The organism is Streptomyces sp. NBC_01520, from assembly GCF_045040375.1.
GTDB lineage: Bacteria > Actinomycetota > Actinomycetes > Streptomycetales > Streptomycetaceae > Streptomyces.
In genome coordinates this window covers 1,833,842-1,948,804 of sequence record NZ_CP109404.1, presented here as the reverse complement: position 1 = coordinate 1,948,804, position 114,963 = coordinate 1,833,842, and the positions used below count along the sequence as shown (strand labels likewise).

The 114,963-nt window shown below is 71.0% G+C and carries 105 protein-coding genes and 3 pseudogenes (2 of these 108 only partly in view); 67 read left to right on the top strand and 41 right to left on the bottom strand.

All coding sequences use genetic code 11. From position 1 onward, the window contains the following. The 15 genes from uvrA to OG524_RS08810 all read left to right on the top strand — a co-directional run. Positions 1-2,682: the 3' portion of an excinuclease ABC subunit UvrA gene (gene uvrA, locus OG524_RS08880; protein ID WP_405809729.1), read on the top strand. Its footprint begins 342 nt before the window's first position; only the last 2,682 of its 3,024 coding nucleotides appear in the window; its start codon lies beyond the left edge, outside the window; its stop codon occupies positions 2,680-2,682. Positions 2,683-2,889: 207 nt separating this feature from the next. Continuing rightward, positions 2,890-3,318, top strand: coding sequence for a Rieske (2Fe-2S) protein (locus OG524_RS08875; protein ID WP_405391492.1), 429 nt, complete (start codon positions 2,890-2,892; stop codon positions 3,316-3,318). Positions 3,319-3,503: 185 nt separating this feature from the next. Next, the gene (gene uvrC, locus OG524_RS08870) at positions 3,504-5,606 is read left to right on the top strand and encodes an excinuclease ABC subunit UvrC (RefSeq protein WP_405391493.1); all 2,103 of its coding nucleotides are present in this window, start codon (positions 3,504-3,506) and stop codon (positions 5,604-5,606) included. Then, positions 5,603-6,562 (top strand): RNase adapter RapZ, encoded by a 960-nt coding sequence (rapZ, locus tag OG524_RS08865; RefSeq protein ID WP_405391494.1) that lies wholly within the window; start codon positions 5,603-5,605, stop codon positions 6,560-6,562. Before uvrC ends, rapZ begins: the two co-directional genes overlap by 4 nt. Further along, entirely contained in the window at positions 6,559-7,593 is a 1,035-nt protein-coding gene (yvcK, locus tag OG524_RS08860) for a uridine diphosphate-N-acetylglucosamine-binding protein YvcK (protein WP_405391495.1), read from the top strand. The genes rapZ and yvcK overlap by 4 nt, the downstream gene beginning before the upstream one ends. Then, entirely contained in the window at positions 7,584-8,573 is a 990-nt protein-coding gene (whiA, locus tag OG524_RS08855) for a DNA-binding protein WhiA (RefSeq protein WP_030919772.1), read from the top strand. The genes yvcK and whiA overlap by 10 nt, the downstream gene beginning before the upstream one ends. Positions 8,574-8,790: 217 nt before the next feature. Continuing rightward, a complete protein-coding gene (locus OG524_RS08850) occupies positions 8,791-11,727 on the top strand; it encodes a M14 family zinc carboxypeptidase (protein ID WP_405391496.1) in 2,937 nt (978 codons plus the stop codon). A gap of 223 nt (positions 11,728-11,950) precedes the next feature. Beyond that, a complete protein-coding gene (gene gap / locus OG524_RS08845) occupies positions 11,951-12,961 on the top strand; it encodes a type I glyceraldehyde-3-phosphate dehydrogenase (protein WP_405809726.1) in 1,011 nt (336 codons plus the stop codon). A 110-nt stretch (positions 12,962-13,071) separates the two neighbouring features. Next, complete coding sequence (locus OG524_RS08840) at positions 13,072-14,283, top strand: phosphoglycerate kinase (protein ID WP_405391498.1); 1,212 nt, start codon at positions 13,072-13,074, stop codon at positions 14,281-14,283. A gap of 6 nt (positions 14,284-14,289) precedes the next feature. Further along, complete coding sequence (gene tpiA, locus OG524_RS08835) at positions 14,290-15,066, top strand: triose-phosphate isomerase (protein WP_405391499.1); 777 nt, start codon at positions 14,290-14,292, stop codon at positions 15,064-15,066. 116 nt (positions 15,067-15,182) lie between these two features. After that, positions 15,183-15,419, top strand: a complete 237-nt coding sequence (secG, locus tag OG524_RS08830; RefSeq protein WP_056783645.1) for a preprotein translocase subunit SecG — start codon at positions 15,183-15,185, stop codon at positions 15,417-15,419. A gap of 109 nt (positions 15,420-15,528) precedes the next feature. After that, a complete protein-coding gene (locus OG524_RS08825) occupies positions 15,529-15,864 on the top strand; it encodes an RNA polymerase-binding protein RbpA (protein WP_079099553.1) in 336 nt (111 codons plus the stop codon). A 174-nt stretch (positions 15,865-16,038) separates the two neighbouring features. Then, a complete protein-coding gene (gene pgi / locus OG524_RS08820; protein WP_405391500.1) occupies positions 16,039-17,691 on the top strand; it encodes a glucose-6-phosphate isomerase in 1,653 nt (550 codons plus the stop codon). Between the two features lie 4 nt (positions 17,692-17,695). After that, complete coding sequence (locus OG524_RS08815; RefSeq protein WP_405391501.1) at positions 17,696-18,199, top strand: PH domain-containing protein; 504 nt, start codon at positions 17,696-17,698, stop codon at positions 18,197-18,199. Further along, positions 18,196-19,704 carry a PH domain-containing protein gene (locus OG524_RS08810; protein WP_405391502.1) on the top strand — a complete coding sequence of 503 codons (1,509 nt, stop codon included), beginning with the start codon at positions 18,196-18,198 and terminating at the stop codon, positions 19,702-19,704. Before OG524_RS08815 ends, OG524_RS08810 begins: the two co-directional genes overlap by 4 nt. On the opposite strand, the gene OG524_RS08805 is transcribed toward OG524_RS08810, so the two are convergent. Then, a complete protein-coding gene (locus OG524_RS08805; RefSeq protein ID WP_405812443.1) occupies positions 19,611-20,129 on the bottom strand; it encodes a nitroreductase family protein in 519 nt (172 codons plus the stop codon). The two genes, OG524_RS08810 and OG524_RS08805, sit on opposite strands and share 94 nt — an antisense overlap. Between OG524_RS08805 and OG524_RS08800 the strand changes: the two are divergent. After that, positions 20,091-20,306: pseudogene (locus OG524_RS08800) on the top strand (hypothetical protein); the annotation flags it as partial. The gene OG524_RS08805 and the pseudogene OG524_RS08800 overlap by 39 nt on opposite strands. Before the next feature lie 108 nt (positions 20,307-20,414). Here the strand turns inward: OG524_RS08800 and OG524_RS08795 are convergent. Next, on the bottom strand, positions 20,415-20,669 hold the full coding sequence (locus OG524_RS08795; protein ID WP_405391503.1) for an SDR family oxidoreductase: 255 nt from the start codon (positions 20,667-20,669) through the stop codon (positions 20,415-20,417). 338 nt (positions 20,670-21,007) lie between these two features. Between OG524_RS08795 and OG524_RS08790 the strand changes: the two genes are divergently transcribed. Beyond that, positions 21,008-21,451 (top strand): hypothetical protein, encoded by a 444-nt coding sequence (locus OG524_RS08790; RefSeq protein ID WP_405809721.1) that lies wholly within the window; start codon positions 21,008-21,010, stop codon positions 21,449-21,451. A gap of 83 nt (positions 21,452-21,534) precedes the next feature. Here OG524_RS08790 and pgl read toward each other — a convergent pair whose 3' ends face one another. From pgl to tkt, 5 genes are read right to left on the bottom strand one after another with little or no spacing between them, the layout of a single operon-like run. Beyond that, entirely contained in the window at positions 21,535-22,317 is a 783-nt protein-coding gene (pgl, locus tag OG524_RS08785) for a 6-phosphogluconolactonase (RefSeq protein ID WP_405391505.1), read from the bottom strand. Then, positions 22,314-23,345 (bottom strand): glucose-6-phosphate dehydrogenase assembly protein OpcA, encoded by a 1,032-nt coding sequence (opcA, locus tag OG524_RS08780; RefSeq protein WP_405391506.1) that lies wholly within the window; start codon positions 23,343-23,345, stop codon positions 22,314-22,316. Before opcA ends, pgl begins: the two co-directional genes overlap by 4 nt. Further along, entirely contained in the window at positions 23,342-24,874 is a 1,533-nt protein-coding gene (gene zwf, locus OG524_RS08775; RefSeq protein WP_405391507.1) for a glucose-6-phosphate dehydrogenase, read from the bottom strand. The genes opcA and zwf overlap by 4 nt, the downstream gene beginning before the upstream one ends. Positions 24,875-24,879: 5 nt before the next feature. Beyond that, positions 24,880-25,998 (bottom strand): transaldolase, encoded by a 1,119-nt coding sequence (gene tal / locus OG524_RS08770; RefSeq protein WP_405391508.1) that lies wholly within the window; start codon positions 25,996-25,998, stop codon positions 24,880-24,882. A 34-nt stretch (positions 25,999-26,032) separates the two neighbouring features. Beyond that, positions 26,033-28,120: a transketolase gene (gene tkt, locus OG524_RS08765; RefSeq protein WP_405391509.1), complete on the bottom strand. Its 2,088-nt coding sequence runs from the start codon at positions 28,118-28,120 to the stop codon at positions 26,033-26,035. A gap of 285 nt (positions 28,121-28,405) precedes the next feature. Between tkt and OG524_RS08760 the strand changes: the two genes are divergently transcribed. Together OG524_RS08760 and OG524_RS08755 are read left to right on the top strand one after the other, a co-directional pair. Then, entirely contained in the window at positions 28,406-29,359 is a 954-nt protein-coding gene (locus OG524_RS08760) for a heme o synthase (protein WP_405391510.1), read from the top strand. 100 nt (positions 29,360-29,459) lie between these two features. Further along, positions 29,460-29,822 (top strand): hypothetical protein, encoded by a 363-nt coding sequence (locus OG524_RS08755; RefSeq protein WP_405391511.1) that lies wholly within the window; start codon positions 29,460-29,462, stop codon positions 29,820-29,822. A gap of 87 nt (positions 29,823-29,909) precedes the next feature. On the opposite strand, the gene OG524_RS08750 is transcribed toward OG524_RS08755, so the two are convergent. From OG524_RS08750 to OG524_RS08740, 3 genes are all read right to left on the bottom strand, one after another. Then, on the bottom strand, positions 29,910-30,890 hold the full coding sequence (locus OG524_RS08750) for a COX15/CtaA family protein (protein ID WP_405391512.1): 981 nt from the start codon (positions 30,888-30,890) through the stop codon (positions 29,910-29,912). 86 nt (positions 30,891-30,976) lie between these two features. Beyond that, positions 30,977-31,744 (bottom strand): ABC transporter permease, encoded by a 768-nt coding sequence (locus OG524_RS08745; protein WP_405391513.1) that lies wholly within the window; start codon positions 31,742-31,744, stop codon positions 30,977-30,979. Beyond that, positions 31,741-32,667, bottom strand: a complete 927-nt coding sequence (locus OG524_RS08740) for an ABC transporter ATP-binding protein (protein ID WP_405809717.1) — start codon at positions 32,665-32,667, stop codon at positions 31,741-31,743. The genes OG524_RS08745 and OG524_RS08740 overlap by 4 nt, the downstream gene beginning before the upstream one ends. A gap of 345 nt (positions 32,668-33,012) precedes the next feature. Here OG524_RS08740 and OG524_RS08735 point away from each other — a divergent pair, with 345 nt between their 5' ends. From OG524_RS08735 to OG524_RS08690, 10 genes are all read left to right on the top strand, one after another. Beyond that, positions 33,013-36,543 carry a S8 family serine peptidase gene (locus OG524_RS08735; protein ID WP_405809716.1) on the top strand — a complete coding sequence of 1,177 codons (3,531 nt, stop codon included), beginning with the start codon at positions 33,013-33,015 and terminating at the stop codon, positions 36,541-36,543. 230 nt (positions 36,544-36,773) lie between these two features. Next, the gene (locus tag OG524_RS08730; RefSeq protein WP_405391516.1) at positions 36,774-37,514 is read left to right on the top strand and encodes a helix-turn-helix transcriptional regulator; all 741 of its coding nucleotides are present in this window, start codon (positions 36,774-36,776) and stop codon (positions 37,512-37,514) included. Continuing rightward, a complete protein-coding gene (gene sufB, locus OG524_RS08725; protein ID WP_405391517.1) occupies positions 37,511-38,932 on the top strand; it encodes a Fe-S cluster assembly protein SufB in 1,422 nt (473 codons plus the stop codon). Before OG524_RS08730 ends, sufB begins: the two co-directional genes overlap by 4 nt. Before the next feature lie 60 nt (positions 38,933-38,992). Continuing rightward, positions 38,993-40,174, top strand: coding sequence for a Fe-S cluster assembly protein SufD (gene sufD, locus OG524_RS08720; protein ID WP_405391518.1), 1,182 nt, complete (start codon positions 38,993-38,995; stop codon positions 40,172-40,174). Continuing rightward, positions 40,174-40,491 carry a bifunctional 3-phenylpropionate/cinnamic acid dioxygenase ferredoxin subunit gene (locus OG524_RS08715; protein WP_018555702.1) on the top strand — a complete coding sequence of 106 codons (318 nt, stop codon included), beginning with the start codon at positions 40,174-40,176 and terminating at the stop codon, positions 40,489-40,491. The genes sufD and OG524_RS08715 overlap by 1 nt, the downstream gene beginning before the upstream one ends. A gap of 7 nt (positions 40,492-40,498) precedes the next feature. Next, positions 40,499-41,263: a Fe-S cluster assembly ATPase SufC gene (gene sufC, locus OG524_RS08710; RefSeq protein WP_205019479.1), complete on the top strand. Its 765-nt coding sequence runs from the start codon at positions 40,499-40,501 to the stop codon at positions 41,261-41,263. Next, entirely contained in the window at positions 41,260-42,528 is a 1,269-nt protein-coding gene (locus OG524_RS08705; protein WP_405391519.1) for a cysteine desulfurase, read from the top strand. Before sufC ends, OG524_RS08705 begins: the two co-directional genes overlap by 4 nt. Before the next feature lie 16 nt (positions 42,529-42,544). Continuing rightward, positions 42,545-43,000: a Fe-S cluster assembly sulfur transfer protein SufU gene (gene sufU, locus OG524_RS08700; protein WP_042836603.1), complete on the top strand. Its 456-nt coding sequence runs from the start codon at positions 42,545-42,547 to the stop codon at positions 42,998-43,000. Further along, on the top strand, positions 42,997-43,335 hold the full coding sequence (locus OG524_RS08695) for a metal-sulfur cluster assembly factor (protein ID WP_405391520.1): 339 nt from the start codon (positions 42,997-42,999) through the stop codon (positions 43,333-43,335). Before sufU ends, OG524_RS08695 begins: the two co-directional genes overlap by 4 nt. A gap of 62 nt (positions 43,336-43,397) precedes the next feature. Next, positions 43,398-43,763, top strand: coding sequence for a VOC family protein (locus OG524_RS08690; protein ID WP_405809712.1), 366 nt, complete (start codon positions 43,398-43,400; stop codon positions 43,761-43,763). A 10-nt stretch (positions 43,764-43,773) separates the two neighbouring features. Here the strand turns inward: OG524_RS08690 and OG524_RS08685 are convergent, their stop codons facing one another. Continuing rightward, a complete protein-coding gene (locus OG524_RS08685; RefSeq protein ID WP_405809711.1) occupies positions 43,774-44,307 on the bottom strand; it encodes a hypothetical protein in 534 nt (177 codons plus the stop codon). Positions 44,308-44,333: 26 nt separating this feature from the next. After that, positions 44,334-45,455, bottom strand: a complete 1,122-nt coding sequence (locus tag OG524_RS08680) for a hypothetical protein (RefSeq protein ID WP_405391523.1) — start codon at positions 45,453-45,455, stop codon at positions 44,334-44,336. Between the two features lie 141 nt (positions 45,456-45,596). On the opposite strand from OG524_RS08680, the gene OG524_RS08675 reads away from it, so the two are divergent. The 3 genes from OG524_RS08675 to dapD all read left to right on the top strand — a co-directional run bounded on the left by OG524_RS08675 (position 45,597) and on the right by dapD (position 47,696). Further along, complete coding sequence (locus OG524_RS08675; protein ID WP_405391524.1) at positions 45,597-45,917, top strand: DMT family transporter; 321 nt, start codon at positions 45,597-45,599, stop codon at positions 45,915-45,917. After that, a complete protein-coding gene (locus OG524_RS08670) occupies positions 45,917-46,468 on the top strand; it encodes a TetR/AcrR family transcriptional regulator (protein ID WP_405809708.1) in 552 nt (183 codons plus the stop codon). The genes OG524_RS08675 and OG524_RS08670 overlap by 1 nt, the downstream gene beginning before the upstream one ends. A gap of 229 nt (positions 46,469-46,697) precedes the next feature. Beyond that, positions 46,698-47,696: a 2,3,4,5-tetrahydropyridine-2,6-dicarboxylate N-succinyltransferase gene (gene dapD, locus OG524_RS08665; protein ID WP_384499138.1), complete on the top strand. Its 999-nt coding sequence runs from the start codon at positions 46,698-46,700 to the stop codon at positions 47,694-47,696. Here dapD and dapA read toward each other — a convergent pair. Continuing rightward, positions 47,693-48,580: a 4-hydroxy-tetrahydrodipicolinate synthase gene (gene dapA, locus OG524_RS08660; RefSeq protein WP_405809706.1), complete on the bottom strand. Its 888-nt coding sequence runs from the start codon at positions 48,578-48,580 to the stop codon at positions 47,693-47,695. The genes dapD and dapA overlap by 4 nt on opposite strands. Positions 48,581-48,683: 103 nt before the next feature. On the opposite strand from dapA, the pseudogene OG524_RS08655 reads away from it, so the two are divergent. The 6 genes and pseudogenes from OG524_RS08655 to OG524_RS08630 all read left to right on the top strand — a co-directional run bounded on the left by OG524_RS08655 (position 48,684) and on the right by OG524_RS08630 (position 55,771). Further along, a pseudogene (locus OG524_RS08655) lies at positions 48,684-49,338 on the top strand (DUF4232 domain-containing protein). Positions 49,339-49,426: 88 nt separating this feature from the next. After that, positions 49,427-50,131: an antibiotic biosynthesis monooxygenase gene (locus tag OG524_RS08650; protein ID WP_405809704.1), complete on the top strand. Its 705-nt coding sequence runs from the start codon at positions 49,427-49,429 to the stop codon at positions 50,129-50,131. A gap of 139 nt (positions 50,132-50,270) precedes the next feature. Next, positions 50,271-51,752 carry a hypothetical protein gene (locus OG524_RS08645; RefSeq protein WP_405809702.1) on the top strand — a complete coding sequence of 494 codons (1,482 nt, stop codon included), beginning with the start codon at positions 50,271-50,273 and terminating at the stop codon, positions 51,750-51,752. 312 nt (positions 51,753-52,064) lie between these two features. Continuing rightward, on the top strand, positions 52,065-53,522 hold the full coding sequence (locus OG524_RS08640) for an alkaline phosphatase PhoX (RefSeq protein WP_405393266.1): 1,458 nt from the start codon (positions 52,065-52,067) through the stop codon (positions 53,520-53,522). A 361-nt stretch (positions 53,523-53,883) separates the two neighbouring features. Beyond that, positions 53,884-55,463 (top strand): annotated as a pseudogene (locus OG524_RS08635) (TROVE domain-containing protein). A gap of 77 nt (positions 55,464-55,540) precedes the next feature. Then, on the top strand, positions 55,541-55,771 hold the full coding sequence (locus OG524_RS08630; protein ID WP_014156926.1) for a hypothetical protein: 231 nt from the start codon (positions 55,541-55,543) through the stop codon (positions 55,769-55,771). 109 nt (positions 55,772-55,880) lie between these two features. Here the strand turns inward: OG524_RS08630 and OG524_RS08625 are convergent, their stop codons facing one another. The 3 genes from OG524_RS08625 to OG524_RS08615 all read right to left on the bottom strand — a co-directional run bounded on the left by OG524_RS08625 (position 55,881) and on the right by OG524_RS08615 (position 58,267). After that, positions 55,881-57,104, bottom strand: coding sequence for a TerD family protein (locus tag OG524_RS08625; protein ID WP_405809700.1), 1,224 nt, complete (start codon positions 57,102-57,104; stop codon positions 55,881-55,883). A 64-nt stretch (positions 57,105-57,168) separates the two neighbouring features. Beyond that, positions 57,169-57,402: a hypothetical protein gene (locus OG524_RS08620; protein WP_405391530.1), complete on the bottom strand. Its 234-nt coding sequence runs from the start codon at positions 57,400-57,402 to the stop codon at positions 57,169-57,171. Positions 57,403-57,457: 55 nt separating this feature from the next. Beyond that, a complete protein-coding gene (locus OG524_RS08615; protein ID WP_405391531.1) occupies positions 57,458-58,267 on the bottom strand; it encodes an NAD-dependent epimerase/dehydratase family protein in 810 nt (269 codons plus the stop codon). Positions 58,268-58,593: 326 nt separating this feature from the next. Between OG524_RS08615 and OG524_RS08610 the strand changes: the two genes are divergently transcribed. Beyond that, positions 58,594-59,559, top strand: coding sequence for a 5-dehydro-4-deoxyglucarate dehydratase (locus OG524_RS08610; protein ID WP_405809698.1), 966 nt, complete (start codon positions 58,594-58,596; stop codon positions 59,557-59,559). Next, positions 59,556-60,737 carry a hypothetical protein gene (locus tag OG524_RS08605; RefSeq protein ID WP_405809696.1) on the top strand — a complete coding sequence of 394 codons (1,182 nt, stop codon included), beginning with the start codon at positions 59,556-59,558 and terminating at the stop codon, positions 60,735-60,737. Before OG524_RS08610 ends, OG524_RS08605 begins: the two co-directional genes overlap by 4 nt. Here the strand turns inward: OG524_RS08605 and OG524_RS08600 are convergent. Further along, entirely contained in the window at positions 60,720-61,931 is a 1,212-nt protein-coding gene (locus OG524_RS08600) for an MFS transporter (RefSeq protein ID WP_405809694.1), read from the bottom strand. The two genes, OG524_RS08605 and OG524_RS08600, sit on opposite strands and share 18 nt — an antisense overlap. Before the next feature lie 237 nt (positions 61,932-62,168). On the opposite strand from OG524_RS08600, the gene OG524_RS08595 reads away from it, so the two are divergent. The 13 genes from OG524_RS08595 (at position 62,169) to OG524_RS08535 (ending at position 77,328) form a co-directional block, all read left to right on the top strand. After that, positions 62,169-62,825 carry a GntR family transcriptional regulator gene (locus OG524_RS08595; RefSeq protein ID WP_384499114.1) on the top strand — a complete coding sequence of 219 codons (657 nt, stop codon included), beginning with the start codon at positions 62,169-62,171 and terminating at the stop codon, positions 62,823-62,825. A 50-nt stretch (positions 62,826-62,875) separates the two neighbouring features. Beyond that, entirely contained in the window at positions 62,876-63,778 is a 903-nt protein-coding gene (locus OG524_RS08590; RefSeq protein WP_405393268.1) for a dihydrodipicolinate synthase family protein, read from the top strand. Then, on the top strand, positions 63,775-65,514 hold the full coding sequence (araD, locus tag OG524_RS08585) for an L-arabinonate dehydratase (protein ID WP_405809692.1): 1,740 nt from the start codon (positions 63,775-63,777) through the stop codon (positions 65,512-65,514). The genes OG524_RS08590 and araD overlap by 4 nt, the downstream gene beginning before the upstream one ends. A 140-nt stretch (positions 65,515-65,654) precedes the next feature. Then, positions 65,655-66,587: a carbohydrate ABC transporter permease gene (locus OG524_RS08580; RefSeq protein WP_405391537.1), complete on the top strand. Its 933-nt coding sequence runs from the start codon at positions 65,655-65,657 to the stop codon at positions 66,585-66,587. Further along, complete coding sequence (locus OG524_RS08575) at positions 66,584-67,495, top strand: carbohydrate ABC transporter permease (protein ID WP_405391539.1); 912 nt, start codon at positions 66,584-66,586, stop codon at positions 67,493-67,495. The genes OG524_RS08580 and OG524_RS08575 overlap by 4 nt, the downstream gene beginning before the upstream one ends. A 97-nt stretch (positions 67,496-67,592) precedes the next feature. Then, entirely contained in the window at positions 67,593-68,762 is a 1,170-nt protein-coding gene (locus OG524_RS08570) for a Gfo/Idh/MocA family protein (RefSeq protein ID WP_405391540.1), read from the top strand. Then, complete coding sequence (locus tag OG524_RS08565) at positions 68,759-69,583, top strand: PmoA family protein (protein WP_405809689.1); 825 nt, start codon at positions 68,759-68,761, stop codon at positions 69,581-69,583. The genes OG524_RS08570 and OG524_RS08565 overlap by 4 nt, the downstream gene beginning before the upstream one ends. After that, on the top strand, positions 69,580-71,109 hold the full coding sequence (locus OG524_RS08560) for a family 43 glycosylhydrolase (RefSeq protein ID WP_405391542.1): 1,530 nt from the start codon (positions 69,580-69,582) through the stop codon (positions 71,107-71,109). The genes OG524_RS08565 and OG524_RS08560 overlap by 4 nt, the downstream gene beginning before the upstream one ends. 106 nt (positions 71,110-71,215) lie before the next feature. Continuing rightward, a complete protein-coding gene (locus OG524_RS08555) occupies positions 71,216-72,550 on the top strand; it encodes an ABC transporter substrate-binding protein (RefSeq protein ID WP_405391543.1) in 1,335 nt (444 codons plus the stop codon). 141 nt (positions 72,551-72,691) lie between these two features. Beyond that, positions 72,692-73,519: a rhamnogalacturonan acetylesterase gene (locus tag OG524_RS08550; RefSeq protein WP_405391544.1), complete on the top strand. Its 828-nt coding sequence runs from the start codon at positions 72,692-72,694 to the stop codon at positions 73,517-73,519. A gap of 116 nt (positions 73,520-73,635) precedes the next feature. Beyond that, on the top strand, positions 73,636-74,967 hold the full coding sequence (locus OG524_RS08545; protein WP_405391545.1) for a polysaccharide lyase family 1 protein: 1,332 nt from the start codon (positions 73,636-73,638) through the stop codon (positions 74,965-74,967). 133 nt (positions 74,968-75,100) lie between these two features. Then, complete coding sequence (locus tag OG524_RS08540) at positions 75,101-76,204, top strand: pectinesterase family protein (RefSeq protein ID WP_405391546.1); 1,104 nt, start codon at positions 75,101-75,103, stop codon at positions 76,202-76,204. Then, the gene (locus OG524_RS08535) at positions 76,201-77,328 is read left to right on the top strand and encodes a dienelactone hydrolase family protein (protein WP_405391547.1); all 1,128 of its coding nucleotides are present in this window, start codon (positions 76,201-76,203) and stop codon (positions 77,326-77,328) included. The genes OG524_RS08540 and OG524_RS08535 overlap by 4 nt, the downstream gene beginning before the upstream one ends. 157 nt (positions 77,329-77,485) lie before the next feature. On the opposite strand, the gene OG524_RS08530 is transcribed toward OG524_RS08535, so the two are convergent. From OG524_RS08530 to OG524_RS08490, 9 genes are all read right to left on the bottom strand, one after another. Further along, entirely contained in the window at positions 77,486-78,328 is an 843-nt protein-coding gene (locus OG524_RS08530) for a pectate lyase (RefSeq protein WP_405809686.1), read from the bottom strand. 119 nt (positions 78,329-78,447) lie between these two features. After that, positions 78,448-79,149: a hypothetical protein gene (locus OG524_RS08525; RefSeq protein WP_405809684.1), complete on the bottom strand. Its 702-nt coding sequence runs from the start codon at positions 79,147-79,149 to the stop codon at positions 78,448-78,450. Beyond that, the gene (locus OG524_RS08520; protein WP_405391550.1) at positions 79,149-79,721 is read right to left on the bottom strand and encodes a SigE family RNA polymerase sigma factor; all 573 of its coding nucleotides are present in this window, start codon (positions 79,719-79,721) and stop codon (positions 79,149-79,151) included. Before OG524_RS08520 ends, OG524_RS08525 begins: the two co-directional genes overlap by 1 nt. A 190-nt stretch (positions 79,722-79,911) precedes the next feature. Continuing rightward, positions 79,912-81,363: a peptidoglycan D,D-transpeptidase FtsI family protein gene (locus tag OG524_RS08515; RefSeq protein ID WP_405391551.1), complete on the bottom strand. Its 1,452-nt coding sequence runs from the start codon at positions 81,361-81,363 to the stop codon at positions 79,912-79,914. A 117-nt stretch (positions 81,364-81,480) separates the two neighbouring features. Continuing rightward, positions 81,481-82,140, bottom strand: a complete 660-nt coding sequence (locus tag OG524_RS08510) for a response regulator (RefSeq protein WP_405391552.1) — start codon at positions 82,138-82,140, stop codon at positions 81,481-81,483. Continuing rightward, complete coding sequence (locus OG524_RS08505) at positions 82,137-83,384, bottom strand: sensor histidine kinase (RefSeq protein WP_405391553.1); 1,248 nt, start codon at positions 83,382-83,384, stop codon at positions 82,137-82,139. The genes OG524_RS08510 and OG524_RS08505 overlap by 4 nt, the downstream gene beginning before the upstream one ends. After that, on the bottom strand, positions 83,381-84,400 hold the full coding sequence (locus OG524_RS08500; protein WP_405809682.1) for a hypothetical protein: 1,020 nt from the start codon (positions 84,398-84,400) through the stop codon (positions 83,381-83,383). The genes OG524_RS08505 and OG524_RS08500 overlap by 4 nt, the downstream gene beginning before the upstream one ends. 126 nt (positions 84,401-84,526) lie before the next feature. Then, positions 84,527-85,000, bottom strand: coding sequence for a GNAT family N-acetyltransferase (locus OG524_RS08495; RefSeq protein ID WP_405391556.1), 474 nt, complete (start codon positions 84,998-85,000; stop codon positions 84,527-84,529). A gap of 3 nt (positions 85,001-85,003) precedes the next feature. Then, on the bottom strand, positions 85,004-85,774 hold the full coding sequence (locus tag OG524_RS08490) for an IclR family transcriptional regulator (RefSeq protein WP_329212353.1): 771 nt from the start codon (positions 85,772-85,774) through the stop codon (positions 85,004-85,006). 165 nt (positions 85,775-85,939) lie between these two features. On the opposite strand from OG524_RS08490, the gene OG524_RS08485 reads away from it, so the two are divergent. Beyond that, positions 85,940-87,460, top strand: a complete 1,521-nt coding sequence (locus OG524_RS08485) for an aldehyde dehydrogenase (NADP(+)) (RefSeq protein ID WP_405809679.1) — start codon at positions 85,940-85,942, stop codon at positions 87,458-87,460. Beyond that, on the top strand, positions 87,457-88,068 hold the full coding sequence (locus tag OG524_RS08480; RefSeq protein WP_405391558.1) for a DUF1349 domain-containing protein: 612 nt from the start codon (positions 87,457-87,459) through the stop codon (positions 88,066-88,068). The genes OG524_RS08485 and OG524_RS08480 overlap by 4 nt, the downstream gene beginning before the upstream one ends. Positions 88,069-88,286: 218 nt before the next feature. Here the strand turns inward: OG524_RS08480 and OG524_RS08475 are convergent, their stop codons facing one another. Further along, complete coding sequence (locus tag OG524_RS08475; RefSeq protein WP_405391559.1) at positions 88,287-89,273, bottom strand: GlxA family transcriptional regulator; 987 nt, start codon at positions 89,271-89,273, stop codon at positions 88,287-88,289. 130 nt (positions 89,274-89,403) lie between these two features. On the opposite strand from OG524_RS08475, the gene OG524_RS08470 reads away from it, so the two are divergent. Beyond that, a complete protein-coding gene (locus OG524_RS08470; RefSeq protein ID WP_405391560.1) occupies positions 89,404-90,333 on the top strand; it encodes an NAD-dependent epimerase/dehydratase family protein in 930 nt (309 codons plus the stop codon). Between the two features lie 166 nt (positions 90,334-90,499). Next, entirely contained in the window at positions 90,500-91,474 is a 975-nt protein-coding gene (locus tag OG524_RS08465) for a polysaccharide lyase family 1 protein (protein ID WP_405809676.1), read from the top strand. A 52-nt stretch (positions 91,475-91,526) separates the two neighbouring features. On the opposite strand, the gene OG524_RS08460 is transcribed toward OG524_RS08465, so the two are convergent. Next, positions 91,527-91,709: a DUF397 domain-containing protein gene (locus tag OG524_RS08460; protein ID WP_405391562.1), complete on the bottom strand. Its 183-nt coding sequence runs from the start codon at positions 91,707-91,709 to the stop codon at positions 91,527-91,529. Next, the gene (locus tag OG524_RS08455; RefSeq protein WP_405809674.1) at positions 91,706-92,563 is read right to left on the bottom strand and encodes a Scr1 family TA system antitoxin-like transcriptional regulator; all 858 of its coding nucleotides are present in this window, start codon (positions 92,561-92,563) and stop codon (positions 91,706-91,708) included. Before OG524_RS08455 ends, OG524_RS08460 begins: the two co-directional genes overlap by 4 nt. A 131-nt stretch (positions 92,564-92,694) precedes the next feature. On the opposite strand from OG524_RS08455, the gene OG524_RS08450 reads away from it, so the two are divergent. From OG524_RS08450 to OG524_RS08435, 4 genes are all read left to right on the top strand, one after another. After that, positions 92,695-93,132, top strand: a complete 438-nt coding sequence (locus OG524_RS08450) for an ATP-binding protein (RefSeq protein WP_405809672.1) — start codon at positions 92,695-92,697, stop codon at positions 93,130-93,132. Positions 93,133-93,162: 30 nt separating this feature from the next. Further along, positions 93,163-93,987 carry a M55 family metallopeptidase gene (locus tag OG524_RS08445; RefSeq protein ID WP_405809671.1) on the top strand — a complete coding sequence of 275 codons (825 nt, stop codon included), beginning with the start codon at positions 93,163-93,165 and terminating at the stop codon, positions 93,985-93,987. A 93-nt stretch (positions 93,988-94,080) separates the two neighbouring features. Continuing rightward, positions 94,081-94,815, top strand: coding sequence for a DsbA family oxidoreductase (locus OG524_RS08440; protein ID WP_405391566.1), 735 nt, complete (start codon positions 94,081-94,083; stop codon positions 94,813-94,815). 69 nt (positions 94,816-94,884) lie between these two features. After that, positions 94,885-95,946, top strand: a complete 1,062-nt coding sequence (locus tag OG524_RS08435) for an aminotransferase class V-fold PLP-dependent enzyme (RefSeq protein ID WP_405391567.1) — start codon at positions 94,885-94,887, stop codon at positions 95,944-95,946. A gap of 22 nt (positions 95,947-95,968) precedes the next feature. Here OG524_RS08435 and OG524_RS08430 read toward each other — a convergent pair whose 3' ends face one another. After that, positions 95,969-96,475 (bottom strand): MarR family winged helix-turn-helix transcriptional regulator, encoded by a 507-nt coding sequence (locus OG524_RS08430; protein ID WP_405391568.1) that lies wholly within the window; start codon positions 96,473-96,475, stop codon positions 95,969-95,971. Positions 96,476-96,638: 163 nt separating this feature from the next. On the opposite strand from OG524_RS08430, the gene OG524_RS08425 reads away from it, so the two are divergent. Next, the gene (locus OG524_RS08425) at positions 96,639-97,706 is read left to right on the top strand and encodes an alkene reductase (RefSeq protein WP_405809669.1); all 1,068 of its coding nucleotides are present in this window, start codon (positions 96,639-96,641) and stop codon (positions 97,704-97,706) included. A gap of 96 nt (positions 97,707-97,802) precedes the next feature. On the opposite strand, the gene OG524_RS08420 is transcribed toward OG524_RS08425, so the two are convergent. From OG524_RS08420 to OG524_RS08405, 4 genes are read right to left on the bottom strand one after another with little or no spacing between them, the layout of a single operon-like run. Beyond that, positions 97,803-98,837, bottom strand: coding sequence for a LacI family DNA-binding transcriptional regulator (locus OG524_RS08420; protein WP_405391570.1), 1,035 nt, complete (start codon positions 98,835-98,837; stop codon positions 97,803-97,805). A 42-nt stretch (positions 98,838-98,879) separates the two neighbouring features. Beyond that, positions 98,880-99,737: a carbohydrate ABC transporter permease gene (locus OG524_RS08415; protein ID WP_405391572.1), complete on the bottom strand. Its 858-nt coding sequence runs from the start codon at positions 99,735-99,737 to the stop codon at positions 98,880-98,882. After that, entirely contained in the window at positions 99,734-100,660 is a 927-nt protein-coding gene (locus OG524_RS08410) for a carbohydrate ABC transporter permease (protein ID WP_405809666.1), read from the bottom strand. Before OG524_RS08410 ends, OG524_RS08415 begins: the two co-directional genes overlap by 4 nt. After that, on the bottom strand, positions 100,657-101,973 hold the full coding sequence (locus tag OG524_RS08405) for an extracellular solute-binding protein (RefSeq protein WP_405391574.1): 1,317 nt from the start codon (positions 101,971-101,973) through the stop codon (positions 100,657-100,659). The genes OG524_RS08410 and OG524_RS08405 overlap by 4 nt, the downstream gene beginning before the upstream one ends. A gap of 187 nt (positions 101,974-102,160) precedes the next feature. Here OG524_RS08405 and OG524_RS08400 point away from each other — a divergent pair, with 187 nt between their 5' ends. Together OG524_RS08400 and OG524_RS08395 are read left to right on the top strand one after the other, a co-directional pair. Then, positions 102,161-104,206 (top strand): beta-galactosidase, encoded by a 2,046-nt coding sequence (locus tag OG524_RS08400; protein WP_405809664.1) that lies wholly within the window; start codon positions 102,161-102,163, stop codon positions 104,204-104,206. 105 nt (positions 104,207-104,311) lie between these two features. Beyond that, positions 104,312-105,871 (top strand): arabinogalactan endo-beta-1,4-galactanase, encoded by a 1,560-nt coding sequence (locus OG524_RS08395; protein ID WP_405809662.1) that lies wholly within the window; start codon positions 104,312-104,314, stop codon positions 105,869-105,871. A gap of 3 nt (positions 105,872-105,874) precedes the next feature. Here OG524_RS08395 and OG524_RS08390 read toward each other — a convergent pair whose 3' ends face one another. Then, a complete protein-coding gene (locus tag OG524_RS08390; protein WP_405391577.1) occupies positions 105,875-106,882 on the bottom strand; it encodes a VOC family protein in 1,008 nt (335 codons plus the stop codon). A gap of 108 nt (positions 106,883-106,990) precedes the next feature. On the opposite strand from OG524_RS08390, the gene OG524_RS08385 reads away from it, so the two are divergent. Next, entirely contained in the window at positions 106,991-107,212 is a 222-nt protein-coding gene (locus OG524_RS08385; RefSeq protein WP_405391578.1) for a superinfection immunity protein, read from the top strand. 63 nt (positions 107,213-107,275) lie between these two features. Here OG524_RS08385 and thpD read toward each other — a convergent pair whose 3' ends face one another. The 5 genes from thpD to OG524_RS08360 all read right to left on the bottom strand — a co-directional run bounded on the left by thpD (position 107,276) and on the right by OG524_RS08360 (position 111,998). Then, positions 107,276-108,169: an ectoine hydroxylase gene (gene thpD, locus OG524_RS08380; RefSeq protein ID WP_405809659.1), complete on the bottom strand. Its 894-nt coding sequence runs from the start codon at positions 108,167-108,169 to the stop codon at positions 107,276-107,278. Positions 108,170-108,172: 3 nt separating this feature from the next. Continuing rightward, the gene (locus OG524_RS08375; protein WP_405386387.1) at positions 108,173-108,571 is read right to left on the bottom strand and encodes an ectoine synthase; all 399 of its coding nucleotides are present in this window, start codon (positions 108,569-108,571) and stop codon (positions 108,173-108,175) included. Positions 108,572-108,634: 63 nt separating this feature from the next. Next, complete coding sequence (ectB, locus tag OG524_RS08370; protein WP_405809657.1) at positions 108,635-109,897, bottom strand: diaminobutyrate--2-oxoglutarate transaminase; 1,263 nt, start codon at positions 109,895-109,897, stop codon at positions 108,635-108,637. Positions 109,898-109,968: 71 nt separating this feature from the next. After that, positions 109,969-110,499, bottom strand: a complete 531-nt coding sequence (ectA, locus tag OG524_RS08365) for a diaminobutyrate acetyltransferase (RefSeq protein WP_405391581.1) — start codon at positions 110,497-110,499, stop codon at positions 109,969-109,971. Between the two features lie 392 nt (positions 110,500-110,891). Continuing rightward, a complete protein-coding gene (locus tag OG524_RS08360) occupies positions 110,892-111,998 on the bottom strand; it encodes a pyridoxal-phosphate-dependent aminotransferase family protein (RefSeq protein WP_405391582.1) in 1,107 nt (368 codons plus the stop codon). A 104-nt stretch (positions 111,999-112,102) separates the two neighbouring features. On the opposite strand from OG524_RS08360, the gene OG524_RS08355 reads away from it, so the two are divergent. Together OG524_RS08355 and OG524_RS08350 are read left to right on the top strand one after the other, a co-directional pair. Then, entirely contained in the window at positions 112,103-113,203 is a 1,101-nt protein-coding gene (locus tag OG524_RS08355) for an amidohydrolase family protein (RefSeq protein ID WP_384499033.1), read from the top strand. A gap of 332 nt (positions 113,204-113,535) precedes the next feature. Continuing rightward, the gene (locus tag OG524_RS08350; protein ID WP_405391583.1) at positions 113,536-114,693 is read left to right on the top strand and encodes an SCO1860 family LAETG-anchored protein; all 1,158 of its coding nucleotides are present in this window, start codon (positions 113,536-113,538) and stop codon (positions 114,691-114,693) included. Positions 114,694-114,768: 75 nt separating this feature from the next. On the opposite strand, the gene cobC is transcribed toward OG524_RS08350, so the two are convergent. Beyond that, on the bottom strand, positions 114,769-114,963 hold the 3' end of the coding sequence (cobC, locus tag OG524_RS08345) for an Rv2231c family pyridoxal phosphate-dependent protein CobC (protein ID WP_405391584.1). Its footprint extends 1,344 nt past the window's final position; only the last 195 of its 1,539 coding nucleotides appear in the window; the start codon falls outside the window, past its right edge; its stop codon occupies positions 114,769-114,771.

Here is a 114,963-nt window from a genome sequence, read left to right as displayed (position 1 = left end):
AGGATCGGCAAGCCGCACTGCCCCGAGTGCGGCAGGCCCATCTCCCGCCAGTCGCCGCAGGCCATCGTCGACAAGGTGCTCGGCCTGCCCGAGGGCAGCCGCTTCCAGGTGCTCTCGCCGCTCGTGCGCGAGCGTAAGGGCGAGTTCGTCGACCTCTTCGCCGATCTGCAGACCAAGGGCTACAGCAGGGCCCGGGTCGACGGCGAGACGATCCAGCTGTCCGAGCCGCCCAAGCTCAAGAAGCAGGAGAAGCACACCATCGAGGTGGTCATCGACCGCCTCACGGTGAAGGACAGCGCCAAGCGCCGGCTGACCGACTCGGTGGAGACCGCGCTGGGCCTCGCCGGCGGCATGGTCGTGCTCGACTTCGTCGACCTGGACGAGAACGACCCCGAGCGTGAGCGGATGTACTCCGAGCACCTCTACTGCCCGTACGACGACCTCTCCTTCGAGGAGATGGAGCCCCGCTCCTTCTCCTTCAACTCCCCCTTCGGCGCCTGCCCCGACTGCACGGGCATCGGCACGCGGATGGAGGTCGACCCGGAGCTGATCGTCCCGGACGAGGACAAGTCCCTCGACGAGGGCGCGATCCACCCCTGGTCGCACGGCCACACCAAGGAGTACTTCGGGCGCCAGATCCGCGCGCTCGCCGACGCCCTCGGATTCCGTACGGACATCCCCTGGGCCGGACTGCCGCAGCGCGCCAAGAAGGCGCTGCTCCACGGTCACAAGATCCAGACCGAGGTGCGCTACCGCAACAGGTACGGGCGCGAGCGCGCCTACACGACCCCCTCCTTCGAGGGCGCGGTGCAGTTCGTCAAGAGGCGCCACTCCGAGGCCGAGAGCGACTCCAGCAGGGAGCGCTTCGAGGGCTACATGCGCGAGGTGCCGTGCCCGACCTGTGAGGGCACCCGGCTCAAGCCGATCGTGCTCGCGGTGACGGTGATGGAGAAGTCCATCGCCGAGGTCGCCGCGATGTCGATCAGCGAGTGCGCCGAATTCCTCGGCAGGCTCAAGCTGAACGCCCGCGACAAGAAGATCGCCGAACGGGTGCTCAAGGAGGTCAACGAGCGGCTGAAGTTCCTCGTCGACGTGGGCCTCGACTACCTCTCGCTGAACCGCGCCGCGGGCACGCTGTCCGGTGGCGAGGCCCAGCGCATCAGGCTCGCCACCCAGATCGGCTCCGGGCTCGTCGGCGTGCTGTACGTGCTGGACGAGCCGTCCATCGGCCTGCACCAGCGTGACAACCACCGGCTGATCGAGACCCTGGTCCGGCTCCGGGACATGGGCAACACGCTCATCGTCGTCGAGCACGACGAGGACACCATCAAGGTCGCCGACTGGGTCGTCGACATCGGCCCCGGCGCCGGTGAGCACGGCGGCAAGGTCGTCCACTCGGGCTCGCTCAAGGAACTGCTGGCCAACGAGGAGTCGATCACCGGCCAGTACCTCTCCGGCAAGCGGGCGATCGCGATGCCCGACATCCGGCGCCCGGTGGACCCGAAGCGTCTGCTCACGGTGCACGGCGCCCGTGAGAACAACCTCCAGGACATCGACGTCTCCTTCCCGCTCGGTGTGCTCACCGCGGTCACCGGTGTCTCCGGTTCGGGGAAGTCGACCCTGGTCAACGACATCCTGTACACCCACCTGGCGCGCGAGCTCAACGGCGCCAAGTCGGTCCCCGGGCGGCACACCCGGGTCGACGGCGACGACCTCGTCGACAAGGTCGTTCATGTCGACCAGTCGCCGATCGGCCGTACGCCCCGGTCCAACCCGGCCACGTACACCGGGGTCTTCGACCACGTTCGCCGGCTGTTCGCCGAGACGATGGAGGCGAAGGTGCGCGGCTATCTGCCGGGCCGCTTCTCCTTCAACGTCAAGGGCGGGCGCTGCGAGAACTGCTCCGGCGACGGCACGATCAAGATCGAGATGAACTTCCTGCCCGACGTGTACGTCCCGTGCGAGGTCTGCCACGGAGCGCGGTACAACCGGGAGACGCTGGAGGTCCACTACAAGGGCAAGTCCATCGCCGAGGTCCTGGACATGCCGATCGAGGAGGGTCTGGAGTTCTTCGAGGCCGTCCCGACGATCGCCCGCCACCTGCGCACCCTCAACGAGGTGGGTCTCGGATACGTCAGGCTCGGCCAGTCCGCGCCGACGCTGTCCGGCGGTGAGGCGCAGCGCGTCAAGCTGGCGAGCGAGCTGCAGAAGCGCTCCACCGGGCGCACGGTCTACGTGCTGGACGAGCCGACCACCGGTCTGCACTTCGAGGACATCAGCAAGCTCATCAGCGTGCTTTCGGGCCTGGTCGACAAGGGCAACACGGTGATCGTCATCGAGCACAACCTCGATGTCATCAAGACCGCCGACTGGGTCATCGACATGGGCCCCGAGGGCGGCAAGGGCGGCGGCCTGGTCATCGCCGAGGGCTCCCCGGAGTATGTCGCCTCGGTGCCGGCCAGCCACACCGGGAAGTTCCTCCAGACCGTCCTGGGCGCGGACCGGATCGGCGAGGCCGCCTCGGTGCCCGCTGCCCGCAAGCCCGCCCGCCGGGCCGCCGCGAAGAAGACGGTCGCCGCGAAGGCAGCTCCGGCGCGCAGCACGGCCACGGCCAGGACCGCGAAGAAGGCGGCGGCCGGGAAGCCCGCGGCGAAGAAGGCCACCCGCACGCGGAAGGCCTGACAGGTTCCACAAAGGCGGCCCCCGGCACCCCGGGGGCCGCCTTTGTGGCGTCCGGCTCCCGGGGCGGGGCCGGTCGAAGGCGCGGCGTTCTCGGTCGGTATCGTCGGGTCTGTCGCCGATGCCTTCAGGTGTGTGCCCGGTGTCCGAGGGCATCCGGTGCCCAGGCGCAAACGGCGGCTCTCTGTCCCCTCGACCAGTGGAGACCGCATGTCCGGCCTGCCCGCCGCCCGCCGTACCGTACTGAAGGGCGCCGCTCTCGCCGGTGCCGCCGGGCTGGGAGCGGCCGCCTGCTCGACCGATTCGAAGCTCGGCCACGCCCAGACGCCCACGCCCACCGCACCCGTGGAGCTCGGCGCCGCGGACGAGGTCCCGGTCGGCGGGGCGAAGCTCTACCGGGAGCAGCGGGTCGTCGTGAGCTGCCCGGCCGCGGGGCAGTACAAGGCGTTCAGCGCACAGTGCACCCACGCGGGCTGCCTCCTGGACAAGGTCGAGGGCAACGAGGGCAACTGCCCGTGCCACGGCAGCCGGTTCGACATGACGACCGGCAAGGCGCTCCAGGGCCCGGCCACCGTGCCGCTGCCCGCCGTCCCGGTGAAGGTCGAGGGCGGGAAGCTCGTCGCGGGTCCGGGGGCCTGACCGGGGCGGATCCGCAGGCGGTCCTGACGGGGGCCGGACGGACCCGCAGGCGGTCCTCACGGGGCCGGGCGGAACGCCCGCGGGTCCGACGGGGCCCGCAGGCGCCGAGTCGGGCCGGCCCGGTCCCGCGTACGGTGCCCGCGGGAAATGCCGCTCTGTCACAGCCCGCAAGTAGGGTGTGAGACATGGCAGACCCCTCCAGCTACCGCCCCAAGCCGGGACAGATCCCCGACTCCCCGGGGGTCTACAAATTCCGCGACGAACACCGCAGGGTGATCTACGTCGGGAAGGCCAAGAACCTGCGCCAGCGCCTGGCCAACTACTTCCAGGACCTGGCCGGCCTGCACCCGCGCACCCGCACGATGGTCACCACGGCAGCCTCCGTCGAATGGACCGTGGTCTCCACCGAGGTCGAGGCGCTGCAGCTGGAGTACTCCTGGATCAAGGAGTTCGACCCCCGGTTCAACGTCAAGTACCGCGACGACAAGAGCTACCCCTACCTCGCCGTCACGCTCAACGAGGAGTTCCCGCGCGTCCAGGTCATGCGCGGGGCCAAGAAGAAGGGCGTGCGCTACTTCGGTCCGTACGGGCACGCCTGGGCGATCCGCGAGACCGTCGACCTGATGCTCCGGGTCTTCCCCGTGCGCACATGCTCCGCCGGTGTCTTCAAGAACGCCGAGAGGACCGGCCGTCCCTGCCTCCTCGGCTACATCGGCAAGTGCTCCGCACCCTGCGTCGGCCGGGTCACCCCGGACGAACACCGGGACCTGGCCGAGGACTTCTGCGACTTCATGGCAGGCCGGACGGGTACGTACATCCGCCGCCTGGAGAAGGACATGACGCAGGCGGCCGAGGAGATGGAGTACGAGCGGGCGGCCCGGCTGCGCGACGACGCCGAGGCGCTCAGGCGGGCCATGGAGAAGAGCGCCGTCGTCCTGGCCGACGCCACCGACGCGGACCTGATCGCCGTCGCGGAGGACGAGCTCGAAGCCGCCGTCCAGATCTTCCACGTCCGCGGAGGACGGGTGCGCGGCCAGCGCGGCTGGGTCACCGACAAGGTCGAGGCCGTCGACACGGCCGGACTCGTCGAGCACGCGCTCCAGCAGCTGTACGGGGAGGAGACGGGCGACTCCGTCCCCAAGGAGGTCCTCGTCCCGGCGCTGCCCGAGGACCCCGAGGCCGTCTCCGAGTGGCTCGCCGCCCGCCGGGGCTCCCAGGTCAGCCTGCGCATTCCACAGCGGGGGGACAAGAAGGACCTGATGGGCACGGTCCAGCGCAACGCCCAGCAGGCGCTGGGGCTGCACAAGACCAAGCGTGCCTCCGACCTCACGACCCGTTCCCGCGCCCTGGAGGAGATCGCCGAGGCGCTCGGCCTGGACACCGCCCCGCTGCGCGTCGAGTGCTTCGACATCTCGCACCTCCAGGGCGACGACGTGGTCGCGTCCATGGTGGTCTTCGAGGACGGGCTCGCGCGCAAGAGCGAATACCGCCGCTTCCAGATCAAGGGCTTCGAGGGCCAGGACGACGTCCGGTCCATGCACGAGGTCATCGGCCGCCGCTTCAAGCGCTACCTCCAGGAGAAGGAGCGGACGGGGGAGTGGGAGGAGACCCGGGCCGCCACCGGCCCTGTACCCGCCCCCGGAGCGCCCCCGGCCCCGCCCACCGCCACGTCAGCAACCACGGACACGTCCAGGGCCACCGCCACGGACACCTCCGCGGCCACCCCGGCCGAATCGCCCACCGAGCCCCGTGAGGACGACGGCCGGCCCAAGCGCTTCGCCTACCCGCCGCAGCTCGTCGTGGTCGACGGCGGGCAGCCGCAGGTCGCCGCGGCCAAACGGGCCCTGGACGAGCTGGGCATCGACGACGTCGCCGTCTGCGGTCTCGCCAAGCGCCTCGAAGAGGTCTGGCTGCCCGACGACGACGACCCGGTCGTGCTGCCCCGCTCCAGCGAGGGCCTCTACCTCCTCCAGCGCATCCGCGACGAGGCCCACCGCTTCGCCATCACCTACCAGCGCGCCAAGCGGGCCAAGCGCATCCGCAGCAGCCCCCTGGACGACGTCTCCGGCCTCGGCGAGACCCGGAAGCAGGCGCTGATCAAGCATTTCGGCTCCGTGAAGAAGCTGCGGCAGGCGACAATCGACGAGATCTGTGAGGTTCCGGGGATAGGCCGCAGGACGGCGGAATCGGTGGCAGTCGCCCTCGCCGCGGCAGCTCCGGCCGCACCGGCCGTGAACACGGCCACAGGAGAGATCATCGAAGAGGACGACGGGGGCAGCACGTCATGACCGAGCACGCGCATGAACGCCAGAACGACCGAGCAGACGGAGCAGCAGACGTGAGTACGGGAAGCACCAAGGAGAAGGCCGAGGCCGCCGTGCCCGCCATCCCCGAGCTGGTGATCATCTCGGGTATGTCGGGTGCGGGACGCAGCACCGCCGCCAAGTGTCTGGAGGACCTCGGCTGGTTCGTCGTCGACAACCTGCCGCCCGCGCTGATCCCCACCATGGTGGAGCTCGGCGCCCGCTCCCAGGGCAACGTGGCCCGGATCGCCGTCGTCGTCGACGTACGGGGCCGCCGCTTCTTCGACAACCTCCGGGAGTCCCTCGCGGACCTGGAGTCCAAGCACGTCACCCGGCGGATCGTCTTCCTGGAGTCCTCCGACGACGCACTCGTACGCCGATTCGAGTCGGTCCGCCGTCCGCACCCCCTCCAGGGTGACGGCCGGATCGTCGACGGCATCGAGGCGGAGCGCGACCTGCTGCGCGAGCTGCGCGGCGACGCCGACCTGGTGATCGACACCTCCAGCCTCAACGTGCACGAGCTGCGGGCCAAGATGGACGCCCAGTTCGCCGGCGACGAGGAGCCGGAGCTGCGGGCCACGGTGATGTCGTTCGGCTACAAGTACGGCCTGCCGGTCGACGCCGACCTGGTCGTGGACTGCCGCTTCCTGCCCAACCCCCACTGGGTCCCCGAGCTGCGTCCCTTCACCGGACTCAACGAGGAGGTGTCCGCCTACGTCTTCGACCAGCCCGGCGCCAAGGAGTTCCTCAACCAGTACACGGAGCTGCTCCAGCTGATCGCCGCGGGCTACCGCCGCGAGGGCAAGCGTTACGTGACCATCGCCGTCGGCTGCACGGGCGGCAAGCACCGCTCCGTCGCCATGTCGGAGAAGCTGGCCGCCCGGCTGGCCACGGAGGGGATCGAGACCGTGCTGGTGCACCGGGACATGGGGCGCGAGTGACCAGTCGCAATCTGCGCCTGCGCAGGCTGAGCAGAGCCACCTCGGCGCTCTCCGGCCGCAAGCGGGGCGCACAGCCCAAGGTCGTCGCCCTCGGTGGCGGCATGGGCCTGTCGGCGTCGCTCACGGCACTGCGCCGGATCACCGGCGATCTCACGGCCGTCGTCACCGTCGCCGACGACGGCGGCTCCAGCGGCCGGCTGCGCGAGGAGCTCGGCGTCCTGCCGCCCGGCGACCTGCGCAAGGCGCTCGCGGCGCTCTGCGGGGACGACGAATGGGGCCAGACCTGGGCCCAGGTCATCCAGCACCGCTTCGAGTCCAAGGGCGACCTGCACGGACACGCCGTGGGCAACCTGCTGATCGTCTCCCTGTGGGAGCAGCTGGGCGACCACGTCCAGGCGCTCGACCTGGTCGGCAAGCTGCTCGGCGCGCACGGCAGGGTGCTTCCCATGTCCGCCGTGCCGCTGGAGCTCCAGGCGCTCGTCCGCGGGCACGACCCGGAGCGCCCCGAGGACGTGGTGACCGTACGGGGCCAGGCCACTGTGGCACTCACCCCCGGTGAGGTGCAGTCCGTCCACGTGGTGCCCGCCGATCCGCCGGCCGTCCCGGAAGCCGTCGCGGCCGTTCTGGACGCCGATTGGGTGGTGCTGGGCCCCGGGTCCTGGTTCTCCTCCGTGATTCCGCATCTACTGGTACCCGAACTGCTCGACGCGCTGGTCCTCACGAAGGCCCGTAAGGTCCTCTCGCTGAACCTCGCACCGCAACCCGGTGAAACAGAAGGCTTCTCACCGCAGCGTCATTTGGAGGTTTTGGGACGACACGCCCCTAAACTCGCCTTGGACGTGGTGCTGGCCGACGAGGCTGCCGTGCCCGACCGTGAGTCCCTCGCCGACGCCGCCATGCGGCTCGGAGCCGCGGTCGAGCTGGCCCCGGTGGCCTCACCCGACGGCGTTCCGATTCATGATCCGGAGCTGTTGGCCGCCGCGTACGACCGTATTTTTCGGATGCATGGAAGGATCGGCCCATGGCGATGACGCCAGCGGTGAAGGACGAAATCTCTCGGCTTCCCGTGACCCGGACCTGCTGCAGGAAGGCGGAGGTCTCGGCGATTCTGCGCTTCGCGGGCGGGCTGCACCTGGTGAGCGGCCGGATCGTGATCGAGGCCGAGCTGGACACGGCGATGGCGGCGCGCCGGCTGAAGCGGGACATCCTGGAGATCTTCGGGCACAGCTCGGAGCTGATCGTGATGGCTCCCGGCGGGCTCCGGCGCGGCTCCCGTTACGTCGTACGGGTGGTGGCGGGCGGTGATCAGCTGGCGCGCCAGACCGGTCTGGTGGACGGCCGTGGCCGGCCGATCCGCGGACTGCCCCCACAGGTGGTCTCGGGAGCCACCTGCGACGCCGAGGCCGCCTGGCGCGGAGCCTTCCTGGCCCACGGTTCGCTGACCGAGCCCGGCCGCTCCTCCTCGCTGGAGGTGACCTGCCCCGGCCCGGAGGCCGCTCTCGCCCTGGTCGGAGCGGCCCGCAGGCTCTCCATCGCGGCCAAGGCCCGCGAGGTGCGCGGGGTGGACCGTGTCGTCGTCCGCGACGGTGACGCGATCGGCGCGCTCCTCACCCGGCTCGGCGCCCACGAGTCGGTGCTGGCCTGGGAGGAGCGCCGGATGCGGCGCGAGGTCCGCGCCACCGCCAACCGGCTCGCCAACTTCGACGACGCCAACCTCCGCCGCTCCGCGCGCGCCGCCGTGGCCGCGGGAGCCCGTGTGGGGCGAGCGCTGGAGATCCTGGGCGAGGAGGTCCCGGAGCACCTCGCGGCGGCCGGACGGCTGCGCATGGAGCACAAGCAGGCCTCCCTGGAGGAGCTGGGTGCCCTCGCCGACCCGCCGCTCACCAAGGACGCGGTCGCGGGCCGGATCCGGCGCCTGCTGGCCATGGCCGACAAGCGGGCCCAGGACCTCGGCATCCCGGGCACCGAATCCACCCTCAGCGAGGAGCTGGCCGACGGCCTCGTCGGCTGAGCCGCCGCACACCCCTGCCGCCGGCGCACCTCCCGAGGGCGCCGGCGGCGGCATCTCCCGGGCGTGCGGCGGCCCGCTTCCACGGCCGCTTCCATGCCCGATGCACGGTCTTCGTGCCGCCTTGCGGCCCTATTGACATGGTCATGGACCATCACGAATCTGTCCTCTGTCCGCCGGTCCGGCGGACGGAAGTGGCAGACAACTGCATGGGGGGCTCATGGGACGCAGAGCGCGAGCGATCCTCGCCGCGGCTTCATTGCTGATGGCCGGACTGGCGGTACCCGTTGCGCAGGCCGACCAGGGGAGGGGCGGCGGGGCCGACGGCGGACTGTCCGTCTGGCACGCCGAGATCAGCGCGGCCCAGGTGCCGCTGCTGGCCGAGGCGGGCACCGACGGCCACGAACTGAGCGCGCAGGTGCCCGACCGCGGCTCCGCCACCGTGGAGCTGTACCTCACCGACCGGCAGGCCGGGGAGCTGCGCGGCAAGGGCGTCGAGATCACCGAGCACACCCTCTCCGCCAAGGCCTCGAAGCGGGTCGCGGCAGCCGGTGACGGCGTCTTCCGCCCGTACGGCGGCGAGAACGGCCTGAAGCGGGAGATCCTCGCGACCGCACAGGCCGATCCCGGCCTCACCAAGGTCGTCAGCATCGGAAGGACCGTCCGGGGCCAGGACATCCTGGCCCTGAAGGTCACCAAGGGTGCCAAGAAGAGCAGGGACGGCTCCAAGCCGGCCACGCTGTACATGTCCAACCAGCACGCCCGGGAGTGGATCACCCCGGAGATGACGCGCCGGCTGATGCACCACTACCTCGACGGGTACGGCAAGGACCCGCGGATCACGAAGATCGTGGACACCACCGAACTCTGGTTCGTGCTCTCCGCCAACCCCGACGGCTACGACCACACGTTCACCGGCGAGCGGGACTGGCGCAAGAACCTCCGCGACAACAACGGCGACGGCGAGATCACCGCCGGCGACGGCGTGGACCTCAACCGCAACTTCTCCTACAAGTGGGGCTACGACAACGAGGGTTCGTCGCCGGACCCGGGCGACGAGACCTTCCGCGGCACCGCCCCCGCCTCCGAGCCGGAGACCAAGGCGCTGGACGCCTTCCAAAAGCGCGTCGGCTTCCGGTACGGGATCAACTACCACTCCGCCGCACAACTGTTGCTGTACGGGGTGGGCTGGCAGGTCGCCACGGACACCCCCGACGACATCGTCTACCGGGCCCTCGCCGGAACACCCGGGAACTCCGCAGTCCCGGGATACCACCCGCAGGTCTCCTCCGAGCTGTACGTCACCAACGGCGAGGCCGACGGACACGCCGCCAACGTCAACGACATGATGATGTTCACGCCGGAGATGTCGACCTGCGCCACCGCCTCCCGGACCGATCCGGACGACGCCTGGGAACCGGCAGACTGCGCCTCGGTCTTCCGCTTCCCGGACGACGAGAAGCTCATCCAGCAGGAGTTCGCCAAGAACGTCCCGTTCGCACTCGCGGTGGCCGAGTCCGCGGCGCACCCCGACCGCCCGGTCTCCCCGGTCGGCATCGAGACACCCGACTTCACCCCGGACGCCTTCACCACGTCCTACGCCCGCGGCGGCGACCAGGAAGTTGCGGTCACGGCCCGCAGGTCCGTGACCGACAAGCGCCTCAACTACCGCGTCGACGGCGGCCGTACGCACACCGAGCGGCTGACCGCATGGAAGGGCGGCGAGACGTACGGGGGCGACGACAACCTCCACTTCGACGAGTACCGCGCCGAGGTCGAGGACGCCGGCGCGGGCGACCGCGTCACGGTCTGGTTCACCGGCCGTACGAAGGCGGGCGCGCGGACCGCGAGCACCCCGTTCACGTACACGGTCGCCGACCGGCCCCGCGGCGACACCCTGGTGATCGCCGAGGAGGGCGCCACGGCCCGGCACACCGCCGCGTACACCGGGGCGCTCGCGGCCAACGGCCACCGGTCCGCCCTCTGGGACGTCGCCGCCCAGGGCACCCCGCACGCCCTCGGCGTGCTCAGCCACTTCCGTACCGTCCTCTGGTACACCGGCGCCGAGCGCCCGGCCGCGGCGACCATGCTCTCCGTCCGCTCCTACGTCAACGAGGGCGGCAAGCTGATCAACGCGGGCGAGCAGGCGGGCGGCGCCGTCACAGGCGCCGGCGGCACCGACGACTTCTCGCAGTACTACCTCGGTGCGTACAACAGGGTCGGGCTCAAGTCCCCGCCCGCCTTCGCCGGCGCCGGTCGGCTGGCCGGGGCGGGTGCCGGCCTCGGTGACGCCCCAGGCGGCGTCCTGGACGCAGCCGGCGCGTACACCGTCACCTCCGACACGCTGGACCCGGAGGAGTTCCCGCAGTTCCGCAGTGCGGCCGCGGGCGACTACCCGGGGGTGCGCACCCCCTTCGAGCCGCAGGGTGGCTCCTGGTTCGCCGCGGCCACCCACCAGGACGCCGCCTGGAAGAGGCTGTCCCGCACGGTCGACCTGACGGGCACCGACGCGGCCGACACACCCGGGCTGCGTTTCCAGCTCAGCTACGACACCGAGGAGGGGTACGACAACGTCGTCGTCGAGGCCCGCACGGTCGGCAAGGACGACTGGACGACCCTCCCCGACGCCAACGGCGGCACCGACACCGCAGTGCCCGCGGACTGCTCGGAGGGCTACTACGCCCAGATGCACCCCTTCCTCACGCGCTACCTGACCGTCGGCGGCGACGCCTGCACGGCCACCGGCACCACCGGCGGCTGGAACCGGTTCACCGGAAGCTCCAACGGCTGGCAGCAGGTCGCCGTGGACCTCGGCGCGTACGCCGGTGAGCAGGTCGAGCTCTCCGTCTCGTACGTCACCGACCCGGGCTCCGGCGGCATCGGGGTCTTCGTGGACGACACCGAACTGGTCATCGGTGGGACCGTCCGGGACACCGAGGGCTTCGAGACCGCCCTCGGCGCCTGGAACACCCCCGGCGCACCGGCCGGCAGCCCGGGGAACACGGCCGACTGGGCCCGTTCCGGTCCGCTGTTCCATTCGCAGGCCGCCGTCACGACGCGTGACACCGTGCTGCTCGGGTTCGGCCTGGAGCACGTGGCCGACGCCGACGGTCGGAAGCGGCTGATCGGGAAGGCCCTGCGAAGTCTGGGGCGTTGACGCTCCGTGGCCGTCGCACGGGCGGGGCAGGCTCCCAGCCCGTGTCACCGCCGCAGGACCGGAGGCCCGTATTCCTACTCGGGAGTACGGGCCTCCGCGTCCGTGCCGCCCCTGCTCGATGTCACTCCCGGGCCCTCGGAGAGGTAGGGTCGGAGGCGGTCGGGGACATCCCATACAACTCGCCGGCGTCGAAAACCGGCGTACCTAACGAGGAGATCGGTTCGTGACGATCCGCGTAGGCATCAACGGCTTTGGCCGCATCGGTCGTAACTACTTCCGCGCGCTGCTGGAGCAGGGTGCGGACATCGAGATCGTGGCTGTCAACGACCTGGGTGACACTGCGACCACTGCCCACCTGCTGAAGTACGACACCATTCTGGGTCGTCTCAAGGCAGAGGTCAGCCACACCGCCGACACCATCACCGTCGACGGTCACACCATCAAGGTGCTCTCCGAGCGCAACCCGGCCGACATCCCCTGGGGTGAGCTGGGCGTCGACATCGTCATCGAGTCGACCGGCATCTTCACCAAGAAGGCCGACGCCGCGAAGCACGTCGCGGGTGGCGCCAAGAAGGTCCTCATCTCGGCTCCGGCCAAGGACGAGGACATCACCATCGTGATGGGCGTCAACCAGGACAAGTACGACGCGGCCAACCACCACATCATCTCCAACGCCTCCTGCACCACCAACTGTGTGGCGCCGATGGCCAAGGTTCTCGACGAGAACTTCGGCATCGTCAAGGGCCTGATGACGACGGTCCACGCGTACACGAACGACCAGCGGATCCTGGACTTCCCGCACTCGGACCTGCGTCGCGCCCGCGCCGCCGCCGAGAACATCATCCCCACCACGACCGGCGCCGCCAAGGCGACCGCTCTGGTCCTCCCGCAGCTCAAGGGCAAGCTCGACGGCATCGCGATGCGTGTCCCGGTCCCGACCGGTTCCGCCACCGACCTCGTTGTGACCCTGCAGCGCGAGGTCACCAAGGACGAGGTCAACGCCGCGTTCAAGAAGGCGTCCGACGACGGCGACCTCAAGGGCTTCCTGACGTACACCGAGGACCCGATCGTGTCCTCGGACATCGTCGGCGACCCGTCGTCCTGCACCTTCGACTCCTCCCTGACCATGGTCCAGGAGGGCAGCACGGTGAAGATCCTCGGCTGGTACGACAACGAGTGGGGCTACTCCAACCGCCTCGTCGACCTGACCGTCTTCGTCGGCGACCAGCTCTGATCCTCGGATCGGCAGGCATCTCGATGTGAGCAAGGGGCTCGGACGACGCAACGTGGCGCCGTCCGAGCCCCTTGCGTGCTCATGCGTCCTTCCAAGGAGTACCGGAACAGATGAAGACGATCGACGAACTTCTCGCCGAAGGGGTCGCGGGCAAGCGGGTATTCGTCCGCGCCGACCTCAACGTGCCGCTGGACGGCACCAGGATCACCGACGACGGCCGCATCCGCGCCGTCCAGCCGACGATCGCCGAGCTCGCCGCAGCCGGTGCGCGGGTCGTCGTCGCCTCGCACCTCGGCCGCCCGAAGGGCGCCCCGGACCCGGCCTTCTCGCTGGCCCCCGCCGCCGCGCGCCTCGGTGAGCTGCTCGGCACGGAGGTCGCCTTCGCGACCGACACCGTCGGCGAGTCCGCCCGCGCCACGGTCGCCGCCCTCACCGACGGCCAGGTCGCCGTCATCGAGAACCTCCGCTTCAACGCCGGGGAGACCTCGAAGGACGACGCGGAGCGCGGCGCCTTCGCCGATCAGCTCGCCGAGCTCGCCGACGTGTACGTGGGCGACGGCTTCGGTGCCGTCCACCGCAAGCACGCCTCGGTCTTCGACCTTCCGGCCCGCCTGCCGCACGCGGCCGGAGGTCTGATCGCCACCGAGGTCGGCGTCCTCAAGAAGCTCACCGAGGACGTCACGCGCCCGTACGCCGTGGTCCTCGGCGGCTCCAAGGTCTCCGACAAGCTCGGCGTGATCGACCACCTGCTGGAGAAGGCCGACCGCATCCTCATCGGCGGCGGCATGGCCTACACCTTCCTCAAGGCCCAGGGCCACGAGGTCGGCAGCTCCCTCCTCCAGGAGGACCAGATCCCGGCGGTGCTCGGCTACCTCAAGCGCGCCGAGGAGAAGGGCGTGGAGTTCGTGCTCCCCGTCGACGTCGTCGTCTCGGAGAGTTTCCCGGACCTCAAGGCCAAGACGCCGGGCCACCCCAGCACCGTCGCCGCCGACGCCATCCCGGCCGGCGTGATGGGCCTGGACAACGGCCCGGAGACCAACAAGCTCTACGCCTCGAAGCTCGCCGACGCGGCCACCGTCTTCTGGAACGGCCCCATGGGCGTCTTCGAGCACCCCGACTACGCCGAGGGCACCAAGGCGGTCGCCCAGGCCCTCGTCGACTCCCCGGCCTTCAGCGTCGTCGGCGGCGGGGACTCCGCAGCCGCCGTCCGCATCCTGGGCTTCGACGAGAACGCATTCGGCCATATCTCGACCGGTGGCGGCGCCAGCCTCGAATACCTCGAGGGCAAGACGCTTCCCGGCCTCGCCGCACTGGAGGACTGACCCTTAATGAGCACCCGCACCCCGCTGATGGCGGGCAACTGGAAGATGAACCTCAACCACCTCGAGGCCATCGCCCACACCCAGAAGCTCGCCTTCGCGCTGGCCGACAAGGACTACGACGCCGTAGAGGTCGCCGTCCTGCCGCCCTTCACCGACCTGCGCTCCGTACAGACCCTGATCGACGGCGACAAGCTGAGGATCAAGTACGGCGCCCAGGACATCTCGGCGCACGACTCCGGCGCGTACACCGGTGAGATCTCCGGCCCCATGCTCGCCAAGCTGAAGTGCACGTACGTGGCCGTCGGCCACAGCGAGCGCCGCCAGTACCACGGCGAGAACGACGAGATCTGCAACGCCAAGGTGAAGGCCGCGTACAAGCACGGCCTGACCCCGATTCTCTGCGTCGGCGAGGGCCTGGACATCCGCAAGGCCGGTGACCAGGTCTCCTACACCCTCGCGCAGCTCGACGGCGCCCTGAAGGACGTCCCGGCGGAGCAGGCCGAGTCCATCGTGATCGCGTACGAGCCGGTCTGGGCCATCGGGACCGGCGAGGTCGCCACCCCCGAGGACGCCCAGGAGGTCTGCGGCGCGATCCGCCGCCGGCTGGCCGAGCTGTACTCCCAGGAGCTGGCCGACGCCGTCCGTATCCAGTACGGCGGCTCGGTGAAGTCCGGCAACGTCGCGGCCATCATGGCGCAGCCCGATGTGGACGGTGCCCTGATCGGTGGCGCCGCGCTGGACCCCGACGAGTTCGTCAAGATCGTCCGCTTCCGCGACCAGTGAGTATGCGGTAGCGCGGATCCGTCGTACCCTAGCGGGGGCCGAAGGGGGTACCACCCCACGGCCCCCGCTGTTCGTACATGCAGTCCTCAGAGAATTCCGGAAAGTAGGGACCAGCCGTGATTTTGGCGTTCGAGATCGCCCTGATCGTCTTCAGCCTGCTGCTGATGCTGCTGGTGCTGATGCACAAGGGAAAGGGCGGCGGCCTCTCCGACATGTTCGGTGGCGGAATGCAGTCCTCCGTGGGCGGTTCCTCGGTCGCCGAGCGCAACCTCGACCGCATTACCGTCGTGGTCGGTCTGGTCTGGTTCGCGTGCATCGTCGTCCTCGGTCTGCTCATCAAGCTGGACAACTGACCCGTCGTCAGCGATTCCCGGTGAGGGTGTAACTCCTTCCACTGGACGCGCGTTGGGCCTTACGTAGACTGGGGCATCTTCGAGCACCATCACGCAGGGAGTTACGACCGTGGCAAGTGGCAACGCGATCCGGGGAAGCCGGGTCGGAGCGGGCCCGATGGGGGAGGCCGAGCGCGGCGAGTCCGCGCCGCGTCTCCGCATCTCCTTCTGGTGCTCGAACGAGCACGAGACGCAGCCCAGCTTCGCCCATGACGCGCAGGTTCCGGAGACCTGGGACTGTCCGCGCTGTGGTTTCCCGGCCGGACAGGACCGGGACAACCCGCCCGCCCCGCCCCGCACCGAGCCGTACAAGACGCACCTGGCGTACGTGCGCGAGCGGCGCAGCGACGCCGACGGCGAGGCGATCCTCGCCGAGGCGCTGGCGAAGCTCCGCGGCGAGATCTGACTTCCTGCCCCTTTCCTGGATGCTGTTCACCGGCCGGTCACCCCTCGGGTGCCCGGCCGGAATCCGTAGGCCGCCCTGCCCGCCCGCCCTCGTCCGTCGCACCCTCCAGATCAATTAGGTTGGAGGGGCAGCGGGGCATGTTGCAGGTACGAGAAGAAGTGGGCGATTTCCCGGATGAACGCACAAAGCCGAACCAAGCTCAACCAGACGCCCGAGTGGACGGCTCTCGGCAAGCACCGTGAGGAGCTCGGCGACACCCGTCTGCGCGGGCTGTTCGCGGACGCGCCGGACCGCGGGACCGCGTACACCCTCCGGGTCGGCGACCTCCACATCGACTACTCCAAGAACCTGGTCACCGACGAGACGCTCCGCCTGCTGCGCGAGCTCGCCGCCGCCACGGACGTCGCCGGACTGAGGGACGCGATGTTCCGCGGCGAGAAGATCAACACCACCGAGGACCGCGCCGTCCTGCACACCGCGCTCCGCGCCCCGCGCGACGCGGTGATCGAGGTCGACGGTGAGAACGTGGTGCCCGCCGTGCACGCCGTCCTGGACCGGATGGCCGCCTTCTCCGACCGGATCAGGGCGGGGGAGTGGACCGGTCACACCGGCAGGCCCGTCAAGAACATCGTGAACATCGGTATCGGCGGCTCCGACCTCGGACCCGCCATGGCGTACGAGGTGCTGCGCTCCTTCACGGACCGCTCGCTCACCGTCCGCTTCGTGTCGAACGTCGACGGCGCGGACCTCCACGAGGCCGTCCAGGGACTGGACCCGGCCGAGACGCTGTTCATCGTCGCGTCCAAGACCTTCACCACGATCGAGACCATCACCAACGCCACCTCCGCCCGCGACTGGCTGCTCACCGAGCTGAAGGCGGGTCAGGAGGCCGTGGCCAAGCACTTCGTGGCGCTGTCGACCAATGCGGAGAAGGTCGCCGACTTCGGCATCGACACGGCCAACATGTTCGAGTTCTGGGACTGGGTCGGCGGCCGGTACTCCTTCGACTCGGCGATCGGCCTCTCGCTGATGATCGCCGTCGGCCCGGACCGCTTCCGCGAGATGCTCGACGGCTTCCACCTCGTCGACGAGCACTTCCGCACCGCCCCCGCGGAGGAGAACGCCCCGCTGCTGCTGGGCCTGCTGGGCGTCTGGTACGGCGCGTTCTTCGACGCCCAGTCCCACGCGGTGCTGCCCTACAGCCACTACCTGTCCAAGTTCACGGCGTACCTCCAGCAGCTGGACATGGAGTCCAACGGCAAGTCCGTGGACCGGGACGGCGATCCGGTCGAGTGGCAGACCGGCCCGGTCGTCTGGGGCACCCCCGGCACCAACGGGCAGCACGCCTACTACCAGCTGATCCATCAGGGCACCAAGGTCATCCCGGCGGACTTCATCGGCTTCGCCGCACCGGTCCACGACCTGCTGCCCGGGCTGATCGCCCAGCACGACCTGCTGATGGCCAACTTCTTCGCCCAGACCCAGGCCCTCGCCTTCGGCAAGACGCCCGACGAGGTCCGCGCGGAGGGTGTCGCCGAGGAGCTCGTGCCGCACAAGACGTTCCGCGGCAACCACCCGACGACCACGATCCTCGCCGACCGGCTCACCCCGTCGGTGCTCGGCCAGCTGATCGCGCTGTACGAGCACAAGGTCTTCGTCCAGGGCGCCGTCTGGAACATCGACTCCTTCGACCAGTGGGGCGTCGAGCTCGGCAAGGTCCTCGCCAGGGAGATCGAGCCGGTCCTGACCGACGGCACCGGCGCCGAGCGGCTGGACAGCTCCACCGCCGCGCTCGTCGCGACCTACCGCACGCTGCGGGGGCGCTGAGCCGATGACAAGGGGGGAGGGGACGGTACGGCTGCGCCCGCCGCGGAACAGGCTGGATCCGCGGGCCGCCGGCTGGTGGCGGACCCAGTGGCTGCTGCTGACGGCGGCGCCGGTGACCGTGCTGGGCGTGCTGGGAGCGTTCATCGCTCCCGCGCGGACCTGGCTGCTGGTGCCCGCCGCCGCCCTGGCGGCCGTGGGCCTGCTGTGCGCCGTCCTCTTCCCCCTCTGGTGGTTCCGCACCCACCGCTGGGAGGTCACGGACGAAGCGGTCTACGTACGGACCGGGTTCTTCCTCCAGGAATGGCGGATCGCGCCGATGTCCCGGATCCAGACCGTGGACACTGTGCGCGGCCCGCTGGAGCAGTTCTTCGGGCTGGCCACGGTCACCGTCACCACCGCGTCCGCCAAGGGCGCCGTGCGGATCGAGGGGCTCGCGCACGAGGTGGCGGCCGAACTGGTCGAACGGCTGACCAGGATCACGCAGGCCACCCCCGGGGACGCCACATGAGCACCGCGGCGGGCGAGGGTCCCGGCTGGCTGCGGATCCACCCGCGCACGGTCCTGGTCACCGCGCTCGTCACGGCGGGGGTCGCGGCGGGCGCCGCCGTACCGGTCGTGGTCGCGCTGTCCGGCCGCCTCGGCTACCCGCGGGCCGTCGCCTGGGCGCTGGCCGGGACTGTCCTCCTGATCGGCTGCGCAGCCGCCGGCGACCACGTGCGCTGGCGGCGCACCCGCTACCGCGTCGGCACCGAACGCGTCGACCTGCGCACCGGACTCCTGCTGGTCAAACGGCGCTCACTGGCCCGCGAACGGATCCGCAGCGTCGACCTCACCGCACACCCGCTGCTGCGGATACTCGGACTGGTCACGGTCCGCATCGGCACCGGCGAGCACACCGGCGGCGAATCCACCCTGGAGCTCGACCCCGTCACCCGTGCCGAGGGGGAGCGGCTGCGCCGTGAACTCCTCGACCGTGTGACCGCCGAGACCCCGGGGACCCACCGCGAGGGCGAGCTGGCCGTCCTCGACCTCCGCTGGATCCGCTACGCGCCCGTCTCCTTCGTCGCGCCCATGCTCGGCGGCGCGGCGGCCGGCGGTGTCCTGCAGATCAGCGAATGGGCCGGCGCGCAGGGCGAGGTGATCGACTGGGTCGCCGACCGCTTCCGGGACACCCCGCTGCCCTGGACGGTCACGGCCCTCGTCGTCGTGGCCCTGGCCGCCGGGATCGTCGGGGCGCTCGGCCTCTGGGTCGAGATGTGGTGGAACTACCGCCTGGAGCGCGAACCGGGCGGCACCCTGCGCGTCCGGCGCGGACTGCTGACCTCCCGCTCCCTGTCCGTCGAGGAACGACGGCTGCGCGGGGTGGACCTCGTGGAGCCCCTCGGGGTACGGCTGTTCGGCGCCGCCCGGGTGGACGCGATCACCACGGGCCTGGCCAAGGACGAACAGGCGCAGGGCGCCGACCACGACACGCTGCTCCCGGCCGTGCCCCGCCCGCTGGCCGACTCGATCGCCGCCGAGGTGCTGCGCGAACGGGTCGCGCCCACCGGCGCCCCGCTCACCGCACACCCCCGTTCCGCCCGCGGCAGACGGCTGCGCCGCGCCCTGGCGGCCGTCCTGCTCCCCGTGCTGGTCCTGGCGCTCCTGGGTGTCCTGCTGACACCCGTGCTGCTGTGGATCGCGCTCGGCTGCGCGGTGGTGTTCCTGCCGCTCGCCGTGCTGCTGGCCCTCGACGCGTACCGGTCCCTGGGGCACACCGTCGGCGGCGACTACCTCGTCACCCGCTCCGGCAGCCTGCGGCGCTCCACGGCGGCCCTGCAGCGGACCGGGGTGATCGGCTGGACGGTGAGGCAGTCCCACTTCCAGCGCCGGGCCGGGCTGCTGAGCGTCACGGCCACGACAGCTGCCGGAGGGGGCGCCTACACGGCGTACGACACCGATGCCTCCGAAGGCCTCACCTTCGCCGCGGCGGCCGTTCCCGGCCTGCTGGAGCCGTTCCTGGAGCGTGACTGAGCCGACGGGGCGCGGCGCGGGCTGCCCGTCCAGGTCACGGGTCGAGCAGCGTGGTGGAGGCGAAGGCGGGAAGACCGGCCGGCGGGGGAGCGTCCCGCGGTCTCGGAGCGGGGTCGCCGGCGGCCAGGACGTACAGAAGGGGTGTGGCCGGTGTTGTCCAGGCCGCAACGGCCGGCGATCGCGGAGTCCCTGAAGGCACCCGTCTGGGCGGGGCCGAGCCCGAGGGCCGTCGCGGTCAGTGCGAACGTCTGCCCCAGGTGCCCCGCGTCGAGGAGACAGACGCGGTAGGCGCGGGGCGTCGGGTACTTCACGCTCATCCGCTCCAGTCGCGCGGCGAGAACGACGAGGAACGCGGGCCGCGCGGCCCATGACTGGTCGGCGCAGAGGTGGGCGGCCTCCTCGGGCGTGAAGCCCTCGGAGAGCAGTTCGAGCGCGTGCTGCAGGCCGTTGTAGTGGTACCCGGGGACGGACGCGGACCGCGAACGCGCCGGACTGCTGACGCGTCGGGAGCACGAGGTGCTGCGGCTCCTCGCCCGGGCCTCAGCAATGCCGAGATATCCGCCGAACTCGTGGTGAGCGAGAGCACCGTCACGTCCCATGTGCAGAACCTGCTGGACAAGCTGAACCTGCGCAACCGGGTGCACGCGGTGATCTACGCACACCGGACGGGGCTTGCGCCCGCCCTCTGTGCCTGCTCGGGCCCGCCGCCGTCAGGGGCGGGCGTCGTACACGTCACGCACCTCGTCCATGCCCTGCGCCGGCAGGCCGAGCCCGGGCCGGGTGATGTCGGCATGGACGACGGTGAGCCGACCGGTGTCCGTCCGCCGGTCCGCGAGCCACCGCGTCAGCCGGTCGGCACTGCCGTGCACGGCGGCGGTGACGTCCTGGCCGCGGCGCAGGAGTTCCCCCACCAGGGACCGGCCGATGAAGCCACCGGCACCGAAGACAACCGAGGTCGCGGGCATGCCATCTCCTAGCGTCCGGGCGCGAGTTGACGTGTCATGTCGCAACACGGGGCGGCCGGACCGGTCCGCGCACGACGCCTCCCACCGTACCGGAGTCATCACTCTGCGTGAATATCGGTGGCTCGGTGTCACCCGAAAGCGCGCCAGCCCGTGCGGCAGGCAGGATGCGTCACCACCTCGACGGCACCCCGGAACGGCCGTGGGGCTCATCCACGTGAGTCCCCGCCTCCGCACCAGCCGTACACGGGGTGGCCCCCGCCGCGGTGAGTACACCCGCCCACCCGAATGAGTACGCCGCCCCGTTGCCCCGAGGCCGACCCGGACGGTTCACTGCCCGCATGGCGACTCCAGACCCCTTCGGCCGGCAGCCGGCACCTCCCCGTCCCGGCGGCTTCCCGCCGCCCGTTCCGCCGGCGGCCCACCCCGGTGCGCCCCAGGGCCAGGGACCTCGCGACCGCGATCCTCGCGGCTGGGTGGCACCGCTCGTCGCGACGCTCACGCTGGTGTTCCTCGCCCCGGTCGCCTTCCTCCTCGGCTCGCTCGTCCACGTCAACCGCGGCAGCTGTGGCACCCTCCCCTGTTCGGGGAAGCTGGAACGGAACCTGTCCGCGATCGACATCCTGGCCGTCTACGGCACGGCCCTCACCGTCGTGGCCCTGATCACCGCATGGGCGCTGCCCCGGGTGCGCCGCTGGACGACGCCGCGCCTCTGGTGCTCGATCGCCTCGGTGGCACCGTCGGTGGTGGTCCTGCTCCTGGTGTTCGAGACGCCGTCCCGCTGAACCCGCCCGATCCGCCCCGCCCCGTACGCGAGAGGCCGGCCCCGTTCCTCCAGGGAACGGGGCCGGCCTCTCGCTGTTCGCCTCTACGCAGAGGCGGGCGGGTACAGCGCCCGCGGCAGCCGCGAGGCCGCCGCCGCGTCCAGCAGCCACAACGTGCGGCTGCGGCCGTACGCACCCGCCGCCGGGGCCTGGATCTCCCCGGCGCCGGACAGTGCGATCTCCGCCGCCCCGGCCTTGTCCTCACCCGCGGCCAGCAGCCACACCTCGCGCGCCGCGCGGATGGCCGGCAGCGTGAGCGAGACCCGGGTGGGCGGCGGCTTGGGGGCCCCGTGCACACCGACGACGGTGCGCCGGGTCTCCCGTACCGCCGGCAGCTCCGGGAAGAGCGACGCCACATGCGTGTCCGGGCCCACGCCCAGCATCAGCACGTCGAACGTCGGAACCGGCCCGTGGTCCTCCGGGCCCGCCGCGGCCGCCAGCTCGGCGGCGTACCCCGCGGCGGCGGCATCCGCGTCGCCGCCGGACGGACCGTCCGAGGCGGGCATCGCGTGCACCCGGGACGGGTCCAGCGGCACCGCGTCCAGCAGGGCCTCACGGGCCTGCGTGACGTTGCGCTCCGGATCGCCCTCGGGCAGGAACCGCTCGTCGCCCCACCACAGGTCGAGCCGCGACCAGTCGACCGCGTCCCGCGCGGGCGACCCGGCGAGCGCGGCCAGCAGGCCGTTGCCGTTGCGCCCGCCGGTGAGGACCACCGAGGCGGAACCACGGGCGGCCTGGGCGTCCACGATCTTCGTGATCAGCCGGGCCGCCGCGGCCTGGGCCATCAGCTCTTTGTCGCGGTGCACGACGAGCTGCGGAGCACTCACTTCGAGGCCGCCTTCTTGGCCGCGGCCTTCTTCGCCGCCGGAGCGGCCGCACCGGCCGGGGACGACGGCTTGTGCCCGGCACCCACCGACGACGCCTCGGCGGGGCCGCCGAGGCGCTCGACGCCGAACTTCACCGTGGCCTCGTAGATGTTGTCCGGGTCCAGCCGCCGCAGCTCCTCCGCCAGGAGCTCCGCGGTCTCCCGCCGCTTCAGCGCGACCGCACGGTCCGGCTGCCCCACCATGGAGAGCGTGGCCAGCGAGCCGTCGGCCCGGTCCAGAACGATGACGCCGTTCTTGGTCTCCAGCCGCACGGCCGTCAGACCCGGACCGCCGGACAGGGTGCGCTCCACCGCGACGCCGAGCCGGTCCGCGAGCCACATGGCCAGCAGTTCGCAGCTCGGGTTGTCCGACTCGCCCTCGACCGTCGCCGAGATGACCTGCGCGGGCTGCTGGTCGAGCGCCGCCGCCAGCATCGAGCGCCACGGCGTGATGCGGGTCCAGGCCAGGTCGGTGTCACCCGGGTGGTACGTCGCCGCACGCACCGCGAGCTCGTCGAGCGGGTGCTCGGCGGAGTACGTGTCGGTGATGCGGCGCTGGGCCAGCGCCCCCAGCGGGTCCTTCGCCGGGTCCGCCGGGGCGTCCTCCGGCCACCACGCCACGACCGGGGCGTCCGGCAGCAGCAGCGGCAGGACGACCGACTGGGCGTGGTTGGCCAGCTCACCGTGCAGACGCAGGACGACGGTCTCGCCGGAGCCCGAGTCGGAACCGACCCGGATCTCGGCGTCGAGCCGCGCGTCGCGCCGGCTGCGCGGCGAACGGCTGATCCTCTTGATCACCGCGATGATCCGCGAAGGGTGCTCGCGCGAGGAGTCCGCAGCCGCCCGGAGCGCGTCGTAGGCGTTCTCCTCGTCCGTGACGACGACGAGGGTGAGCACCATGCCGATGGCCGGGGTGCCGATGGAACGACGGGCCGACACCAGGGCCTGGTTGATCTTGCTGGACGTGGTTTCCGTGAGATCGATCTTCATGGCCGGCGCCAGCTCCGTCCGTCGCGTGCGAGCATCTCGTCGGCCTCGGCCGGACCCCAGGTGCCGGCCGCGTACTGGGCGGGCTTGCCGTGCTTGTCCCAGTACTCCTCGATCGGGTCGAGGATGTTCCAGGAGAGCTCGACCTCCTGGTGGCGCGGGAAGAGGTTGGCGTCGCCGAGCAGGACATCCAGGATGAGCCGCTCGTACGCCTCCGGGCTGGACTCCGTGAAGGACTCGCCGTACGCGAAGTCCATCGTGACGTCCCGGACCTCCATGGAGGTACCGGGCACCTTGGAGCCGAAGCGCACCGTGACACCCTCGTCCGGCTGCACCCGGATGACCAGGGCGTTGCCGCCCAGCTCCTCCGTCGCACCCGACTCGAAGGGCAGGTACGGGGCGCGCTTGAAGACGACCGCGATCTCCGTGACCCGACGGCCGAGCCGCTTCCCGGTACGGAGGTAGAACGGCACGCCCGCCCAGCGGCGGTTGTTGACCGTCAGCTTGATCGCGGCGAAGGTGTCGGTCTTCGACTTGGGGTCGATACCGTCCTCCTCCAGATAGCCGAGCGCTTCCTCGCCGCCCTGCCACGCGTGCGCGTACTGGCCGCGCACCGTGTGCTTGCCCAGGTCCTCCGGCAGCTCCACCGCCGTGAGCACCTTGAGCTTCTCGGCGACCAGGGCCTTCGGGTGGAAGGAGCCCGGCTCCTCCATCGCGGTCAGCGCGAGCAGTTGCAGCAGGTGGTTCTGGATGACGTCACGGGCCGCGCCGATGCCGTCGTAGTAGCCGGCCCGGCCGCCGATGCCGATGTCCTCGGCCATCGTGATCTGGACGTGGTCGACGTACGACCTGTTCCAGATCGGCTCGAACATCGTGTTGGCGAAGCGCAGCGCCAGGATGTTCTGGACCGTCTCCTTGCCGAGGTAGTGGTCGATACGGAAGACCTCGTTCGGCGGGAACACGTCGTGCACGAGCTGGTTGAGCTCCTGCGCGCTCGTGAGGTCGTGGCCGAACGGCTTCTCGATGACGGCGCGCCGCCAGGAGCCCTCCTTCTGGTCCGCCAGCCCGTGCTTCTTGAGCTGCTGGACGACCTTGGGGAAGAACTTCGGCGGTACGGACAGGTAGAAGGCGAAGTTGCCGCCCGTGCCCTGCGCCTTGTCGAGCTCCTCGATCGTGGACTTCAGCGTCTCGAAGGCCACGTCGTCGTCGAAGTTGCCCTGGACGAAGCGCATGCCCTGGATGAGCTGCTGCCAGACCTCCTCGCGGAACGGCGTCCGCGAGTGCTGCTTGACGGCGTCGTGGACGACCTGGGTGAAGTCCTCGTCCTCCCAGTCGCGGCGCGCGAAGCCGATGAGCGAGAAGCCCGGCGGCAGCAGGCCGCGATTGGCCAGGTCATAGACGGCGGGCATCAGCTTTTTACGGGACAAATCGCCCGTGACGCCAAAGATGACCAGGCCCGACGGCCCCGCGATGCGCGGGAGCCGTCGGTCCTGGGCGTCACGGAGCGGGTTGGCTCCGGGAACACCAGACAAGGTGGTCAGCCCTCCGAAGGAGCGAGGCGCTTGAGCTCTGCCTCGGTGGAGTTGAGCAGGTCGATCCAGGCCGCCTCGAACTTCTCGACGCCCTCGTCCTCCAGGAGCTGGACGACGTCGTCGTAGCCGACCCCGAGCTCCTTGACGGCGTCGAGGTCGGCACGGGCCTGGTCGTAGGAACCGGCGACGGTGTTGCCGGTGATCTCACCATGGTCGGCCACGGCGTCCAGAGTCGCCTCCGGCATCGTGTTGACCGTGTTCGGCGCGACGAGCTCGTCGACGTACAGGGTGTCCTTGAGGGCCGGGTCCTTGACACCGGTCGAGGCCCACAGCGGACGCTGCTTGTTGGCCCGCGCCTTGTCGAGGGCGGCCCAGCGGGCACCCGCGAAGACCTCCTCGTACGCCTCGTAGGCCAGGCGCGCGTTGGCGAGGGCGGACTTGCCCTTCGCGGCCTTCGCCGCGTCGCCGCCGATCGCGTCCAGGCGCTTGTCGATCTCGGTGTCCACGCGGGACACGAAGAAGGACGCCACGGAGTGGATCTTGGAGAGGTCCAGGCCGGCGGCCTTCGCCTTCTCCAGGCCCGCCAGGTAGGCGTCCATGACCTCGCGGTAGCGCTCCAGCGAGAAGATCAGCGTGACGTTGACGCTGATGCCCTTGCCGATGACCTCGGTGATCGCCGGCAGACCGGCCTTCGTCGCCGGGATCTTGATGAGCGTGTTCGGCCGGTCCACCAGCCAGGCCAGCTGCTTGGCCTCGGCGACGGTGGGCGCCGTGTGGTGGGCCAGACGCGGGTCGACCTCGATCGAGACCCGGCCGTCCTGGCCGCCGGTGGCGTCGAAGACCGGACGCAGGATGTCGGCGGCGTCACGGACGTCGGCCGTCGTGATCATGCGGATGGCCTCGTCGACCGTGACCTTGCGGGTGGCGAGGTCGGTGAGCTGCTGGTCGTAACCGTGGCCCTGCGAGATCGCCTTCTGGAAGATCGACGGGTTGGTCGTGACACCCACGACGTGGCTCTGGTCGATCAGCTCTGCGAGGTTGCCGGAGGTGATCCGGGTGCGGGACAGATCGTCGAGCCAGATCGCCACGCCCTCGTCGGAGAGGCGCTTGAGTGCGTCTGTCATGAGAATTGCATCTCCTACTAGTCGTATGTCCGCGTCAGCGCGCGGCGGCGGCGAGAGATTCCCGGGCGGCGGCGGCCACGTGCTCGGCGGTGAAGCCGAACTCACGGAAGAGGACCTTGGCGTCGGCCGAGGCACCGAAGTGCTCCAGCGAGACGATCCGGCCCGCGTCGCCCACGTACCGGTGCCAGGTCAGGCCGATGCCCGCCTCGACGGCGACCCGGGCCTTCACGGACGGCGGCAGCACGCTGTCCTTGTACGCCTGGTCCTGCTCCTCGAACCACTCGACACACGGCACCGACACCACACGGGTCGGCACACCGGCAGCCTGGAGCTCGTCGCGGGCCTCGACGGCCAGCTGGACCTCGGAGCCCGTACCGATCAGAACGACCTGGGGCTCACCGCCCTCGGCGTCGAAGAGCACATAGCCGCCCTTGGCCGCGTCCTCGTTCGCCGGGTAGGTGGGCACACCCTGGCGGGTCAGCGCCAGGCCGTGCGGGGCGCTCCTGCCGAAGTCCTTCTTGCCGCGCCCGAGGATCTCGCGCCAGGCGATGGTCGTCTCGTTGGCGTCGGCCGGACGGACGACGTTGAGGCCCGGGATGGCGCGCAGCGAGGCGATGTGCTCCACCGGCTGGTGGGTCGGACCGTCCTCGCCGAGGCCGATCGAGTCGTGCGTCCACACGTACGTCACCGGGAGGTGCATCAGCGCGGACAGGCGCACGGCGTTGCGCATGTAGTCGGAGAACACCAGGAAGGTGCCGCCGTAGATACGGGTGTTGCCGTGCAGCGCGATGCCGTTCATGGCCGCGGCCATGGAGTGCTCGCGGATGCCGAAGTGGATCGTCCGGCCGTACGGGTCGGCCTCGGGCAGCGGGTTGCCGACCGGGAGGAACGACGACGTCTTGTCGATCGTGGTGTTGTTCGAGCCCGCGAGGTCGGCGGAGCCGCCCCACAGCTCGGGGATGACACCACCGAGCGCCTGGAGGACCTTGCCGGAGGCCGCACGCGTGGCCACGGAGTGACCCGCCTCGAAGACCGGCAGCTTGTCCTCCCAGCCCTCGGGCAGCTCGCCCGCGGAGATGCGGTCGAACTCGGCGGCGCGCTCCGGGTTGGCGGTGCGCCACGCGGCGAGGGACTTCTCCCACTCGGCCTTGGCCTCACGGCCGCGGTCCAGGGCCTCACGGGTGTGCGAGATGACCTCGTCGGAGACCTCGAAGGTCTTCTCCGGATCGAAGCCGAGGACGCGCTTGGTGGCCGCGATCTCCTCGTCGCCGAGCGCCGAGCCGTGCGCGGCCTCGGTGTTCTGGGCGTTCGGGGCGGGCCAGGCGATGATCGAGCGGGCCGCGATGAACGACGGGCGCTCCGTCTCGGCCTTGGCGGCCTGCAGCGCGTTGTAGAGGCCCTCGGGGTCCAGGTCGCCGGAGGGCGACTGCTCCACCCGCTGGACGTGCCAGCCGTAGGACTCGTAGCGCTTGAGGGTGTCCTCGGAGACCGCGGTCTCCGTGTCGCCCTCGATCGAGATGTGGTTGTCGTCCCACAGCAGGACCAGGTTGCCGAGCTTCTGATGGCCGGCCAGCGAGGACGCCTCCGCGGAGATGCCCTCCTGGAGGCAGCCGTCACCGGCGACGACCCAGACGGTGTGGTCGAACGGGGAGGTGCCGGTGGCCGCCTCCGGGTCGAACAGGCCGCGCTCGTAGCGGGCGGCCATCGCCATGCCCACGGCGTTGGCGACACCCTGGCCCAGCGGGCCGGTCGTCGTCTCGACACCGGTGGTGTGGCCGTACTCCGGGTGACCCGGGGTCTTGGAGCCCCAGGTGCGGAACGCCTTGAGGTCGTCCAGCTCCAGGCCGTATCCGGCCAGGTAGAGCTGGATGTACAGCGTCAGGCTGGAGTGGCCGGCAGAGAGTACGAACCGGTCCCGGCCGGTCCAGTCCGCGTCCGCCGGGTCATGGCGCATCACCTTCTGGAAGAGGGTGTACGCAGCAGGAGCCAGGCTCATCGCCGTACCCGGGTGGCCGTTTCCGACCTTCTGTACGGCGTCCGCGGCGAGGACGCGGACAGTGTCCACGGCCCGCTGGTCCAATTCGGTCCACTGGAGGTCTGTGGTGGTCGGCTTGGTGCTCACCCTGAGTCAGGGCTCCTCTCCACTGTTGTAAACCGGTGACTGGTTACCGCACCGGGCAATGCCGAGCCTACCCCCGGAACAAGGCCCTACTTCTGCCCATTCCGCAGTGCGGGCGACCTGCGGAGTTCGCCTCCCGTATGAGCGCCGCCGTTCACTTCTGCGCCACTCCAACACGACCCCACCCCCGCGAAGAGGGGCGTATGCCCAACGTCTACAGTGGTCTGGTTCGCGCAAGTCTTTACCGGGCCTTCATGCCCGGAGCTTGCTGGGATTTCTCTGTCAGGGGTGTGCGTGACGGCCGTCGAGTCCCGACCCGCAGGGGTCGCCTTGACTCCGAGCCCAGTGGGCCATCGCCCGTTCGGGGTCCGCATCAAGGCATTCGTGGCACTTACCAAGCCGCGCATCATCGAGCTGCTGCTGATCACCACCGTTCCGGTGATGTTCCTGGCTGCTCAGGGCGTGCCCGACCTATGGCTCGTAGTCACTACCACCATCGGCGGATATCTCTCCGCGGGCGGTGCCAATGCGCTCAACATGTATATCGACCGTGACATCGACGCGTTGATGGACCGCACGTCGCAGCGGCCGCTGGTCACCGGCATGGTGAGCCCGCGCGAGTGCCTGGCCTTCGGAATCACCCTCGCGGTGATTTCCACGGTCTGGTTCGGACTGCTGGTCAACTGGCTCTCCGCCGCCCTCTCACTCGGCGCACTTCTGTTCTATGTCGTCGTCTACACGATGCTGCTGAAGCGCCGGACCTCGCAGAACATCGTCTGGGGCGGAATCGCCGGATGCATGCCCGTACTCATCGGCTGGTCCGCCGTGACCAATTCGATGTCCTGGGCCGCCGTCATTCTTTTCGCCGTCATCTTCTTCTGGACGCCGCCGCACTACTGGCCGCTGTCGATGAAGGTGAAGGAGGACTACGCCCGGGTCGGTGTCCCGATGCTGCCGGTCGTCGCCTCCAACCGGGTGGTGGCCCGCCAGATCGTTCTCTACAGCTGGGTCATGGTCGCCGTCTCGCTGCTCCTCACCCCGCTGGGCTACACCGGCTGGTTCTACACGTCGGTCGCGCTGGTGACCGGTGGCTTCTGGCTCTGGGAGGCCCACGGCCTGCAGAACCGGGCGAAGGCGGGCGTGACCGGCGGGAAGCTCAAGGAGATGCGGCTGTTCCACTGGTCCATCACCTATGTCTCGCTCCTCTTCGTCGCCGTCGCGGTGGACCCCTTCCTCAGGTAGTCCCGCACGCACCGGAGCTCCGCCGACGGGCGGGGGACGTGGCCCATGCCACGCCCCCCGCCCGTCGCCAGTTGATCTACCCGTCGGTAGCATCCTTTTCATGGCAGAGACGGCAGAGCCCCAGACCCAGCAGACGGACGACAGCAGGCACGCGGCCCGCGCGGAGCGCAGGGCCACGAAGCTCGCCAAGCAGATCGGCGCCTTCAGCAAGGCGCACGGCGGAGCCGAGGGGCAGCTCGCCTACATCGGCGAGATGGGCACCCGCATCGTGCTCGTGGGTGAGGACGGCGGCTGGGGCGACCTGGTCGCCCCCTCGTACGCCGTCGCCGAGAGCGCCGCGCGGAAGGCCGGCCTCACCCTGCACGAGACCTTCGACGGGGAGTTCGCGGCCAAGGTCCGCACCGGCCCGTACGAGTGGTCCCGGATGGCCGGCATCCAGGTCGGCGGCCCGTCGAACGGCTGAGCCCGCACACCGCAACGGCCTCCGCCGTCGTACCCGGGACGGATACGACGGCGGAGGCCGTTCGCGTGGATCAGGCCTTCGTGCGGATCAGACCGCGGGTGCGTGCTCCGGCTGCTGTCCGGCCGCCGGGGCGGGAACGGTGGCCCCCGCCACCGGGCGCTCGCGCAGCGACAGCAGCAACCGCAGCACGGCGATCCACATCAGGCCCGAGCCGAGCATGTGGAGGCCGACGAGGATCTCGGGGACGTCGCTGAAGAACTGCACGTACCCGATGACGCCCTGCGCCAGCAGGACGACCAGCAGGTCGCGTGCACGGGCGCGGGTGTCGGCCGGCGCGTCCACGACCCGCAGGGCCAGCCACATCGCGACCGCCAGGGCGCAGACCACCCAGGCGGCGACCGCGTGCACATGGGCGGCCGCCGTCCAGTCCCACGGCATGCGCGGCACGTCGCTGCTGTCCCCGGCGTGCTTGCCGGAACCCGTCACCGTGGTGCCGAGGGTGATCAGGACCACCGAGGCCGCGACGATCGCCCAGGACAGGCCGCGTACCGGCTTCGGGGCCCGGGGGCGCCGCGGACCGTCGCCCTCGCCGATCCGCACCCACGTGATGACGGCCACCGTGAGCAGGCAGTTGGCGAGCAGGAAGTGTCCCGCCACAGACCACGGGTTGAGGCCCGCCCAGACGGTGATCCCGCCGATGACGGCGTTCCCCATCACGAGCCAGAACTGGGACCAGGCGAGCCGGGTCAGGCCGCGCCGGCGGGGCTTCAGGGAGCGCGCCGCGATGATCGCCCAGCCGACCGCGGCCGACAGGACGTACGTGAGCATCCGGTTGCCGAACTCGATCGCCCCGTGGAGGCCCTGCTCGGGGGTGGCGAAGAGGCTCTCGTCCGTGCACTTGGGCCAGGTGTCGCAGCCCAGACCGGAACCGGTCAGCCGGACGGCCCCGCCCGTGACGATGATGAACACGGTCATCACGACCGCCGAGAGCGCGGCGCGCCTCGCGGTCTTCACGGACGGCGTCCAGCGCTTGGCGATGTAGGAGAGGGGTGTTTCCACGCGCCCCATCGTAGGCAACGGCTTGTGCACGTTTTCACGAGGGGTGGGGGTCATTCCCGGATGGCTCCGGACATCAGCGGTATGTCACCGCATGCTCACTCCCAGCGGAAGAACTTCGCCGCCGCGCCAAGCCCCAGCACCGCCCACACCGCGAGGATGGCGAGATTCCCCCACGGCATCCCGGCACCGTGCTGCAGGACGTCCCGCAGCCCGTCCGAGAGGGCCGAGATCGGCAGCAGCCCCAGCACCGACTGCGCGGCGCCGGGGAACCTGTCCAGCGGCACGATGACCCCGCCGCCGACCAGCAACAGCAGGAAGACCAGATTGGCCGCGGCGAGCGTCGCCTCGGCCTTCAGGGTCCCCGCCATCAGCAGCCCGAGGCCTGAGAAGGCCACCGTGCCCAGCACCAGGAGCAGCAGCACCGCGAACGGGTCGCCCTGCGGCGACCAGCCCAGCGCGAAGGCGATCACCGTGAGCAGGACGACCTGCAGCACCTCGGTGACCAGCACCGCGAGGGTCTTCGCCGCCATCAGCGCCCAGCGCGGCAGCGGCGAGGCTCCCAGCCGCTTGAGCACCCCGTAGCGCCGCTCGAAGCCCGTCGCGATGGCCTGGCCGGTGAAGGCCGTCGACATCACCGCGAGGGCGAGGACGCCCGGCGCCAGGAAGTCGACCGGCTCGCCCGTGCCGGTGTCGATGATGTCGACCGCGCTGAACAGCACCAGCAGCAGCGTCGGGATGACGACCGTCAGCAGCAGCTGCTCGCCGTTGCGCAGCAGCATCCGGGTCTCCAGCGCGGCCTGCGCGGCGATCATGCGGGGCAGCGGGGCGGCGCCGGGGCGCGGGGTGTACGTACCGGCGCTCATGCGCGCAGCTCCTTGCCGGTCAGTTCGAGAAAGACATCCTCCAGGGTGTGCCGCTCCACCGCTATGCCGTCCGGCATCACCCCGTGCTGGGCGCACCAGGAGGTGACGGTGGCCAGCAGTTCCGGGTCGATGCGCCCGGTGATGCGGTACGCCCCCGTGGTGAGCTCGGCCGCCTCGCTGCCCTCGGGCAGCGCCTTGAGGAGCGAGGCGAGGTCCAGCCCGGGACGGCCGGTGAAGCGCAGGGTGTTCTCGGCGCCGCCACGGCGCAGCTGCTCGGGGCTGCCCTGGGCGATGACGCGGCCCGCGTCGATGACGGCGATGTCATCGGCGAGTTCCTCGGCCTCGTCCATGAAGTGGGTGGTGAGGACGACCGACACGCCGTCGGTGCGCAGCTCCCGGATCAGATCCCAGGTGGAGCGGCGGGCCTGCGGGTCGAGACCCGCGGTCGGTTCGTCCAGGAAGACCAGCTCGGGCCGGCCGACGACGGCCATCGCCAGGGCGAGGCGCTGCTGCTGGCCACCGGAGAGCCGGCGGTAGCTGGTTCGGCCGCAGCTGCCGAGTCCCAGACGTTCGATGAGCATGCCGACGTCCAGCGGGTGGGCGTGCAGCTTCGCCATGTGCTTGAGCATCTCGTCGGCGCGCGCACCGGAGTAGACGCCGCCGGACTGCAGCATCACGCCGATGCGGGGACGGAGTTCGGCCGATTCGGCGACCGGGTCGAGGCCGAGGACCCGCACGGTCCCGTCGTCCGGCCTGCGGTAGCCCTCGCAGATCTCGACGGTGGTGGTCTTGCCGGCGCCGTTGGGGCCGAGGACGGCGGTCACCGCGCCGGCCCGGACCTCCAGGTCGAGGCCGTCCACCGCGGTCTTGGTGCCGTAGCGCTTTACCAGGGCCTTGACCTGTACGACGGGCTCGCTGCTCATGGCCGGTAAGTCTAGGCATTGACCGAAGGACCCGGGGGCCTGGGTCCCGTGGGGGCGCGATTCGGCCAATGTGGGGCCGGGCCGGGGCCGGGAGTCCCCTCCGGGAGCCGTGCGTACTGCCCCGGGTGATACCTCGGCACACCTCAAAGCTCGGCCAATGACGCCCCAGGTGCCCCGCTGCCCCCTTCCGTATCATGCGTCACTCCCTCATGCTCCTTCCTGAGCTCATGCGGTTGCTGCGCCCCCCACGCGTACACGGGCAGCGGCAGTTGTGAGTGGCACCCGCGCCTGTTCCTTCATCCCCTACGCGGCGGGCGCTCCCCGCCTGTTCCTGAAGGAGAGCTCGTGACCAGACGTTCCATGCGTCTCAGACGGCGGTCCGCCGCCGCACTCCTCACCGCGGCAGCGACCGCGATACCGCTCCTGATCAGCGCATCCCCGGCCCAGGCCAGGGAGGCCGAGCCGGCGCCGCAGTCCGCTTACCAGGCCAAGTCCGAGGGCAGACTGCTCAAGCAGTTCGCCGTGCAGGACGAGGTGACCTTCTGGGTCGGCCTGAAGGCGGAAGCGGATGTCACGTCCGCCCACAGGGCGAAGGGCAAGACGGCCAAGGCCCGCGCCGTTCTCGAAACGAAGACCGCGTTCGCCAAGAAGTCCCAGGCCGGGGTCATCGGACTGGCCAAGGACGCCGGAGCGCGGTACAGGTCGTTCTGGATCGCCAACACCGTGCAGATCACCGGCGACAAGGCACTCGCCGAGAAGATCGCGGCCCGTTCCGACGTGGCCACCATCGAGGCCGACGACCCGGTCACGATTCCCGACCCGCTGCCCGGCACCGGCGAGCCCGAGGTCGACGCCGTCGAGTGGAACATCGACCGGATCAACGCGCCCAAGGTGTGGAGCGGCTTCGGCGTCAAGGGCGAGGGCATCGTCGTCGCCAACATCGACTCCGGCGTCCAGTTCGACCACCCGGCGCTCCAGGCCGCCTACCGCGGCACCAAGGCCGACGGCACGTACAGCCACGACTACAACTGGTTCGACCCGGCCTCGGTCTGCGCCACGGCCGCACCGTGCGACAACAACGGCCACGGCACGCACACCATGGGCACCATGGTGGGCGCCGACGGCATCGGCGTCGCGCCGGGCGCCAAGTGGATCGCCGCGAAGGGCTGCGCGACCAGCTCCTGCGCACGGGACACCCTGCTCGCCTCCGGCCAGTGGGTCGTCGCCCCCACCGACTCCGCAGGCGCCAACCCGCGCCCGGAGCTGGCACCCGACGTGGTGAACAACTCCTGGGGCGCCAACGTCTACGACGCCTGGTACCGGGACACCGTCCAGTCCTGGAGGGACGCCGGCATCTTCCCGGCCTTCTCCAACGGCAACAACGGCCCCAGCTGCACCACCTCGGGCAGCCCCGGCTCGTACACCAACTCCTACTCCTCGGGCGCGTTCGACATCAACAACGCCATCGCCTCCTTCTCCGCCCGCGGAACCGGCGAGAACGGCGAGATCAAGCCCGACCTCGCCGCACCGGGAGTCAACGTCCGCTCCTCCTGGGCGGGCGGCGGGTACAACACGATCTCCGGTACGTCGATGGCCTCGCCGCACACCGCGGCGACCGTCGCCCTGATGTGGGCGGCCTCGCCCGCCATCGCCGGTGACGTCGCGGCCACCGAGGCGCTGCTCGACTCCACGGCCATCGACACCGCCGCCGACCAGTGCGGTGGCACGGCCGCCCGCAACAACGTCTTCGGCGAGGGCCGGCTCGACGCCTTCGAGGCCGTGAACGCCACCCCGCGCGGAGCACTCGGAGCCGTCAGCGGCAGCGTCACCTCCGGCGGAGCCGCTGTCGCCGATGCCGTCGTCACCTTCGAGGGGCCGATGCGCGCGACCGCGACGACCGCGGCGGACGGCGCCTACGCCCTGCCCAAGCTGATGGTCGGCGACTACGAGGTCTCCGTCACCAAGTTCGGGTACGTCCCGGCGAAGGATGCGGTGACCGTCGTCGAGAACGGTGCGGCGGTCAAGGACTTCCCGCTGGCCCCGGCACCCTCGGCCACACTGTCGGGCAAGGTCACCAGCTCCGCGGGCGCCGAGGCGGGCGCCGTCGTCGCGGCCCAGGGAACCCCGGTCACCACGACGGCCGGGGCCGACGGCTCGTACAGCCTCACGCTCCCGCAGGGCTCGTACACCCTGGCTGTCACGCCGGTGGGCGCCTGCGCCTCCGCGACCTCACTCAAGGTCGACATCGCCGCCGACCTCACCCAGGACATCACCCTGGACGACCGGACCGACACCTTCGGCTACTCCTGCAGTACCGAGAGCGCCGCCGAATTCCCGGCAGGCACCGAGAAGCTGACCTACACCTCCACCACCTCGGGCGCGGCCTCCTTCAGCCTGCCGTTCACCTTCGCGCTGTACGGCAAGGGCTACACGACGGCGACCGCGACACTCGAGGGTGTGCTGGCGTTCGGTACGTCGTCCACCAGCAGCACCAACGCCACGCTGCCCACCGCCGGGACCCCCAACGGGGCGCTCTACCCGCTCTGGGACAACATGACGGTCGACGCTTCGGGAGGCGTGTACTGGGCGGTCACCGGCACCGCGCCGCACCGCAAGGCCGTCGTCGAGTGGCGGGACGCCCTGGTCGTGACCGGCAGCACACGCGCCACGTTCTCCGCCGTGATCGGTGAGGACGGCTCGGTCTCGTACCACTACAAGACCGTGCCGGGCAACGGCGCCACCGCGACGGTGGGCCTGGAGAACGCCACGGGAACGGACGCGCTCCTCTACTCCTTCAACGCCCCGGTCATCACGGACGGAACCACCCTGTCCTTCGGTGCCAAGGCCCGCGGTGTCGTGGCCGGCAAGGTCGTCGACGCCAACGACAAGGAGCCGCTGGCCGGTGCCACCGTCACCGTCGGCGGGGAGAGCGTGACCACGGCTGCCAACGGCACGTACGCGCTTCAGCCGACTGCGGGGGAGTACACCGTGGAGGTCTCCGCCGACCGCTACGCGTCGGCCTCCGCACCGGTCGACGCGAAGGCGGGCGACGTCGCGTACACCACGACGGCACTGGGCACACCGCTGGTGCAGTCCTCGCTCGATGCCGTGAAGCTGGTCGTTCCGGCCGGCCAGTCCCGTACCCGGGCGCTGGACCTGGCGAACGCAGGTACGGAGTCGGCCTACGCCGTGACCGAGAAGCAGGAGGTGGGCTGGCTCGGGCTGTCCTCCGCCGAGGGCACGCTCGCCCAGGGTGCGAAGGCGTCCGTTCCGCTCGCCTTCGACACGACCGGCGCCACGCCCGGCACGGTCCTCACCGCGACCCTGGTGCTCACCAGCGGCAGCGGCCGTGCGCCGGTGATCGAGATCCCGGTGAGCGTCGTCGTCCCGGCGTACCAGACGGCGCTGGACACCGGCGCCAGGAACTCGGCCGTCGACGCGCTCGGTGACACCTGGACGGTCGACCCGGCCTACACCGCGGGCGCCTACGGGTATCTCGGGAGCACCTCGCGGGTCACCACGTCGAGGACCGTCTCGGCGACCGACGACCCGGCACGCTACGCGACGGCGCGGCAGGGCATGTACGAGTACCGCTTCGACGGGCTGCCCCCGGGCACGTACCGGATCGAGCTGGGCTTCGCCGAGCTCGCCTCCAACGATCCGACCGACCGGGTCTTCGACGTGATGGCCGAGGGGGCGCAGGTCGTGCCCAACCTCGACCTGGCGCTGGAGGCCGGGCGGTACACCGCGCACGACCGTGCGTTCACCGTCACGGTCACCGACGGCCAGCTGAACCTCCGGTTCGTGGCCAATGAGGGCAGGACGCTGGTCAACTCGATCAGAGTGACCGAGCGGTCCGACCTCGCGGCGGGCTGACAGGCCCGCAGTCACTCGACCGGCCCCCGGCGGATCTCCTTCCGCCGGGGGCCGGTCCCGCGTTTTCGCAGGCCCGGCCGCTGCCCGTGGTCCGGACCTCCCACCTGCGAAGCCCTGCTGGAGATCATCATTTCCGCAGGTCAACTTAGGTTCGCCTAAGTGATGAAGCGCACCGCGCCCGGTCCGGGGGTGGGTTGTCAGGCCCGGATGAATTACGCAACAATGGCGTTGTGAAATACGTTGGCGAGGCTCCGCAGGAGGAACTCGCGACCGGTGAGCGTTCGACACGCAACCGGGTCGCGCGCTCCATCCTGGACCACGGCCCGTCCACCGCCGCCGACCTGGCGAAGCGCGTCGGCCTCACCCAGGCCGCCGTGCGCCGTCACCTCGACGCCCTCGTCTCCGACGACGTCGTCGAGGCCCGCGAACAGCGGGTGTACGGGGCGCGGACCCGTGGCCGCCCGGCCAAGGTGTTCGCCCTGACCGACTGCGGCAGGGACGCCTTCGACCAGTCCTACGACAAGCTCGCCGCCGACGCCCTCCAGTGGATCGCCGAATCGGGCGGGGACGAGGCGCTCGTCGCCTTCGCCCGCTCCCGGATGGCCGCACAGTGGGAGACGTACCGGGCCGCGGTCGACGCCGCGGAGCCCGAGGCGCGCGCCGAGGCCTTGGCCAAGGCCTTGTCGGCCGACGGGTACGCTGCTACGGCGCGCAGCGCGCCGGCCCCTCAGCAGGGCGAGCAGCTGTGCCAGCACCACTGCCCGGTCGCGCATGTCGCCGAGCAGTTCCCGCAGCTGTGCGAGGCGGAGACGGAGTTCTTCTCCAGCCTGCTCGGGACCCATGTGCAGCGTCTTGCCACCCTCGCCCACGGCGACGGCGTGTGCACGACGTTCGTCCCGCGCAGCAGCCCCGCAGCACCACAGACCACCACATCAGCATCTGCAAGTACGGCCGGGAGGAACCCCGCATGACGCTCCCTACGGAGACTGCCCACCCTGAGCTCGATGGCCTGGGCACGTACGAATTCGGCTGGGCCGACTCCGACGCGGCAGGCGCGGCGGCGAAGCGCGGCCTGTCCGAAGCTGTCGTCCGCGACATCTCGGAGAAGAAGAACGAGCCGGAGTGGATGCTGAATCTCCGGCTCAAGGGCCTGAAGCTGTTCGGCAAGAAGCCCATGCCGAACTGGGGCTCGGACCTGTCGGGCATCGACTTCGACAACATCAAGTACTTCGTGCGGTCCACGGAGAAGCAGGCGGAGTCCTGGGAGGACCTGCCCGAGGACATCAAGAACACGTACGACAAGCTCGGCATCCCCGAGGCGGAGAAGCAGCGCCTCGTCGCCGGTGTCGCCGCGCAGTACGAGTCCGAGGTCGTCTACCACCAGATCAACGAGGAGCTGGAGGCGCAGGGTGTCATCTTCATGGACACCGACACCGCGCTGAAGGAGCACCCGGAGCTCTTCAAGGAGTACTTCGGCACCATCATCCCCGTCGGTGACAACAAGTTCGCCTCGCTGAACTCGGCCGTGTGGTCCGGCGGCTCCTTCATCTACGTGCCGAAGGGTGTGCACGTGGAGATCCCGCTCCAGGCCTACTTCCGTATCAACACGGAGAACATGGGCCAGTTCGAGCGGACGCTGATCATCGTCGACGAGGACGCCTACGTCCACTACGTCGAGGGCTGCACCGCCCCGATCTACTCCTCGGACTCCCTGCACTCCGCCGTCGTCGAGATCATCGTGAAGAAGGGCGGCCGCTGCCGCTACACGACGATCCAGAACTGGTCGAACAACGTCTACAACCTCGTCACCAAGCGCGCCGTGGCGTACGAGGGCGCGACCATGGAGTGGGTCGACGGCAACATCGGCTCCAAGGTCACCATGAAGTACCCCGCCGTGTACCTGATGGGCGAGCACGCCAAGGGCGAGACCCTGTCCATCGCCTTCGCGGGCGAGGGCCAGCACCAGGACGCCGGCGCCAAGATGGTGCACATGGCACCGAACACCTCCTCCAACATCGTCTCCAAGTCGGTGGCACGGGGCGGCGGCCGTACCTCCTACCGCGGTCTGATCGAGATCGGCGAGGGTGCCCCGGGCGCCAAGTCGAACGTGCTGTGCGACGCGCTGCTCGTCGACACCATCTCGCGCTCCGACACCTACCCGTACGTCGACGTCCGCGAGGACGACGTGTCGATGGGTCACGAGGCGACCGTCTCGAAGGTCTCCGAGGACCAGCTCTTCTACCTGATGAGCCGCGGCATGACCGAGTTCGAGGCCATGGCGATGATCGTGCGCGGATTCGTCGAGCCGATCGCCAAGGAGCTGCCCATGGAGTACGCCCTGGAGCTCAACCGGCTGATCGAGCTGCAGATGGAGGGCTCGGTCGGCTAGCACGTACGCCGACCGCGTCCCGAAGAGTTCTTGACTGAGAAAGCGAGCACTACGACAGCCATGGCTGAGGCTCAGAACATTCCGGCGGGCTCCACCACCGCCGGGTCCATCGCGGTGGCGGCCGAGTCCACCGTCGCCACGCGCATGAGCGCGCCCCCGTCCTTCGACGTCGCGGACTTCCCGGTCCCGCACGGCCGCGAGGAGGAGTGGCGGTTCACCCCGCTGGAGCGGCTGCGCGGACTGCACGACGGCACCGCCGTCGCGACCGGCGGCGGGGTCAAGGTCGTGATCGAGGCGCCCGCGGGCGTCACGGTCGAGACCGTCGGCCGTGACGACGCGCGGCTCGGCAGGGCCGGCACCCCGGTGGACCGTGTCGCCGCCCAGGCGTACTCGTCCTTCGAGCAGGCCTCGGTCGTCACGGTCGCCAAGGAGGCCGTGCTCACCGAGCCCGTCCGGATCGCGGTGCACGGCGAGGGCGGGGTGGCCTACGGCCACCAGGTCATCGAGCTGGGTGCCTTCGCCGAGGCAGTCGTCGTCATCGACCACACCGGTGACGCGGTGCTCGCCGCCAACGTCGACTACGTCCTGGGTGACGGTGCGAAGCTCACCGTCGTCTCCGTCCAGGACTGGGACGAGAAGGCCGTCCACGTCGGTCAGCACAACGCGCTGATCGGCCGGGACGCCTCCTTCAAGTCCATCGTCGTCACCTTCGGCGGCGACGTCGTACGTCTCCACCCGCGGGTCGCCTACGCGGCCACCGGCGGTGAGGCGGAGCTCTTCGGTCTGTACTTCACCGACAAGGGCCAGCACCAGGAGCACCGCCTCCTGGTCGACCACAACGCCCCGCACTGCAAGTCCAACGTGGCCTACAAGGGCGCGCTGCAGGGCGACGGTGCACACGCCGTCTGGATCGGTGACGTCCTGATCCAGGCAGCCGCCGAGGGCACCGACACCTACGAGATGAACCGCAACCTGGTTCTCACCGACGGTGCCCGGGTCGACTCCGTACCGAACCTGGAGATCGAGACCGGCGAGATCGTCGGCGCAGGCCACGCCTCGGCGACCGGCCGTTTCGACGACGAGCAGCTGTTCTACCTGCAGTCCCGCGGTATCCCGGCCGAGGAGGCCCGCCGGCTCGTCGTGCGCGGCTTCTTCGCCGAGCTGGTCCAGCAGATCGGACTGCCGGACGTCGAAGCCCGTCTCCTCGACAAGATCGAGACCGAGCTGAAGGCGTCGGTCTGATGGCCTTCGTCAAAGCCTGTGCGCTGAGCGAGCTGGAGGACGACACCCCGAAGCGGGTGGAGCTCGACGGCACGCCGGTATCCGTCGTCCGCACCGAGGGCGAGGTGTTCGCGATCAACGACATCTGCTCGCACGCGAACGTCTCGCTGTCGGAGGGCGAGGTGGAGGACTGCTCGATCGAGTGCTGGCTGCACGGATCGAGCTTCGACCTCCGCACCGGCAAGCCGTCCGGTCTTCCCGCGACGCGCCCCGTCCCCGTTTACCCCGTAAAGATCGAAGGGGACGATGTGCTCGTCTCCGTCACCCAGGAGTCCTGAGTCACCCATGGCAACGCTTGAAATCCGCGACCTGCACGTCTCCGTCGAGGCCGACAACGCCACGAAGGAGATCCTCAAGGGCGTCGACCTGACCGTGAAGCAGGGCGAGACCCACGCCATCATGGGCCCGAACGGGTCCGGCAAGTCCACCCTCGCGTACTCGCTCGCGGGTCACCCCAAGTACACGATCACGAGTGGCACGGTGACCCTGGACGGCGAGGACGTCCTGGAGATGTCCGTCGACGAGCGCGCCCGCGCGGGCCTGTTCCTCGCCATGCAGTACCCGGTCGAGATCCCCGGTGTCTCGGTCTCCAACTTCCTGCGTACCTCCGCCACCGCCGTCCGCGGCGAGGCGCCCAAGCTGCGTACGTGGGTGAAGGAGGTCAAGGAGACGATGGCCGGGCTCCAGATGGACCCCGCCTTCGCCGAGCGCAACGTCAACGAGGGCTTCTCCGGCGGTGAGAAGAAGCGCCACGAGATCCTCCAGCTGGAGCTCCTCAAGCCGAAGATCGCGATCCTCGACGAGACCGACTCCGGCCTGGACGTCGACGCGCTGAAGACCGTCTCCGAGGGCGTCAACCGGGTGCGCGAGACCGGCGAGGTCGGCACCCTGCTGATCACGCACTACACACGCATCCTCAAGTACATCAAGCCCGACTACGTGCATGTCTTCGCCAACGGCCGGATCGCCGCCTCCGGTGGCGCCGAGCTGGCGGACACGCTGGAGAACGAGGGCTACGAGGCCTACACGAAGGGTGGCGCTTCCGCGTGACTGACGCCCGACAGGGGCTCTCCGGCCTCCTCGACACCGAGGCGATCCGCAAGGACTTCCCGATCCTGGACCGCACGGTCCACGACGGCAAGAAGATCGTTTACCTGGACAGCGCGGCGACCTCGCAGAAGCCGCGCCAGGTCCTCGACGCGCTCAACCAGTACTACGAGCGGCACAACGCCAACGTCCACCGCGGTGTGTACACGATCGCCGAGGAGGCCACCGCGCTGTACGAAGGCGCTCGCGACAAGGTCGCGGCCTTCATCAACGCACCCAGCCGCAACGAGGTGATCTTCACCAAGAACGCCTCGGAGTCGCTGAACCTCGTCGCCAACATGCTCGGCTGGGCCGACGAGCCCTACCGGGTCGACAGCGACACCGAGATCGTCACCACGGAGATGGAGCACCACTCCAACATCGTGCCGTGGCAGCTGCTCTCGCAGCGCACGGGCGCGAAGCTGAAGTGGTTCGGCATCACGGACGACGGCCGGCTGGACCTGTCGAACATCGACGAGATCATCACGGAGAAGACGAAGATCGTCTCCTTCACGCTGGTCTCCAACATCATGGGCACGATCAACCCGGTCGAGAAGATCATCCGCCGCGCCCAGCAGGTCGGCGCGCTGGTCTGCATCGACGCCTCGCAGGCCGCCCCGCACATGGTGCTCGACGTGCAGGCGCTGCAGGCCGACTTCGTGGCCTTCACCGGCCACAAGATGGTCGGCCCGACCGGCATCGGCGTGCTCTGGGGACGGCAGGAGCTCCTGGAGGACCTGCCGCCGTTCCTCGGCGGCGGCGAGATGATCGAGACCGTGTCGATGCACTCGTCGACGTACGCCCCCGCGCCGCACAAGTTCGAGGCCGGTACGCCCCCGATCGCGCAGGCCGTCGGCCTCGGCGCGGCCGTGGACTACCTCTCGGCCATCGGCATGGAGAACATCCACCGCCATGAGCAGGCGATCACGGAGTACGCGGTGAAGCGGCTCCTGGAGGTCCCCGACCTCAGGATCATCGGTCCTGCGACGGCCGAGGACCGGGGCGCGACGATCTCGTTCACGCTCGGCGACATCCACCCGCACGACGTGGGCCAGGTACTCGACGAGCAGGGCATCGCGGTCCGGGTCGGACACCACTGCGCACGCCCGGTGTGCCTGAGGTACGGAATTCCTGCGACGACGCGAGCGTCGTTCTATCTGTACTCCACGCCCGCCGAGGTCGACGCCCTGGTGGACGGCCTGGAGCACGTGCGGAACTTTTTCGGTTAAGGGCGAGGGTTGACTGGTGAAGCTTGACTCCATGTACCAGGAAGTGATCCTGGACCACTACAAGCACCCCCACGGGCGTGGCCTGCGGGACGGCGACGCCGAGGTGCACCACGTCAACCCGACGTGCGGCGACGAGATCACGCTCCGCGTGAAGTACGACGGCGAGACCATCGCCGACGTCAGTTACGAGGGCCAGGGCTGCTCCATCAGCCAGGCCAGTGCCTCCGTGCTCAACGAGCTGCTGGTCGGCAAGCAGCTCGGCGAGGCGCAGAAGATCCAGGAGACCTTCCTGGAACTGATGCAGTCCAAGGGTCAGCTGGAGCCGGACGACACGATGGAGGAGGTGCTGGAGGACGCGGTCGCGTTCGCCGGCGTCTCCAAGTACCCGGCCCGGGTCAAGTGCGCGCTGCTCAGCTGGATGGCGTGGAAGGACGCGACGGCGCAGGCGCTGTCCGAAGGGAAGACGGCATGAGCGACAACGAGACTCTCACCATCAAGCCGGCCTCCGAGGAGGAGGTCCGCGAGGCGCTGTACGACGTGGTCGACCCCGAGCTGGGCATCGACGTCGTCAACCTGGGCCTGATCTACGGCATCCACGTCGACGACGCCAACATCGCCACGCTCGACATGACCCTGACGTCCGCGGCCTGTCCGCTGACCGATGTCATCGAGGACCAGGCGAAGTCCGCGACGGACGGTATCGTCAACGAGCTGCGGATCAACTGGGTCTGGATGCCGCCGTGGGGCCCGGACAAGATCACCGACGACGGCCGCGAGCAGCTTCGCGCGCTGGGTTTCAACGTCTGATTCCAGCTGTCGTTACGTCTCGGTACGACGAACGGCCATGCACGCCAGGCAGACTGGCGGGCATGGCCGTTCGCTTTTACCACCTCGCCGTCGATGCCCACGATCTGCCGCTGCTCGCGCGCTTCTGGTGCCGCGTGCTGGACTGGCAGGTGCTGTTCGAGGACGAGCACGAGGTCGTCATCGGCGCCGACGAGTTCGCGATGCCGGGCATGTGCTTCCTGCCCGTACCGGAGCGCAAGACCGTCAAGAACCGGCTGCACATCGACCTGACCCCCGACGACCAGGCCGCCGAGGTCGAGCGGATCATCGCGCTCGGTGCCCGGCGGGTGGACGTGGGGCAGGGCGAGGAGGTGACCTGGGTGGTGCTGGCCGACCCCGAGGGAAACGAGTTCTGCGTGCTGCGCCCGAAGAAGTCCCTCGTGGACTGAGCGTCCTCCGCTACCGCGGCGGTCCGGAGGGGACCGCCCGTCCGCCACGTCCACGGGCCGTCCGCCGTGGCCGGGCCCGGATCTCGGTGGCGCAGGTCAGTGTGACGGCGGCGCTCGCCGCGACGGCCAGGCCCGCGACCACCGTGTCCGGGCCGAAGGACTCCTGGAGCGACGCGTCCAGGAAGGCCACCGCGACAGCGATCTCGCCGAGTGCCAGGACACCCAGCCACACCGACCGGGCGGCGGGTGGTGTGCGGGTCCGGGCCTTCTCCCAGCCGAGCAGCACCGCCCCGCCCGCCCCCAGGAGCAGCATCGCGAGGAGCGCTCCCGTGAACAGGGCGTCGTCCGTGGCGGACGGCGCCGTGTGGTCGATCTCGCCGGTGTCGGGGCCCGACAGGGCGAACAGCAGTCCGAACAGGGCGACGTAGGCGAGCTGCGCAGCCAGCAGCACGGGGACGACCCGGCGGTCGAAGACGCGTTTCACCGTCGGTTCCCGGCCGCCCGCTTCCCGTTCCCCTCCGGCTGCCGCGTCGGGTGCGGTCACCGGTGCGCTCCGCCCTCCGGCGGGCCTCATTCCTGCTGCGGTACGGCGGCGGCCTCGGCCAGGACCGGGCCCAGGTCCTCCGTCCGTATCCGGCGGTCGACGTACAGCAGGCCGGTGGCCAGCTGCGGGAACGTCGTCGAGATGATCTGGCTGACCATCTGTCCCAGCATCGTCGCGACGAAGTAGCCGCTCATCGCCACCACGATCGCCGTGGGACTCGGGTCGCTGCCCAGCGACGAGGTGCCGACCATGGTGGGGAACATGCCGAGGACGGAGAACGGCAGCTGGATGACGTAGCCGGCCGACGCGGCCATCACGTAGACGAGCAGCGTGATGCCGAAGATCCGCCACCAGTCGCCGCGCACCAGCTGGGACGAGCGGCGCAGCGCGGCCACGGGTCCCTGGCCCTCGAAGACCACGACCGCGGGTGCCAGGCAGAATTTGACCCAGAGCCAGACGGCCACCGGGCCGGTCAGCAGGGCGCCCAGGACGCCGACCGTCATGGCCGCGCCGCCGCCGCCCGCACTGCTGTCCAGGGTGATCGCGGCGATGACCACCCCGACGAAGGCGACCATGACGAGCACCATCGGCACGACCGCGATCAGTGCCGTGAGGATCAGCGTGCCGATCACCCGGCCGACATGGGACCAGGCCCGTCGCCACACCGTGGAGAAGGTGACGGCCCGGCCCAGCACCGCCTCCTGCAGCACCGCGGGTACCGCCGCGTACATCAGCCCGGAGACGATGGTCATCGAGATGATCGCGAGCAGTGCGAGGACGGACACCGCGGTCACGAGCGGGACGACGTCCGTCGAGGCGGCCTCCTCCTCGTAACGGAGCGAGATCACCCGGTCCAGGTGGTCGCCGACCGCGGAGTAGGCGACGGCGACCGCCGCGGCCATGAGCAGCGCGGCACCGCCGTACAGGGCGGCTCCCATGCCGAACAGCTGCTTCCAGTACTTGCCCATCGTCGAGAAGGCGCCGTTGAGCACGTCCCCGAGCTTCAGGGGCGCGAGCGGTATCACCCCTGGCTTCGGCGGCGGCACCCAGCCGCCCCATCCCGGCGGCCCGGGAGGCCCTCCGTACGGAACTCCGCCGTACGGTGCGCCTCCGTACGCGCCGCCGCCCCACCCTGCGTCCTGCGCCACTGCTACTCCGTCATGTTGTTGTGCGTTCATCATCCGGTGTGACCGGTCGGGACACCGTAGCGCCCCCTGGTGGCGGCGGACCGGGGCGGGCGCACCTGGCGTTGTGTACGGTTGTACGCAACGGTGGGTACACTTCCGCGGATGGGATACGGACTGCTTGCCGCGGCCATAGCGGCGGAGGTGGCCGGGACGACGGCCATGAAGTACAGCGAGGGCTTCACCCGGTTGTGGCCGTCCCTCGGCACGGTGGTGGGCTATGTGCTGGCGTTCGTGCTGCTCGCCCGGACGCTCAAGACGCTCTCCGTCGGCACCGCCTATGCCATCTGGGCGGGCGCGGGCACCGCGGCCGTCGCCGCCATCGGGATCATCTGGATGGGGGAGTCCGCCGGCCCGGCCAAACTGGCCGGTGTCGCGCTGATCATCGCGGGGGTCGTGGTGCTCAATCTCGGCGGAGCCCACTGATGGTGCGCCGGTACGACCCCGATCGCCGCGAGCGGATCCTCCAGGCGGCCATCCGCGTCGCCGGGGACCGGGGCATCGCCGGACTCAGTCACCGTGTGGTGGCCGCGGAGGCCGACGTGCCGCTCGGCTCGACGACGTATCACTTCGCCTCGCTCGACGAACTGCTCGTCGCCGCCCTGCGCCGGTGCAACGACGACTTCGCGCGGACCATGCGGGAGGGCGGATACCTCGCCGACCCGGCGGCCGGTCTCGCCGACGAGCTGACCAGGCTGATGGGGGACTGGTTCGCGGGCGCGCGGGGGCCGATCGAGCTGGAGTGCGAGCTGTATCTGGCCGCGCTCCGGCGCCCCGCCCTGCGGGCCGTCGCCGCGGAGTGGACCGACTTCCTGGGCGAGCTGATCGCCCGCCGCACCGACCCGGCGACCGCGCGGGCCCTCGTCGCCCTGTTCGACGGCATCAGCCTCCAGGTGCTGCTCACGGGGGGCGACTTCGACGCGGCGTACACCCGGGAGATGCTGGGCCGCATCGCGGACGGCGGCAGCCCTCGGTGACCTGCGGCCACCGGGACGTCCCGGCGGCTGCTCCCGCTCGGTGGCCTGCGGCCACCGGGACGTCCCGGCGGCTGCTCCCGCTCGGTGGCCTGCGGAGACCGTGGCGGCCGGGCGGCCGCGTGAACCCGCCGGGCCGCCATGGGAGACGGGGCGCCCGGGGCCGGAGGCGCGGTGCCCGGACACCGAGACCGGTTCGCCCGCGCGGTGCCCGGACGGTTAGGTTCTGTGCATGACCGACACGACTTCCCAGGGCTCCGCCCGCACCACCGGCGCCGTCGCCGCCGGCCTCGCCACCATCGCCGGTGACGGCACCGTCCTCGACACCTGGTTCCCCGCTCCCGAGCTCGTCGCCGACCCCGGACCGGCCGGGACGCAGCGCCTCGGCGCCGACGAGGCGGTGAACCGCCTCGGTGAGGGCGCGGCCAGGGCCATCGGCGTGGACGCCCGCCGCGGGGTGGAGGTCGTCGCCGTCGCCACGGTCATCTCCTCGCTCGACGACAAGCCCCTCGACGCGCACGACACCTACCTGCGGCTGCACCTGCTCTCGCACCGGCTCGTCCAGCCCCACGGGCAGAACCTCGACGGCATCTTCGGCTTCCTCGCCAACGTCGCCTGGACCTCGCTCGGACCGGTGGCCGTCGACGACCTGGAGAAGGTCCGTCTCAACGCGCGCGCCGAGGGTCTGCACCTTCAGGTCACCTCGGTGGACAAGTTCCCCCGGATGACGGACTACGTCGCACCCAAGGGCGTACGGATCGCCGACGCCGACCGCGTACGGCTCGGGGCGCACCTGGCCTCCGGTACGACCGTGATGCACGAGGGCTTCGTCAACTTCAACGCGGGCACGCTCGGCACCTCCATGGTCGAGGGCCGCATCTCCGCGGGTGTCGTCGTCGGTGACGGCTCCGACATCGGCGGCGGCGCGTCCACCATGGGCACCCTGTCCGGCGGCGGCAAGGAGCGCATCGTCATCGGGCAGCGCTGCCTGGTCGGCGCCGAGGCCGGTGTCGGGATCGCGCTCGGCGACGAGTGCGTCGTCGAGGCCGGGCTGTACGTCACGGCCGGCACGCGCGTCACGCTGCCGGACGGACAGGTCGTCAAGGCCCGGGAGCTGTCCGGCGCCTCGAACATCCTCTTCCGCCGCAACTCGGTCTCCGGTGCCGTCGAGGCCCGCCCGAACAATGCGGTGTGGGGCGGGCTCAACGACGTACTGCACAGCCACAACTAGTCCGTAGCGGCGAGGAGTTCCTCGTACGCCCTGCGCAGCCCGTCGGTCGCCTCGCGGCCGGCGGGCTGCAGCGGTTCGCGGACCGGGCCCGCGTCCAGCAGCGCCTTCGCCGTGACCGTGCCGGGCAGACCGGAGGACATCATCGCCTCGACCAGGTGCACGACGAGCCCGTTCAGGCGGGCCGCCTCCGCCGTGTCACCGGCGTCGAACGCGTCCAGGACGGCCCGCATCCGGCGCGGGACCACATTCGCGACCGTGCTGACGTAGCCGGCGCCGCCGACCGCGTACAGCGGAAGGTTCAGCTCCTCGCAGCCCGAGTAGAAGGCGAGCGAGGTCCGAGCCAGCACCTTCGTCGCCCCGAGCAGGTCGTACGAGCAGTCCTTGACCGCCACGATGTGCGGATGCTCCGCCAGTCGCAGGAGGGTGCCTGTCTCGATCCGGGTGCCGGTGCGGCCCGGGATGTCGTACAGCATGAGGGGGATGCCGGTGGCGTCCGCGACCCGGACGAAGTGTGCCTCCACGGCCGCCTGCGGGGGCCGGCTGTAGTACGGCGTCACCACCAGCAGCCCGTCGGCCCCCGCCGCCTCGGCCTCCTGGGCCAGCCGGACGGTGTGCCGGGTGTCGGCGCTGCCCACTCCCGCGAGGAGCGGGACGCCGTCGCCGACCGCCTCGCGGACCGCCCGCAGCAGTGCGGTCTTCTCCTCGTCGGTGGTGGTCGGGGACTCGCCCGTGGTGCCGCTCAGCACGAGCCCGTCGCAGCCGTCCGCGACCAGGCCGGCGGCGTGCGCGCGGGCGGTGTCCAGGTCCAGGTCACCGGCGTGGGTGAACGGTGTGATCATGGCGCAGAGGGCGCGGCCGAAGGGCCTGGCCGGGGTGACTGTCATGTCCGTAGTGTCGGCTCGGCGATCCTTTCAGGTCCACTTAGATCTACTTCGGGTGAAGGTGAAGGGGTGCTGAACAGTGGTGGCAGGGCGGGACGGTCACGGCATGACCGGACGGTGCGCCGGCGGTCCGGTTCCGGGGGCGGGGTACGCGGCGGTGCGGAGGTCCTTCGCGGTGGCTGTGTCCGTCCTTTCCGCGCCGGCCCTCCCGGGGTGCGCGGGCTTCCTCGTCCCGGCGGGCGAGAGTGAGCCGGCCCCGGCGTCGGGCCCGACAGCCACCTCGCCGCCGTCCAGCGGAGCGCCGGCCGCCTCGACGCCGCCGGCGGCCGGTTCCGGGGCCACGGAGGACTGCCCGGTCTCCGGCGCCCGTGTCGGCATGGGGCACGTGCAGACCGCCATGTTCCACCGGGCCGTCACACTCACGCTCACCAACTGCGGTAAGAAGCCCTACCGGGTCCACGGCCACCCGTCCGGGCCCTGGGCGAGGACGGCGAGCGGATCCCCGTCCCGGTGAACGCGGGCGGTTCGGTGTCCGGGCAGGACCGGGGCGCCGAGGAGGTCACGCTGAAGCCCGGCGGGACCGTCACCTCCGTCCTGGCCCGGGTCTCCACGAAGGAGGGCGGCGACCTCGTCGAGGGGGACGCCCTGGAGATCGCCCCCGCTCCCGGCACGGGGCCCGGGTCTTCCCGCTGGAGGGCCACGACCTGCGCCTGATGGACGAGCTGAACACGACCGCGTGGCGCACCGCCCCGCCCGGGTGACCTCCGCGGTTGACCTCAAGAGCACTTGACGTACGAGGGTGGTGGCCGGAGGCGCACCGCAGGGGCGCGCCCGGAGAGGATCGCCGCCATGCCGTCCGTACAGTTCAACTCCCGCCCCGACCTCACCCGTTCCGGTGTGGGCGTCGTCAAGGTCAGTACCTGGGACGTCGGTTCCCCCGAGCGGCAGCGGCGCACGGTCGAAGCCGTCCGGGCGGCGTGGGGCGACCGCGACTGGCCGCACCCCGGGCTGCTCTCGTACACCGTGCACACCGGGGAGGACGGGAGGACGCTGCTCCACTACTCGCAGTGGTCCGGCGAGGAGGCGTACCAGGACTTCGTGCGCCCCGGCCGCGACGCGCGCAACGCCGACATCGACGCGGCCGTCCCCGGCATCGACCGGCTCGGGCTGCACTCCTACGAGCTGTACCGCTCCGGGTTCCGGGACGGCACCCCCGAACCGGGCTGCGTCGTGATCGTCGACGTCGAGTTCGCCGGACCGGACCCGGCCCGCCAACGGGGCTGGGTGGACGCGGTGTTCGAGGCACTGGAGTCCGAACCCGTCCCCGCTCCCGGCGGTCTCTCCGCGCACTTCCACCTCGGCACGGAAGGGGACCGGGTGCTCAACTACGCCGAGTGGGCGACCGCGCAGGCCCACGCCGACGCGCTCGCCTCCGACGGCGAGGGCATCGGAAGCCCGTCGCCGCAATGGGAACGGGTCCAGAACTTTCCGGGTATGACGGGTGGCAGTGTGCACCGCTACCTCCCGGCGCTGAGCCTGGCACCGGGCCTGTAGGGGAACCGGGCGGCTCGGGACGAAATGCGTCTACGCTGGGACCGCGGCGCCGCACTCCTGCACAAGGGGCCGCCGCGGGCCCGTACGCACGGGGGCCCGCCCCGCACACATCCTGAGCACGCCCGAGGAGACCCCACTGATGTCCGCAGAGCGCCCCTCCCTGCCGCCGGTGCGGCTGCACACCGAGGCCGAGCTGGCCCGGGACGCGCTGGCCGCTCCGCTGCTCGCCCGCGCCGTCCGCCTCGCCCGCTGGGCGGGGCCCGGTACGCGGGTGGGCGCCGGTGGCGAGCTCGTCGACGCGCAACTGCCCGCGGCTGCCGCCCACCTCGGTCTCACCGACGACGAGGACGGTGCCGCGTACGCCAGTGAGGCCTGGCGCCTCGCCGTCGACACCGGGCTCGTGGACGTCGAGGACCCGCACGACGAGGACGGACTGGGCGACACGGCGGGCGACGACGCGGAGGGCACCGTCACCGCGGGCGAGAACCTGGCGCTGCTGACCGGTGGCTCCCCGCAGGACGTCCTCTCGATCTGGCTGGACGGCCTGGACGCCGTGCACGCGGACGCCACCGCGCCGGCCTTCGACGACTTCGCCGACCTCGTCAACGAGGACGGCAGCGTCGACTTCGACGCCCTGGACTGGGACCCGGAGGCGGAGGCCGACTTCCTCGACGGGGTGCTCGGCAACCTCTACCTGCTGACCCTCTCGGACGCGGGTCCCGGCAGCGGCCCCGTGCCGCTGCCCGCCCTCGCCGCCTCCGTGGTCGTGCCCGACGACATGGGCGAGCCCACCGACGAGGCCCTGGAGCAGGTGTCGGAGGCGATGATGCGGCTTGACGACCAGTTCCGGCTGCTGGAGCCCATCGGGATCGTCGAATACCGGCCGGTGGACGAGTCGTTGCTGATCGAGGAGGGTGAGGCGGCGACGCCGCCCGCGGACGACGAGGACGTCACCCGGTACGGCATGGTCCGGCTGACCCCGCTCGGCCTCTACGGCATCCGCGAGCGGATGCTGGAGGCCGGGGTGGACGCCCCCGCGGTCGGCGACCTCGCCGACAAGGGTGCCGACACCCTCCTCGACGGCCTGGCGCGCTACCCCGAGGACGCAGCACGCGCCGAGATCGGGCTGTGGCTCCAGCGGCACGGTACGGACGGGGCGGCAGCCGCCGCGGCCGAACTGCTGGGCGCGGCACGCGGCGCCGACCGGGGTGCCCCGCTGCGCAGGCTCCACTGCCAGCAGGCCCTCGCCTTGGCAGGTCCCGAGGCCGAGCCCGCGGTGCGCGAGGTGCTCGACGACGCCGAACTCGGCGGACTGGCCCGGGTCTGGCTCGCCGAACGGGGCGCGGCCGACGTGCCCGCGCCGCCTGAGCCGATGATCTTCTGGCTCGCCGTCGACACGATCGCCGCCCAGCTGGACGCCGAGGGTGACATGGACGAGCTCCAGGAGCTGGTCGAGGGACTCTCCGGGCAGCACAGCGGCTTCTTCGACGAGGCGTGGCGGGTGGAGCACCCGGCCACGGCCGAGGTGCTCGAAGCGATGGGGCGGCTGCACAGCGACCGGAAGACGGCGAAGGACGCCCGCAAGGCCGCCTTCAAGGCCCGGTCGCGCACGAAGGGCTGACGGCCGCGACGAGGGTGTTCCGGCCGGAACGGGACCTCGGGCGGGAACAACGGCCGCCGGTGCCTTCCGGCCGGAAAGCGCCGGTGTGAACGGGGCCGTTCCGGCCGGAAGGCACCGGTGCGACGAGGCCCTTCCGGCCGGAAGGGACCGGCCATGCGGGGGTGCCGTGCCCTGGTTCGTCCCCATTGGCCGGACGGCTTGACGCGCAGGCCCGCTCGATGACGTGCGTCGTTCAACTGGTGTTGGTGCGGGGGAGGGAGCGTGATCGCGCCACCCCACCCCACCCCGGCCACGTTGCACCAGGAGTCCGCGATGTCGTTCACGCGCAGAGAATTCACCAAACAGTCCGCGCTCACCGGTGCGGGTATCGCGCTCACCGGCGCCGTCGGCACCCTCGCCACCGCCCCCGGGGCGCTGGCGGCCGAGGACGCGAGGCACGGAAAGGGCCACGATGACAACCACGGTCACGACAAGGAGCTGGGCTACGGGCCGCTGATCGACGACCCGAAGGGCATCCTCGCGCTGCCCGCCGGATTCTCGTACCGCATCCTCACGCACAGCGGTGTCACCAAGCTGGAGACGGGCGAGCCGACGCCCTCCAACCACGACGGCACCGCCGCCTTCGAGGGTTCCCGCGGCGTCACCCTCCTCGTCAACAACCACGAGCTGAGCGGCACCCGGTCCCGCTGGACGTACCCGGTCCCGCTCACCGAGGGCCTCGTCTACGACCCGGTCGCGGCCGGTGGCTGCACCGTCGTGGAGACCCGCGCCGACGGCCGTACCGCCGAGTGGGTCGGCATCGCCGGCACGTCCACCAACTGCGCGGGCGGCAGCACCTCCTGGGGTACCTGGCTCACCTGCGAGGAGACCGAGGACAAGGCCGGTAAGAACGGCCTGCTCAAGGACCACGGTTACGTCTTCGAGGTCGACCCCTACGACAAGCGCGCCAACCGCGACCCGCGCCCGATCAAGGCATTCGGCCGGTACGCCCACGAGGCCGTCGTCATCGACCCGAAGCGCGGCCACGCCTACCTGACCGAGGACGCCTCGGGCCCCAACGGACTGCTCTACCGCTGGGTTCCGCCGCACGGCTTCAAGCACGGCCGCGGCAAGCTGCGCACCCTCGCCGACGACGCCGGTGTCCTGCAGGCCACCAAGTGCTTCGACAAGAAGGGCGCGTTCGTCGACGACCTGTCCCGCGCCACGGAGATCGGCACGGTCTACGGCGTGGACTGGGTCGACGTACCCGACCGTGACGCGAAGACGGTCTCGGTGCGCAAGCAGTTCGACAACACCCAGGTCACCCGCGCCCGCAAGCTGGAGGGCATGTGGTGGGGCGACGGCGGTGCCTACTTCGTCTCCTCCTACGCCCGGGGCGAGAGCCCCGTCGCGCACGACGGCCAGGTCTGGTTCTACGACCCCAAGCGCCGCACGGTGACCCTGAAGGTGCTCCTCGGCGTCAACCCGGACCCCTCCGCGGACGGTGCCTTCGACGGCCCGGACAACATCACCGTGTCGCCCTACGGCGGCATCGTCATCTCCGAGGACGGCGAGGGCATCCAGCACCTCTTCGGGGCGACCGACAGCGGCCGCACCTACCCGATCGCCCGCAACGACCTCAACGCCGGCACGGAGGACGACCCCTCCTACAGCGAGATCGCCGGAGTGACGTTCTCGCCCGACGGCAGGACCCTGTTCGCCAACATCCAGAACCCCGGCATCATGCTCGCCATCACCGGCCCGTGGAAGCGCCAGCCGAAGGGGCACTGACACACACCCCGGCCTGAATTGCCCCGCCGTGCGGTAGGCGAGGAAATCCCTTCGCCTACCGCACGGTTGTTCTCCTGAAGTCAGGGCCACGTACCTCCCGGTGCGAAGGCAGCGGCTGCTTCCTTTTCCAAGAAATCACGCCGCGGCCGTCCTGACCTCGGGAGGCACGAGCGCCGGGGGTGCCCGGTGCGCAGGTGACGGCTACTTCCGGGATCCGAAGGCTGCGGGTTCGAATCCCGTCCGGTCACGGCCGGTAGCTCAATCGGACAGAGCATCGGACATGAGCCCGTCGCCGACCCCTGATCTCGGGCACCCCATTCGCCGTGCCGTCCCCCACGAACACGAATTCGGGGGAATTCACATGGCACGTTTCAACACAGGATTCATCAGGCCCCGCGTCACCTCGCCCGTGAAGTCCACCGGGCGCACCGCGCGCAACCACCAGGGCGCCACGGGCCACCTCAGGGACGGCCGGTCCGAGCTCTTCCTCCTCGCCGTCGCGAATTTCGTGTCGCAGCAGACCTTCCACGAGGACGGCGCGGCGCGCGACGACCGGTTCGCCGCCCTGGTGCGGAAGCTCGCCGTCGAGGACCCGGAGTGGACCGCGGGGCTGCTGCGCTGGCTGCGCCGCGAGGGGCGGATGCGCACGGCGTCGCTCGTCGGCGCCGCCGAGTACGTCAGGGCCCGGCTCGATGCGGGTGCCGTGGACGGCCCGTCCAACCGGCAGGCCGTGGACTCCGTGCTGCTGCGCGCCGACGAGCCCGGTGAGCTGCTCGGCCACTGGACGTCGCGGTACGGACGGGCGGTGCCCAAGCCGGTCAAGCGCGGGATCGCCGACGCCGTGCGGCGGCTGTACGGCGGCAAGGCGCTGCTGAAGTACGACACCGCGTCCAAGGGCTACCGCTTCGGCGACATCCTCAACCTGGTGCACGCCGCGCCCGACCCGGCCAAGGCATGGCAGGGCGATCTGTTCCGGTACGCCCTGGACCGCAGGCACCACCCCGAGGACGCCGTGCCGCCCGCCTCGAACCGCACCCTGACCGCCCACCGGGAACTGATGGAGGTGCCCGTCGCGGAGCGTCGCGCACTGGTCACCGGGGCCGGTGGCGCCGACCGGCTGGCCGCCGCCGGGATGACCTGGGAGGCCCTCGCGGGCTGGCTGCAGGGTCCGATGGACGCCGCCGCCTGGGAGGCGGTCATCCCCTCCATGGGCGCGATGGCGCTCCTGCGCAGCCTGCGGAACTTCGACGAGGCCGGGGTCTCGGACGAGGTCGCGGCGGGGGTGGCCGCGCGGATCTCCGGCGCGGAGGAGGTCGCGGCCTGCCGGCAGTTCCCCTTCCGCTACCTCGCGGCGTACCGGCACGCACCGTCGCTGCGCTGGGCCTACCCGTTGGAGCAGGCGCTCGGTCACTCGCTGGGGAACGTGCCCGCGCTGCCCGGCCGCACCCTGGTGCTGGTCGACCGCTCGGGCTCCATGTGGTCGCGCTCTCGGACCGCTCGCGGCTGAACCGTGCCGACGACGCGGCCGTCTTCGGCGCGGCGACGGCGCTGCGGGCCGCCGACGCGGACCTGGTGCAGTTCGGTACGGGCAGCTCGACGGTCGCGTTCCGGCGGGGGGAGTCGGTGCTGAAGGTCCTGGGCCGCTTCGGCAGCCTGGGCGGCACCAACACCTCCGAGGCGGTCCGCATGCACTACGAGGGGCACGACCGGGTACTGATCGTCACCGACGAGCAGGCCTCGGACACCGCGTACGGGAACGCCACCGCCGGCATCCCGGACACGGTGCCCGTCTACACCTGGAACCTCGCCGGGTACCGGGTCGGGCACGCGCCGGCGGGACGCGATAACCGCCACACCTTCGGAGGGCTTTCCGACGCGGCATTCCGCATGGTGCCCCTGCTGGAGGCGGGCAGGAGCGCCGACTGGCCCTGGAACGGCTGATTACGAATCCGGCACTACTGCCCTCCGGGAGTGGCCGGGCATGGCATTGGACGCTCGTAAGGCGCATACTCAACGTAATGAAACAGTCAGCCGGATCCCGGCGTCACCTGCCTTCCAGTCCCTTCAACCGCCCGGCCCAGGCGGCCCCACCGGTCGAATGCTTCGATGTGGGCGACAGGGTGTCGCACGACCAGTTCGGACTCGGCCGAGTCCTTGCTGTCGAGGGCGACAACGACGCAGTGCTCATCGACTTCTCGGGGCGACAGGGGAGGATCCTGAGCCCGTATTCCAAGCTGACCAAGCTCTGAGAGGGAGGACGAGCACGTACAGCGTCCGACCGGATACTCTCCGGACCCGGGGCACCTGAGGAGAAATCCACCAGGTGCCCCGGAAGCCGTTCCGGGGCGTCCGTGGGAGCTACAGGGCCTTCGCGGCGGGCTTGACCATGCCGCGGACGGTCCTCGACTTCACGAACTCGCCCATGGCGGTCATCTCCCACTCGCCGGAGAACTGCTTGATCAGCTTGGCCATGAACACGCCGGTCTGCGGCTCCGCGCCCGTCAGGTCGAAGCGGACCAGCTCCTCGCCCGTGGTCCCGTCGATCAGCCGGCAGTACGCCTTGGCGACCTCGGTGAACTTCTGACCGGTGAACGAGTTCACCGTGAAGACCAGGCCCGTAGCGTCGGCGGGGATCCGGCCCAGGTCCACGACGATCACCTCGTCGTCACCCGCGCCCTCGCCCGTGAGGTTGTCGCCCGAGTGCTTGACCGCGCCGTTCAGGATGGAGAGCTTGCCGAAGTAGCAGCTGTCCAGGTGATTGCGGTCGGGACCGAAGGCGATGACCGAGGCGTCGAGGTCGATGTCCTTGCCGCGGAACGCGGGCTCCCAGCCCAGACCCATCTTGACCTGCGAGAGCAGCGGCCGGCCGCCCTTGACCAGGGACACGGTCTGGTTCTTCTGGAGGTTGACCCGGCCCTTGTCGAGGTTGATCTTGCCGGAGGCGGCAGGGGCGGGGGCGGGCGGCGCGACGGGCGGGGCCGGCGGTGCCGGAGGGGCGATCCGCGGGTCCACGGGGGCCGCGGCCACCGGCGGCGCGACGGGTGCGGGGGTGGCCGGTGCGGGGGTGGCCACCTGGGCGGGCTCCTCCACCGAGACGCCGAAGTCCGTGGCGATGCCCGCCAGCCCGTCCGCATAGCCCTGGCCGACCGCGCGGGCCTTCCAGGCGCCGTTGCGCAGGTAGATCTCGATGACCACCAGAGCCGTCTCGGAACCCAGCTGGGGCGGGGTGAAGGTGGCGAGCGCGCTGCCGTCGTCCGCGTTGCGCACGGTGGCGGTGGGTTCGACGCCCTGGAACGTCTGGCCGGCCGCATCGGGGCTCGCGGTGACGACGATCTTCTCGATGCCGGGCGGGACCGCCGTCGTGTCCACCACGATCGCGTCGGGCGCCGTGCCGCCGCCCGAGCGGTACGTCACGCCGGGGCCCGAGGGCTGGTTGTAGAAGATGAAGTCGTCGTCGGAGCGCACCTTGCCGTCGGCGGTGAGCAGCAGGCCCGAGACGTCGAGCCGCACCGGGGCGGCGACGTCCACCGCCACGCGGGCGGCGGAGAGAGGGATGTTCGAGCCGGGGGTCATTGCGGTCATGCACGGGGTAACGAATGACCCGGCTTTGCCGTTCCCTTACCTTCGGGGACTTGCTCCGTACGGCTCAGCGCCCGCCCGCGCCCCGGTTGCGCGGGTGATCACGGGCAGTGCGTTCGTTCCCGTGCTTGTAGGCGCCCGTCCAGCGGGCCATGACCAGCTGGGCGTCGCCGGACACCACCTCGGCCAGGAACCGCTCCGCACGTCCGCCGCGCAGGGTGCCCGCCGGACGGCCGTGATGGGTGATCGTGACGCTCGTGTCGCCGTGCTGTTCGTACGCGAATCCGGAAGGTCTGGGCATGGTCCGTATCGTGCCCGGGCCCCCGGCTCCCGTCGCGCGAATTTCGCGGTGGGTGTCAGTACGGCCAGATCGGCGGGTCGGTGACGAAGTGGCCGCCGATGTGGGCGTGCTCGGGGTTCTCCGGGTCCAGCTCGCCGTGCTCGGCGACGAGCTTGTCGGCGTACCGCTCCGAGTCGTCCTGCGGCGCGTAACCCAGCGACCTGGCAGTCGTCAGGTCCCACCACAGGCGGGTGTTGGCGGAGGAGCCGTAGACGACGGTGTGCCGCACGTCCGGGGCGGTCAGGGCCGCGTGGAAGAGGCGCGCGCCGTCGCCGGGGCTCATCCAGACGGAGAGCATGCGGACCGACGTCGGCTCGGCGAAGCAGGAGCCGATGCGCACGGAGACGGTCTCCACGCCGTGCTTGTCCCAGTAGAACTGCGCGAGGTCCTCGCCGAAGGACTTCGACAGGCCGTAGAAGGTGTCCGGGCGGTGAGGGGTGTCTGTCGGGATCAGCGGGTCGCCTGCCGTCGGGCGCGGGGTGTAGCCGATGGCGTGGTTGGAGGAGGCGAACACGATGCGCCCGACGCCCTCCTCGCGCGCGGCCTCGTAAAGGTTGTACGTGCCCTCGATGTTGGAGCGCAGAATCTTGTCGAAGGAGGCTTCCAGGGAGATGCCCGCGAGGTGGATGATCGCATCGACGCCCCGGACGGCTTCCCGCAGCGCCTCCTTGTCGCAGAGATCGGCCGTCACGGCGTCCGGTTCGCCCTCGACGGGGGTGACGTCGAAGAGGCGGAGCTCGTAGCCGTACGCGGGCAACAGCCCACGCATCAGGGTGCCGAGGCCGCCTGCGGCGCCGGTGAGCAGGACGGTACGGGGAGCGGGCATTCGGGGATCTCCTCGGTGCGGGCGGCAGGACGCGGCGCGGTGTACGCGGACGGCGGTGCTGTGCGGCGCGTCCGGACGGCAAGGTACGCGTGGCACGCGAGCATGACACACCAGGATGCGTCAAATCCATGAGTGACATTCACATGCATGGACAAGCTAAGAAGTTCCGACGGATCACGTCAAGTGTCCATCGAAGCCAGCCGCATCGTGCCGGGGCAGGCGCTCTCGTCTTGACCTGCGCTGCGAGACTGGCTTAGCGTGGCAGCGTTCAGAAATATGGACACCGATCAGAATTGTGCACGCCTGAATCTGCTCAGGGAGCGCCCGTGACCTCAGCCCCCCTTGCCGCCCGACTCACCGATGTCGCCGGGCCGCTCTTCTTCCCCGTCACCGCCTACGGGCCGGACGGCACCGTCGACCTCGACGCCTTCCGCACGCATGTGCGCAAGGGCATCGACGCCGGTGCCGCGGCGGTCTTCGCCTGCTGCGGCACCGGCGAGTTCCACGCGCTGACACCGCAGGAGTTCGGCGCCGTCGTCGCCGCGGCCGTCGAGGAGACCGCCGGGCAGGTGCCCGTCGTCGCGGGCGCCGGCTACGGCACGGCGCTCGCGGTCCAGTACGCGCGGCTCGCCGAGGAAGCGGGTGCGGACGGCCTGCTGGCCATGCCCCCGTACCTCGTCGTCGCCGGCCAGGAAGGGCTGCTGGGCCACTACACCGCGCTCGCCGCGGCCACCGGCCTGGAGACGATCGTCTACCAGCGCGACAACGCCGTCTTCACCCCGGAGACCGTCCTCGCCCTGGCGCGGACCCCCGGGATCATCGGCCTCAAGGACGGCTACGGCGACGTCGACCTGATGCAGCGCATCGTCAGCGCCGTACGCGCCGGACTGCCGGGCGGCGACTTCCTGTACTTCAACGGGCTGCCCACCGCCGAGCTCACCGGCCTCGCCTACCGGGGCATCGGCGTCACGCTCTACTCCTCGGCCGTCTTCGCCTTCGCGCCCGACATCGCCCTGGCCTTCTACCGGGCGCTGGACTCCGGCGACGACGATCTCGTCAACGCCCTCCTCGACCACTTCTACCGGCCCCTCGTCGAACTGCGCGCCAAGGGCCACGGATACGCGGTGTCGCTCGTGAAGGCGGGCGTCCGGCTGGAGGGCCTGGACGTCGGCGAGGTGCGCACCCCGCTCACCGAGCCCCCGGCCGAGCACATCGAGGAGCTGGCCCGGATCATCGCGGAGGGCCGAGCCCTGCTGGGGAAGCGCGGCCAGGAGCGGGGGGAGCACGCGTGAAGACCTCCGCCTTCCTCTACCCCTGGGACGTCGTCGGCGACCCGGACGCCGCCACGCGCCTCGCGGACCTGGGCGTCCAGCAGGTGACGCTCGCCTCCGCCTACCACTCCACGCGCGCCCTGACCCCGCGCCACCCCTCCCGCAGGATCGTCACCGCCGAGCACGCCGCGGTGCTCTACCCGCCGGACCAAGGACGCTGGGCGGGGCGCGGGCTGCGCCCGTACACCCAGTCCTGGGTCCCGGGCGAGGACCCGTACGCCGAGGCCGCCGAGGCCCTGGCCGGCGCCGGTCTCCAGGTGCACTCCTGGGTGGTCCTCGCGCACAACTCCCGCCTGGGCGCCGAGCATCCGGACACCTCCGTGGTCAACGCCTACGGCGACCGCTACCCCTGGGCGCCGTGCATCGCACAGCCCGCCGTCCACACGTATCTCGTGGACCTGGCCGCGGAGGCCGCCGTACGGCCCGGGACGGCGGGCAGCGAGCTGGAGTCCTGCGGCTGGTACGGCTTCGCCCATCTCCACGCCCACGACAAGACGTCGGGGGTCGGCCTCGGGGACGCGGCGCAGTACCTGATGTCGCTCTGCTTCTGCGCCGACTGCCGTGCCGGATACGCGGGACAGGGGCTGGACGCGGACGAGCTGCGTGCCGCGGTGCGCGGCGCCCTGGACCCCGTCTGGGCCGGAACCGGCTCCACGGAGACCGGCTGGCCGGGGATCGAGAAGCTGCTCGGCGCGGGCCTCGCCGGAGCCACCCGGAAATGGCGCGACCAGGTAGCCGGGGGGCTCCAGGAGGCGGCCGTCGAAGCGGTCCGAAGGACGGCGGCCGACCCGGACTTCCAGGTCCTGCTGCACGCCGATCCCGCCTCGTACCGGGTGGGCGCCAACGTCGGGGTGGACCCCGCGCACATCCTGGCCACGGCGGACGGCGTGGTGCTGCCCTGCACCGGAGCCGACGCGGCCCGCGAGGCGGTGCTCGGGCCGTTCGCCGGGCTCACCGGCGTGCTGGCCGCCAACTTCGGCGTGGTCACGGGCATGGGTGGCAGCCCCGGCACGCTGGAGCGGGACGCCGCGCACGCGCGCTCGCTCGGCGCGACCGAACTGCGGCTCTACCACGCGGGACTGGCCTCCGGGCCGGACCTGGACGCCGTCGGCGACGCGCTCTCACGCATCGGCCGGTGACCGGCCGCCGGAAGGGGCGCCCGTCGGCCGCCCCTTCCGGCCCGCACCCAGCCACACCGCCGTGACCAGCCCCGCCAGGGCCGCCGACGGCAGCAGCAGCCGTACGTCCGCCACCGCGACCAGACCCGCCCCGAGGGCGAGGCCCAGCGCGTTCGGCACCATCGTCAGCGTGTGGGCCGCCGCGGCCGTGCGGCCCAGGGCCGCGTCCGGGGCCTCCCGCTGCACCGCCGTCATCGCGGCGACCAGCACGCACGGCAGGCCGAGGCCGATCGCCGCGCTCGCCGCCAGGGCCACCGCCTCGAAGGGCAGGCCCCGCGCCGCCACGGCCAGTGCGAACAGGGCGGTCCCCGCAGCCGCGAAGACCCGCGCGGACAGCCGCCGCAGGAGCGGCCCCGCCAGCAGCCCGACGGTCACGGAACCCGCGCCCTGTGCCGCGTACAGCAGCCCCGCGTACGCCGGGGAGCGGCCCAGGGCGTCGACGACGGCGTAGATCATCGCCCCGTTGAGCCCTGCGACCAGCATCGTCGCCGCCCCGGCGCACACCAGCGGGCGCAGCACCGGCGAACCGAGCAGCAGCCGTGTCCCCGCCGCCGTACCGCCCCGCCGTGACACCCGCGGGGCACCCGCCGGCTCCCGTACCCGCAGCCGCGCGAACACGAGGGCGGCCAGCGCGAACGTCAGCGCGTCCAGCAGGACCACCGGCACCGCGCCGTACCGGGCGAACAGCCCCGCGCCGGTCAGCGGGGCGAGCAGCTTCATGCCCTCGTTCACCGTCGTCCGCAGCCCGTTGAAGTCGCCCAGCAGCCGTACGTCCACCGCCCGCGCGACCACGGCCGTCTCCGCCGCGTCCAGCACGACGCCACTCACCCCGTAGACGAACAGGACGGCGAACAGGGCCCCGACGCGGTGCTCCGGGCCGATCAGCGGCAGTGCGCAGAGCAGCCCCGCCATGCCCAGGTTCACCCAGGTCAGCAGCGGTCCGCGGGGCAGCCGGTCGGCGAGGGCGCCGAGAGCGGGGCCCGCCAGGAGCGGGGCCCACATCGTGAACACCGTCAAGGCCGCCAGAGTGTCCGAGCCCGTCGCGGACCTGACCCAGATCCCGGCGGTCAGCCACATCGCGGACGTACCGAATCCTGAGACGAGCACCCCCGTCAGGCACAGCAGCGCCGTGCGGTCGCCCACCACCTCGCGCACCGATACCGTCCACCCCGCACAGTCGTGACCTGCGCACTCCTCTCCGGAGCGCGTCCGACGGGCTCATGCTGGCGACTAAGGGCACCTCGGGGCATCGGGCGGATGCCTGAGAACTACACACAAACATCTTTTGTCAGAAGCGTTGACGAAACATTCAGGACGGCTCTAGCTTCATCGCGTCGTACTTCGTACGTCATATATGAGACGCGATACGCGAGATGCGAGAGCCCTTCACCCATGACCTTTGCGCCTGCCCCGATTCCGTCCCGGACCCAGTACGTGCTGGAGGCGATCAAGCACGCCATCCTCACCGCGCAGCTGAGACCGGGACAGGCGCTCGTCGAGACCGAACTGGCCGCGCAGTTCGGGGTGTCGAAGACCCCCGTACGCGAAGCGCTGAAGACCCTCGCCGGCACCGGGCTCGTGGTCATGAGCCAGTACAAGGGCGCCACCGTACGGCTCGTGGACGCCGCCATGGCCCGGGAGGTGTACGACGTGCGCCTGCTCCTGGAGCCCGAGGCGCTGCGCCGCTCGATCACCCGCAAGTCCTCGCTGGAGGCGGCCCAGGAAGCCCTGGAGCGGGCCGATACGGCGATAGACAAGGCCGACAGGTCGCTGGCCAACCGGGACTTCCACCGGGCCCTCTACCTCCCCTGCGGCAACCCGCTGCTCTCCCGGATGCTCGACGAGATCCGTGACCAGGCCGCCCTCGTGTCGACCGTGGCCTGGGCGGCCAACCCGTCCTGGGAGCGCGAGGCGGCCGAGCACCGGGAGATCCTGCGGCTCGCCCTCACCGACGACGCGGAGGCCGCCGCCGGGGCTCTGCACGACCACATCGCATCGTTCGTACGCCGCTCGTTCCCCGACGACGAAGACGGGGGTGACACGGCGTGAACCACCAGCTGGACCTGAACCACCAGCACCTCGACGAAAGGCCAGTCCGCATGGACCTCTCCCCGCTGAAGGCGGCCCTCGCAGACGTTGTGGCGATCCCGGTGACCCCGTTCGCCGAGGACGGAAGCATCGACACCACCGTGCACCGCGCCCTGCTGCGAAGACTGCTCGACGGTGGAGTCCGCATCGTCACCCCGAACGGCAACACCGGGGAGTTCTACGCACTGACCCCCGACGAGCGGCGCACCGTCACCGAGCTGACCATCGACGAGGCGGGCGGCCGTGCCACCGTCCTGGTGGGCGTCGGCCACGACGTGCCGACCGCCGTCGCCGCGGCCGAGCACGCCAGGGAGGCGGGCGCCGAGATGGTGATGGTGCACCAGCCGGTGCACCCCTACGTCTCGCAGGACGGCTGGGTCGACTACCACCGGTCCATCGCCGAGGCCGTCCCGGAGCTCGGGGTCGTCCCCTACATCCGCAACCCGCTGCTCGCCGGTGAGCGTCTCGCCGAACTCGCCGACGACTGCCCCAACGTCATCGGTGTGAAGTACGCCGTCCCGGACGCCGCCCGCTTCGGTGCCTTCGCCCGGGACGCCGGCCTGGAGCGCTTCGTCTGGGTGGCAGGGCTCGCCGAGCTCTACGCCCCCTCCTACTTCGCCACCGGCGCCACCGGATTCACCTCCGGCCTCGTCAACGTCGCCCCCGGTGTCTCGCTGACGATGCTGGAGGCGCTGCGGGCCGGCGACTACGCGGCGGCGATGAAGGTCTGGGAGCAGATCCGCCGCTTCGAGGAACTGCGCGCCGACCGGCAGTCCGCCAACAACGTGACCGTCGTCAAGGAGGCCCTCGCCTCGCTCGGCCTCTGCCGGCGCGAGGTCCGCGCACCGAGCCGGATCCTGCCCGAGGCGCAGCGCGCCGAGGTCGTGAACCAGGTCGCCGGGTGGTCCATATGACCGGCACCGACGGCGCACGCATCACCCCCGAGGAACTGCGCAGCCACCAGTGGTACGGGACGGACGGGCTCCGCTCGTTCAGCCACCGGGCCCGCACCCGGCAGCTCGGCTACCTCCCCGAGGAGCACCTCGGCAAGCCGGTCATCGCGATCCTCAACACCTGGTCCGACATCAACCCCTGTCACGTCCATCTGCGCGACCGCGCGCAGGCGGTCAAGCGGGGCGTCTGGCAGGCGGGCGGCTTCCCTCTCGAATTCCCGGTGTCGACGCTCTCGGAGACCTTCCAGAAGCCGACCCCGATGCTCTACCGCAACATGCTGGCGATGGAGACGGAGGAGCTGCTGCGCTCCTACCCCGTCGACGGAGCCGTGCTGCTGGGCGGCTGCGACAAGTCGACGCCCGCGCTCCTCATGGGCGCGGCCTCCGTCGACCTGCCGACGGTCTTCGTGCCCGCCGGGCCGATGCTGCCGGGTCACTGGCGCAACGAGGTCCTCGGCTCCGGCACGGACATGTGGAAGTACTGGGACGACAAGCGGGCCGGGCTGATCGGCGACTGCGAGATGGCCGAACTGGAGAACGGGCTCGCCCGATCGCCCGGCCACTGCATGACGATGGGCACCGCGTCCACCCTGACGGCCGCCGCCGAGGCGCTGGGCGTCACGGTGCCGGGCGCCTCCTCCATCCCGGCCGTCGACTCCGGTCACGACCGGATGGCCGCGGAGTCGGGCATCCGCATCGTCGAACTGGTGTGGCAACAGCTGACGTTGTCGAAGATCCTCACCGCCGACGCGTACGACGACGCCGTCGCCACCGTCCTCGCGCTCGGCGGCTCCACCAACGCCGTCATCCACCTGATCGCGATGGCGGGCCGCTCCGGGGTGAAGCTCACCCTGGACGACTTCGACCGCATCGCCCGCACCGTGCCCGTCCTCGCCAACCTCCGCCCCGGCGGCAAGTACCTGATGGAGGACTTCCACTTCGCCGGCGGGCTGCCCGGATTCCTGGCCCGGCTCACCGACGTACTGCACCTGGACCGCCCCACCGTCACGCACACCACCCTGCGCGAACAGCTCGACGGGGCGCTGGTGCACAACACCGACGTCATCCGGGAGCGGGACAACCCCCTGGCCGAGGAGGGCGGCGTGGCGGTGCTGCGCGGCAACCTCTGCCCCGACGGCGCGGTCATCAAGCACATCGCCGCCGAACCGCACCTGCTGCGCCACACCGGACCCGCGGTCGTCTTCGACGACTACAAGGAGATGCAGCGCACCATCAACGACCCGGCGCTGGCCCTCACCCCGGAACACGTGCTGGTCCTGCGCAACGCCGGCCCCAAGGGCGGTCCCGGCATGCCCGAGTACGGCATGCTGCCGATCCCCGACTACCTGCTCAAGCAGGGCGTACGGGACATGGTGCGGATCTCCGACGCCCGCATGAGCGGCACCAGTTACGGGGCCTGCGTGCTGCACATCGCGCCCGAGTCCTTCGTCGGCGGGCCCCTCGCCCTGGTCCGCACCGGCGACCTGATCACCCTGGACGTCGAAGCGCGACTGCTCCACCTCGACGTCCCGGACGACGAACTGGAGCTGCGCCGGGCCCGGTGGACCCCGCCGCCCGCACGGTACGGGCGCGGCTACGGGGCGCTCTACCAGGACCAGATCACCCAGGCCGACACCGGATGCGACTTCGCGTTCCTGGCACGGCAGGGAGAAGTGCCCGACCCGTACGCGGGCTGACGGCCCGAAGGAATTCCGCGCACCGCCTGTCCGGCCCGCCGAACGGCATGCGGTAAGCGCTTGTGCACCACAGGAACAACAGGCACCACGCACGGCACCCCCAGCACTTCCCAGCACTTCCCAGAGATCGGAGACGTGTCATGGCCCAATCCGCCGCCGTGGCCTCACCGCCGCCCAAGGCGCCCAAGCGCCGCTCGGCGAGCCCCCGCCGACTGCCGTATCTGCTGATCGCGCCCGCGGGCCTGCTGATGGTCGGCTTCATCGCCTACCCGGTGATCAGCGTCTTCTACTACAGCCTGCAGAACTACAACGTCACCAAGCCGTGGCGGAACGGCTTCGCCGGACTCGACAACTTCAAGCGGATCTTCACCGAGGACGACCAGTTCTGGTCGACGCTCGGCTTCAGCGCCCAGTGGGTCTTCACCCAGGTCACCCTGCAGCTCGCGCTCGGCCTCGCCCTCGCCCTGATCGTCAACCAGACCTTCGTCGGACGCGGCATCTCCCGGGCCATGGTCTTCTCACCCTGGGCCGTCTCCGGCGTACTGACCAGCACCATCTGGATCCTGCTCTACAACTCCTCGACCGGCTTCAGCCGCTACCTCGCGGACGCCGGGATCGGTGAGTACGGCACCTCGGTGCTCTCCGACACCGGGACCGTCTTCTGGGCGGCGACGATCTCCGAACTCTGGCGCGGTGTCCCCTTCTTCGCCATCCTCATCCTCGCCGACCTGCAGTCCGTCTCCAAGGAGCTGTACGAGGCGGCGTCGGTGGACGGTGCGGGCCGGATGCGGCAGTTCTTCCACATCACCCTTCCGCACCTGCGGGACGCGATCATCCTCGCCACGCTGCTGCGCGGCGTCTGGGAGTTCAACAACGTCGACCTGCTCTACACCCTCACCGGGGGCGGACCGGCCGGCGAGACCACGACCTTGCCGCTGTACGTCGCCAACACAGGCATCGAGGGTCACGACTTCGGGTACGCCTCCGCGCTCACCACCGTCGCCTTCGTGATCCTCCTCTTCTGCTCGATCGTCTATCTGCGCCTGAGCAAGTTCGGAGGCGACCACAAGTGACTGCCGCACTCGTAGAGAAGAAGGAAGCCACGCGGCGGTCCGCGGGGCACAGCGCCCCGCCGCCCGCCTCGCGCCGCCCCACCAAGCGTGAGCGTGCCTTCGACGACGTACCCCGCTGGCAGATCTACCTGCCGCTCGGGCTCTACCTGCTCTTCACGCTCATCCCGTTCTACTGGATGTTCCTGTTCGCCGTGCGGCCCGCCGGCTCCACCTCGCTGGTGCCGTGGCCGATGACGGGGGAGCACTTCTCCAAGGTCTGGAACGAGCGCAGCTTCGCCCTCTTCTTCCAGAACAGCATGATCGTCGGTGTCGCGACACTGATCGCCACGACGCTCGTCGCGCTGGCCGGCGGCTACGCGCTGGCCCGGTTCGACTTCAAGATCAAGGGCGCCTTCATGCTGGCGCTGCTCTGCTCGCAGTTCATTCCGGGCGCCCTGATGCTCGTACCGCTCTTCGAGATCTTCAAGAACCTCCAGATGATCAACTCCCTGGGGAGTGTCGTCATCGCGGAGACCGTCTTCCAGCTCCCCCTGTCGATCATCCTGATCAGCGGCTTCATCAAGAACGTGCCGGTCTCCCTGGAGGAGGCCGCCTGGGTCGACGGCTGCTCGCGTTTCAAGGCCTTCTGCGCGGTCGTCCTGCCGCTGCTGCGCCCCGGACTGATCGCCGTCGGCTCCTTCGCCTTCGTGCACAGCTGGAACCACTTCCTGTTCGCTCTGATGTTCCTCAGCGAGCAGGACAAGCAGACGATCCCGGTCGGCCTCAACACCCTCATCGGCGCCGACAGCGTCGACCTGGGCGCACTGGCCGCGGGTGGAGTCATCGCCGCCGTACCCGTGGTGATCGTCTTCGCCTTCATCCAGAAGTGGCTCATCACCGGCTTCAGCGCCGGCGCCGTGAAGGGCTGACGGACATGACCGCACACCTCCGCCCGCGCACCGCGCATCGCACCCCGTACCGCACCGCCGCACAGTCCATCCCCGAGACCGGAACCCGGAGGACCCGATGAGCACGACACCGCTCCCCGTCGTCCTCGCCGGCGCCCGGGGCCACGGCCGCTGGCACCTCGCCAACCTCCGCCGCCTGCAGCACCAGGGCCTCGTCCGACTGGCCGGGATCTGCGAGCTGAACCCGCTGACCGACGACGAACTCGGCGCCTTCGCCGGCGAGATGCCCGAGCAGTCCGCCGACTTCGGGGCACTCCTTGACTCCACCGGCGCCCGCGCCGCCGTCATCTGCACCCCCATCCCGACCCACACCGAGCTGGCCCTGACCGCGGCGGCCCGCGGTGTCCACCTCCTCCTGGAGAAGCCGCCCGCCGCGACCTGGGCCGACTACGCCCGGATGGCCGACGGCGTACGGGAGGCGGGCATCGCCTGCCAGGTCGGCTTCCAGTCCTTCGGCTCGCACGCCGTGCCCGCCATCAAGGAGCTCCTACGCTCCGGAGCCGTCGGAACCGTGCGCGGAGTCGGCGCCGCCGGGGCCTGGGTCCGCGACGACGCCTACTTCCGGCGGGCCCCCTGGGCCGGCCGCCGGAAGATCGGCGGGACCGACGTCGTCGACGGCGTCCTCACCAACCCGCTGGCGCACGCCGTGGCCACCGCGCTCGAACTCGCCGACCGCGGAACGGCCCAGGACGTGGTGTCCATCGAGACCGAGCTGTTCCGGGCCCACGACATCGAGGCGGACGACACCAGCTGCGTCCGCGTCACCACCACCGGCGGTCTGCCCGTCACCGCCGCAGTCACCCTCTGCGCCGAGGAGGCCGGGGAGCCGTACGTCATCGTCCACGGCGACCGGGGCCGGATCACCTTCTGGTACAAGCAGGACCGCGTCCTGGTCCAGCGCGCCGGGCACGGACCCGAGGAGACCGTGCACGGGCGGACCGACCTCCTGGAGAACCTCGTCGGTCACCTGACGCACGGCACCGACCTCCTCGTACCGCCGGAGCGCACCGGCGCGTTCATGCGGGTCGTCGAAGCCGTACGCACCGCCCCCGAACCCACCGCGCTGCCCGGCACCGCCTGGCACACCCGGCCCGACGGGCCCGCCGGCGGGGTGCGGCGCGTCGTGAGCGGCATCGACGCCATGGTCGCCGCCGGGGCCGACACCCTCACCCTCTTCTCCGAACTAGGCGCCTCCTGGGCGCGACCCAGCGAGGTGAGCACCCCATGACCACCGCACTCCTCAGCTGCGCCGGCCGCCCCGTCGGCCGGTACGGCTACGGGCCGGACACGGACGGCCGCCCCTACCTCCACCCCGTCACCACCCTCGCCGGCATCCCCGTCACCGAGGAGCGCCCCGCCGACCACATCCACCACCTCGGTGCCTCCGTCGCCGTACCCGACGTGGCCGGCCACAACTTCTGGGGCGGACGCACCTACGTCCGCGGCCAGGGCCCCACCGCGCTCGACAACCACGGGACGCAGCGCCACCTCGGCTGGAAACTCCGCGACCCGGACGGCTTCGTGGAGGAGCTCAGCTGGGAGGCCGACGGCACCGAGCTGCTGCGCGAGCACCGCACCGTCGCCGTCACCGAACTCTCCGACACCGCCTGGGCGCTGGACTTCTCCTTCTCCCTCACCAACCGCGGCGGCACGGACCTCTCCATCGGCAGCCCCGCCACCAACGGCCGCCCCGGCGCCGGATACGGCGGCTTCTTCTGGCGCGCACCGAAGGAGCCGAAAGCACCCGCCGTCTTCAGCGGAACGCTCGACGGCGAGGAAGCGGTGCACGGCCGGACCGCCGACTGGCTGGCCCTCGCAGGGGACGGCTGGACCCTGGTCTTCGCCGGGGCGACCGACGAGACCCGGCGCGACCCCTGGTTCGTGCGGACCACCGAATACCCGGGCGTCGGATCGTCCCTCGCCGCGGACCGCCGGCTGCCCGTCGCCGCCGGAGCCACCGTCGTACGCCGTGTCGTCACCGTCGTCGCGGACGGCCGGCTCGACCGGGAGACGGCCGCCGCCCACGCCCGCAAGGTGGCGGCCGCATGAGCGGCCCCTGGACGGCCGACCTCGGGGACGGGACGTACCGCAACCCCGTCCTGAACTCCGACTGGTCCGACCCGGACGTCGTGCGCGTCGGCGACGACCACTACCTCACCGCGTCGAGCTTCGGCCGGGTGCCCGGACTGCCCCTGCTGCACTCGCGCGACCTGGTCAACTGGACCCTCATCGGCCACGCGCTGCAGCGCCTCGAACCCGCCGCCGACTTCGCAGTGCCCCGCCACGACTGCGGGGTGTGGGCCCCCTCGCTGCGCCACCACGCCGGACGCTTCTGGATCTTCTGGGGCGACCCCGACCACGGCATCCAGCAGATCAACGCCGAGGACATCCGTGGCCCGTGGAGCACCCCGCACCTCGTCAAGGCCGGCAAGGGACTCATCGACGCCTGCCCGCTGTGGGACGACGAGACCGGCGAGGCCTACCTCGTGCACGCCTGGGCGAAGTCCCGCTCCGGGATCAAGAACCGGCTCACCGGCCACCGCATGAGCCCCGACGGACGCGAGCTGCTCGACGAGGGCACGGTCCTCGTCGACGCCGACACGATCCCCGGCTGGTTCACCCTGGAGGGCCCCAAGCTCTACCGGCACGACGGCCACTTCTGGATCTTCGCCCCCGCCGGGGGGGTGGAGACGGGCTGGCAGGGCGCCCTCCGGTCGAAGGAGTTCACCGGCCCGTACGAGGAACGTGTCGTGCTGGCCCAGGGCCGTACCGACGTCAACGGCCCCCACCAGGGCGGCTGGGTGCGGACCGCCGCCGGCGAGGACTGGTTCCTGCACTTCCAGGCGCGGGGGGCCTACGGGCGGGTCGTGCACCTCCAGCCGATGCGCTGGGACGCGGAGGGCTGGCCCGTCATCGGCGACGGCGGCGAACCCGTCCGCGTCCACACCAAACCGGCTGCTCCCGAGCAGCCCGTGGAGGCTCCGGCCGTCGGTGACGACTTCCCCGGCGGCCGGTACGGCAGGCAGTGGCAGTGGACGGCCACCCCCAGGCCCGGCTGGACGGTCGAGCACGCGGGGGACGGGCTGCGGCTCAGCTGCGTACGGACCGCGTACGCGCACGACCTGCGGGCCCTGCCCAACGTCCTGGTCCAGCGGCTGCCGGCCGAGGAGTTCACCGTCGAGGCGGACCTCGTGCTGAACACCGACGAGCCCGGTGCCAACGCCGGACTCGCCGTGCTGGGCGACGCCTTCAGCTGGATCGGGCTGGAGGCCGGCGCGGACGGTACGCCCCGGCTCGTGCACCGCTACGCCGAGGGCACCGCCGAACACGAGCGGGACGCCGCGCACGCCCGCGCCGCCCCCGGCGGGAGGGCACGGCTCCGCATCGAGGTCACCGCGGGCGCCCGCTGCCGCTTCTCCGCCGACACCGGCGACGGATTCCGGCCCTCCGGCCAGGTCTTCGCCGCCGCACCGTGGCGCTGGGTGGGCGCCCTGCTCGGCCTCTTCGCCACCGCACCGGCCGGGACGGGCCCCGCCGGAACGGCCGAGTTCACCGCCTTCCGTGCCGGCGGCTGACCTCCACCCGCACCACCCACCGAACCACCGCCCCCCACGGCACGGACCGAACAGCACCTGCGACACCAGCGATTTCACCGACAGAACCGAGAGAGAAGAGCCGACGATGACTATCTCGAAGACGCAGCGGGGGCGCGCCGCAGCAGCGGTTTCCCTGGTAGCGGCACTCGCCCTGACGGCCACCGCGTGCGGGGACGACGGCAGCGGCTCAGGCACGGAAGGCAGCGGAAAGGGCGAGATCACCTTCTGGGACAACAACGGCGGTCCACGCACCGCCATCTGGACCGAGATCATCAAGGACTTCGAGAAGGAGAACCCGGACATCAAGGTCAAGTACGTCCCGATCCCGATCGCCGACGTACAGTCCAAGTACGACACCGCCATCGCTGGCGGCGGGCTGCCCGACGTGGGCGGTGTCAGCACCGCGTACCTCGCGAACATGGTGTCGCAGGAGGCGCTGGAGCCGATCAACAAGCGGCTGGAGAAGTCCCCGCTGAAGGGGCAGCTCGTCGAGGGCATGGTCGAGAGCGTCAGAGCCGCGGCCGGCCGCGGCGACGACATGTACTCCATGCCCACCTCCGCGAACAACGGTGCGCTCTGGTACCGCACCGACCTGTTCGAGGCCGCGAAGCTGGAGGCGCCCACCACCTGGCCCAAGTTCTACGAGGCCGCCGACAAGCTCACCGACTCGAAGAACAACAAGTTCGGTTACACCATCCGCGGCGGGGCGGGCTCCATCGCCCAGGCCCTGGACGCCGCCTACGGTCAGTCCGGGATCACGTCGTTCTGGGACGGCGACAAGACGACGCTCAACGACCCGAAGAACGTCGAGGCGCTGGAGAAGTACGCCGCGCTCTTCAAGAAGACGACGCCGGCCGCCGACGTCAACAACGACTTCACCAAGATGGTCGCCCAGTGGGACACCGGAACCATCGGCATGCTGAGCCACAACCTCGGCTCCTACCAGGACCACCTGAAGGCACTGGGCGAGGAGAAGTTCGCCGGTATTCCCGCGCCCATCGGTGAGGGCGGCACCCGCGTCCAGGTCTCCAACCCCGTCGACGGGCTGGGCCTGTTCCGGTCGGGCAAGAACAAGAACGCGGCCTGGAAGTTCATCGAGTTCGCGGCCTCGCACGAGGCCAACAGCAAGTGGAACGAGTCCGCGGGCGCCATCCCGGCCAACACCGAGGCGGCCAAGGACCCGTGGATCAACGAGACCGAGCCCACCGCGCTCGCCGCGAAGGCCCTCACCGACGGCTCCACCAAGATCGTCGACCTGCCGTACTACCTGCCCGACTGGAACAACATCAGCAAGGCCGACAACGAGCCCGAGTTCCAGAAGCTGCTGCTCGGCAAGGTCACGGCCAAGGCGTTCCTGGACAAGATGGCCGATGAGCTGAACGCCGCCAACAAGGAGTGGCAGGAGCTCGGCAACGGCTGACCCGACCGTCCCGTACGGCCACAACCCCCGGTGACCGGGGGGCCGGCGGCGGTCAGGGTCGCGCCCCGCCGCCGGTCCCCCATACCCCCGTTTCTGTACGCCCTTCAGCTCTGCATATCCTTCGAGAGAGGCAGTCCTCCTGTGTCACTCACCCGCAGACAGACAGCGGCCGCGCTCGTGGCGCTGCCCCTCGCGCTCTCGGCCGGCCCCGCGGTCGCCCACGGCGGCGGGGGCGGTCCCCGGCCCAGGACCCTGCACATCGCGGGCGACTCCACGGCCGCCCAGAAGTACTCCGACGCCGCACCCGAGACCGGCTGGGGCATGGCCCTGCCGTTCTTCCTCGGCCACCACCTCACCGTCGCCAACCACGCGGTGAACGGCCGGAGTTCCAAGAGCTTCATCGACGAAGGACGCCTCACCGAACTCCTGCGGGGCGTCCGCCCGGGTGATCTCCTCCTCGTCCAGTTCGGGCACAACGACGAGAAGACCGAGGACCCTGCCCGCGGCACCGATCCGTACACCACCTACCAGGAGTACCTCCGCCAGTACGTCGAGGGCGCCCGTGCCCGGCGGGCGGAGCCCGTACTGATCACCTCCGTCGAGCGGCGGCGCTTCGCCGCCGACGGCACCGCGAAGCCCACCCACGGGGAGTACCCCGCCGCGATGGCCGCCCTGGCCGCCGAGGAGGGCGTACCCCTGCTCGACGTCCAGGCGCTCTCCCTCGCCCGCTGGCAGGAGCTCGGCCCGGACGGCACCGAGGCGTACTTCAACTGGCTGGAGCCCGGCGAGTCGCCCAACTACCCCGACGGCAAGCAGGACAACACCCACTTCAGGCCGGCGGGCGCGATCGACGTGGCCCGCACGACCGCCCGCGCACTGCTGGACGGCGGTGTCCTCGCCCGGCGGGACCTGCGCCGCCTCGACACACCGGTCCCCACCGAGTGGATCACCTGGCCGCAGCCGGTCTGACGCGCATCACGGGCACCACGCGCACCACGGGCACCACGGTCCGAACGCGTACCGCCGGTGCGACGCGCACGCGCACCACCTTCCTTCTTCCTCCGTACGACAGTTAAGGATTCGCCATGCCCGCACGCATGCGTCACGTCCGCTCCATCGCCGTGGTGCTGGGCTGCGCCTCGGTGGCCCTCGCCGTGAGCGTCCCCGCCCAGGCCGCCCAGCCGGGCCCCGGCAAGGGGATCGAGAGTGCCGTCCTCCCCGCCGGTGACGGCTGGGCCGCCGCCGACGGGTCCACCACCGGCGGCTCGCAGGCCACGCCCGACCACGTCTACACCGTGACCAACCGGGCCGAGCTCATCGCCGCCTTCGCGGACGCCGGCGACGCACCGAAGATCGTCAGGATCGCCGGAACCGTGCACGGCAACTCCGACGTCAACGGCACCCCGATCGGCTGCGAGGCGTACCAGCAGGGCGGCTACACCCTGGAGAAGTACCTCGCCGCCTACGACCCCGAGGTCTGGGGCCGGGACGAGGTCCCGTCGGGCCCTCTGGAGGACGCCCGCGCGGCCTCCGCGAAGCTGCAGGCGGCTGCCGTCAACGTGAACGTCCCGTCCAACACCACGCTCGTCGGCGTAGGCAAGGACGCCACGATCGTCGGCGCCAGCCTCCAGGTGAAGAACGTCTCCAACGTCATCGTCCGCAACATCTCCTTCGAGGACACCTACGACTGCTTCCCCCAGTGGGACCCCACCGACGGGGACGAGGGCGCCTGGAACTCCGAGTACGACAACCTCGTCGTCTACGGCTCCAGCCACGTCTGGGTCGACCACAACACCTTCGGCGACGGCGACCGCCCCGACGCCGACCAGCCCCACTACTTCGGGCAGGTCTACCAGCAGCACGACGGTCTCTTCGACATCGTGCGCGGCGCCGACCTCGTCACCGTCTCGTGGAACGTCCTCAAGGACCACGACAAGACCATGCTGATCGGCAACAGCGACGGCGCCGGGGCGAGCGACCGCGGCAAGCTCCGCGTCACCCTGCACCACAACCTCTTCAAGGACGTGAAGGAGCGCGCGCCCCGCGTCCGCTTCGGCCAGGTCGACTCGTACAACAACCACTTCGTCGCCACCAAGGGCAGCGCCTACGGCTACACGTACGGCATCGGCGCCGAGTCGAAGCTCGTCGCCGAGCACAACGCCTTCACCGTGCCCGCCGGCCTCGACAAGGCGACCATCCTCAAGAAGTGGTCCGAGTCCTCCCTCACCGCGGGGAACAACTACGTCAACGGGCAGAAGACCGACCTGATCGCCGTGCACAACGCGGGCGTGCCCACCGAGCAGCTCACCGAGGGCGCCGGCTGGACGCCCGAGCTGCGCACCAGGGTCGACCACCCGCTCGTCGTCCCCGTGCTCGTCGCCCTCAGGGCCGGAGCGGGCAGGACGTCGGGCCGCTGACGACGCGCCCCTGAACCGGCACCCCTGAACCGGCCGGAGCGGCACCGCACTCTCCATCACCCCGGAGAGCGCCGCTCCGGCCCCCTCCCGCACCCCCGTGAAGGCCCGCACCTCCCCGTGAAGGAGTACCGCCGTGCTCAGCCGACGCAACGCCCTGTCCCTGCTCGCGGGCGGGACCGCCGTCCTCGCCCTCGGCGCCCCCGCCGCACACGCCAACCCCGCACGCCCCCGCCCCTTCGGCCGCTACGGCTCACCGGCCCGCCGCCTCGACCCCCTGACCCTGTACGTCGACCCGTACGGCCGGGGCGACCACACCGACGTACAGTCGGCCGTCGACGCGGCCACCGGCACCGGCCACACCCTGGTGCTCGCCCCCGGCACCTACCGGGGCGCGGTCACCGTCGGCGCCGCCCGCACCGGCCTCACCCTGATCGGCGCGAGCGGCGACCCGCGTGACACCGTCGTCGTCCACAACCGCGCGGCGGGAACCCCCAAGCCCGACGGCTCCGGCACCTACGGCACCAGCGGCTCGGCCTCCGTCACCGTCCAGGCCGCCGGCTTCACCGCACACGACGTGACCTTCGCCAACGACTGGCTGCGCTCCGACAACCCCGGGTACACCGGCACCCAGGCCGTCGCGATCAAGGTCCAGGGTGACCGGTCGGCGTTCTACGGCTGCCGCTTCCTCGGCCACCAGGACACCCTGTACGCCGACTCCCTCTCGCTCACCGCCTTCGCCCGCCAGTACTACCGCGACTGCTACGTGGAGGGTGACGTCGACTTCGTCTTCGGCCGCGCCACCGCCGTCTACGACCGCTGCCACTTCCGCACCCTCACCCGCACGGACCTCGCCACCGCCCCGTACGGCTTCGTCTTCGCACCCAGCACCGCCGGGGCCAATCCGCACGGCTACCTGGTCCTGGGCTCCCGCGTCACCAGCACCGCCCCCGAGGCGTACTACAAACTGGCCCGCCCCTGGGTGCCCTCCTCGGACCTCACCGCACGTCCCATGCTCACCGTCCGCGACAGCCTGCTCGGCGCGGGCATCGACGCGGTCACGCCGTACGCCACCATGTCCTCGGGCTTCCCGTGGCAGGACCAGCGCTTCGCCGAGTACCGCAACACCGGACCCGGCGCGCGCGTCACCGTCCCCGCCGAACGCCCCCAGCTGAGCGCCTCGGAGGCCCGCTCGCACACCCCGGCCGCGTACCTCGGCGACTGGCGCCCTTACGCGTGAGCGACGGCATCACGGAACGGGTCCTCCCCGGGTTCTACGAGCAGCTCAGGGACGGGCTGACCTTCCCGCTCGCCCGGGAGAACTCCGCGGCGCGGGACTTCCCGGCCTGGCGCGCCGCGGCGCGCGCCAGGGCCGCGGAGGCACTGCTGCAGCCGGCCGGACCCGGTCCCGAGCCCTTCGCCCCGGTGACCGTCGACGAGCGCCCGGCCGGCCGGTTCACCGGGCGGACCGTGGAGTTCGCCCTCAGCCGGTACGCGCGCGCCCGCGGCTCGCTGCTCCTGCCGCACGGCACCGGGCCCTTCCCCGCGGTGCTGCTGCTGCACGACCACGGGTCCGAATTCTCCATCGGCCGCGAGAAGGTCGTACGCCCCTGGGCCGACCCCGCCCGGCTCCCGCGCGCCACGGCCTGGGCCGACGCCTACTACGGCGGCCGGTTCGTGGGCGACGAACTGGCCGCCCGCGGCTATGCCGTGCTCGCCGTGGACACCCTCGGCTGGGGCGACAGAGGACCGCTCCTCTACGCCGACCAGCAGGCCCTGGCGGCCAACCTCCTCCAGCTGGGCACCTCGCTGGCCGGACTCACCGGCCACGAGGACATCCGGGCCGCCGCCTTCCTCGCCTCGCTGCCCGAGGTCGACGAACGGCGGGTCGGGGCACTGGGGTTCTCCATGGGGGCCTACCGCGCCTGGCAGCTGTCCGCCCTCTCCGACGGCGTCCGGGCCGCGGCCGCCGTCTGCTGGATGACGGGCCTCAAGGACATGCTCGTCCCCGGCAACAACACCCTGCGCGGCCAGTCCGCCTACTTCACCCTCCACCCGGGACTCCACCGGCACCTCGACATCCCGGACGTGGCGTCCCTCGCCGCCCCCAAGCCCGCCCTGTTCCACGCGGGCGGACAGGACCCGCTGTTCCCGGCCGCCGGGGTGGCGGGCGCCTTCGCGAAGATGCGCGCCGTCTGGGACGAGCGGGGGGCGGGCGACCGGCTCACGACCACGGTGTGGCCGGAGCACGGACACGTCTTCGCGGCGGACATGCAGGACGCGGTGTACGCCTGGCTGGACACATGGCTCGGCGCCCCCACCGGAAACCTGCCCGGTGAGGGCGCCTCGACTGCCGCGGCCTAGGGACCCTCGTCCGGATCATGCCGGGCTCGCGTGCCCTGGCACGCACATCTGCGGCGTTGTCGTCAATCACCATGGCTCCGCCATGCCTCAATCCTCCGCCTTGCAGCTGCACGCACCGGACCCCGCTCCCTGGTCCGGCCTGATCAAACGAAAGACCCTAGTCGTAGCTGAGGTCCGACGCGGTGTAGCGGCAGTACGTGCCGTCCGGGCCGCTGCCGGTCTCCTTCGGCTCGGCGCCCGTGTTGTTGCCCGTGTAGCGGACACAGGGCTTGATCTTCTTGCTGCTGTCGCCGTGGATGCGGACCGAGCGCAGTGCGGCCGTGTCCCCGTAGTTGGTGTTGATACCGACCAGGGACTTGCCCGGCGCCGTGATGTCGACGTCGTTCACGATGATGTCGCGCTTGTACTGCTTGGAGCAGTTGCCGCAGGACCGGACGAGCTTGCCGAAGTCCGCGACCTGGAACTTCGTGATGACCAGCTTGCCGGCCCCGTTGAACTGGAAGACCTTGTCGGAGGCCTTCCGGGCGCCGCCGCCGTACACCGTGTACACGGAGCTCGTCGACGTGCCCTTGAAGGACGCGGCGTCCTCGCCGACGTCCTCCCACCAGACGTTCTGCAGCGTGCAGCTGCCGGAGCAGTGGATGCCGTCCGCGGCGGGCGAGCCCAGGATGACGTTCTTGAGCGTCGCCCCGTCCTTCAGCTTGAAGATCGGGTCCTGGCCCTCGTCCTGGCCCCCGTCACCGAGGTCGCCGCTCCCGTAGAAGCGCTTCAGCCCGCCGTCGTACGTTCCCGAGACCTCGACGGTCGACGTGACGGCCTGGCTGCCCTTGGCCGTGGGCCAGGCGGGCACCGCGGCGGCGGCGGCGCCGGCCGGCTGGAGCATCACGTTGGTGGCCAGGGCCGCGCCGGTGAGACCCAGCGCCGCCGTCAGTGCCGCGGCCATACGGCGGCGTCCGGGGCGACGCCGGTGGGTGGGCCGGAGTTCGGCTCGTTCCCTCATGGTCGGTGATCCGTTCCTAGGGGGTGGGGGAGTGTTTCGTCTTCCTGTCGCCGCCGCGACGGGAGAGGGTTGCCGCCGTTCCGGATCTTTTCCCGGGCCCCGCGCTCAGCGGGACCCCCTCAGCGGGACTCGGAGAAGTCGCCGCCCACCGCGGCCGGTTCACCGGCGGCACGGGCCCGCGCCGTGTAGTCGTCCCGCCCGGCGTCGCGGGTACCCTCCGCGTGGTTGTACTGGCCTGCGAAGGTGTGCGTACCCACGGGCACGCTCCGCCCCGGCTTCGACGTCCACCGGTAGACGAGGAAACCGTCCTCCTCACGCGCCGACGCCGTGAAGTCCTTCTCCGGCAGCGAGCGCCAGGCCCCGGTGGTGTCCACCCCGCCGTTCAGCGCGATCCGGAGCTCCACGGTGAGCTCCGAGAGCGGCTGCGTGGTCTTGACCGTCACATTGCTCTGCGCCCAGTACTCGTTGCTGTGCGGGTCCAGGGAACCGTCCGACCACAGCGGGCCGTTCCCCGCGGGCAGCACCCCGCCCCGGGCCGGGTCCTGCGGGGCCGGGGCGGGCCGGACGGCCACCTGCCGGCCGCCCTCCGGCTCCCCGGACCCCGCCGAGGCCGCCGCGAACGCACCGGCCGCCAGCACCCCGCACACCGCCGCCGTGGCCCCCGCGACCCGCAGCCAGGGCTTCGGTGTGCGCGGGGCGTGCGGGACCCCGGACGGCGGCTCCCCGGCCATGCCGCGCTCGATCCGGGCCAGCATCCGTGCCCGGTCGGGGCGGTGCGAAGCGGCGGCGGTGTGCAGCCGCTCACGCAGGTCCTCGTCCATCAGTGTCTTCCTCCGGTGCGCTGCGCCGCGACGGCCACCTGTACCCGTGCGGCCGGTGCCTCGGGCCCGAGCAGCCGTTGCAGTTCCGCCGTCCCGCGCGAGGTCTGGCTCTTCACCGTACCGACTGATACACCCAGCACGAGCGCGGTGTCGCGTTCGGACAGGTCGAAGGCATGGCGCAGCACCACGCAGGCCCGCTTGCGGAACGGCAGCCGGCGCAGGGCCCCCTGGACGTCCACCACCGCCGACACGTCCGGGTCGTCCACCGCGTACCCGTCCCCGGCCCCGCGCGGTGCCCAGAACAGCGCGATCCTGCGGCGCTCACGCACGGCGCTGCGGATGCGCGTACGCGCCAGGTTGGCGACGACCCCCCGGGCGTACGCCACCGGGTGGTCGGCACCCCTGACCCGGTCCCAACGGTGCCACAGCGCCATCAGCGCGTCGGCGGCCAGATCGTCCGCCGCGTCGGCCTCGCCCGTCAGGAGATGGGCCAGCCTGGCGAGTTCGGCGTAGTGCGCCTCGAAGAACGCGTGGAACTCGGCGGCGGCGGCATCGTCCACGACTGTGCCCACGGGTACCTCCTCTCTGCACGTGGATCCCCGCACACTCGAACGGGCTGTGTACGTTCACACTCCCGTCCGCGGGGACGAGAGCGTACCAACGCGCACCCCGGAAGCGTTTCGACGCGGGTGCGTATCCAGTAAGGCGTAACGCGGCGAAAACCTGAACCCCTGTGACAGAACAACACGAGGTCCGGCCGCGCTACTCCGCCAGCGCCGCCTTCATCATCTTCTGCGCGATCGGCGCCGCCAGGCCGTTGCCGCTGACCTCCGAGCGGGCCGCCCCCGAATCCTCGACGACCACCGCGACCGCGACCTGCCTGCCGGTGGAGTCGTCCTTCGCGTACGAGGTGAACCAGGCGTACGGGGTGTTGCTGTTGTCGACGCCGTTCTGCGCCGTGCCCGTCTTGCCGCCCACCTCGGCGCCGTCGATCCGGGCGTTGCTGCCCGTGCCCTCCTCCACGACGGTGACCATCGCGCTGCGCAGCTGCTCGGCCGTCGACTCCGACACGACCCGCCCGGTGTCACCGTCCTCGAACTCCTGAAGCGCGGAACCGTCGGCGTCCGTCACCGCGGAGACCATGTGCGGAGCGGCCAGTTCGCCGCCGTTGGCGAGGGCCGCGGAGACCATCGCCATCTGCATCGGGGTCGCGGTCACCTCGAACTGCCCGATGCCGGTCAGCGCGGTCTGCGCGTCGTCCATGCCCTTCGGGTACACGCTCTCGGAGGCCCGCACCGGGACGTCCAGCTTCTCGGTGCCGAAGCCGAACGCGTCCGCCGTCGCCTTCAGCCTGTCCTGCCCGAGATCGGCGGCCACCTTCGCGAAGACGTTGTTGCAGGAGTACTGGAGCGCGGTGCGCAGCGTCGCGTTCTCGCAGGGGGCGGAGGGGTTCTCGTTCGACAGGACCGTCGTCGTGCCCGGCAGGGTGTACGGGTCGGGGCTGTCGGTGGGCTCGTCGACCGACGGGTAGAGGCCGTCCTCCAGCGCCGCCGCCGCCACCACGAGCTTGAACGTCGAGCCCGGCGGGAGCGGCTGCCGCAGCGCCCGGTTGACCAGGGGCTTGTCCTTGTCGTCGAGCAGTTCCTGCCAGGCGTCCCCGTCGGTCGTCCCGCTGATGCCGGACGGGTCGTACGACGGGGAGGAGACCATGCCCAGGATCCGCCCGGTCTCCGGGTCCATCGCGACGGCCGCGCCCCGGTCGTCGCCGAGCGCCTCGTAGGCCGCCTTCTGGACGGCCGGGTCGATGGTCGTCAGCACCTGGCCCGGGTCCGTCTGCTCGCCGGTCAGCACCGCGGCGGGATTCTTCAGCCGGTCGTCGGTGCCGTCGAGCACCTTGCTGTAGATCCCTTCGAGCTGAGTGGCGCCGTAGGCCTGCGAGCTGTAGCCGGTGACCGCCGCGTACATCTCGCCCTGGGTGTAGGTCCGCTTGTAGCGGAGATCTCCGCCGTCCGTCTCCTTCGAGCCGGTGACCGGTGATCCGGCCACGATGATGTCGCCGAGCGGCTGCGCGTACTGCGCGATCGTGTTCCGCCGGTTGTGTTCGTCGTCTGCGAGCGCCCGGGCCTCGTACCCCTGCACCCACGTCGCCCGCACCAGCAGGGCGAGGACCATGAGCAGGCAGAAGACCGAAGCGCGCCTGATTGTCTTGTTCATCCCGCTGGAGGGACGAACGGGGGCGACGGGGGCGTTCCCGTTCGTGTCCCTTCTCACCCGATTCTCAGTTTCTGGAACGGGTCGGCCGCGAGCTCGGCCGGGGGCTCGGCCGCGAGATCAGCCGGGAGTGATGAAGCCCGACTCGTACGCCGCGATGACCGCCTGTGTACGGTCCCGGGCGCCGGTCTTCGCGAGCACCGCCGCCACATGCGTCTTCACGGTGGCCGGTCCCACTGCCAGCCGCCCGGCGATCTCCGCGTTGGTCAGACCCGCCGCCATCAGCCGCAGCACATCCGCCTCCCGCCCGGTCAGCCGCGCCACCCAGGCCGGCGCCGCGGCCTGCCGCTTCCCGTACTCGGCGGCCAGCCCGCGCACCGCGGCGGGGAACAGCAGGGAGTCGCTGCGCGCCACCAGCCGCACCGCCTGGACCAGGTCCTCGGCCGCCGCCCGCTTCAGCAGGAAGCCCGCCGCCCCGGCCCGCAGGGCCTCGTACACGTAGGAGTCGTGTTCGAAGGTGGTGACGACGACGATCCGGGGCGGATCGTCCGTCGTGGCGAGGATCCGCTCGGTGGCGCGGATCCCGTCGACCTCCGGCATCCGTACGTCCATGAGGACCACGTCGGGCCGCAGCTCTCGCACCACGGACACCGCCTCGGCGCCCGTGGCCGCCTCGCCGACGACCTCCAGGCCCGCTTCCGCGTCAAGGATCACGCGCAGCGCCGTACGGACCATGCGTTCGTCGTCGGCGAGGACGATGCGGATCGTGCCGTCGTTCATCGGTGCTCCTGTCCGGGGTGGTGCAGGGGGAGGCGGGCACGGAGCCGCCACCTGCCGTCGGTGTCCGGCCCGGAGCGGGCGCTGCCGCCCAGCAGTACGGCCCGTTCGGTGATGCCGTGCAGTCCTCGCCCGCCCCCGGGGCGGACCGTCGCCGGGTGAGCGGGCAGCGGATTGTCCAGCGTGAGCTCCAGCGCGTGCTCGTCCACGGTGATGCGGAGCTCCACCCGCGTACCGCTGCCGCCGTGCCGCAGCGCGTTGCTCAGGCCCTCCTGCACGATCCGGTACGCCTCCCTGGACACGGCCCGCGGTACCAGCTCCGCGGCGCCCTTCGCCGTGTACTCCACGGGGATCCCGCAGTGCGCCAGCAGCTCGTCCAGGTCGTCGAGCGCGGGGCCGCCCGGCGCCTCGTCGTCCTCGCCGCGGCGCAACAGGCCCAGCACGGCGTCGAGTTCGCCGACCGTGCGGCGCGTCGTCTCCTCGATGGCCTCCAGCGCCTCCCGTACGAACGCGGGGTCGCTGTCCAGCACCCGGCGGGCCGCACCCGCCTGGAGCGTGACCGCGCTCAGTGCGTGGCCGACCGAGTCGTGCAGCTCCCGGGCGAGCCGGTTGCGTACCGCCAGATCGGCCGCCCGGCGCTCCGCGGCGGCCAGCCGGTCGTCGGGCGTCGGCCCGAGCAGCACCGGCGCCCGTCGGGCCAGCAGGGCCCCGGCAGCGGCGGCGCAGCCGGCCAGCGCCACCAGCATCGCGAGCCCGGCGAACGGGGCCAGGGCGAGGATCCACGGCTTGTCCAGCACGCCGGGCAGGCCCAGAGTCCGTGACTCGCGCGCCGCCGGGATGAACGGCAGCGTCATCACGCCTACCGCGAACGGGGGCAGAACGAGCGTCAGCCCGCTGACGACGCCGCCGAGCGCCACGTGCAGGGTGAGCCAGCCCGCGGCCCTGACCCGTGCCTGCCGGGTCCTGGCGGGGCCGTCGGCGAGCACCCCCGCCGGGATCCCGCACAGGGAGCGGGCCGCCGCCACCGACAGTGGGCGCGCGAGCGGGAAGAGGCCGGTGATCGCGGCCATCGGCAGCGCGAACGCGAACGCGGTGAACTGGCCGAAGAGGGAGGAGAACACTCCTGACCCGGAGCTGTACGAGCCGACGATGACCATGCCGACCAGGAAGTACGGCATGAGCAGCGCGCCACCGATGATCAGGTGCAGCCAGCGCAGCCGGGCCCGGCGCCCGAGGAGCAGGGTCACGCGCGGGAACCGGCCGTCTTCGCCGCCGCCGCGCGCTCCGCGAAGAAGTACGCGCCCAAGGTGACGACGAGCAGTCCGACCAGCATCTGCACAGCGTAGGTCAGTTCCATTCCGGGCGTCGCCCGGTCGGCCATCTCCTCGACACCGGCCAGCGAGGCGATGCTCAGCCAGCCGCCCGAGCAGCCCACCGCTCCGGAACCGGCCCAGGCCAGCGCGAGCGGCACCTTGAGGGAGAGCCCGCCGGTGCGGCGGAAGGCGAGCAGCAGGACCCCCGCGACGGTGGCGGCGACGAACAGCGCGTCGAGCGCCTGGAGCGCGTAGAAGTCGTCGGTGCGGCCCGCGATCCGGCTCCCGTTGAGTCCCACGGTCGAACCCGATGCCCACAGCAGGTGCATCGTGGCGGGTACGACGGCGAGCAGCGAGGCGGCGACGGCGGCGACGCGCAGCGCGGGCGCGGTGGGGCTCGGCGGCAGATCGCGCAGGGCGCCCTGCCAGAGGTGGCCCCAGCGGTCGCGCGTGTACAGGGCGAACAGGGCGCCGAGCGCGAGGCCCTGGACGATGAAGCCGGGGTAGACGAGGGCGAAGACCCAGCCTTCGAGGAAGGAGGGCGTGTCGGCGCCCGGCCCCGAACCGTCGAGGGCGCCGACCAGCAGCTGCAGGGGGAAGCCGCCCATGATCGGCAGGAGCAGTCCGCTCGCGGTCCACATCGGCAGGACGAGCAGCCAGGCCCGGACACGCAGGCCCCAGGCCTGGGTGAGCAGCAGGGCGAGGACGATCACGCTGCCGTCCATCAGCACCGTGCCGCCGTTGGCCACGGCCATCGTGGTGGGGTTGTCGAGCAGGGGGCTGCCGTCCGGGATGCCGACCTGACTGCCCGCGATCCAGGCGATCTTGAGTGACAGGTAGGGCAGGCAGGAGACGATCGCGAGGAAACGGAGCAGGACGCGGGCCCGGCCGCCCGTGCGGACGGGCGGCGGGGTGTCGTGGGTGCGGGGTGCGAGCGGAGTCTGTGTCATGACACCCACGCTGCCGCGCGGAGCCCGCCCGCACGTCCTGCCCGGCGACGATCCGCCTCCGCCGCACGGCGGAGGGCGCCTCGGCCGCTGGGGTGGCAGCGGGTCCTGTGAGGCCAGGCCTCCGGGTCAGGCGTCCAGTCGCAGGAGCAGCTCGTCGGTCTCCTCGCCGCGCGCCTGGGCGTATCCGCGGTCCGTGCCGGTCACGGTGAACCCGCACTTCTCCAGCACCCGCACCGAGCCCGTGTTGTCGGCCGCCGCCCGCGCGTGCAGCGGCCGCTCAGGTACGGCGTCGAGGAGCGCCCGCAACGCGGCGGTCGCCAGGCCCTTGCCCCAGTGCGCCCTGTCCACCCAGTAGGTGACCTCGCGCTCGGCCGGTGACCCGTACACCCCGGCGCTGCCGACCACCGCACCGTCGGCGAGCACCGTGCGCATGATCACCGTGTCCGAGGCGCGGATACGCTGCCAGTGGGCGTTGAACATGGCCCGGTCCGACGGGTCGGCGCTGGTGAAGGCCGCCATCCTGGTCGCCTCCGGGTCGCTCATGAACGCGAAGAACAGCGGCAGGTCGGCGTCCCGGACCTCACGCAGCGAGATGTGCACCGGTCAGAGCCTCCGGGTCGCGAGGGTCAGCCGGTCGCGGGCGTCGAACAGGGCGTCCTTGACCATCTGTTCGTGCGCCGGCGTGAGCCGGGCGACCGGCACCGAGCAGCTGATCGCGTCGCGCGCCGGAGTGCGGTACGGGATCGCGACGCCGAAGCAGCGCAGCCCCAGCGTGTTCTCCTCGCGGTCCACCGCGTACCCCTGCTCGCGGATGAGACGCAGTTCCTCGATCAGCTTCTCGCGGTCGGTCAGGGTGTGCTCCGTCAGTGCGGGCAGCGTCTCGGGCAGCATCTTGCGGACCTGCTCGTCGCTGTGGGTGGCCAGCAGCGCCTTGCCGAGCGAGGTGGAGTGGGCGGGCAGCCGGCGGCCGACGCGGGTGAACGGGCGCAGGTAGTGCTGGGACTGCCGGGTGGCGAGGTACACCACGTTCGTCCCGTCCAGGCGGGCCAGGTGGATGGTCTCCGTGGTGTCGTCGGAGAGCCGGTCCAGGGTGGGGCGGGCGGCGGCGACGACCTCGTCCCCGTCGATGTACGAGGTGCCGACGAGCAGGGCCCGTACCCCGATCCCGTACCGCGTGCCCGTCGCGTCCGTCTCGACCCAGCCCAGCTCCACCAGCGTGCGGAGCAGCATGTAGAGGCTGGACTTGGGGTAGCCGACGGCCTCCTGCACGGCGGCCAGCGAGTGCATACCGGGGCGCCCCGCGAAGTATTCGAGGAGCTCCACCGTCCGTACCGCAGACTTGACCTGTGTCCCACCGGACTCGGCAACCGACATCGCCCTGTGCCCCTTCCAGCCTTCTTGTACTACCTGCGCAACGCTGCGACTTCTTGCCAACACGGAACGCCCGGAAATAGAGTCCCTTGCGTATTCACGATCAGGAACTCTGTTCAGAATACCGAACAACTCCTGATGTGTGGCAGTGGACCGGAAGGAAACACGGTGGCAGCAGCACCAGTCTGGAGCGTCGACCCCCGAACCGGGAACCCGCGTGAGCAGGTTGCGGTGGAGGCTACAGCGGAGGAGGTCGACCGCGCGGTCCGGGCCGCGCATGCCGTACGCGACTCGCTGGCCGACCGCACGGTGCGCGCCGCGTTCCTGCGGACCGCGGCCGATCTGCTCGCCGGGGCGGGCGAGCACGTCATCGAGGCCGCCGACGCGGAGACCGCGCTCGGCCCGGCCCGTCTGACCGGCGAACTCGCCCGTACGGCGGCGCAGTTGCGGGCCTTCGCCGAGGTCGTCGAGGAGGGTTCCTTCCTCGACATCCACATCGACCACGAGGACGGTGGCCGGATCCCGCCGTGGCCGGACCTGCGCCGCTACAAGATCCCGCTCGGTGTCGTGGCCGTCTACGCGGCGAGCAACTTCCCCCTCGCCTTCTCCGTCCCCGGCGGTGACACCGCGAGCGCGCTCGCCGCGGGCTGCCCGGTCGTCGTCAAGGCGCACCCCGACCACCCCGCCACGTCCGAGCTCTGCGCCTCGCTCCTGCGCAGGGCCGCCGCGCAGAACGGCCTGCCCGAGGACGTGGTGGCCGTCGTGCACGGCTTCGACGCGGGCGTCGAGCTGGTCAAGCACCCCCTTGTCAGCGCGGCCGGGTTCACCGGTTCGATCCGTGGCGGCCGGGCGCTCTTCGACGCGGCGGCGGCCCGCCCCGTCCCGATCCCCTTCCACGGCGAGCTCGGCTCCCTCAACCCCGTCGTCGTCACCGCGGCGGCCGCCGCCGAACGCGGCGACCAGATCGGCACCGGGCTCGGCGGCTCCATGACCATGGGCGCCGGACAGTTCTGCACCAAGCCCGGCTTCGTCTTCGCCCCGTCCGGCGAGGCCGGCGACCGGCTGCTGAAGTCCCTCACCGAGGCCGTCAGCGACACCGGCGCCGGGGTCATGCTCGACCACCGGATGCGGGACGCCTTCGTCGCCGGTGTGGCCGAGCGTGCCGCACTCCCGGACGTGGAGGCCCCCGTCACCCCCGGCGCGGGCAGCGAGCACACCGTCGCCGCGGGCTTCCTCACCGTCCCCGCGCGGCGACTCGCCGAGGAAGGCCCGCACGACGCGCTGCTGGAGGAGTGCTTCGGCCCCGTCACCGTCGTCGCGCGCTACGACTCCGAGGCCGAGATCACCACCGTCCTCTCCCGCCTGCCCGGCAACCTCACCGCCACCCTCCAGATCGCCACCGAGGAGGCCGACGGCAGCGCCGCCGGTCTGCTGTCGGCGCTCACCCCGCTGGCCGGACGCGTCCTGGTCAACGGCTGGCCCACGGGCGTCGCCGTCGCCCCGGCCCAGCACCACGGAGGCCCCTACCCGGCCACCACCTCCACCTCCACATCGGTCGGCGCCACGGCGATCGAGCGCTGGCTGCGCCCGGTCAGCTACCAGTCGACCCCCGACGCCCTGCTTCCACCGGAGCTGCGCGAGGACAACCCCCAGGGCCTGCCCCGCCGGGTCGACGGGCGGCGCGCATGACCGAGCGGCTTCCCGAACTGCCCTTCGTCCTGGAGGCGTTCGGCCCCGAGGGCGACTGGACGTACGGAGCCGGTGTGCTCACCGGCCGGGCGGGCGCCCGGCAGGACCGTTTCGTCCCGCCGGGCGGCCACTCCCTGGAGCCCGCCTCCGACGCCCCGCGCCTGCTGGGCGCCGTGCCGGAGGGTGACTTCCAGCTGTCCGCCCGGGTGAAGGTGGGCTTCGCGGCAGCCTTCGACGCGGGCGTCCTCTACCTGCATGTCGGTGAGCGGGACTGGGCGAAGCTCTGCTTCGAGCTGTCCCCGGCCCGCCCCACCATCTGTACGGTCGTCACCCGCGGCCACTCCGACGACGCCAACTCCTCCGAGGTGGAGGGCGACACCGTCTGGCTGCGGCTCAGCCGCACGGGCGACGCGTTCGCCTTCCACGCCTCGGCCGACGGCGAGAAGTGGACCTTCGTCCGCGTCTTCACCCTCGGTACGGAGCAGGAGCGGGCCTCGGTCCGGGCCGGCTTCCTGGTCCAGTCGCCCACGGGGGAGGGGTGCGAGGTGTCGTTCGACCGCATCGAGTACCGGCCCGCCGGCCTCGGCGACCTGCGCGACGGCAGTTGACGGTCAGCGGCACGCCCACCCCCCGGCCCCGGCCGGGGGGTGGGCGCGTTCTCCACAGCGTGAGCCAGAGGTGGCCCGGACCCAATGGTGCGATGAACGCCGGAGTCAGGTGGGCGGGGGCCAGCAGGGCGCGGTGCGCCGCGGCCCGCTCCAGCAGTGCCTCGCGGGAGGCGCGGGCGGTGACCGGGTCGCGCTCGTGGGCGTAGGCGACGGCCGGCTCAGGGTTTCGCTGCGGTGGTCCCTTTCGGCGGGGCACTCGGGCCCGTGCGTCGCGTGAACGCGGCGCGGTAGGCGCTGGGTGTGATTCCGGTTCGTTTCGACAGGTGCTGGCGCAGTGCGTCGGTGGTTGCGAGGCCGCTGTAGCGGGCGACTTGGTCCATCGGCAGGTCCGTGGTCTCCAACAGCTCCTGCGCCCGGTTGACCCGCTGGTGGAGAAGCCACTGCAAGGGGCTGAGGCTGGTCTCCGCGTGAAACCTGCGCGTCAGCGTACGGACGCTGGTGCGGGCATGGGCGGCGAGGGCGGCACGCGTGAGCGGTTCATGCAGTCTTTCGAGTGCCCATGCGCGAGTGTCGGCCAGCGAGGTGCCGTTCTCGGGTGGCAGCGGTGTTTCGATGAACTGAGCCTGTCCTCCGGGGCGCACGGGTGCTGCCACCACCAGACGGGCGACGGCGTTGGCTGCCGCGGCGCCGTAGTCGGTGCGTACCAGGTGCAGGCACAGGTCGATGCCGGCGGACAGTCCGGCGGAGGTGAGCACGTTGCCGTCCTCGACGTACAGCACGTCGGGGCGAAGGTCGACCTCCGGGAAGCGGCTGCGGAACTCGTCGGACTTGGCCCAGTAGGTGGTGGCCCTGCGGCCGTCCAGCAGCCCTGCCTGGGCGAGGACGAACGCCCCGGTGCAGATCGAGGCGACGCGCCTGCCCGCGGCCGACGCACGTGACAGCACTTCCAGTACGCGGGGATCGATATCCTCTCGGGCGCCGGTTCCGGTGACGATCACGGTGTCGGCGTCGGCGACCGCCTCCAGCCCGCTGGGGACGGAGACCTCCAGACTGCCACTGGTGGCGACGGGTCCAGGCTGTGCCGTGCAGATGCGCACTTCGTAACCGGGGCGGCCATCCACGGACATTTCGCCCAGCACCAGCTCGGGAATGGACAGGTCGAATGTAGTGGCCGGGGGAACAGCAATGACGGCGACTCGATGCATGGCCCGAAACTCCAGGTATTTGGCATTCGGGCCACTACCTTACGGATCACTCCGCGCGCAGGGTGGTGAAGGCGGCGGCGGGCCTGTTGGCCCGTCGGCCCGCTCCACTTCCATGACCAGGAGAGAACGCGTGTCCTTGCATCTCATCGTCGGTGCCGGAGCCACCGGATCGGCCACGGCCCGTCTGCTGGCTGACTCCGGTGAGCAGGTCCGCCTCGTCACCCGCCGCGGCAGCGGGCCGGTACATCCGCGGATCGAACGTGTCGCCGCCGACGCCACCGATACCGCCCGGCTTGTCGAACTGGCCACTGGGGCGGACGTCTTGTTCAACTGCGCCATGCCGCCGTACGACCGCTGGCCTGCCGAATTCCCACCCCTGGCCGCCGCCCTGCTGGCTGCGGCCGAACGTACCGGAGCGGACTACGTCATGCTCGGTAACACCTATGGCTACGGGCCGATCGAGGGTCCCCTCACCGAGGACCTGCCCATGGCGCCCACCAGCCGCAAGGGAATCGTCCGGTCACAGATGTGGCACGACGCCTGCGCCGCCCATGCCGCAGGCCGGGTGCGGGTGACCGAGATCCGAGCCAACGACTACCTCGGCGTCGACGCGTACTCGCCGTTCACACTGATGGTGGGGGCACAGGTGCTGGCCGGCTCGCCTGCCTCGTACCCAGGAGACCTCGACGCACCGCACAGTTGGTCCTACACCGGGGACGTGGCGGCCACCCTCATCGCCGCCGCCCGGCACGACGAATCGTGGGGCCGGGCTTGGCACGTGCCCTCCGTGTCAGAGGCATCGGTGCGCGAACTGGCCACGCACCTCGCCGAGGCGGCTGACGCGCCGGCGCCGCAGCTGCACCGTATGACTGTCCAGGAGCTCCAGGACATCGGGCGCACCGATCCGGTCATCGCCGAGTTTCCTGAGATGTTGTATCTGTACGACCGGCCCAACATCCTCGACGCGTCGTCGACCGCGAAGGCCTTGGACGTAACTCCTACCCCGCTCGACGGCGTCCTGGCAGATATGGCCGCGGAGCATGCCCGGTCCGTGCGCTGACGGCTTGCCCGCTCCAGGGTCGTGATCCAAGCCACACGGGTTGGGTCACATATCCAAGTCCGGCTCCACGTACGTGAATTAATCTGCCCGACCCGGCAACCTGTGCGGCACCTGCGGCGACCCATGAGTGCACCCCGCACTCAGTCGTACCGAGAAAGGGCCCCCCATGCGCACCCATCTCCGCAGCCGCCGAAGCCGTATCACGGCGCTGGCCGCCGCCTTCACCGTCGCAGCGCTCACCGTCGCGGTGCTCCCCAACTCCGCAGGCGCCGCCGAGTCCAGCCCCGTGGGCTTCGGCGCGGGCACCACCGGCGGCGGCAGCGCCTCCGCGGTGACCGTCAGCAGCCTCGCCGCGTTCAAGACGGCCGTCACCGGCGACACCGTCAAGACGGTCAAGGTGAGCGGTCTCATCTCGCTCAGCGGCCAGGTCGACATCGGTTCCAACACCACCGTGCTCGGCGTCGGTTCGTCCTCCGGATTCACCGGCGGCGGCCTGCGCCTCAACAGCGAGTCGAACATCGTCATCCGCAACCTGAACATCAGCAAGCCGCTCGCCCCCTCCGACGGCATCACGGTCCAGAACTCCACGAAGGTCTGGATCGACCACAACTCCTTCTCCGCGGACCGTGACCACGACAAGGACTACTACGACGGCCTGCTGGACATCACGCACGCCTCGGACAACGTCACCGTGTCCTGGAACACCTTCAAGAACCACTTCAAGGGAAGCCTCGTCGGGCACAGCGACAGCAACGAGAGCGAGGACAAGGGCCATCTGCGCGTGACGTACCACCACAACCACTTCCAGAACGTCTTCTCCCGCATCCCGAGCCTCCGCTTCGGCACCGGCCACTTCTACGACAACTACGTCGAGGGCGCGGACACCGCCGTGCACTCCCGTATGGGCGCGCAGATGCTGGTCGAGAACAACGTCTTCCGCAACACGAAGATCGCGATCACGACCAGTCGCAGCAGCGACGAGGACGGCTACGTGGTCCAGCGGGGCAACGACCTCGGCGGAGCGGCCACGGAGATCTCCCGGACGGGCTCGTTCACCACGCCGCCGTACTCCTACACGGCCGAGCCCGCCTCGTCCGTCGCGGCCTCGGTGACCGCGGGCGCGGGAGCCGGCAAGATCTGACCCACGACGGGTGAGTGAGGGGTGCGCGGCCCGGACGCGGGCGGCGCACCCCTCAGCGGTCGGCCGCGAACCGCACGAAGCGGGCCCAGTGGGCGGGGGAGACCGTCAGGTGGGGGCGGGTAACGTCCTTCGAGTCGCGCACGAGGACGGCGTGGCCGCTGGAGGCGACCTCGACGCATTCGCCGCCGGCGCCTGCGCTGTGGCTGCTCTTGAACCAGTTGAGTTCAGTGCTCATCGCTCTCCCGGCAACCTCTCGATCAGCGCCAGGGACTCGTGGGGGCTGAGGGCCTGACCGCGAATACTTCCGTATCGTGCGGCAAGAATACGTACCTCTTCGGCGTCGGTGATCAGTCGGTTTGTGCTCTGTACCTCAAGGTAGGCGAGTTGCCCGCGTCCCTTGGGAGTGAGGAGGATGAACGGGCCCTCCAGCGCCGAGTGGTCTTCGCACGCCATGGGGAGAACCTGAACTGTCGTACTGCGCAGCCGCGCGAGGTGCTGCAAGTGCTTGAGCTGACCGTTGCGCACCTCGTCCCCGCCTACCGATCTGCGCAGCACGGACTCGTCAATGACCGCGCTCACCATGGGGGAAGGCCAACGGGCGAGCGTCTCCTGACGTGCGAGCCGTGCCGTGACCCGCTGCTCGATGGTGGCTTCGTCCAGCAGCGGTTGTCGTGACATGAAGGTCGTCCGCGCGTACTCCTCCGTCTGAAGAAGGCCCGGAACGGTCGGCGTGCTGAAGAAGTTGATCTCCACCGCATCCGCCTCCAGCCGCGCGCAGTCCCGGAACCACGCCGGATGCTTCACCCGCGCGCGGGCCTTCGCCCGGGTCACGTTCTTCTTTGCGGTCCGCAGCAGCCCGCCCGCTCCCAGCGCTTCGTCCGCCGCGTCCAGGAACTCCGGCTGCGGGGTCCGGCGTCCGCGTTCCAGCGAGCGGACCAGGTCCTCGCTGTAGCCGAGCCGTTCGCCGAGTTCCCGCTGGGTGAGATCCGCCCGTTCACGGAGCAGCCGGACCTGGCGTCCGACCACCCGGAACAGGTCCGCCGCGCCCTCCGAGTCGTCGTTCTCCCCGATCGCGTCCGTCAGCTCCATCGCTGTCCCGTTCCGTCCCACGCGCCACGCGGCGGACAACCGGTACCGGTCGTCGCGCGCACCGGTACACGCACGTCGCGTACCGCGGTCACTCCTGGTCAGCGTACGGTCACGCGGCCACGCCGAGTGGCGTGGAGAGCGAATCCGTACACCCAGGTAGGCAACAAGCGGCGGCCCCGGCCCCGCAGTTCACGCAGCTGCTGAGCGCCACCCGGCGAGGTGCCCGGCTCGCACGGCTGCTCGCCGTGGAGCAGCTCGTCGCGTGGGGCAGGCCGCGGCACGGCGAACGTACCGACGCCGCCGCACTCGTCGTCGCCGAACTGGCCGCCAACGCGGTGCTGCACGGGCGGCTGGAGGGGAGGGGCTTCCGGCTGGGGCTCGTGGGCCTGCCCGGCGAGGGGCTGCGCGTCGAGGTCACCGACCCGCGAGGGGAACGCCTCCCCGTGCGGTCCCGGGACGGGCACGGGCTGGTCGTCGTCGAGGCGCTCGCCGTGGAGTGGGGTGTGCGGCCGTTCCCGCCCTCCGGGAAGACGGTCTGGGCGGAGATCGGCGGGAAACGGACGGTGTGACCGAGAGGCGGGCGCGTAGGCTCACTGATCATGAACGTACTGATCTCGGTCGACATGGAGGGCATCTCGGGGATCGTGCACACCGCCGAGACGAATCCGGACCGCTACGAGTACGAGCGCGGCCGGGCGCTGATGACGGCCGAGGCGAACGCCGTGATCGCGGGTGTCCTGGACTCCGAACCCCATGCAGTGGTGCGCGTCGCCGACGCGCACGGGCCGTTCCGGAACATCCTGCCGGAGGACCTGGACCGGCGGGCCCGGCTGGTCCGGGGCAAGCCGCGCCCGCTGGGCATGCTCGGCGGGATCGACGAGGACACCGACGCGCTGCTGCTCATCGGCTACCACGCCCGGGCCGGTGAGGGGCCCGGCGTGATCACGCACACCATGAGCGGCGACATCCTCGACGTACGCGTGTCCGGCCGGTCCATGGGCGAGATCGGCCTCAACGCCGCGATGGCAGGGCACCTCGGGGTGCCGGTCGTGATGCTCAGCGGCGACGACGTCGCCTGCGCCGAACTGCTCGACCTGGTTCCCTCCGCGGCCACCGTCGCGGTCAAGGAGGCGATCGGTGCGGCAGCCGCCGTCACCCTGCACCCCCAGGAGGCACGGGAGCGGCTGCGCACGGCGGCTGCCGAGGCGATCACGCGGCGCGCGCAGGTCCCGCCGCTGACCGTCACGGGGCCGGTGGACATCGAGGTCGACCTCGGCAGCCCGTCCTCGGTCGACCTGGCGACGCTGGTGCCCGGGGTCTCGCGCGTCGGGGGCCGTACGGTCACTTTCACGGCCACCGATTTCGCCGAGGCGTACCGTCTGGTCCTCCTGCTCGTACAACTCGCCGCCATCAGGCCAAGTTGAACAGGCGGGGAATCAGCCGCGCCGGTTGAACGTTTCACGGGCGGCGGAGGACGGCTCCGCTCCCGTACGGCAGAGCTGGAGAGAAGAAGAGTCATGCGCGTCGAGATCTGGAGCGACATCGCCTGCCCCTGGTGCTACATCGGGAAGGCCCGCTTCGAGAAGGGCCTGGCCGAATTCGCCCACCGCGACGAGGTCGAGGTGGTGCACCGCTCCTTCGAGCTCGACCCCGGGCGTGCCAAGGGCGACACCGAGCAGGTGATCGACATGCTGGCGCAGAAGTACGGGCGCACCCCCGAGGAGGCCCGCGGCATGGAGGCCAACGTCGCGGCGAACGCGCAGGCCGAAGGGCTCGGCTACCGTGCGGAGGGCCGTGACCACGGCAGCACCTTCGACATCCACCGGCTGCTGCACCTGGCCAAGGCGCGCGGGCTCCAGGACGAGCTGCTGAGCCGGGCCTACCGGGCGAACTTCGCCGAGGACCGCTCGGTCTTCGACGACGCGGTGCTCGCCGAACTCGCCGTCGAGGCGGGGCTGGACGCCGAAGAGGTCCGTGCGGTGCTGGCCGACCCCGACGCGTACGCCGACGACGTGCGGACCGACGAGCGCGAGGCGGCCGAACTGGGCGCGAACGCGGTGCCGTTCTTCGTGTTCGACCGGCGGTACGGAATCTCCGGCGGCCAGCCGTCGGAGGTCTTCGTCCAGGCACTGGAACAGGCGTGGAAGGACCGCCCGGTCAGCACGCTCACCCCGCTCGGCGGCGACGCGGCGGCCTGCGACGCGGACGGTGCCTGCGAGGTCCCCCAGGGCGCGTCCGACCGGCACGCATGAGTACTCCTTGGGCGCACTCCTTAACTCTTCGTGATTGACGCAGGGTTGGAGGGCAGCCAGGCTGGGCGCATGGAGACGTCTACGATCCACCTGGTCACAGCCGCCGAATTCGCACCGGAGACCACGTACCTCAACACGTCCAGCTGCGGTCTGCTGCCCCGCCGGACCGTCGAGGCCGTCAAGGCGCTGGCCGACGACAACGCCACGGGCCGCCGGGCCGGTGCGGGCAGCTTCGAGGCGGTGGACGGGGCGCGGGCCGGCTTCGCCCGGCTCGCCGGTGTCGGCCCCGACCGGGTCGCCACCGGCGGCTCCGTCGCCGCGCATGTGGGACTCGTCGCGGCCTCGCTGGAGCCGGGTGCCGAAGTCCTCGCACCGGAGGGCGAGTTCAGCTCGGTCGTCAGTCCGTTCGCGGTCCGCGGCGACCTGAAGACGCGGTACGTCCCGCTGGAGGAGCTGGCCGCTTCCGTACGCCCGGAGACCGCACTGGTCGCCTTCTCGGCCGTCCAGTCCGCCGACGGCAGGATCGCCGACCTGGACGCCATCCGGGCGGCGGCCGGAGCGCACGGCGCCCGGACCCTGCTCGACGCCAGCCAGTCGGCCGGCTGGCTGCCGCTGGACGCCGGGGCGTACGACTACACGGTCACCGGCGGCTTCAAATTCCTGCTGTGCCCCCGGGGCGCGTCGTTCCTGACCGTGACCGAGGAGGCGCAGGAAGGGCTGCCCGTGGTGTACGCGGGCTGGGTGTCGGCGGAGGACCGCTGGAACAGCACGTACGGGCCCGTCCGGCAGCTGGCGGTCACGGCCCGGCGGTTCGACGAACCGGCCGCCTTCCTCGCGTACCACGGGGCGGAACGGTCCCTGGAACTGCTGGCGGAGATCGGGGTCGACGCGCTGCACGCCCATGCCACCGGGCTGGCCGCCCGCTTCCGGGCCGGACTGGCCGGCATCGGGCACGAGGCGGTCCCGGGGGAGTCCGCGGTCGTCGCCGTGCCCGGACTCGGCAGCCGTGAACCCGAGCTGGCGCGGGCCGGGGTCATGGTCTCGGACCGGGCCGGGAATCTGCGGGCGGCCTTCCACCTGTACAACACCGAGGCCGACGTGGACCGCGCGCTGGACGTGCTCTCCGGCTGAACCGGGCAAAGGACCCCGGCGGTCACGTGGTGCCGGGGCACCCGTCCGTCTCCTGGCAGAGATTCGCCTCGACCTTGGCGAGCAGCCGGGCCAGCTCCGTACGCTCCGCCGGGTCCAGGCCCGCGAGGGTGTGCTCCTCCAGGACGGACCAGGCGTCGCCCACGGAGGCGTGGAGCCCGCAGCTGTCCTCGGTGGCCTCGACCAGTACGGCCCGCCGGTCGTCCGGGTCGGGGCAGCGACTCACGTGCCCGGCCTGGTCGAGGCGCTGAAGCATCTTGGTCACGGTGGACGGATCCAGGTCCACGGCCTTGATGAGATCCGACTGACGGACCGCCCCGCCGTCCCACAGATGCATCATCAGGAGCTCCTGGCCCGGATAGAGGCCGAGCCCCCTGAGCAGCTTGCCCGCCGCGATCCGGTGCAGCCTGGCGATCCGCGAGACGGCATGGCTGACGGGTCCGCCGCGGGCGGCGCTGGGCAGCGACTCCGGGCAGGCGGCATCCGCGGGGGGCGTGCTGTCGGCCTTCATCAAGGCTCCTCGGGGCGGTGGTGTCGCCCGGTCTCCGTTGTCGGGTCGGACGCCGGCTGGTCCGTGACGTCTCCATGAACTTTACCTTGGTCGGCCAACTAATGAGTTACAGTGGCGCGCAACGGATTAGTTGGCCGACCATGTAATTTTTCGAGGAGCTTTCATGACCACCGTGTTCGACCCCATCGACCTTGCCGGTACCCAGCTCGCCAACCGCATAGCGCTCGCGCCGATGACCCGCAGCCGGGCCGGTGACGGCGGTACGGCCACCGATCTCGTCGTCGAGTACTACACCCAGCGGGCCTCGGCCGGACTGATCATCACCGAGGGCATCCAGCCGTCGGTGGTGGGCCAGGGCTACCCCGGCACCCCCGGACTGCACAGTGCCGAGCAGGTCGCCTCGTGGCGCAGGGTCACCGACTCCGTCCACGAGGCCGGCGGGCGCATCTTCGCCCAGATCATGCACGCGGGCCGGATCGGTCACCCCGTACTGCTGCCGGACGGACTCACCCCGGTCGCCCCCTCCCCGGTCGCGGCACCCGGCCAGGTCTACACCCACGTGGGCCCGAAGGACTTCGTCGAGCCGCGTGAGCTGACCGATGCCGAGATCCGGGCGACCATCGGGGACTTCGCCACGGCCGCCCGCAACGCCGTCGACGCAGGGTTCGACGGGGTCGAGCTGCACGGCGCCAACGGCTACCTGATCCACCAGTTCCTCGCACCGAACACCAACCTGCGCACCGACGAGTGGGGCGGTTCCGAGCAGGCCCGCATCCGGTTCGCCGTCGAGGTCACCAAGGCCGTCGTCGCAGAGATCGGCGCGGAGCGCACCGGGCTGCGCATCTCGCCCGGAAACCCGTACAACGGCATCGAGGAGCCCGCCCCCGACGCCGTCTACACCGCGCTCGTCGCGGAGCTCGAACCGCTCGGGCTCGCCTACCTGCACATCCTGGAGCAGGTCGAGATCCGTGAGCTGACGCTCGCGCTGCGCAAGCAGTTCTCCGGAACCGTGGTCCTCAACGTGCTCACCGACGGACCGACCGGACCGGAGCACCACACGGTGATCGACGACGGGATCGCGGACCTCATCTCCTACGGCGTGCTGTTCCTCGCCAACCCGGACCTGCCGGCCCGGCTGAAGGCCGGCGGGCCGTTCAACACTCCGGACCCGTCGACGTTCTTCGGCGGCGAGGCCAAGGGCTACACCGACTACCCGGCGCTGGGCGCCTGAGGGCCGTCCGCACCCGCCCTTCGCGGCCCGCGACGGCGGGGCGCCGTGGCGGGTCCGTCGCCGGGCGGGCCCCGGAGCACGGACCGCCCGGTGGCGCTACGCCGAGTCCCGGCGGACCAGCTCGGTGGGCAGGATGACCGCGGCCGGGTCCTCCCCGCCTATCTGGGCCAGCAGCACCCGCACCATCTCGGAGCTGATCCGGTCCCACGGCTGGCGGACCGTCGTCAGCTCCGGGCGGGCGGCGAGCGCCGCCGGGGAGTCGTCGAAGCCGCCGACCGCGATGTCCTGCGGCACCCGCCGGCCCGCCTTCTCCAGCGCGGTCAGCACCCCCTGCGCCATCAGGTCGGACGCGACGAACACCGCGTCGATGTCCGGCGCCCGCTCCAGCAGCAGCGAGGCCGCCGCCTCACCGCCCGCACGGCTGTAGTCCCCCGGCACGACCAGCGCCTCGTCGTAGGGGAGCCCGCACTCGGCGAGCGTCGCCCGGTAGCCCGCCAGCCGCTCCACACCGCCCGGGGTGTCCAACGGCCCGGCGACCGTGGCGATCCGGCGGCGCCCCGACTCGTACAGGAAACGCACCATGTCCCGTGCACCGCCCAGGTCGTCCGCCGCCACATAGCTGACCTTCGACCCCTGCCCCAGCGGCTTCCCGCAGGCCACCAGCGGTACGCCGGCGTCGTGCAGCTGGGCGGCCACCGGGTCGCCGGAGTGGCTGGAGACCAGCAGCACCCCGTCCACGTGCCCGGCGATGTACCGCATGTTCCGGCGCCGTTCCGCCTCCGTCCCCGCGATCATCAGCAGCAGCGGTACGTCGTGCGCGGCGAGCGCCGTGGTGCAGCCGCGCAGCAGCACGTTGAAGTTCGGGTCCTCGAAGAACCGCTCCTGCGGCTCGGTCAGCAGGAACGCCACCGAGTCGGAACGGCCGGTGATCAGGGACCGGGCGTGCCGGTTCACGGTGTAACCGGTCCGGCGTATGGCGGACTGCACCGCGTCGAGCGCGGACGGGCTGACGTTGTGACCGCCGTTGAGCACCCGGGAGACCGTGCCACGGGAGACCCCGGCCTCCCGTGCGACATCATGGATCGTCGGCGGCCGGCGGCGCCCCGTGCCGTTCTGTTCTGTGCGGCTCATGGTGCTTGATCTTTCATCAATGGAAGCCCTGTTGAGGAGCTGTCAGGACTTTACGGCGCCGGAGAGCAGGTCGAGGCTCCAGAACCGCTGGATCACGAGGAACAGGGCGATCAGCGGAATGATCGCCAGCAGGGCGCCCGTGATGACCAGCGTGTACAGCGCCGGGGTGCTCGAACCCTGCTGGAGCAGGGTGTAGAGCCCCAGGGTCACCGGGAACTTCTCGTCGTCGCCGAGCATGATGTACGGGAGCAGGAAGTTGTTCCAGACAGCCACGAACTGGAACAGGAACACCGTCACCAGTCCCGGCAGCATCATCGGCAGCGCGATGGTCCGGAAGATCCGCCACTCGCCGCCGCCGTCCATGCGCCCGGCCTCGATCACATCGGCCGGCACGGCCGCCGCGGCGTAGATCCGGGCCAGGTAGACGCCGTACGGGGAGAGGATCACCGGCAGCAGCACCGACAGGTAGGAGTCGGTCATGTCCGCCTTGGCCAGCAGCAGATACTGCGGTACGGCGAGGATCACCGGCGGCATCAGCACCCCGGCGAGCAGGATGTTGAAGACGGTCTCCTTCCCGCGGAAGCGGTACACGGCCAGCGCGTACCCCGAGACCGCGGACACCGCCGTGGACAGCAGGGCGCCCACACCGGCGTAGAAGGCCGAGTTGGCCATCCACTTCCAGTACACCCCGTCGCGGTACTCCGTGAGGTCGGCGACGTTCTCGGTGAACCCGGAGCCGGGCAGGAAGGTGAAGGTGGAGAACAGCTCGCTGCCCGACTTGGTCGAGGCGACCAGGACCCAGACGACGGGCAGCAGGCAGTACAGGGCGCCGAAGAGCAGCGCGGCCGTCGGGACGAGCGGGAAGCGGCGGGGGCCGGTGGCAAGGGACTGCGTACTCATCGGGAGTCTCCCTGCTTCGTACGGGAGTTGGCCGCCTTGAGGAAGCCGAAGGACAGGGCCAGGGTGGCCAGGGCGATGATGACCGCCTGCGCCGCCGCCGCGTAGATGTCGTTGTTGACGAAGGCGTCCTGGTAGACCTTCATCAGCGGACTCCAGGTGGTGGAGAGCGAGTTGGTCAGCGGCTTCAGGGTGGTGGGCTCGCTGAACACCTGGAGCGTCGCGATGATGGAGAAGAAGAAGGTCAGGATCAGCGAGGGCGCCACCATCGGGATCTTGATCCGCAGCGCGATCTGCAACTGCGAGCAGCCGTCGAGGCGCGCGGCCTCGAAGATCTCCACGGGGATCGCCCGCAACGACGTGTAGATCACGATCATGTTGAAGCCGGTGCCGCCCCACACCGCGATGTTGGCCAGGGAGAAGTACAGCGGGCCGCCGTCCAGGAGGTCCGGCTGCGCCAGCCCCGCCTTGTCGAGCAGGAAGAGGAAGGGGCTGACGTCGGGCAAGTACAGGAAGCCCCACATCAGTGCGGCGATGACACCCGGGATCGCGTACGGCAGGAAGATCGCCAGCCGGGTGAAGGCGCGCAGCCGGACCCGTTCGGTGTCCAGCAGCAGGGCGAACAGCAGGGCCAGCCCGAGCATCACGGGGACGACGATCGCGCCGTACCCGAGGATGCGCAGCGCTCCGTGCAACAGCTCCGAGTCGGAGAGCGCGTCGGTGTAGTTGGCCAGTCCCGCCCATATCTCGTCACGGGCACCCTTGCCCAGGCCGAGCCCCTTCACTTCCGTCCGGCGGAAGCTGAGGTGGAGCGCGTACCCGATGGGCAGGGCGAAGAAGAGCAGGAAGAGGACGGTTGCGGGGACCAGGAAGGCGTACGGGGCGCTCTTGACCCCGTACGGCCTCCTGCGGGGTGCGCGTGTCACTCGGAGACTCCGAAGCCCTGCTTCTTGAGGTCGGCGACGGTGGCGTCCTGCATCGCGGTCAGCGCGGGACCGAAGTCCGACTTGTTCTTGGCGGCCTGCGCGAAGTTGTCCTTGAAGGCGGTGTACGCCACGTTCACGTTCGGGCCCCACGCGGCGGGCGCGGTGCCCTGGGCGATCTTGGCGGCCTCGGTGTAGAAGTCCGGCTGGTTGGAGAAGTAGTCCGGGGCCTGGGCGAGCGCCCCACCGGTCTGGGCGGCCGTCGCGGCGGGGTAGATGCCGCTCTCCTTGACGAGTGCGGCGAGCGCCGCCGGGTCCGTGTTCAGCCACTTCGCGAAGGTGGCCGCCGCCTTCTTGTGCTTGGAGTCGTTGGTCACCGCGGTGGAGGAGCCGCCCCAGCTGCCGGTGGCGTTCTCGCCGGCCGTCCACTGGGGGAGCGGGGCCATCGCCCACTTGCCCTTCGTCTCGGGGGCCGCGGTGGTCAGGGTGCCCGGCGCCCAGACGGCGCTGACCCAGGCGACCTGCTTGCCGGTGTTGAGCGCCTTGTTCCAGGCCGGGGTGTACATCGGCTGGTTGTCGATGGCGCCCTCCTTGACCAGGCCGCCCCAGAAGTCGGCGACCTTCTGCGTGGCGGGGTCGTCGATCGCGACCTTCCACTTGTCGCCGCCGGTGGTCCACCACTGCGCCCCGGCCTGCTGGGCGAGGCCGGCGAACAGGCCCGAGTCGTTGGAGGAGAAGGTCGTGAGGTCCTTGTCCGGCGCCTTCTTCTTCAGCGCGCGGGCGGTCTCGGCGAACTCGTCCCAGGTGGTGGGCACGGTCAGGCCGTACTGCTTGAAGAGGTCCTGGCGGTAGTAGAACATCAGCGGGCCCGAGTCCTGCGGCAGGGCGTACAGGGCGTCGGAGCCCAGGGTCGTCTGCTGCCAGACCCCGTCCGCGAACGCGCTCTTCGCGTCGCCCGCCTCCTTGGATATGTCGGCGAGGACGTCGTTGGAGACCAGGGTGGGGAGCGCCTGGTACTCGGCCTGGACCAGATCCGGGGCCTTGTGCGCCTTCGCCGCCGTGATGATCTTGGTGACGAGGTCGTCGCCCGACGCCTGCTTCTTCACCGTGACCGTGATGCCGGCCTCCTTGCCCGGGCCCTTGTTCCAGATGTCCGCGACCTTGTCCAGGCCGGGGGCCCAGGCCCAGTAGGTCAGCGAGGCGGGTCCGGAAGCGGCCTGCTCGTCGCCCCCGTCGTCCGACGAGCCGCAGCCCGTCAGCAGGGCGGCGGCGGCGAGAGTGGCGGCGGTGGTCACCGCGACGGTGCGGTTTTTCATGGTTCTCCCCTGACGAGACGGGCGAGCGCATCGGCCCCGTGGCCGAAAGGACGCTGTGAGCGTTCACAGTAGAGAAACGAAACCGACACTTGTCAATGGTTGTTGCTGTGCGGTTATGTTGGCCCTGCGCCGCCGAGAGTGTGTGTGCACGTTCCCAGAAGTTGTCCAAAAGAGCCAGGAGCTGTCCATGCCGCACTCAGAATCCGCTCCCGCCCCGGTCGGCCTGCACAAGCTGGCGTTCGGCGGCGACTACAACCCCGAGCAGTGGCCGGAAGAGGTCTGGCACGAGGACGTACGCCTGATGCGGGAAGCCGGCGTCACCATGGTCAGCGTCGGGATCTTCTCCTGGGCCCTGCTCGAACCCGGACCCGGCCGCTACGACTTCGGATGGCTCGACCGCCTGCTGGACCTGCTGCACGTCAACGGCATCCGAGCCGACCTCGGCACCCCCACCGTCGCCCCGCCCGCCTGGTTCTACCGCGCCCACCCCGAAGCACTCCCGCTCAGCCGCGACGGAGTCCGTTACGCCTTCGGATCACGCGGCGCGATCTGCCACAGCTCGGCCCCCTACCGCGCGGCCGCGGCGAACATCACCGAGCAGCTCGCCCGCCGGTACGCGAGCCACCCGGCCCTCGCGATGTGGCACGTCCACAACGAGTACGGAGTCCCCGTCAGCGCGTGTTACTGCGACAACTGCGCCGTCCACTTCCGCCACTGGCTCACCGCCCGGCACGGCTCCGTCGACGCGGTCAACGAGGCCTGGGGGACGGCCTTCTGGGGCCAGCGCTACCGCACCCTCGACGAGATCGACCCGCCGCGCACCACGCCCACCGTCGGCAACCCCGCCCAGCAGCTCGACTACGCCCGCTTCGCGGACGCCACCATGCGCGAGAACTTCACCGCCGAACGCGACATCCTGCACCGGCTGGCCCCCGGCGTCCCCGTCACCACCAACTTCATGACCGCCCTCAGCCAGTGCGAATCCGTCGACTACTGGGCCTGGGGCCGCGAGGTCGACCTCGTCACCAACGACCACTACCTGATCACCGACGGCCGCCGGACCCACGTCAACCTCGCCATGGCCGCCGACCTCACCCGCTCGGTCGCGGGCGGCGCGCCCTGGCTGCTCCTGGAGCACTCCACCAGCGGCGTCAACTGGCAGCCCCGCAACCCCGCCAAGCGCCCCGGCGAGATGGCCCGCAACAGCCTCTCCCACGTGGCCCGCGGCTCCGAGGGCGCGATGTTCTTCCAGTGGCGGCAGTCCCGGCGCGGCGCCGAGAAGTTCCACTCCGCGATGGTCCCGCACGCCGGGACCGACTCCCGGGTGTGGCGCGAGGTCAGCGCGCTCGGCGCGGACCTCGGCCTGCTGGACGGCATCCGGGGCACCCGTACCGTCGCCGACGCCGCGATGCTCTGGGACTGGCAGTCCTGGTGGGCGCAGTCCCTGGAGTGGCGCCCCAGCGAGGACCACGACGCCCGCGAGCGCGCCGACACGTTCTACGCCGCGCTGTACGACCAGCACCTCACCGTCGACTTCGCCCACCCGGAGGCGGACCTCTCCGCGTACCCCCTGGTCGTCGTCCCCGCCCTCTACCTCGCCACCGAGGAGACCGGCCGGAACCTCCGCCGGTACGTCGAGAACGGCGGCACTCTCGTCGTCTCGTACTTCTCCGGAATCGTCGACGCCGACGACGCCGTGCACCCCGGCCCCTACCCCGGCGTGCTGCGGGACGTCCTGGGCCTGACGATCGAGGAGTTCTCCCCCCTCGGCCGGGGCGACACGGTCCGCCTGACCACCCCCGAGGGTGCGCCCGAAGGGCCGGACCTGACCGGCGACGTCTGGACGGACGTGGTCATTCCGCGCGGCGCCGAGACCGTCTGGTCGTACGCCGACGGCATCCCGGCCGGCCGCCCCGCGGTCACCCGCAACCAGCTCGGCAAGGGCACCGCCTGGTACGTCTCCACCCGGCTCTCCGGACCCCACCTGGACACCGTCCTGGACCGCGCCCGCACCGACGCCGGCATCGCACCGCGCACCGGCCTCGCCCACGACACCGAGGTCGTGCGGCGCGCCGGGGAGAGCGGCACGTACCTCTTCGCGATCAACCACAGCGACGCCGACACCGAGGTGGCGCTCGACGCCCCCGGCACCGAACTCCTCACCGGCAAGCCCGCCGCGGACCGTCTCGCCGTTCCGGCGGGCGCGGTGCGCGTCGTACGGCTCGACGGCTGAGGCGCACCCCCGCACCGCCCGCACCGCCCGCACCGCCCGCACCGCCCGCACCACCATTCCGCACCACCCCCGTTACCCCGCACAACGGTCGAAGGGACATCGACGATGTACGGAACGACGCACACCCGCAGAAGAGCCGCAGGAACGGTGGCCGCACTGTCCGGCCTGCTGTTCGCCGCACTCCCCGCCCAGGCCGCCCACGCGGCCACCACCCCCGCGAACCCCGGCTTCGAGTCCGGGGCCACCGGCTGGTCGACGTACTCGGCCGGAGGCCAGAACGCCGCCTCCTTCACCGAGGCGGGCGGCCACACGGGCAGCACCAGGCTCAGCCACTGGTCCGCCTCGGCGTACAAGGTCGAGACCTACCAGTACCTCTCCGGCCTCACCGACGGCACGTACACCCTCAGTGCCTGGGTGCGGTCCGGCGGCGGCCAGAACTCCGCCTACATAGCCCTGCGCAACTGCGGCGCCGCCGAGCAGCGCACCGACCTGCCGCCCACCGCCAACGGCGCCTGGATCCGGCTCGTCACCTCCGTCAAGGTGACCGGAGGGGCCTGCACGATCAGCCTCAACTCCGACGCGCACGCGGGGGAGTGGGCCAACTTCGACGACATCACGTTCACCCAGGGCACCACCGGGCTGAGCGTCAAGGGCGGTGACCTCTCCACCCTCCCGAAGAACGAGGCGCACGGCGCGACCTACCGCAACGCGAGCGGTACGGCCGGCGACGCGATGACCATCCTCAAGAACTCCGGGATGAACTACGTGCGTCTCAAGGTCTGGGTGAACCCGGCCGACGGCTACAACAACAAGGCCCGCGTCCTGGCCATGGCCAAGCGCGCCAAGGCCCTCGGTATGAAGACGCTCATCGACTTCCACTACTCCGACGCCTGGGCCGACCCGGGCAAGCAGAACAAGCCCGCCGCCTGGTCCGGCCACAGCTACAGCCAGCTCCGCACCGACGTCTACAACCACACGTACGACGTGCTGAACGCGCTGAAGGCCCAGGGCACCACCGCCGACATGGTGCAGATCGGCAACGAGACCAACGCCGGAATGCTGTGGCCCGAGGGGTCCACGGACAACTGGACCCAGCTCGCCGGCCTCCTGACCTCCGGGGCGAACGCCGCCAAGGCCGTCTCCTCCGGTACGAAGGTGGCGCTGCACCTCGCCAAGGGCGGCGACAACGCCGGCACCCGCTGGTGGTTCGACAACGCCGTGTCGCGGGGCGTCCCCTTCGACGTCGTCGCCCTCTCCTACTACGGCTACTGGCACGGCTCGCTGTCCGAGCTCCAGACCAACCTCGACGACGCCGCGTCCCGGTACGGGAAGCCGGTGCTCGTCGCCGAGACCGCGTACGCCCACACGCTCGCGGACGACGACGGCCTGGAGAACAACGTGGCCACCGCCGGCCAGCTCGTCACGGGCTACCCGGCGACCCCGGCCGGACAGGCGGCCAACCTCCGGGACGTCATGAACGTCGTCGAGGCCGTCCCGAACGGCCGCGGACTCGGCGCCGTGTACTGGGAGCCGGCCTGGACCGCCGTCACCGGCAGCGGCTGGGACCCGGCCGACCCGTCGTCCGGCAACGCCTGGGAGAACCAGGCGGTGTTCGACTACAACGGGAAGCTGCTCCCGGCGGCGAGCTGGTTCTCCCACCGGTAGCGGCTAGAGGGGCGCGCCGTGCCACTTCCACGAGGTGACACGGTCACGGCCCGGCAGATCGGCGCGGCCGGTGGACCAGAGCAGGACGGTCCACCGGTCCGCGTCGTCCGGCGCGTCGGGGAAGAGCCGGGCCAGCACCCGGTCACACAGGTCTGCGGGCGGCGTCCAGGACACGGACAGGCTCTCGGCGACGTCATGGGTGTGCACGAGGGTCTCCACGACACCCATCGCCGCGAATCCCTCCGGGTCGGCGAGCCCGTGCACATGGTGCGAGCGGACGTCCGGCGGGGTCGTCCGCACCATCGCCGTGAGCAGGGCTCCGCTCGCCTCCAGGGTCTCCAGCAGCCCGGCGGACCCCGCCGCCGGGTCCGCGAAGATCGAGTTCGCCGGCCCGCCCTCGCGCTCCGCCGCATACCGGTAGGCCACCTCGGTACCGGTCGGCGGCCTCCGCGGGCCCAGCTGGACCGCGTACGCGAACAGGTCGTCGCTCAGATGCTCCAGCGTCTCCCAGCAGTCCCACGCCAAGGACCCGGCCGGCACCCGCCAGTCGTCCGCCGGGGACTTCGCGAGGGTGTCGACCGCGAGACGGACGGCGAAGGCCACGTCGTCCGCGGTGACCGGCATCCGGGTCCCGCTCAGCGCCGCGCGTTCGGCGGCGCCGCACTCCACGCAGAACTCGTTGCCCTCGGGATCGGCCATCGTCGCCCAGCCACGCCCGTTGGGCCTGCGGTGGTCGCCGACCAGCGCGGCGCCGAGGGCGAGCAGCCGCTCGACCTCCGCGTCACGGCCGCGGTCCTCGGGCCGCAGATCGAGGTGGATCCGGTTCTTCGTGCTCTTGGGTTCGGGCACCGTGACGAACAGCAACGCCGCCCCCGGAGTCTCGACGAGTGCCTCGGGACCGCCGGGCCCGTCCTCGTCGGACACGGAGGCACCGAGCGCCTCGGCCCAGAAGAGTGCCAGTTCATAGGCGTCGGAGCAGTCGATGGTGATGTGCTGTACGAGCGAAGTCATGGGCGCCACTGTCTCCGCAGACCCGGGCCGAGGTCCAGCGAGTTGAGGCCGGGGCTCCGGTGTCCGGAGCCGACGGGTAGGGCGGATCGTCATATATATAGTGACCCGATGATCTCGAACATCAGCCCCCTGGAACTGTTCGTCCTGGTGCCGTTGACGCTCCTCATCCTCTGCGTGCCGTCGTTCATCGCCCACCGCAGGGGAGTGGAGCGCCTGGGGCTGGTCGTCATGGTCAGCGTGATCGGTGCCTTCACGGGCCTGTTCTGGTTCGTGGCCCTGGTCATGGCGCTGACGATGCGCACCCGCGGCCCGGCCCCGACACTTCCGTGAGCCGGAACACCGAAGGGGCGGGACGCGTCGCGCGTCCCGCCCCTTCCGGCCGTCGTACGCGGCCTACTTCACCGGTGTGAAGTCACGCGCCCCGATGAACTCGGGCCGGCGGACCGGAGCCGCGAAGGGCTCCTGCGCCGTGTTCTCCACGCTGTTGAACACGATGAAGACGTTGCTGCGCGGATACGGGGTGATGTTGTCCCCCGAGCCGTGCATCGCGTTGCAGTCGAACCAGGTCGCCGAACCCGCCCTGCCCGTGAAGAGTTTGATGCCGTGGCGGTCGGCCATCTTCGTCAGTGCCTCGTCGGACGGGGTGCCGGCGTCCTGCATCTGGAGGGACTTCTTGTAGTTGTCCTTCGGCGTCTCGCCGGCGCAGCCGAGGAACGACCTGTGCGAACCGGGCATGATCATCAGTCCGCCGTTGGTGTCGTGGTTCTCGGTCAGCGCGATCGAGACGGACACGGTGCGCATGTTCGGCAGACCGTCCTCGGCGTGCCAGGTCTCGAAGTCCGAGTGCCAGTAGAAGCCCGAAGCCCCGAAGCCCGGCTTCACGTTGATCCGGGACTGGTGGACGTACACGTCCGAGCCCAGGATCTGACGGGCCCGGCCCACCACGCGCTCGTCGCTCACGAGCCGAGCGAAGACCTCGCTCAGCCGGTGGACCTCGAAGACGGAGCGTACGCTCTGCGACTTCGGCTCGATGACCGAGCGTTCGTCGGCCCGGACCGCCGGATCGGCGATCAGGCGTTCCAGCTCCGCGTGGTAGCCGGCCGCCTCCTGCGGCGTGACGATCTGGTCGACGGTGAGGAAGCCGTTCTGGTCGAAGCCCTGGAGGTCCTTCGCGGAAACCGGTCCCGGCGCGCCCGGCGCGGACCAGATGACCGGGTCCTGGCGGGGAGTGGTCATCTCGGCGGCGCCGCGCGAGGGGTACAGGTCGGCGCGTGCATCGGTGGTCATGGTTCAGCCCTCCTCTGTCAGCAGCGGGTAGACACCGTTCTCGTCATGGTCCTCCCGTCCGGTGACGGGAGGGTTGAAGACACACACGCAGCGGAAGTCCGTCCTCGGCCGCAGCGTGTGGTGCTCGTGGCCGTTCAGCAGGTACATCGTTCCCGGGGAGATCCAGTGCTTCTCGCCGGTCTCGTCGTTGGTGAGCTCGGCCTCGCCCTCGGTGCACAGCACGGCCTCGATGTGGTTCGCGTACCACATGGACGTCTCCGTGCCCGCGTACAGCACGGTCTCGTGGAGGGAGAAGCCCACCTTCTCCCCGGCGAGCACGATGCGCTTGCTCTCCCAGGTCCCGGAGGCTGCCCTCACATGCCGGTCGGTGTTCTCGATGTCACTGAACGATCGGACGATCACGGTGGGATGGTGCCTTTCTCTTCTGTACTGCTCAGGTCTGCCTGCCCCGGGGGCGTACCCCGGTCAGGCGGTCTCGCGGACGGACCGGGCCAGCGTGCGCAGGCCCTCGTCCAGCTCTTCGGGGGTGACGGTCAGCGGCGGGAGCAGCTTCACGACCTCGCTCTGCGGGCCGGAGGTCTCCAGCAGCAGGCCCAGCTCGAAGGCGCGCGCGCAGACGGCGGCGGCGCGCGCCGGGTCGGCGAACTCCATGCCCCAGACCAGGCCACGGCCGCGGAACTGCGCGGTCGGCTCCTCGGCGCAGATCGCCAGGAGTGTCTGCTCGACCTGCTCGCCGCGGGCCAGGGTCTGCTTCTCCATCTGGCCGTCCGCCCAGTAGGCGTCGAGCGCGGCGGCGGCGGTGACGAAGGCCGGGTTGTTGCCGCGGAAGGTCCCGTTGTGCTCGCCGGGCTCCCAGATGTCCAGCTCGCCCTTGAAGAGGCAGAGCGACATCGGCAGACCGTAGCCGCTGATCGACTTCGACAGCGTGACGATGTCCGGGACGATGCCGGCCTCCTCGAAGGAGAAGAAGCCGCCGGTACGGCCGCAGCCCATCTGGATGTCGTCGACGATCAGGAGCATGTCCTGGCGATGGCACAGGTCCTGGAGGGCGCGGAGCCACTGGGCACGCGCGACGTTGATGCCGCCCTCGCCCTGCACGGTCTCCACGATCACGGCCGCGGGCTTGTTGAGCCCGGACCCCTGGTCCTCCAGGAGCCGCTCGAACCAGAGGAAGTCGGGGACCGTGCCGTCGAAGTAGTTGTCGAACGGCATCGGGGTGCCGTGCACCAGCGGGATGCCGGCACCGGCCCGCTTGAAGGCGTTGCCGGTCACGGCGAGCGAGCCGAGCGACATGCCGTGGAAGGCGTTGGTGAACGAGACGACGGACTCGCGGCCCTTGACCTTGCGGGCGAGCTTCAGCGCCGACTCGACCGCATTGGTGCCGGTCGGGCCGGGGAACATCACCTTGTACGGCAGGTCACGAGGACGCAGGATCACGTTCTCGAACGTCTCGAGGAACGCGCGCTTGGCCGTCGTGGCCATGTCCAGGCCGTGGGTGATGCCGTCACGCTCGATGTAGTCGATCAGCGCGCGTTTCAGCACCGGGTTGTTGTGGCCGTAGTTGAGCGATCCGGCACCGGCGAAGAAGTCGAGGTACGAGTGTCCGTCCTCGTCCGTCAGCCGGGCACCCTGGGCCCGGTCGAAGACCGCGGGCCAACTGCGGCAGTAGCTCCGTACCTCGGACTCCAGGGTCTCGAAGACACTCAGGGCGGGCGGGGTGATGGTCACGGCGGATCTCCTGCTCGAGGGGGGTGACGGGCGGCGGGTGAGGCATGCCCCGGGCGGGGCGAGGTCGGGCCCTACGCGTGGAACGGACCGATGCGGTACAGCACTTCCGGCAGGTGCGTTCCCTCGGGGAACAGCCCGCCGTCGAAGAGCACCTCGCGCTCCAGCGGTACGTCGTGGCGCTGCGCGAAGGAGGTGAACAGCCGGTCGGACGCGGTGTTGTCCGGGGTGACGGTCGTCTCGACCGACGCCAGGCCCTGGTCGGCCGTGACCCGCGTGGTCAGCGCGTCCAGCAGGGTGGCGGCCAGGCCCTTCCCGCGGTGGGCGCGGTCGACGGCCACCTGCCAGACGACGAGCGTCCCGGGGCGGTCCGGGCGGATGTAGCCCGTCACGAAGGCGATGGGCCCGCCGGTCTCGTCGCGGGCGACCACGGAGGTCGCCGCGAAGTCACGGCACCACAGCAGGTAGCTGTACGAGGAGTTGAGGTCCAGGACCTCGGAATCGCGGGCGATGCGCCAGATCGCGGCTCCGTCCTCCACTCGCGGGGTGTCGATACTGAGGAATTCACTTCGGGCACGTGCAAAATCTGCTGGTGCGGCGGTCATGCGAATTGAATTTACCCAGCAAAAATCTAAATTGCATCGACGCAGGGGGTTGGGTGAGAGGGGTGGCTGTGTTATCACGCGTGCGCGGGCCGAGCCGGAACGAGCAGTGTTTTCTTGCTATTTGGCCAGGATTCATCCGGCATAACGGTCTCGCTGTGGGGTCGGTCACATGCGTGTAGCTCTTGTGACGCCTGTTCGGATTGAGTACGGCGAACGCGTCGGAACTGGAGTGTTTAGGGGTAAGGAAAGCGGGCAGAAGAATGCGGGGAGCTGCTCGGGATGAAGCAGCTCCCCTTTTCGTTGAATTATCGGACCAATTGCGGCCGGACTGCGGTTCGGATTGCTGCCGGATTATGGTCCGGATGATTGCGGTCCGATTGCGTTCCGGTAATTCAGTCGGTCGGCCAGGTTTCCGAGACGGCGTTGCGGGCAGCCTCGAAGTCGGCCTCACGGCCGGTCTCGGCGAGCGCGGCCCCCAGGGCGGCCAGCGAGGCGTGCACGGCGCCCCGCGTGGCGTCCACGCCGTAGTGGTTGACCCTGATCATCTCCGTGGACAGTGCTCCGCCGCCCGCGATCAGCGGCAGCGAGGGGTCGCCCGCGAGGGCCTTCGCGACGAGCGCCGAGGCGTCCGCCCCCGCGGGCACGCGCAGCGTCGTGGCGACCGGCGCCGCGGCACGGGCGTCGTGGACGTACGGCTCCAGTCCGGCTCCCAGGGCCACCGCCCCCGCCCGGGTCGCCGCCGCGGCCGAGGAGTGCCGCGCCGTCAGGGTGTCCAGGCCCTCCGCCTCGATCCGCTCCACGCAGGCCTCCAGCGCCAGCATCTCCAGCTGGGCCGGGGCGTGCGGCAGCGCCCTGCGGCCCGCGTCGATCCAGCGGGCCTTCCAGTCGAGGAGGGACAGGTAGGAGTGGCGCGGGGCCTGCGGGTTGGCGGCCATCCGCTCCCACGCCCGCTCGCTCACCGACACCGCGGACACCCCGGCGGGGCCGCCCATCGCCTTCTGCGCGCCGATGACGCACAGGTCCACGCCCCAGACGTCCGGCAGCAGCGGCTCCGCACCCACCGACGCCACGGCGTCCAACATGAACAGCGCGCCGTGCGCCCGGACCACCTCGCCGATCTCCGGGACCGGGTTGGTGTTGCCGGTCGCCGCCTCGGCGTGCACCAGCGACACGAAGTCGATCTCCGGGTGCGCGGCCAGCGCCCGCTCGACCTGCTCGGCGGTGACCGCCGAGTGGAAGGGCACGGCGAGGTCGACGACCTCGGCCCCGCAGTCCCGCAGCCAGTTGCCGAAGGTCTGGCCGTACGGCCCCGTGACGATGTTCAGCGCGGTCGAACCGGGCCGGGCGCCGCCCCGGATGCAGCCTTCGAGGGGCAGCAGCGCCTCGCCCTGCATGATGACGACGTCCTGCCCGGTGGCGAGGAGGCCGGCCACCCGCCGCTCGATCGCCGCGAAATGCGCGGCGGTGAGCGGGGCGAGGTCGAGGAAGGGGTGCGTCACGGTGGTGCTCTCTTCAGGTCGGTCGGTCCGCGGTCGGCGCTTGGGTCCGAGGGTACCCAGAACCTCCCGGAGCCCTCGGCGGGCCGCCTCGTACAGTGCTGTGCATGAGTGATCACGAGGTGGCGCGGGTGTTGCGGATCGAGGGGCGGGTGCTCGCCGGCCCCGACGACGTGCGGGACGGTCTCTGGGCCGTCGACGGGCGGATCACCTACGAACGGCCGCCGGGCGCCGACGACGCCCTGACCCTCACCGGCTGGGCGCTGCCCGGCCTCGTCGACGCGCACTGCCACGTCGGCCTCGACCGCCACGGGCCCGTCGACGCGGCGACCAGCGAGAAGCAGGCCCTCACCGACCGGGAGGCCGGAACCCTGCTCATCAGGGACGCCGGATCACCCTCCGACACCCGCTGGATCGACGACCGCGAGGACCTGCCGAAGATCATCAGGGCGGGCCGGCACATCGCCAGGACCCGCCGGTACATCAGGAACTACGCCCATGAGATCGAGCCGGGCGACCTGGTGGCGTACGTCGCCCGGGAGGCGAGGCGCGGCGACGGCTGGGTGAAGCTGGTGGGGGACTGGATCGACCGGGACGCCGGGGACCTGACGGCCTGCTGGCCCCGGGGCGAGGTCGAGGCGGCCATCGCCGAGGCGCACCGGCTGGGCGCCCGGGTCACCGCGCACTGCTTCGCCGAGGTCGCCCTGCGCGACCTGGTGGAAGCGGGGATCGACTGCGTCGAGCACGCGACGGGGCTGACCGAGGACACCATCCCGCTCTTCGCGGAGCGCGGCGTCGCCATCGTCCCGACCCTGGTCAACATCGCCACGTTCCCGGACCTCGCGGCGGGCGGCGAGGCCAAGTTCCCCCGCTGGTCCGCCCACATGCGGCAGCTGTACGAGCGCCGCTACGACACCGTGCGCGCGGCGTACGACGCGGGGATCCCCGTCTTCGTCGGCACCGACGCCGGCGGCTCGCTGGCCCACGGCCTGGTGGCGGCGGAGGTCGCCGAGCTGGTGAAGGCGGGCATCCCGCCCCTGGAGGCGCTCTCCGCGACGGCCTGGGGCGCGCGGCGCTGGCTGGGCAGGCCGGTGCTGGAGGAGGGCGCCCCGGCGGACCTGGTGGTGTACGACGAGGATCCGCGGGCGGACGTACGGGTGCTGGCGGCCCCGCGGCGGGTGGTGCTCGACGGGCGGGTGGTCGGCTGACCGCCCGTGGGCGTCAGGTTGACGAGCGGTGTCCCCGGAGGTCACCGCTCGTTGAACCACCTCGGTGCGCGATCCGGCGGCCGTACGAACGCGCCGCCCACGCTCGGCGATACGGGTGACTCCGAGGCGCGTGCGGGTGACACCGAGGAACTCCTGTGCCGGAAGATTCGAATACGTACGCTAAAACCCCTCTTTGGAGTGAACTGACGCCAGGTATCTGTCAGTTCACTCTCTGTGCGTAAAGATTCACGGAGTCGAGGCCACCGGTGCCCGCGATGTCCCCCATTGGACGGCGCCGGTGGCTCCATGTCTCTTGTGGGGGTTCCACCATTTTGAACAGCAACACCTTCCGTCTGGCTGCCCTGGCGGTCGCCGCCGCTCCCGTCGCCCTGCTGGTCGCCGTCCCCGCCCAGGCCGCCACCGCGACGACCCCGGCCACCCCGGCCGGCAGCCACGGAAAGGCGACCGCGGTCGTGCTCCGCGCCGGGCTCGACGTGTCGCTCCTGAACAAGGCGGTCCACGTGCCGCTCAACGCCGCGCTCAACGACGTGCGGGCACCTGCGAGCGCGGAGAGGACCGCGCTCAGTGTGGAGGTCGACGGGGCCGAGAAGGGACGGCCGGTCCGTCTGCTGAAGGCCGACGTCGCCACGGCGGACGCCACGGTGGACGCGCACAGGGCCGAGGGGTACACCAACCTCGTCAAGGCCCGGGTGCACGTCCCCGGCCTCCCGCTGCTCTCCCTGATCGAGGTGGAGAAGGTCACCTCCAGGGCGCTGTGCGAGGTGGGCAGGAAGCCGGTCGCCGAGTCGAACGTGCTGGGGCATGTGAAGGTGCTCGGCAAGAAGATCCGGCTGACCTCCGGCGGCACGACGAACGTCGAGGTGCCGGGCGTCGGAGAGGTGACCCTCGACCTGTCGAAGACCCGCACCACGACCCGTACGGCCGCGGCGACCGCGCTCCGGCTGCGGGTGTCCGTGAATCCGCTCGACCTCAACGTCGCCGATGTCCAGGGCGAGATCACCCTGGCCGGGGCGACGTGCGAGACGCCGAAGGGCGGCGGTTCCCACAGCGGCGGTTCGGGTGACGGGGGCTCGGACAACGGCGGCTCCTCCGGCGGGGGTTCTGACGGCGGCTCGACCGACGGCGGCTCGGACAGCGGCGGTTCGACCGACGGCGGAACCGACGCGGGCACGTCAGGCACCGGCGGATCCACGGCCGGATCCACCGGCGGATCCGGTGACACGGCCGGCAGCGGGAACACGGCCGGCGGCGACACGGCCGGCACGGGCGGCAAGGACGACGGCGGCGGCAAGGACGACGGCGGTGACGTGAAGACCCAGACGGGCGCCGAGGCGGCGGCACCCGCCGGCGGCGACCTCGCCGAGACCGGCTCCAGCTCCTCGACCCCGTACATCGCGGGAGGCGCGGCCCTCCTGCTGGCGGTCGGCGCCGGGGCCACCGTCGTCGCCCGCAGGCGCGGCCAGAACTGATCACGCCCGAGGGAGCAGGGGGCGGGCGGGGAGCGGTGCTCGCGCGAGTGAGCACCGCTCCCCGCCCGGGGGCCGTCAGTCCGCGGCCCGCCGCGGCAGTCCCTGCAGCGCCAGGTCGAGCGCCTGCAGGAACCGGTTGGTCGTCACCCGGTCACGCACGGCCAGCCGCAGCCAGTCGCCGCCCAGCCCGGGGAACGTGTCCCCGCGCCGCGCCGCGAAGCCCAGCGACCGCAGCCGCTCCCGTACCTCGTCCGCCCGGTCCAGCCGGAG

What these genes read in the sequence shown, in the direction of transcription:
- OG524_RS08355 (WP_384499033.1), top strand. Translation starts at nt 112,103, where the DNA reads ATGAGTGATCACGAGGTGGCGCGGGTGTTGCGGATCGAGGGGCGGGTG.
- OG524_RS08620 (WP_405391530.1), bottom strand. Translation starts at nt 57,402, where the DNA reads ATGCCCAGACCTTCCGGATTCGCGTACGAACAGCACGGCGACACGAGC.
- OG524_RS08745 (WP_405391513.1), bottom strand. Translation starts at nt 31,744, where the DNA reads ATGAGCGCCGGTACGTACACCCCGCGCCCCGGCGCCGCCCCGCTGCCC.
- OG524_RS08455 (WP_405809674.1), bottom strand. Translation starts at nt 92,563, where the DNA reads ATGGAGCTGACGGACGCGATCGGGGAGAACGACGACTCGGAGGGCGCG.
- uvrC (WP_405391493.1), top strand. Translation starts at nt 3,504, where the DNA reads ATGGCAGACCCCTCCAGCTACCGCCCCAAGCCGGGACAGATCCCCGAC.
- OG524_RS08530 (WP_405809686.1), bottom strand. Translation starts at nt 78,328, where the DNA reads ATGAGGGAACGAGCCGAACTCCGGCCCACCCACCGGCGTCGCCCCGGA.
- OG524_RS08440 (WP_405391566.1), top strand. Translation starts at nt 94,081, where the DNA reads ATGCGCGTCGAGATCTGGAGCGACATCGCCTGCCCCTGGTGCTACATC.
- OG524_RS08435 (WP_405391567.1), top strand. Translation starts at nt 94,885, where the DNA reads ATGGAGACGTCTACGATCCACCTGGTCACAGCCGCCGAATTCGCACCG.
- OG524_RS08715 (WP_018555702.1), top strand. Translation starts at nt 40,174, where the DNA reads ATGGCCTTCGTCAAAGCCTGTGCGCTGAGCGAGCTGGAGGACGACACC.
- opcA (WP_405391506.1), bottom strand. Translation starts at nt 23,345, where the DNA reads ATGAAGATCGATCTCACGGAAACCACGTCCAGCAAGATCAACCAGGCC.
- OG524_RS08405 (WP_405391574.1), bottom strand. Translation starts at nt 101,973, where the DNA reads ATGAAAAACCGCACCGTCGCGGTGACCACCGCCGCCACTCTCGCCGCC.
- OG524_RS08740 (WP_405809717.1), bottom strand. Translation starts at nt 32,667, where the DNA reads ATGAGCAGCGAGCCCGTCGTACAGGTCAAGGCCCTGGTAAAGCGCTAC.
- OG524_RS08560 (WP_405391542.1), top strand. Translation starts at nt 69,580, where the DNA reads ATGAGCGGCCCCTGGACGGCCGACCTCGGGGACGGGACGTACCGCAAC.
- OG524_RS08430 (WP_405391568.1), bottom strand. Translation starts at nt 96,475, where the DNA reads ATGAAGGCCGACAGCACGCCCCCCGCGGATGCCGCCTGCCCGGAGTCG.
- OG524_RS08480 (WP_405391558.1), top strand. Translation starts at nt 87,457, where the DNA reads ATGACCGAGCGGCTTCCCGAACTGCCCTTCGTCCTGGAGGCGTTCGGC.
- OG524_RS08625 (WP_405809700.1), bottom strand. Translation starts at nt 57,104, where the DNA reads ATGACCGCAATGACCCCCGGCTCGAACATCCCTCTCTCCGCCGCCCGC.
- OG524_RS08580 (WP_405391537.1), top strand. Translation starts at nt 65,655, where the DNA reads ATGGCCCAATCCGCCGCCGTGGCCTCACCGCCGCCCAAGGCGCCCAAG.
- sufB (WP_405391517.1), top strand. Translation starts at nt 37,511, where the DNA reads ATGACGCTCCCTACGGAGACTGCCCACCCTGAGCTCGATGGCCTGGGC.
- OG524_RS08525 (WP_405809684.1), bottom strand. Translation starts at nt 79,149, where the DNA reads ATGGACGAGGACCTGCGTGAGCGGCTGCACACCGCCGCCGCTTCGCAC.
- sufD (WP_405391518.1), top strand. Translation starts at nt 38,993, where the DNA reads ATGGCTGAGGCTCAGAACATTCCGGCGGGCTCCACCACCGCCGGGTCC.
- OG524_RS08555 (WP_405391543.1), top strand. Translation starts at nt 71,216, where the DNA reads ATGACTATCTCGAAGACGCAGCGGGGGCGCGCCGCAGCAGCGGTTTCC.
- OG524_RS08545 (WP_405391545.1), top strand. Translation starts at nt 73,636, where the DNA reads ATGCCCGCACGCATGCGTCACGTCCGCTCCATCGCCGTGGTGCTGGGC.
- dapD (WP_384499138.1), top strand. Translation starts at nt 46,698, where the DNA reads ATGACCGACACGACTTCCCAGGGCTCCGCCCGCACCACCGGCGCCGTC.
- OG524_RS08515 (WP_405391551.1), bottom strand. Translation starts at nt 81,363, where the DNA reads ATGAACAAGACAATCAGGCGCGCTTCGGTCTTCTGCCTGCTCATGGTC.
- OG524_RS08790 (WP_405809721.1), top strand. Translation starts at nt 21,008, where the DNA reads ATGGCGACTCCAGACCCCTTCGGCCGGCAGCCGGCACCTCCCCGTCCC.
- OG524_RS08465 (WP_405809676.1), top strand. Translation starts at nt 90,500, where the DNA reads ATGCGCACCCATCTCCGCAGCCGCCGAAGCCGTATCACGGCGCTGGCC.
- OG524_RS08390 (WP_405391577.1), bottom strand. Translation starts at nt 106,882, where the DNA reads ATGACTTCGCTCGTACAGCACATCACCATCGACTGCTCCGACGCCTAT.
- OG524_RS08795 (WP_405391503.1), bottom strand. Translation starts at nt 20,669, where the DNA reads ATGCCCGCGACCTCGGTTGTCTTCGGTGCCGGTGGCTTCATCGGCCGG.
- OG524_RS08510 (WP_405391552.1), bottom strand. Translation starts at nt 82,140, where the DNA reads ATGAACGACGGCACGATCCGCATCGTCCTCGCCGACGACGAACGCATG.
- tal (WP_405391508.1), bottom strand. Translation starts at nt 25,998, where the DNA reads ATGACAGACGCACTCAAGCGCCTCTCCGACGAGGGCGTGGCGATCTGG.
- OG524_RS08385 (WP_405391578.1), top strand. Translation starts at nt 106,991, where the DNA reads ATGATCTCGAACATCAGCCCCCTGGAACTGTTCGTCCTGGTGCCGTTG.
- OG524_RS08670 (WP_405809708.1), top strand. Translation starts at nt 45,917, where the DNA reads ATGGTGCGCCGGTACGACCCCGATCGCCGCGAGCGGATCCTCCAGGCG.
- araD (WP_405809692.1), top strand. Translation starts at nt 63,775, where the DNA reads ATGACCGGCACCGACGGCGCACGCATCACCCCCGAGGAACTGCGCAGC.
- sufC (WP_205019479.1), top strand. Translation starts at nt 40,499, where the DNA reads ATGGCAACGCTTGAAATCCGCGACCTGCACGTCTCCGTCGAGGCCGAC.
- OG524_RS08675 (WP_405391524.1), top strand. Translation starts at nt 45,597, where the DNA reads ATGGGATACGGACTGCTTGCCGCGGCCATAGCGGCGGAGGTGGCCGGG.
- tpiA (WP_405391499.1), top strand. Translation starts at nt 14,290, where the DNA reads ATGAGCACCCGCACCCCGCTGATGGCGGGCAACTGGAAGATGAACCTC.
- OG524_RS08395 (WP_405809662.1), top strand. Translation starts at nt 104,312, where the DNA reads ATGTACGGAACGACGCACACCCGCAGAAGAGCCGCAGGAACGGTGGCC.
- OG524_RS08400 (WP_405809664.1), top strand. Translation starts at nt 102,161, where the DNA reads ATGCCGCACTCAGAATCCGCTCCCGCCCCGGTCGGCCTGCACAAGCTG.
- dapA (WP_405809706.1), bottom strand. Translation starts at nt 48,580, where the DNA reads ATGACAGTCACCCCGGCCAGGCCCTTCGGCCGCGCCCTCTGCGCCATG.
- OG524_RS08490 (WP_329212353.1), bottom strand. Translation starts at nt 85,774, where the DNA reads ATGTCGGTTGCCGAGTCCGGTGGGACACAGGTCAAGTCTGCGGTACGG.
- OG524_RS08570 (WP_405391540.1), top strand. Translation starts at nt 67,593, where the DNA reads ATGAGCACGACACCGCTCCCCGTCGTCCTCGCCGGCGCCCGGGGCCAC.
- OG524_RS08850 (WP_405391496.1), top strand. Translation starts at nt 8,791, where the DNA reads ATGGGACGCAGAGCGCGAGCGATCCTCGCCGCGGCTTCATTGCTGATG.
- OG524_RS08565 (WP_405809689.1), top strand. Translation starts at nt 68,759, where the DNA reads ATGACCACCGCACTCCTCAGCTGCGCCGGCCGCCCCGTCGGCCGGTAC.
- OG524_RS08460 (WP_405391562.1), bottom strand. Translation starts at nt 91,709, where the DNA reads ATGAGCACTGAACTCAACTGGTTCAAGAGCAGCCACAGCGCAGGCGCC.
- OG524_RS08445 (WP_405809671.1), top strand. Translation starts at nt 93,163, where the DNA reads ATGAACGTACTGATCTCGGTCGACATGGAGGGCATCTCGGGGATCGTG.
- OG524_RS08695 (WP_405391520.1), top strand. Translation starts at nt 42,997, where the DNA reads ATGAGCGACAACGAGACTCTCACCATCAAGCCGGCCTCCGAGGAGGAG.
- OG524_RS08690 (WP_405809712.1), top strand. Translation starts at nt 43,398, where the DNA reads ATGGCCGTTCGCTTTTACCACCTCGCCGTCGATGCCCACGATCTGCCG.
- thpD (WP_405809659.1), bottom strand. Translation starts at nt 108,169, where the DNA reads ATGACCACCGATGCACGCGCCGACCTGTACCCCTCGCGCGGCGCCGCC.
- OG524_RS08420 (WP_405391570.1), bottom strand. Translation starts at nt 98,837, where the DNA reads ATGAGCCGCACAGAACAGAACGGCACGGGGCGCCGCCGGCCGCCGACG.
- whiA (WP_030919772.1), top strand. Translation starts at nt 7,584, where the DNA reads ATGGCGATGACGCCAGCGGTGAAGGACGAAATCTCTCGGCTTCCCGTG.
- OG524_RS08475 (WP_405391559.1), bottom strand. Translation starts at nt 89,273, where the DNA reads ATGCATCGAGTCGCCGTCATTGCTGTTCCCCCGGCCACTACATTCGAC.
- OG524_RS08425 (WP_405809669.1), top strand. Translation starts at nt 96,639, where the DNA reads ATGACCACCGTGTTCGACCCCATCGACCTTGCCGGTACCCAGCTCGCC.
- rapZ (WP_405391494.1), top strand. Translation starts at nt 5,603, where the DNA reads ATGACCGAGCACGCGCATGAACGCCAGAACGACCGAGCAGACGGAGCA.
- OG524_RS08595 (WP_384499114.1), top strand. Translation starts at nt 62,169, where the DNA reads ATGACCTTTGCGCCTGCCCCGATTCCGTCCCGGACCCAGTACGTGCTG.
- OG524_RS08875 (WP_405391492.1), top strand. Translation starts at nt 2,890, where the DNA reads ATGTCCGGCCTGCCCGCCGCCCGCCGTACCGTACTGAAGGGCGCCGCT.
- OG524_RS08615 (WP_405391531.1), bottom strand. Translation starts at nt 58,267, where the DNA reads ATGCCCGCTCCCCGTACCGTCCTGCTCACCGGCGCCGCAGGCGGCCTC.
- OG524_RS08645 (WP_405809702.1), top strand. Translation starts at nt 50,271, where the DNA reads ATGTCCGCAGAGCGCCCCTCCCTGCCGCCGGTGCGGCTGCACACCGAG.
- OG524_RS08630 (WP_014156926.1), top strand. Translation starts at nt 55,541, where the DNA reads ATGAAACAGTCAGCCGGATCCCGGCGTCACCTGCCTTCCAGTCCCTTC.
- OG524_RS08815 (WP_405391501.1), top strand. Translation starts at nt 17,696, where the DNA reads ATGACAAGGGGGGAGGGGACGGTACGGCTGCGCCCGCCGCGGAACAGG.
- OG524_RS08810 (WP_405391502.1), top strand. Translation starts at nt 18,196, where the DNA reads ATGAGCACCGCGGCGGGCGAGGGTCCCGGCTGGCTGCGGATCCACCCG.
- OG524_RS08590 (WP_405393268.1), top strand. Translation starts at nt 62,876, where the DNA reads ATGGACCTCTCCCCGCTGAAGGCGGCCCTCGCAGACGTTGTGGCGATC.
- OG524_RS08650 (WP_405809704.1), top strand. Translation starts at nt 49,427, where the DNA reads ATGCCGTCCGTACAGTTCAACTCCCGCCCCGACCTCACCCGTTCCGGT.
- OG524_RS08415 (WP_405391572.1), bottom strand. Translation starts at nt 99,737, where the DNA reads ATGAGTACGCAGTCCCTTGCCACCGGCCCCCGCCGCTTCCCGCTCGTC.
- OG524_RS08750 (WP_405391512.1), bottom strand. Translation starts at nt 30,890, where the DNA reads ATGGGGCGCGTGGAAACACCCCTCTCCTACATCGCCAAGCGCTGGACG.
- OG524_RS08755 (WP_405391511.1), top strand. Translation starts at nt 29,460, where the DNA reads ATGGCAGAGACGGCAGAGCCCCAGACCCAGCAGACGGACGACAGCAGG.
- OG524_RS08500 (WP_405809682.1), bottom strand. Translation starts at nt 84,400, where the DNA reads ATGACACAGACTCCGCTCGCACCCCGCACCCACGACACCCCGCCGCCC.
- OG524_RS08640 (WP_405393266.1), top strand. Translation starts at nt 52,065, where the DNA reads ATGTCGTTCACGCGCAGAGAATTCACCAAACAGTCCGCGCTCACCGGT.
- pgi (WP_405391500.1), top strand. Translation starts at nt 16,039, where the DNA reads ATGAACGCACAAAGCCGAACCAAGCTCAACCAGACGCCCGAGTGGACG.
- ectA (WP_405391581.1), bottom strand. Translation starts at nt 110,499, where the DNA reads ATGACCGCCGCACCAGCAGATTTTGCACGTGCCCGAAGTGAATTCCTC.
- OG524_RS08840 (WP_405391498.1), top strand. Translation starts at nt 13,072, where the DNA reads ATGAAGACGATCGACGAACTTCTCGCCGAAGGGGTCGCGGGCAAGCGG.